This is a genomic window from Arsukibacterium sp. (genome assembly GCF_018402695.1).
Lineage (GTDB): Bacteria > Pseudomonadota > Gammaproteobacteria > Enterobacterales > Alteromonadaceae > Alishewanella.
The window spans coordinates 344249-459591 of the sequence record NZ_JAGYIM010000024.1; the positions used below are offsets into that span (position 1 = coordinate 344249).

Genomic DNA, 115343 nt, shown 5'->3' on the forward strand with positions numbered 1-115343 from the left:
AGCACAGTACTGCAACAAGCCAGCCCGGTAAGTTTTGAGTTAATGCCTGGCGCGCTGCCGCATGATAATGCGTTTAGCATTAAGCTGGATTTACCGCCAGGTCAGCATCTGTTTGTCAGTGTGCCCGCTGGCTTGCAGTCGGTTAGTGACTTTACCCTGGCCAATGAATACCGGGCCGTGGTTCAGGTGCCGGCGTATCCGAAAGAAGCGCGGATAGTCGGCGAAGGTGCCATGCTAACCCTCAGTGGTGAGCAGAAGCTGCAGTTGCTTAGCCGCGGTGTGAAAGGCGTCCGGGTGAAATTACATAAATTGCTGCCAGAGCAACTGAACCATTTAATTACCCAGACCGCTGGCGACATCAGCCAGCCTTCTTTTCATAACTACAATTTTAATCAGAGTAATATCACCAGTTTACAGCAGCACACTTACACCGTAAGTAATGCATCGCCAGCGCAAGCCAGTTATCAGGCGCTGGCGTTAACGCCTTACCTGCAGCAAGCGGGCATGGGCCTGTTTTTTATCGAACTGAGCGAATTTGATCCGGCCCGGCCTGATGTGGAAGGCCAGCAGCTGGATAAACGGCTGGTGCTGGTGACCGATTTAGGCCTGCTGGTAAAACATAATAGTGACAGCAGCCAGCAGCTGTTTGTGTTGTCTCTGGCCGATGGTAAGCCGGTAGCCGGGGCTGAGGTGGCGCTGCTTGGTCGCAATGGTTTGGCGCTGTTCGAAGCAACAACCGATGCCCGTGGCACAGTCAGCTTTGCCAAAACCAACGAATTTAACCGCGAGCGCCAACCAACGGTGTATCGGGTAAACCGCAGCCGCAATGGTGTGGTTGATACCAGCTTTATTCCGTTTGATCGCTACACCCGTCAGCTTGATTACTCCAAGTTTAATACCAGTGGTCAGTATCAGAGCCCGGATGATGCCAAAAGTTTAAGTGCATATATGTTCAGTGATCGCGGCATCTACCGGCCGGGCGAGCAGGTAAAGCTGGCTGCCATTGTCCGCCATGGCGATTTAAGTGCCGCTGATGGTGGCTTGCCATTGAAAGTGCAGGTACAGGGACCGCGTGGCAATACGTTCTGGCAGCAAAACTTCAGCTTGAGTGGCCGTGGAATGCACAGTTTTGAGCTGGATACTCAGCCCCACAGCGATACCGGTAACTATCATGCCAGTGTCAGTTTACTCGACAGCAAGGGTAATACTCAGCGTCATCTGGGCTCGGTCAGTTTCACCGTGGAAGAATTTCAGCCTGATAGCATGAAGATCAGCAGCGGGTTCGTGCAGGGTGATGCTGCGGTTAATGCAAAGGGCTGGCTCCACCCGGCAGATTTAAGCGTGCAGGTGCAACTGGATAATTTATTTGGTACGCCGGCCCAGCAACGGCGGGTAGCGGCCAGGCTGGAATTAATCCCACGCAGTTTCAGTTTCAGTGAATACCCGGATTATCAGGTTCTCAGCCCGCAGCAAGACAATGTTAAAGCAGAGCGGGTGCAGCAAAGCCTGGAGGAGCAACAAACTGATGCCGATGGTAAAGCCGTGTTTGCGTTGGGGCTGGAGCAATATGCCGGCGGCACCTATCAGCTTGTGGTGACCACTGAGGGTTTTGAAGCCGGTGGCGGGCGCAGCGTGCAGCAACGACTAAGCAGTTTGTTATCACCTTTACCGCAGCTGGTGGCGGTTAAGGCCGATGGTGCACTAACCTATCTTAAAAAGCAGCAACAGCGCACTGTTAATTTTATTGCGATTGATAATAGCCTTAGCCAAATCGGCCTGGACGATCTGACTCTGCAGCTGATTGAAAAACGCCCGGTAACCAGCCTGGTAAAACAGAACGATGGTACCTATCAGTACCAGAGCATTGTCCAGGATATAACGCTTAGCCAAACGCCATTTACGATTGCTGAGCAGGGTACCGATTACCGTTTGCCGACAGAGACCCCGGGCGATTTTGAGCTACAACTTGCTGACAGTAATGGCAATGTGCTGGGCAGTCTGGCCTTTAGCGTGGTTGGCGCCGGTAATATCAGTGCCATGCTGGAAAAAAATGCGGCGTTAACGGTTAAGCTGGATAAAAGCGATTACAAAGCCGGCGAGTGGATTGAGCTTAATATTACTGCACCGTATACCGGTAGCGGCTTAATCAGTATTGAAAGCGATAAAGTGCATGCTTTCAGCTGGTTTACCGCCGACACAACCAGCAGTATGCAGCGTATTCGGCTGCCAGAAGGACTGGAAGGCAATGCTTATATTAACGTCAGCTTTGTCCGAGCCGCTGATTCTGATGCCTTGTTTGTCAGCCCGTTAAGTTATGCAGTGGTACCCTTTAATATTGACCGCAGTCGTCGTCAGCTTGAAATCAGCCTGGAGGCGCCGGCCGAAGTCAGGCCGGGCAAACCTTTTAATGTCAGTTATCAGGCTAATCAGCCAGCCGATATGCTGATTTACGGCGTGGACGAAGGCATCTTACAGGTGGCAGATTATCAGCTGCCCGATCCGTTAAGCCACTTCTTACAAAAACGGGCGCTGCAGGTACGCAGTTTGCAAATGCTCGATCTTATTTTACCGGAATTCAGCTTGCTGCAACGTCAGTTGGCCGGGGTAGGCGGCGATGACCGGGAACGGATGGCCATGGCAGCTGACATGATGCTGCAGAAAAACCTGAATCCGTTTGCCCGCAGGGCTGAGCAGCCAGGGGTATTCTGGTTAGGCCTGGTAAAAGCCGGGCCACAAATGCAGCAACAGCAGGTACAGGTTCCAGCCAGTTTCAGCGGTAATTTAAAACTGATGGCAGTGGCGGTAAGTGATACCGCACTGGGGGCGCAAAGTGCCGATATCCGGGTGCGCGGGCCCTTTGTGCTAACACCGGAGGTATTACAAAGTGCCGCACCGGGTGATGAGTTTGAGGTAAGCGTTTCGGTCGCCAATGGTGTGAAGGGCTCAGGTGATAATGCTGATATCAGCGTCAGCCTGACCTTGCCTGACGGCTTAACTACTGCAGGCCCGCTGCAACAAACGCTGCAAATCAGCGAAGGCAGCGAGCAGAGTGCTCGTTTTCGTTTAAAAGCCGGGGCGGCGCCGGGGGCCTTTGACATAAGCTTCAGCGCCCGTTACCAGCAAGCGGATTTGCTGGAGGAGTCAAGCCGGGAGGTCAGTTTAAGTATCCGGCCGGCCAGCCATTATCAGACGACGCTTAATGCCGGCTATACCGACAAAACGCCGCTGACCTTAAGCACCCGTTACCCGCTGCATGGTGAATTTGCCACACTTAATGTGGCGGCCTCAGCTAACCCATTGGTGCTGGCTGAAAGCTTTACCGATTATCTGGCAAACTACCCGCATGGTTGCACCGAGCAGGTGGTGTCGCAGGTATTCCCGTGGCTGGGGTTGGTGCAACAACCGGGCTATCAGGCACGCCTGCCACTGGTGCAACAGCAGTTTGCACAGTTAATTCAGAAGCTGGCTGAGCGCCAGCAAAGCGATGGCGGTTTCAGCTTCTGGCCGGGCGGTTACCACAGTGCCGATTTCCCCAGTATTTATGTCATGCACTTTTTAATGGCCGCCCGCGAGCAGGGGCTGGCGGTGCCTGATTATCTGTACCAGCAGGGGCTGGATTATTTACGGGACGTGGCGCGGCAAAGCGGTGGCAATTTGTATCAGGCGAGGCTGCGTGCCAACGCCATCTACCTGTTAACCCGCAGCGGTGAGGTAACCACCAACTATCTGGTTGAACTGCATGAGCGGCTGCAGCAGCAACATCAGCAAGCCTGGCAAACCGATATTGCCGCAATTTATATGGCGGCCAGTTATCAGCTGATGCAGCAGCCTGAAGTGGCACGGGGTCTGATTGGCGACTACCGGCTGGGGGAGAGTTCGACCATGCAGCAGGCTTATTTACAGCGCCAGAGTTCGCAGCGCGTTGCCAACCCGCTACCGCCTTTTGCCAACCCGGCTTTTCAGCCGCAGCTAAGCCTGGATGCGCAGTATGTCTATTTGTTAGCACGGCATTTTAGTGAGCAGGCCAAAGCACTGGACGGCGAACAGCTTGTTAAACTGCTGCAACCGGTATTTGACCAGCAATACAATACCATTGGTACCGCTTATGCGGTGCTGGCGTTGTCGGCTTATGCGCAGCTGGATACGGTAGCTGCGGCAGCAGTGCCACAGATTTTTCAGGTGAATGTTGGCGGTGAGCGCACTGAGTTAACCGCTGCCGATAACCGCAGTAGTTTGCCGCGGTTTACCTTTGGCAGTGATGCCGAACAGCTCCTGATAACCCGTGACGAGGATACTAAGACGCCGCTGTTTTATGCGCTGAGTGAAAGCGGCTTTGCCAAAACACCACCCGCTAAGCCTCAGGCCGAACAGTTGGAAGTGGTGCGCGATTATTTAAATAGCGAAGGTGAAGTAGTTAGCCAGGCGCGGCAGGGTGATGAGCTGACGGTAAGGTTACGGCTGCGCAGCACCAACAATAGCTGGCACAATAATGTAGCCGTTGTCGATCTACTGCCAGCCGGCTTTAGTTTGGTGCGTAGCTCAGTAGCCCGGCAACAAGGGCCCTGGCGGGCTGATTATGTCGATATCCGCGAAGACCGCCTGATCTACTATGCTGGTTTCGGCCCTCAGATGACCGAGTTGCGTTATCAGGTTAAAGTTACCGCAGCCGGCGACTTTACTGTGCCGGCGGTCACTGCAGAGTCGATGTATGACAGCCAGGTTTATGCTAATACTGCAGCCAGCCGGTTTGTGGTTGAGCCGGCGCGGTAGGGACCGTTCCTGATGAGCGCAGATAGGGGTAGCTCAGGCAGACGCAGCAAGCTGTTAAGGCTGCTGCGCAGGTTGCTGTTCACCGTACTGGCGCTACTCTTGCTGCCGGCGTTGCTGCTGGGGTTGTCCGGCAGGCCCGATTTATACGCCGGTTATCAGCAGGGCAGTGCTTATTTTGCGGCAAACGGTGAGTTGCTGAGTTTACAGCTGGCGGCCGATCAGCGCTATCGGCTAAAGCTGCCGTTGCAGGATATTGCGCCGGCGTTGCAACAGGCCACACTGTTGTATGAAGATCGCGATTTTTATCAGCATTTTGGCGTAGATGTAAGCGCAATAGCCCGAGCCTTCTGGCAAAGTGTGGTACGCCAGGGGCGGCGCCAGGGGGCCTCGACCATCAGTATGCAGCTGGCCCGGCTGCGATTTAACCTGAATACCAGCCACCTTCCTGGCAAATTACGCCAGGTCGCTTACGCGCTTTATCTGGAGCGACACTTCAGTAAAGACGAGTTGCTGGAAGCCTATTTTAACTATGCGCCCTACGGCGGTAATATTGAAGGCATAGCCGCTGCCAGCCTGATTTACTTTGGCAAAGAAGCCGTAGAGCTGACACTGCCAGAAGCGCTGGCGCTGAGTGTTATTCCGCAAAACCCTAATCAGCGCAGCCCGCTCAGTGAAAAAGGCCAGCAGCAACTGGAACTGGCCCGCCAGCGGCTAACGGCTATCTGGCAACAACAACCTGCACAGGCAAAGCGGGATGCGGGGTGGCAACTGCCACTGAATTTACCTTTGCAGTACCTTAGCCGGGCAGACATACCCAATTATGCACCGCATTTTATTCATCAGTTGCGTCAGCAAGGACGGCAACAGGGACGTTTTTATACCAGCTTACAGTTGTCGCTACAGCAACGGTTTGAGCAGCAGCTTAGCCACTACTTAAAGCGCCAGCAGGCGCAAGGCATTAACAATGCCAGTGCTTTACTGATCAAGCGCAGTACGTTGCAGGTGCAGGCCTGGTTAGGCTCGGCAGACTTTAATAATGACGCTATAGCCGGTCAGGTGGATGGTGTGACGGCACAGCGCTCACCAGGTTCCGCCCTGAAACCCTTTGTTTACGCATTGGCATTGCAGCAGGGGCTTATTCATCCGCAAAGTGTGTTAACCGACTTGCCACGCCGTTATGGCAGCTTTAACCCGGAAAACTTTGACCGGCAATTTAGCGGGCCGATATCTGCGACCACTGCTTTAATTAACAGCCGCAACTTACCAGCAGTGCAGCTGCAGGCTCAGCTGCAGCAACCTGACTTTTACCAGTGGCTGGCTGGCGCCGGCGTGCCTTTGAACCAACCTGCCAGCCACTATGGCCTGGCGTTGGTACTCGGCGGCATGGAGATAAGTATGACGCAACTGGTACAGCTTTATGCCATGCTGGGTAACGGCGGCAGCTGGCAGCCGCTGGCCTGGCAACAACAACAGACAGAGCAGGCGTCAAACAGCCGCCAGATGTTGAGTCCGGAGGCTGCATTCCTGACCCTGGATATGTTGCGCCAGCATCCCCGGCTGCAGGGTGGATTGCTTAGCGAGCTGACCGCAGAAAAACCGGTTGCCTGGAAAACCGGCACCTCTTATGCGTTTCGCGACGCCTGGGCTATTAGCTTAAGCGGTGACTACGTGCTGGCGGTATGGCTGGGTAATTTTGATGGCAGTAGTAATCCCAACTTAGTCGGCCGCACGGCTGCCGGGCCGTTACTATTTGAGTTACTGGCTTTGTTGCCGCAGAACTCAGTGGATAATCAGCAACTATTCAGCCCCGCGGTTGGTTTAAATCTGAAAAAAGTACCACTGTGCAGTCGTAGTGGTGACTTACCTAATAAATATTGCCCGCAGACTGTGCCCGGCTGGTTTATCCCGGGGGTGTCTCCTATTAAAGTTTCAGAGCTGCATCGCGCCGTGCCGATTGATCTTGCCAGTGGTCTGCGGGCCTGTCTGCATCAGCCTGGCGTAACAGAACTTAAGGTGTTTGAGTTCTGGCCATCTGAAGTGAGTAACGCAATGCAGCAGGCAGGTATTGTGCTGGCTAGCCCGCCGCGTTATCAGCAGCTTTGCCCGGATAATCTGCTATTAACACGCCAGCCACCGCAAATCCGCTCACCGCAGCCACAGTTGACCTATCTGGTAGAGCAACAAATTAATGCTGATGCAGAAAAAGGTCTGGACCAGCAGAATATTGCCCTGCAGGCTAGTTTTGACGGCGCGGTAACCCAGGCCCATTGGTTTGCCAACAATCGTTATCTGGGGGCGGTAATGCCAGGCGAGACCTTGTTCTGGCAAGGCCAGCCCGGCCGGGTAACGTTAACCGTGGTGGACGATTTAGGTGGCGCAGCGAGTGTTAATATCCGGATAAGCGAAATCCCGGTTTTAACCGCGATTACGCAGCAGGTAAGTGGCGAATAAATCCTGCTCAGCCAGCCAGGTTCGCTCAACCTGCCAGCCGGCAGACAATGCCAGCTGACTAAATTCGTCCGGGGTATATTTATACGAATTTTCAGTATGAATACTTTCGCCCGTTGCAAAAGCCACGGAACTACCATACACATCAACTACTTGCTGCTCAGTACTGATCAGATGCATTTCTACCCGGCCCTGGCCGGCATTATAAAACGCATAATGCTCGAATTTTTCCGGGCTGAAATTTGCACCTAACTCACGATTGATCCGGGTTAAAATGTTGCGGTTAAATTTCGCTGTAATGCCATCGGCATCGTTATAGGCCTGGTGCAGATAATGCGGTGATTTTTTGGTGTCCACTCCGATCAGCAGGTAACTGTCCGGCCCTAGTGTACAGCGGGCATTACGTAAAAAACTGGCCGCCTGTGGCGGACAAAAGTTGCCTATGGTAGACCCCGGGAAAAAGCCAATCTTTTGTTGATGACTCAGTGCTGGCAGGTCAACCGGGAAGCAAAAATCACCGATGACGGGTATGACTGATAAATCTGGAAAATCAGATAATAACAGCTGACAGGCCATTTCCAGATGGATACCGCTGATATCAATAGGGATAAACTGGCGGATACTGCTGATATCCCTGAGCAGTGGCTTAATTTTTACCAGTGAGCCGGCGCCAAATTCCACTATGGTGCAGTCTTTAGTGAAGATGCCCGCTAACTCTTTGGCCACCCTGGGCAGTAGGTTTAGTTCTGTCTGGTACGGATAATACTCAGGTAACTGGCAAATCTGGTCAAAATAATCTGAGCCTTGCTGATCATAAAAGTATTTAGCGTGCAGCTGTTTCTGCGGCAAGGCCAGGCCATGTAATACATCGTCGGCAAAGTTGCGATCCACTGCCGGGGTAAGAGGGGTGATGTTGAAGTCTGTTGATTGCAACAGCATCTGAGCTGATGGCATTATTGATCCTCTGCTAATCTGAGTCCGCTAAACTGCCAGCGTTGATGGGGGTAAAAAAAGTTGCGGTAACTGCTACGGAGTTGTTGTTGCGCCGTAGCACAGGAGCCGCCACGCAACACAAACTGGTTGGCCATAAATTTACCATTGTATTCAGCCAGCTCGCCCTGCGCGGGTGTAAAACCCGGGTAAGGTGCATAAGGGCTTTGGGTCCACTCCCAGACATCACCAAACAGCTTCTGCAAGCCCGGTTGGTTGTGACATGAGGTTGGCTGCCAGATATGTTGCTCAAGCAAATTAGCATCTGCCATAGCGGCTGGCTGCGCTGCGGCTATCACTTCCCATTCCTGCTCGCGGGGCAGGCGTTTGCCAGCCCAGCGGGCATAAGCATCCGCTTCGTAGTAGCTGATATGGCAAACCGGCGCAGCCGGATTAACAGGCTGCTCGCCCTGCAGAGTGAAGCTAAGCCATTGTTGTTGCTGTTGCCGCCAGTACAGGGGGGCCTGCCAATTTTGCTGCTGGCAACAATGCCAGCCATCAGATAGCCACAATAAGGGGTTTTGATAACCGCCATCGTCAATAAATTGTTGCCATTCGCCATTAGTTACCGGCCGGCTGGCCAGTTTAAAAGGTTGCAGATAAAAGCTGTGCCGGGGTTTTTCGTTATCATAACTAAAACCTGTTGCGGGAGCGCCTATTTGCAGCAGACCGCCGTCGTGGCTTAGCATCTGTGGGGCGGATGGTTGGGTGTTGCCAGGTTTAGCTATTTGCTGCTGCATGGCCGGCGCCAACGGGTTAGCCGATAACAAATGCAATAAATCGGTAAGCATCAGTTCCTGATGCTGCATCTCATGCTGCAAACCAATTGTCAGTAACTCTGCTACTTGGGGGAGCTGGCGCTGCAGTAATGCAACCATATGCTGCTCAATATGCTGCCGGTAAGCCAGGATATCCTGCAGCGGCGGCCGGGTTAACAAACCGCGGGCAGGGCGGGCATGGCGCGGACCAATGGCATCATAGTAAGAGTTAAACAGATAGGGATAATCGTCATTGTATAAGGAATAGTTTTCGCAAAAAGGTTGCAGCATAAAATGTTCGAAAAACCAGCTGGTATGGGCCAGATGCCATTTCAGCGGGCTGGCATCAGGCATCGATTGCACCACCATATCTTCAGCTGATAAGCCTTCGGTCAGGGCTAACGTCTGGCGGCGCACCTGCTGAAAGCGATTGATAGCATCCTGTGCGCTACTGCTGCTGTTAAAGTCCATTTTACTCCTCTTAACTAACGGCCATTTATCAGTTTAGCAGGCATATTGTGTTAATGCAGGGTTGCAATTCGTTTTGGCATTATTTGGCAGGTTTATTTCAAAATGATGAACAGGTAGAATAATCGACAGGCATCCTCTGTCGACCAGCAAAGTGCGTCGACCAGTAAAGTGAATAATACATGCATTGCCATCATTTTCAGGCTAAACGCTGTCAATCCTGCCAGTGGCTGGCAAAACCCTACCCACAGCAACTGGCTGAAAAACAGCAGCAGCTGGCGGCGTTATTAGCTGATTTCCAGCCTGAGAACATGCTCGCACCGGTGGCAAGTGTTGAACAAGGCTTTCGTTATAAAGCAAAAATGGTGGTGCTCGGCACCGTTGATGAGCCAAGCCTGGGCATAGTTAATGTGCAGGGCGACCAGGTAGATTTAGCCGATTGCCCGTTATATCCAGCCAGCTTTGCGCCGGTATTTGCGCTGTGCAAGGCTTTTATCCGCCGCGCAAACCTCACCCCTTATGATATTAGCCGCCGCCGCGGTGAGCTGAAGTATATTTTGCTTAGCCAAAGCCTGCACAGTGGCCGTTTTATGTTGCGTTTTGTGCTGCGATCAAAAAATTGCCTGGCCTCTGTAACCAAACATTTAGCCTGGCTAGAGCAGCAATGGCTCGAACTTGAACTCTGCTCAGTCAATATACAGCCGGCAGCGGCTGCGATTCTGGAAGGTCCGGAAGAAATTGTGCTAACAGAGCAAACTGTGCTGGCCGAGCAACTGAATCAGGTGCCACTGTACCTGCAGCCGCAAAGTTTTTTTCAAACCCAACCGGTAATGGCAGCCAGTTTGTATCAGACTGCCGCCAACTGGGCGGCTGAGCTACAGCAGCAGGGCCTGTTCGGCCAAATATGGGATCTGTTTTGCGGGGTCGGTGGCTTTGGTTTGCATCTGGTTAAACCCGGTCAAACATTAGTGGGAATTGAAATTGCCCCGGCGGCGATAGCCAGTGCCCAGCGTTCAGCTGCTGAGCTGGGCCTGACAGATGTCAGCTTTCAGGCACTGGACGCCAGTGCTTTTGCCAATGCCGCTGCCAGAGCGCCTGACTTGCTGGTTGTTAATCCACCAAGGCGTGGCTTAGGTGTAACTTTATGTGATGATATCGAACGGTTGGCGCCAACCTGGCTGCTGTATTCCAGTTGTAATGCAATAAGCCTGGCAGCAGATTTAGCCAGGCTTAAACATTACAAATTACTGAACGTACAGCTGTTTGATATGTTTGCCCACAGTAGCCATTATGAAGTGCTGACATTACTCCAAAAAACAGCTTAACGCTTACCTTCCAGAATGCGGACGATTTCCCTGCTGTGTTCAAATAGTTCAATGACCGTGCCTTCGATCTGCACGGTAATAATGCCATCAGCATTAGGTTTTTTCAGTACTGTGCTACGACGATAGTAATCGTCAGTCAAAAACTGCCCGGCGGAAAGTTTTTTCTGCCAACCCGGAGGCAGTGGTTTGCCACTCTCTACTTTTTTAGCAAGACCTGGCGGCAATGATTTATCGTGCTCTGGTTTAGCCATAACAGGCTGGCTTAACACTAATGCCAAACTGCAAACAACATAAATAGTACATTTCATGGTGACACTCCTAAAAGGCTGTGGGTAGGTTTTAGCCCCCCTGAGCTTAATGCCAGCTTAATTCTCTGACATATCATATTTGCATCCGCGATCTCTTTAGTTATACTGTATTAATATACAGTATTTCGATGGTGGTTTATGTCAGCGTTATTAGATCAGCTTGCCCGGCGCCAGTTGGTATGGCATGGCGATAGTCAACAGCTGGCTTATCAGGCGGTGAGTTCCGGTTACCCGGAGCTGGATCAACAGTTAGCGGGTGGCTTGCCGCTAACGGGTCTGATTGATATGCAAAGCGAGGCCGGCATTGGTGAGTTGCGTCTGTTATTACCCTATTTATTGCAACAACAGCAGCAGTCGCAGCGTTTACTGGTGTTTATTGCGCCGCCGGCAGAGCTTAGCGCTGATATGCTGGCAGGGGCCGGGCTTGATCTGAGCCAACTGTTAATTGTAACCCCGGCACCTGAACGTAGCGCCTCAAAACCGGCTGGCTATAATACCAAAGCTACCCAACGTAGGGCCGCCAAAAAATTAACGCCAAAGCAAGAGGCGTTATGGGCCGCGGAGCAATGCCTGCAAAGTGGCTGTTGTGCTTGTGTGTTGCTGTGGCCTGCTGCCATTAGTTTAGCCCAGGCCCGGCGTCTGCAACTGGCAGCAGAGCAGGGCGCAGCCAGTATGGTGTTGTTCAGAAACCTTAGCCAAACGTTAAGTTTACCGGTTAATTTAAGCCTCAGTTTACAAGCTGATCGGCATGGGCTGCAGATCACCGTGCTGAAACGCAAAGGCAGCTGGCCGGCTGCTCCGTTTTTAGTTGATATGCAACGCCGCTGGCCGGCACTGTGTTTAGCCGATGCGGCTGCCGAGCCAATGCGCCAGGCAGGTTAAGATGGCCCTGTTTTTATACTTACATTTTCCGGCGCTGCAGTTGGATCATCTGCAGCAGTCTGCTGAAAACAGCCCGCAGTTACCGATTGCCCTGGTGGATCAGCAGCATCAGCTCATGCAGTTAAATCAGCTTGCGCTTAATGCTGGCCTGAAACTACAAATGGGCCTGGCCAGTGCCGCGGCGCTGTGTCCGGATTTGCAGCTGCTGCCTTACCGGCCCGCCCAGCAACTTAAGGTTCTGAACAACGTCGCGCAGCAGTTGTACCAGCTAAGCAGTGATATTGCGCTCGACCCGCCGGCTGGGTTGTTTTTGCGCCTGGATGGGATGCTGCAGCTTTATCGCGGTCTTCGTCCATACTGGCAGCAGTTAAGTGCGAAACTAAATAAGCTTAACTATCGATACCTGTATAGCTGTGGTGCCACCCCTTATGCGGCCAAATGCCTGGCAAAGCAGCAGGCGGCGTTAATCAGCAGCGATACTAAGCAGTTAAGCGCCGCGTTACATGCCAGTCCGCTACATGCAACAGAGCTGGCTGAGCCATTGCAACAGCAAATGGCCAGGCTAGGTATTGATACTCTGGGCCAGTTGCTGGCCATAGCGCCGGGCGAGCTGGCGCGGCGCTTTGACAGCCAGCTGCTAAGTTACCTGGGCCGGCTACGTGGTGACTATTATCATGCCCTGGACTATCTGCAGCCAGAACCCGGCTTTAGCCGTTACCTTGAACTATTGTATGACATCAGTGACAGCACAGTACTGGTAAGGCCGTTAGAGAAATTGTTACAGCAACTGGAGCAGCAGCTGGGCCGCGCTAACTGTCAGTGCCATCAGTTGTTGCTTACCCTGTTTTTTCGCGATAACCCGCCATTGCAGTTGTGTATTGGCTCGGCTCAGGGCGAGTATAAAGCCGCTGCCTGGTTAGAGCTATGTCAGCTGCAACTGCAAAACCTGCCTTTGCCTGAACCGGTGTATGGTTTGCAACTGGATGTTAACCGTTTTGCCGGCCAGCAGCGGCCGACAGAGGGGCTGTTTCAACAGCAGCATGCCAGGATGTCGGCTTTACAGTTATTGTCGATATTACAGGCGCGCTTAGGCAGCGCCGCGGTAAGCGGCTTAACTATACAAAACCAGCATTTACCCGAGCAGGCCAGTCAGCGTAGTTTGCCACTGGTGAAAGGTGATTCAGCCAAAGGCCAGGCTGCACCCGCGGCGTTCGCACTGCGACCGGCATTTTTATTATCTAACCCGCAGCCGCTGACTGAGCCGGTCACTATCAGCCAGGGGCCGGAGCGTATATGCGCCGACGGCTGGCAGCTGGCAGCGCAGCGCGATTATTATATTGGCCGTAACCGGCAGGGCCAGTGGCTATGGTTGTATCGCAATGCCCGCCAGCAATGGTTTGTCCATGGCTGGTTTAGCTAAGGGTTGGGGAAATTGGCCATGGATTATGCTGAGCTATTTTGTCAAAGCCATTTTAGTTTTCTGCAGGGGGCGTCCAGTCCACAGGAACTGGTCACTCAGGCTGCAGCTTTGGGTTATCAGGCACTGGCTATTACAGATGAATGTTCGGTGGCCGGTGTCGTGCGGGCTTATCGCACTATTAACGAGCAGCAACTGGCGCTGAAATTAATTATCGGCAGTGTTTTTGTGCTGGATAAGCTGCAGCTGGTGCTACTTTGCCCAGACAAAACGGCCTACAGTGAATTGTGCCGGATAATTACCAATGCAAGGCGCCGCAGTAGCAAAGGCGAATATCAGTTAACCGAATGGGATTTAATGTCGGTTAAGCACTGTTTTATATTATGGCTGCCCAGTGGCGATCTGGAGAGTGATCATTACTGGGCGCAGTGGCTGCAAAAATATCATGCCGGGCGGCTATGGCTGGCGATGCGCCGGCAGTTAAGCCATAACGAACAGGCATTTACAGACTATTGTCAGCAGGTTGCCAGCCAATATCAGTTAACCCAGGTAAGCTGCGGTGCGGTATTAATGCACCGGCCAGAGCGGCTGGCTTTACAGCACTGTGTTAGTGCCATCAGAGCCGGCAAGCCGTTGCGGGAGCTGGGCCGTGAATTACTCAGCAATGCTGAGCGGGCACTGAGGCCCTTGCCCAAACTGGCGAAGTTATTTCCTCAAAGCTTACTGAACGAAAGCTGTGCCATAGCTGAGCGCTGCAGTTTTAACCTTAGTGAGCTGAAATATCAGTATCCGGCCGAGCTGGTACCAGCTGGGCAAACGGCCAGCAGTTATTTACGACAGTTAGTTATCCAGGGCAGTAAAATCCGTTTTAGCGACGGCGTGCCTGCCCGGGTGCAGGCATTAATTGAAAAAGAGCTGGCGCTGATAGCAGAGCTTAACTATGAGTATTTCTTTCTGACCATTTATGATCTGGTGCAGTTTGCTCAACGCCGCCATATTTTGTATCAGGGTCGCGGCTCAGCAGCTAATTCAGTAGTGTGTTACTGCTTGCAGATTACCGCTGTTGATCCGCGGCAAATTCAGGTGTTGTTCGAACGGTTTTTGTCAAAAGAGCGCCAGGAGCCGCCCGATATCGATGTAGATTTTGAGCATGAACGCCGGGAAGAAGTTATCCAGTATTTGTATCAGAAATACGGCCGGGAGCGGGCGGCGCTGGCGGCCACTGTGATTAGTTACCGGTTTAAAAGTGCTTTACGTGATGTCGGTAAAGCCCTGGGTTTACCGGTTAGCCAGCTGGACTTTCTGATTAAGAATATACAGCGCCGTGATGCGACCAGCAGCTGGCAGCAACAACTGGGGGCGCTGGGGCTGGACAGTAACAGCCAGACTACCCGGCAACTGGTGCAGTTAGTAGATGAACTGCGCGGTTTTCCACGCCATTTATCGCAGCATGTCGGTGGTTTTGTGATCTCCGAAGGGCCACTGTATGAGCTGGTGCCGGTTGAAAACGCCGCCATGAGCGACAGAACCGTGATCCAGTGGGATAAAGACGATTTAGAAACGCTGGAACTGCTGAAAGTCGATGTGCTGGCGCTGGGCATGTTAACGGCTATTCGTAAGTGTTTTGAGCTGGTTCAGCAGCATTATCAGCGCTCGCTGAGTATCGCGGGTATCAATGCCCTGGGTGATGATCCGGCGGTGTTTCAGCTGATCCAACAGGCCGATACTGTGGGACTGTTTCAGATTGAATCACGGGCGCAAATGAGTATGTTACCGCGTTTAAAACCCGCCTGTTATTACGATTTAGTGGTGCAAATTGCCATAGTGCGGCCGGGGCCTATTCAAGGCGATATGGTACACCCGTATTTAAAACGGCGGAATGGCATTGAGCCGGTAAGCTATCCGTCAGCGGAAGTGGAGCAGGTGCTAAGCCGCACTATGGGGGTGCCGATCTTTCAGGAGCAGGTGATTGCGCTGGCTATGGTGGCGGCGGGTTTTAGCGGTGGCGAGGCCGACCAGTTGCGCCGGGCGATGGCCAGCTGGAAAAAAACCGGTGAACTGCTGCAGTTTAAAGACAAGCTGATTAACGGCATGCAAAACCGGGGTTATCAGCTGGAATTTGCTGAACGCATATACCAGCAAATTTGTGGTTTTGGCGAGTACGGTTTTCCGGAGTCACACTCGGCCAGCTTTGCCGTACTGGCTTATGTATCGGCCTGGCTGAAGCATTATTATCCCCCAGCTTTTTATACGGCACTGCTCAATAGCCTGCCAATGGGCTTTTACAGTCCGTCGCAACTGTTACAGGATGCCAAAAGGCATCAGGTAACGGTATTGCCGGTATGTGTAAATGGCTCAGTCTGGGATTATGCTTTACAACCTAATCAGCAAGATTATGCTATCCGCCTGGGGTTCAGACAGGTGAAGGGGCTAAGCGCGGCTGGGGCTGAGCTGTTAATACAACACCGCCCGGCGGCTGGCTACAGTTCGCTTAGCCAGTTACGCCAGGCTGGGCTTAACTGCAGTGATTTGCAGGCGCTGGCCAGCGCCAATGCGTTAGTCTCAATCAGTGGCGACCGTTACAACAGCCGCTGGCAGTTGCTGGATAAGCAGCAGAGTTTACCGCTTTTCTGTGAGGGGCTAGCTGAAAAAAATAGTGATGAAGAAAATGATTTAGCCAGTGCTGCGGTGGCAGAGACGCCAGCGAAGTACCAGGGGGGGCTATTGCCAGCCCCTTCTGAGTTAGACGAGGTACTGGAAGACTATGCCGCCACCGGCCTAAGCTTACAGCAACACCCGCTGGCGCTGCTGCGCCGGGCCGGTAAATTGCCACGCAGTACTTCAGTGGCAGGCCTTAGTGCCGTCCGACATAAAAGCCCGGTGCGGATCAGCGGCCTGGTAACGTTGCGGCAAAGACCAGGCACTGCTGCGGGGGTGACCTTTTTATCCTTGGAAGATGAAACCGGCACCGCCAATGTGGTGGTATGGCTGGCTACCGCTCAGGCTCAGCATAAAGCGTTTTTAACCGCAAAAATACTGCAGGTAGATGGTATTTTAGAGCGCGAAGGTGAGGTAACCCATGTTATCGCCGGCCGCCTGACCGATTTAAGCAGCGAGTTAGCCGCTTTTGTCAGTAAGTCGCGGGATTTTCATTAGCAGTATTATTAACTCAGTTTGATAATCTGCTACAGTGCCTGCGTTTTCAAACGAGGGTTAAAGCCTTACCATGCTTTTCGGCTATTTTTCTTTATTTGCTACCGGCTTTATTGCTGCAACCTTACTGCCAGCATCGTCAGAGCTATTGTTGCTGGCATTGCAACAGCAAGGTTATGCTGTCTTTGGTTTATGGCTGGCAGCCACCAGTGGTAATACGCTGGGTTCTTGTGTTAACTGGTATCTGGGCAAACAGTTACTGCGTTATCAGCATAAACGCTGGTTTCCGGTTAGCCCGGCGCAGTTAGCCAAAGCTGAACTGCATTTTAACCGCTACGGCAGCTGGAGCTTGCTGCTGGCCTGGCTGCCCATAGTCGGTGATCCGCTAACCCTGGTAGCCGGTACCTTGCGGGTTCGCTTTGGGCTATTCTTACTACTGGTAACGCTGGGTAAAGGAGCCCGCTATGGATTGTTGTTATTTGTGGCTCTGCAGCTTTGGTAATTCGTTTTACTAATGGCTTTATAGGGCCAGATCCGTCATCATTAGCACACTTTTTTATTTGCAGGAAATCATTATGGAATACCAATTATCAACTGAAGAGCTTAGCCGGATTGTGGCTTTGGATGCCGAGCAGCGTTACGATTACTTTATTCAGGCGGTAGCTGATTTAGAAGAGATCTGGATTTTAACCGACGACGAAGGCTTTGTGCTGGTAAGCGCCGAAGAAGAGCGTTGTATTCCGGTATGGCCACATGCCGAACTGGCTGAGCAATGGATTGAAGGCGAATGGCAACATTGTACCGCCAAAGCGATTGACGTTAAAACCTGGCTGGATAAGTGGACCTCAGGCTTAATTGGTGACGATCTGGCAATTGCTGTATTGCCAGATGCTGATGGCCCGGGCGTGGTCGTGATGCCGGATGAACTGGCAGAAACCTTAATTGATGAAATGAGCGACGACGCCTGAACGCCGCGCTTTTTGCACTAATGTATGACTTAGGGCACTAATTCATTGCCGGTGGTACTACCGCCGGCAAATGCCATTAGGTTGTCACTGGTAATACTGCTTATTTGTTGCAAGGCTTCTTTGGTGAAAAACGCCTGATGACTGGTGATCAGCACATTAGGGAATGTCAGCAGCCGTTTAAATACGTCGTCATCGATGACCTGCTCTGATAAGTTTTCAAAGAAGATATCGGCTTCCTGCTCATACACATCCAGCCCCAGATAACCAATCTTGCGGCTTTTTAAACCTGCAATTACTGTTTTAGTATTTACCAGGCCGCCGCGACTGGTATTAATCAGCATCACGCCATCACGCATTTTCGCCAGCGAATCAGTGTTAATCAGGTGCTTGGTGGCCGGGTTCAACGGGCAGTGCAGGCTGATAATATCACTTTGGGCATACAGCTCATTCAGGCTGACATAGTGACCTTGCAATTCTGCTGCAGGCTCGACGTCGTAACACAGCAATTTACAGCCAAAACCCTGCAAAATTCGGGCGGTTGCCAGGCCAATCCGGCCGGTGCCAATTAAACCGACGGTTTTACCGTGCATATTAAAGCCCAGTAAGCCGTCAATGGCGAAGTTATCATCCCGCACCCGGTTAAAGGCTTTATGCAGCTTACGGTTTAATGTCAGCATCATTGCCACGGTGTGCTCTGCTACGGCCTCCGGCGAGTAAGCGGGTACCCGGGCAATTCGAATGCCCAGCGCTTTAGCGGTATCCAGGTCAACATTATTAAAACCCGCACAGCGCAGCGCCACCATTTCAATACCCATAACTGACATTTGCTGCAAAACTTCAGCTGATAAATCATCATTTACAAAAGCACAGATAGCGTGACAACCCTGAGCCAGTTTAACATTCAGCGCATTTAAGCGACTGTCAAAATAGCTGAATTGCAGGCTGGGATCGGCCCACTGCGCAAAGCCATCCTGATCATATTTTTTGGCACTGAACACGGCAACTTTCATTGGTAACCCCACACTTGCTTGCGACCCGTCATTTTCGGATAAGTGTAGATCAGCTGAAGTTGTCATAATTAGCGCCAGATCAAAGTTACAGCAGTTCTTCTATCGCCTGGGCGATGCTGCCGGGTTTAGTACGGGGAGCGTAGCGTTTCACTACTTCGCCCTGTTTGTTGATTAAAAACTTGGTAAAGTTCCATTTAATGGCCCGGGTTTTCAGTAAGCCGCGGGCGCTGTCTTTTAAATGTTCAAACAACGGCGAGGCTTTTAAGCCATTGACATTAATTTTGGCCATTACCGGAAAGCTTAACCCATAGTTTAGCTGACAAAACTGCTGAATGTCGTTATTGTCGCCGGGCTCCTGGCTACCGAACTGGTTGCAGGGAAACGCTAAAATCTCAAAATTGCGGTCTTTAAATTTTTGATATAACTCTTCTAACTGTTGATATTGCGGGGTAAAGCCACACTGGCTGGCGGTATTGACAATTAACACCACTTTACCGCGATATGACGCCAGATCCACTTCCTGGCCCTGGCCATTTTTGACTTTAAATTGATGAATATTGGTCATTCTGCTCCCCGATTTTGCTTTAAATTTAGTTGTACGCTGATTACGGCATTCAGCTTTCTTTTAAGTGACTAAGTTTGTAAGCTAACAGCCTATCATTTCACAGCTATAAGTCATTTTTATGTCAATTGAAAGCAAAGGTAAAGTCGCATTTATTGGTCTGGGTGTTATGGGTTATCCGATGGCCGGTTTTTTACAGCAAAAAGGCTATCAGGTTTGCGTGTATAACCGTACCGTCAGTAAAGCAGAAGCCTGGGTAAAACAATATGGGGGGAGTTATGGTGCCACCCCTGCGCAAGCGGCTGTTGATGCCAGCCTGGTGTTCTTATGTGTGGGTAACGATGATGATGTGCGCTCAGTGACCTATGGTGAGGAAGGTGTGCTGGCGACCATGCAGCCGGGCGCTGTCCTGATTGACCATACTACAGCTTCTGCCGAGTTAGCCCGTGAGCTTAGCGAAGCTTGCGCAGCAAAACAGATTGGCTTTTTAGATGCACCGGTTTCCGGTGGCCAGGCCGGTGCGGAAAATGGTGTACTAACGGTAATGCTGGGCGGCGAGCCTGCGGCATTTGACAAGAGCGAAGCCGCCATTATGAGCTACTCACGTTGTGCTAAGTTGCTGGGGCCGGCCGGTTCTGGCCAGTTAGCGAAAATGGTTAACCAGATTTGTATCGCCGGTGTGGTGCAAGGCCTGGCCGAGGCACTTAATTTTGCCCAGAATGCCGGCTTAGATGGCGCGGCAGTGGTGGAAGTGATCTCTCAGGGCGCCGCGTCGTCCTGGCAAATGCAGAACCGCTATAAAACCATGCTCGATGGTAAATACGATTTTGGTTTTGCCGTTGACTGGATGCGTAAAGATTTAGGTATCGCCTTAAACGAAGCCCGTAAAAACGGCAGCCATTTACCCTTAACGGCATTAGTCGACCAGTTTTACAGTGAAGTACAACAAATGGGCGGCAGCCGCTGGGATACCTCCAGTTTGCTGGCCAGGTTAAAGCGCTGAAATTAATGTAAATAATGACGCTTTTTCTTGCTAATTTAATTCGCATTCGCCAAGATGTCAGCGTTTTTTTATTTAGTAAGATATTTTTTTGAATTCAACTGCAATTATTGACAATAAAATCGGTATTGAATTGCCGGAAGGTGTCAGCCTTACTTTGGTGCCCGCTGGTATTGCAGTAAGAACGGCGGCTTTTTTTATCGATTTTATCTTTCGGGCATTAATTTTTTTAGCCGCTGCCCTGGTGTTAAGTCAGATTGGCCAGGCAGGTGAAGGCATTCTGCTGGTAACATTGTTTATTCTTAACTGGTGTTATTACATTTTTTTTGAATACCGCAGCGGTGCTTCTCCCGGTAAGCGCCGGATGAACCTTAAGGTGGTGGCAGACAATGGTTTGCCTGCCGGCTTTACTGCTATTTTGCTTCGCAATCTGTTACGTCCTGTCGATATGTTTCCCATTGGCTACGCTTTGGGGTTGTTATCAATGATATTGAGCCAGAATTTCAAACGGTTGGGCGACTGGGCGGGTGGCACCATGGTGGTATATAAGCAGCAAATACAACTCTTACCTAAAGCCAGCGGCCAGCCATTAACTCAGGCACCACAGCCTCTTAATACCGCTGAGCAGGCAGTTATTCTCGATTTCTGGTTACGCCACGGCAGCTTGTCAGTGCAGCGGCAGAAGGAATTAGCTGAGCTTGTAATCAATGCCCTTGATATTGAAACCGATGATCCTGTCGCTTATTTATGTGCATTAGGTGCTTATTACGCCGGTGAGAAAGTATGAAGCAGTCTCAGTTTGTCAGACAGCGTGAGGCACTCTGGCGTCAGCTGGAACAAGAACTAACTGCAGGCAGTTTTACCCAGCCTGAGTTGTTTCCAGCCGCATACCGGCAGTTATGCAGCGATCTGAGTCTTGCCCGTAGCCGGCAGTATAGCCCTGTCTTAGTTGACCGTTTGAACCAATTAGTCGCGCTGGGTCAGCAGCACTTGTATCAGAATAATCAACCGGTTTGGCTTGCCTTACGCCAGTTAATTGGTGTCAGGGCATTGCAGGCTTGTTATCAGTTTAGAAAATGGATTTGGCTGAATTTAATTTTGTTTTATGGCTTGGGGCTGGCAGCCGCAATGTTTGTCTGCAGTTCTGCTGATAACATCAATTATTTTATGTCGGCAGCAGATGTTGAAAAATTCAGTGAGATGTATGACCCGGCAAGCCGGGGCGCTGGCTCTGGTCGCACTGCTCAGTCTGATGTAATGATGTTTGGCTTTTACATCTACAACAATATCGGTATAGCGTTTCAAACCTTTGCCGGTGGTCTGTTTTTCTGTATTGGTGCCTTATTTTATATTGTTTACAACGGGCTTTATCTGGGGGCCGTTGCCGGTCATATGATCAACATGGGGTTTAATGAAACGTTCTTTTCATTTGTCATTGGCCATGGTTCGGTAGAGTTAACGGCAATAGTGTTAAGTGGTGCTGCGGGTTGTCGTTTGGGTTTTAGTTTACTAGTCCCTGGCATCTATGATCGGCTTACCGCATTAAAACTGGTTGCTCACCAAGTTATGCCTATTGTGGCCGTGGCGTTTGTGATGCTGGTGCTGGCCGCCGGTATCGAAGCGTTCTGGTCGCCCCGGCAGCTGGCGGCTGACGTGAAGTATATTGTAGGTGCAATCGGTTGGGCTGCGGTATTTTACTGGTTGTACCGGGGGACAGTGCTTGGACGTTAAGCAGTTAATTGTTGAGCCGCAAGTCCGCACGCCCTGGCAAGTATTTGATCTTGCGGTCCGTTGTTACCGGCTAATGTGGCTGCCACTGTTTTTGTTATGGTTACTGCTGGCGTTACCGCTGACTTTGCTGGTGACGTTACTCGCCGATCCTATGCTGGCGGCTGCGGTGGTGTGGCTTTGCAAGCCGTTGTTAGAACGGCCGTTGCTGCACTATGTCAGCCGGGCTGTATTTTCAGAAAAGCCGGCTATCCGCTCATGTCTTGGTGCATTGCGGGTTGGGGGCTGGTGGCAGCTGCTGCTGAGTATTACCTGGTATCGTTTAGCCTGGCGCCGGGCTTTTTTAGCACCTGTGTTGTTACTCGAGCAGCAACAGGGGGACGCCCGTAGCAACAGAACCAAAACGTTAAAACGCTTATATAATGACCGCCAGGGCTACTGGCTGGTTTTTTGTTTACATCTTGAGTTTCTGCTGGCGTTGGTTATGTTGCTGCTGGTATATAGCTTTTTACCTGCTGGCGCGGTACCTGACTGGATTAGCAGTATTCAAATAATGGAAAGCAACACTGGTGGTTACATTATGCTGGTGCTGACCCTGCTATCGTACAGTCTGGTCGCACCGCTGTTTGTGTTGGGTGGTTTTCTTACTTATATTAATCGCCGAATCGCCCTGGAGGCGTGGGACCTTGAATTAAAGTTCCGCAAAATAGCCCTCCGTTTAAAAGCGGCGACAACCACTGTTGCTCTGCTGCTGTGTTTTACTTTAGGTGTGATGCCACAACCATTGAGTGCCAATGCCAATCAGGGCGCCAGTTCTGTGGCAACTGCCGGGCAAGATGCCAGCGACACTGGCGCAACGGCACTTTATCAACCGGAATACAAAGAACAGATCCGGCAGCAGGTTGAGCAGATTTATCAGGAGCAAGAGCTGATAAATTATACCAGCAGTTGGGTTCAGGACGATACCGAGCATACTGAGGTTGCTGATGCTGACTGGCTGGCATTTTTGGCATTTATCGGTGACGGGCTGGGGGTTCTGGGCTGGTTATGTATTATTGCGGTGAGTCTGGGATTGCTGTACTGGCTCTATCTAAACTACGAACGGCTATTGCGGCCATTTATCGCTAAGGCCCCACCAGTTGAGCCGACTATTCCGCTGATGTTTGCCGATTTACCCGCTGAGATAAACCATGATGATTTATTGGCTCAGGCCAGGTACTACCATCAGCAAGCTAACGCCCGTTTAATGCTGGCATGTCTGCTCCGTTTTGCCCTGCATCATATTCAGCAGCACTATCCGGTAAGGCTCTCTGCCACCATGACTGAACATGAATGTCTGAATGCTATCAGCCACAGCACACCGGCGCAGATTGGCGTGACAACCCGCCGGCTGATCGATTCATGGATTGTTATTGCCTGGGGACATCAGCAGCTGTCTCTTGATAGCCTGGGCGCTATTCTGGCAGAGCTTGAAAGCTGGCAACAGCAGGCGGCCACGGTATGAAAAAACTGTTATTGCTTTCTAGTGTCGCGTTACTGCTGATTATTATCTGGGCTTTTAGTCGTGGCCAGTGGCAGCTGGTTACCGAGGAAAGCGGTCTGAGCCGCCGGGCAATCAGTCAGCCATGGCTGGCCTCAGAATTACTATTACAACAACACGACCGCTCGTTATCTGAACTGTCTGAAATTGCGCAGTTAAAGCCGATACTAGCGTCAGGCCAGCCATCTGATCTTGTGCTGGTTATTAATGAAAATATTTTACGTTTTAACCCGGAATTAGCGGATGAGCTGCTGGAATGGACCGAGGCCGGTGGCCATCTGGTGTATCAATTGTCTGCTGACAATCGCAGACAGGTTGCCAGCAACAGCCTGACGCAAGGGTTTGAGCTTGATATCGATCTCTCTGCAGCTTACGTGCAGCAGTATTGGCATATCATTGTCAGAAATAATTTTGTAGAGGCGAAAGCGAACTTTAAAAACGGCCTGTTAGACCTGGCTGTTATGCCAGATTCCCGCATTGAGCGCTGTGCCGGCTCTGTTATGACAGTACAAGAAAATGACGACGAGCCGTCGGATGCTTTTGTTGCCTGCCAGTTTGTGTCAGGCAGTGGCAAAGTCACCTTTACCAGTCAACTGCTGTTTATGCAAAACAGCTTGCTGGATAAAGCTGACAATGCTTTGTTTTTACTAACGCTGTTGGCTGATGCCAGACAGCTGGTGGTAATAAAAGATCCTGGTACTTTATTGTGGTTTCAGCGCCTGTGGTTATGGAACTGGCCGCTATGGATAATAATGTTACTGACCCTGGGGCTGCTATTCTGGCGCCTGGCACAGCGACTGTCACCACCGGTGCGGCCATTAAGCACGCGCGACAATCTGTTTGAACAGCATCTGCACGCCAGTGGCGATTTCCTGATGCAGCAGATGCCGGCACAATGGTTAAAACAGCAACTGATGCAGGATGTACTGTGGTTATCTGAGCGGCGTTATCCGGGCTTTTCCCGTTTGCCGGAAACGGAGCAGCAGCAGCTGATAGCAAGCTGGTGCAATATGTCGTTACAGCAACTTAATCAATTTTTTAATCAGCCCTGGCCTGCCAGATCCGTTGCTATTGCTGAGTATATTGGGTTCTGGCAAACAATAAGGAAAGCAATATGACAGCGTTAGGTGCGCAGCAAACAGAACAGATCCGGGATACGATCTCGGCGATACGGCAGAACATTCAGCAGGTGCTGGTGGGACAGCATGAGATTGTTGATGATGTTATTGCGGTGCTGCTGGCGGGCGGACATGTCCTGCTTGAAGGTGTGCCTGGCTTAGGTAAAACTCTGTTGGTACGGGCGTTAGCACGATCTGTCGATGTCGAGTTCAGCCGGATCCAGTTTACCCCTGATCTGATGCCATCAGATGTGGTTGGGCATAGCCTGTATAACATGGGGAAGGGCGAGTTTGAGCTTAAAAAAGGTCCTGCTTATACCAATATACTGCTGGCCGATGAAATTAACCGGGCGCCGGCTAAAACGCAGGCAGCGTTGCTGGAAGTGATGCAGGAGCTGCAAATTACCATAGACGGAACCAGTATGGTTTTGGAAGGGCCTTTTATGGTCATGGCAACCCAGAACCCGCTGGATCAGGAAGGCACTTATCCGTTACCGGAAGCTGAGTTGGATCGGTTTATGGTCAAGCTTAAGCTGGGCTACCCCAGTCTAGAGCAGGAGTTGAAATTATTATTGCTCAACACTGGCGGCGAGTCGAACGAGGCACAGGTCAGCACCCTGCAGCCGGTGATCAATGGTGCCCAACTGATGCAATTACGTACTCTGGCGACCAAGGTACTGGTTGATGACAAGCTGTACAGGTACGTACTGGATATTGTCAGAAAAACCCGCAGTTGGCCAGGTGTGCTGCATGGCGCCGGGGTTCGGGCAAGTATTAATATGATTAAGCTGGCCAAGGTCCGGGCCCTGATGAATGGTCGTGAGTTTGTGATACCAGATGATATTAAATTATCCGCAAAGCCGATATTACGGCACCGGATTATTTTGTCGGCCGAAGCGGAGTTGGAAGGGACCAATGAGGACGACATTATCAGCGCTATCCTGATGAAGACTGAAGTACCCCGCGAATGAAACCGGTAGCGATTCGCCCGTCAAACCGGCTGCTTCTGGCTATGTCTGGCATAGCGTTAGTTACTCTCGCACTGGGAACGCTGGATGTCAGTGTGTCGTTGCAATTAGCGGTTGCTGCAATACTGCTTGCGGGTTTACTACTGGCAAGCTGGTTTGAATGGACCCGGCTCAAACAGTTTATGCCGGTTACGGTGCAGCGCATTCTGCCACATAATCTCAATTTGAATTGTCAATTCAGTTATCAGCTGATTATTGAAAACCATGCGCAGCAAAGTATCGAGCTTAGTGTTGCAGAGCGTTTGCCTGAGCATTGGTTACGTCAGCAGCGGCAGTTTGACTGCAAACTGGCAGCCAGGGAAAAGCTCAGGTTTGAATATCAGGTAACGCCCAGCCGCCGTGGTCCGGTAGCACTTGAGGGTACGGATATCCGCTTGCAGTTTCCTCGTGGTCTGTGGCAGGCCAGAAGATATATAGCGGCTGAGCAACGAGTTAAAGTGTATCCCGATTTTTCGGTGCTGATGAAATCACCGGCACTTAGTGGCGTAGGGAGTTTGCCGGTACCCGGCATAAAAGTATTTAATAAGCGGGGCAGCGGTACAGAGTTTCGTCATTTGCGGGAATATCGGGTAGGCGATAGTCAAAACCAGATTGATTGGCAGGCATCAAGCCGGCGCTTAAAACTTATTGCCCGTGAATTTCAGGAAGAGCAAAGCCAGCAGGTTATAGTGATGCTCGACAGTGGACGGCGTATGCATGTCGAAACAGAGGTCGGGACCCATTTTGATGCGGCATTAAGTGCCATTTTACTGCTGGCACATTCGATATTAAAAAATGGTGACTGGTTTAGTATGCAGTCGTTCGGTGCGGCTGAGCGTTGGCTGGCTAACGTCAGAAGTGTCCGGGATATCTCTCAGGTGATGCAGCATTTCTATGATTTATATCCTTCTGATATTAGCCCCGATTATCTGTTGGCTGCCCGTCAGTTGATTGCAAAAAAACCAAAGCGCGCGCTGGTGTTGATCGTGACCACACTTCAGGACGAAGATTTTTCCGATTTGTTACCGGCAGTCAGATTACTCCAGCAGCATCATCTGGTTGGGGTTATTCATATTGAAAATGAAGCTATCAGGCAAACACTGAGTGAACCTGTGACAACGGGCAGGGACGCTAATAGTTATCTGGGGGCTGTAAAGTTAAATCAGTTGTTTCAAAGGAACTGGCAACGCTTACAGAAGGAAAATGTGTTATGTATCAGCAGCAGAGCAAAAGACCTGTTGCCACAAAGCCTGAACGCTTATCTGCGGGTTAAGCGCTCAGGCATGCTTTAATATCAGCTATTGCTACTGGTTACATCGATTGCTTCATTAATTTTATATTGCAGATAAATGGTGCTGAAAAAGAAAGTCAGGATAGGTCCGATTCGGGCATTATGGCCCTCTGTCGCAAATATACCATGTAATCTGTTTCTGATGCTGTAAGCCACAATTAAGTAAATGACCCAGTAGGCAATACTGATGGTATTTTCAATCAATGCATAGCTGGTATCAGAGAACCCTGCCACAAAACCCAGCACAAAGCTTCCCACTAAAAGTACTACCAAAACATAAACCAATTCTATGGCGATAGGTCTGTTTTGGATCTGGTTTAACGTACTGGTTCTTGAGTAAAGCCACCACAGTGGGTAAATACCAAAAGTCACAATACTAAGTAAAAATACCCACCAGGCTGAAAACCGGGGTAGTTGTTTCAGGTTATTGCTGTTTAACGGGGTATTCAGTTCTGCAGACGGAGCAGCATAAGGGTTGGAAATCGAGTCACTCATTTAACGTCCTTTTATTTTCTTGTTAAGAAAGAGGATTCTAATGATAAGAAAACAAAAGTAAATGCTATTTTATATTTAAACGGGACAAAATTAGTTAACTGCTCCAGGTTGTTAGTTCGGTAAGATAGTTAAGCGAGGATCAGGCATAAAATCTAACTCTGTAGCTGTGGCTAAGCAAGTTTCAAAGTTAGGATGCAGGGGATTAAGCAGGATATTGTGTTCACGTGGTGCAATGACGCTGGGAACCGACAATGCCAGGCTAGCCTGCTGCGCCAGCCAGTTATTACCTATTTGCGCAGTATCAGCGGTTGCTGGTTGCAGCTGCCAGCTGGCTGGCAAATTATTCAGGCTGACAGTTAGGATATCGTTGCTGTCGATAGTTAATTGAAATAACCGATACTGAGCTAACGGTGCCCGGTTATTTAAATGCACCAGAATTTCCAGAATCGCTAATGCTTCCGAGCCGGCGGTATAAACACACAACTGGCCTTTACTATTCCATCGTCCACCATATAAACGAGCACCTTCACCATCAAATGCCTGTGCTGCCCATTTACTGTTTACCAAACGATAAAGTTTAACGGCACTCATAAAGCAGCATTGGCTAGGTTACAGGAGTGAGGTTGGAACCCCGTTAGCGCAACCACAGAGTGTCTGAAGGAGCGCCCTCGCGCGAGTGAGTTGCTGTGGTGAGCATGGCGGGTGTTGTAACCGATCTCTGGTCGTCGATCTCCAGAAAACGCCATCAGGCAAAAACGCCGTGTTCTAAGCGGCCAATTAAATCCAGAATTGCCTGAGTTTCTGCAGAAGTTGCCAGCATAGCCAGTGGCATCTTATCGCCAAGACCATAAACCGGCTCGGTAAGCCAGCGTTTAGTGGCAGTCATATCATCATTAAATAAGGCGCTGGCGGCCACTAACACAGTGGCAAAGCGAAACAACCTGTCGCTTTCTTCCTGGGTAAATTTACCGCTCTTTGCCCGCCTTGCCAGCGTGGCCGGGGCTAACTGACACACTTGCGCAAGCTGTTTTTTATCCAGCGTGGACACCGCTGCTAACTTATCAAAAACAGCATAAGAAAAGCCATCGTGCAATGCCTGATAAAGCTTAGGACCGCGCTCAGCAATACCCAGCTGTTGCCACAGGTTGGGCGTAGTGTATAGCGTTGGCGTAAATTCACGAACTAAAGCAGTCATTATGCATGATCCAATCAGTTGATATATTTTAAGGTTATCACTTGATTTTAAATTGGTCAAAAAAAGGGCGCAATGATCGCAGTAATCAACGCGCCTCAATATTTCTAAATGCGGGATAATGGCAACTTAGTTAAACACCATCTCCGGTATTTCGCCATCGACTACCAATTTACCGGCAGTTTTTTGCTGAATTTCTTCAACGCTAATACCGGGTGCGCGTTCTAACAGGTGGAAAGCACCGTTGCGCACTTCCAGCACCGCTAAATCGGTAACGATTTTCTTCACGCAGCCCACACCTGTTAGCGGTAGGGTGCAGCCTTCCAGCAGCTTACTGTTGCCGTATTTGTCGGCGTGAGTCATGGTCACCACAATATTCTGGGCGCCGGCTACTAAATCCATGGCGCCACCCATGCCTTTGACCAGTTTGCCCGGGATCATCCAGCTGGCGATATTACCGTTCTGGTCTACTTCAAACGCACCTAACACGGTTAAATCGACATGACCGCCACGGATCATGGCAAAGCTTTCGGCTGAGCTGAAAATCGCTGCGCCTTTAATGGCGGTGACCGTTTCTTTGCCGGCGTTAATCATGTCGGCGTCGAGCTCTGCTTCGGTTGGGTAGGGGCCCATACCCAGCAGGCCGTTTTCGGATTGCAGCATTACTTCAATGCCAGCGGGTACATAGTTGGCTACCAGAGTCGGAATACCGATACCCAGGTTTACGTAGTAACCATCTTCTAATTCCTGCGCCACGCGCATTGCAACTTGTTCACGAGATAAAGCCATGGTTGCCTCCTTAACCTTGCCGCACCATACGACGTTCGATGCGTTTTTCAAAGCTGCCTTTGATCACGCGCTGCACGTAAATACCCGGGGTATGAATTTGCGAAGGTTCCAGCTCGCCCGGCTCGACAATTTCTTCAACTTCCGCCACGGTAATTTTACCGGCAGTTGCTGCCATTGGGTTAAAGTTCATGGAAGTATGGCGAAACACCAGGTTACCGTAACGGTCAGCTTTCCAGGCGCGTACTATGGCAAAATCACCGGTGATGGCGGGCTCTAATACATAGTTGCGGCCGTTAATTTCGCGGGTTTCTTTGCCTTCAGCAACTGGCGTACCGTAGCCGGTGGCGGTGAAAAAGGCCGGTATACCAGCACCGCCAGCACGCATTTTTTCAGCCAGAGTGCCTTGCGGGGTCAGTTCTACTTCCAACTCGCCGTTTAAAAGTTGTTTTTCAAACAGGGCGTTTTCACCAACATAAGAGGCAACCATTTTTTTGATTTGCCGATCTTCCAGCAAAATGCCCAAACCAAAGCCGTCAACGCCGCAGTTGTTAGAAACTACTGTTAAGTCGGTGGTGCCCATTTTTTTAATCTGGGCAATTAAGCCTTCCGGAATACCACATAAACCAAAGCCACCGGCAATAACGGTCATCCCGTCCTGCAGGCCGGCCATGGCGTCTTCGTAGCTATGTACGACTTTATTAAACCCTGCCATTTGTTGTCCTCTGTTCTTTGCTGAACTTTATATTAGAGCTGTTCTTCGATTTCGCTGCTGCTACGTGTATTTTTGTCTGCGACACGCCGTGAACCCCTCCCTGGGGGCTCGTTTACGCCCGTCCAGGGCTTCAACGGTCGCAGAAAAAATCACATCCGCATCCGCTTACTTCGGAGTAAAGGGAAGCGCGCAGTACACTTTGACCGAAACCGTGTTTTTCATGGATGAAAAACAGGAGCCCCCATGGATGGGTTTACGGCGTGCTTCGGAAAAGTTGTACGGAGTGCTTACCGTGTTCGAAGAACCTTAGTTGCTGCTGTTAACTAACCACCAGTTTGCGTGCACTTAGCCTTTAACGCCAATCCTACTTTAGAACTAGGCTGCTTGCCGAGCTTACCGGTAATAAACCAGCCTGCCTGTGCCAGTGCGGTTAAATCGATGCCATGTTCAATGCCCAGGCCATTGAGTAAATACACCACATCTTCAGTGGCGACGTTGCCCGAAGCACCGGCAGCGTAAGGGCAGCCGCCCAAACCTGCCACGGCGCTGTCAATAATGCTGATGCCACGGTTTAGCGCAACATAAATATTAGTTAATGCCTGGCCATAGGTATCATGAAAATGCACCGCTAGTTTTTCGGCCGGTACCATAGTTAGCACGGCATCGAGCATAGCATTGACTTTTTTCGGCGTACCGACACCAATGGTATCGCCAAGGGAAATTTCATAGCAGCCCATCTCCAGCAGCGCTTTAGCTACCAGTGCTACCTCTGTTGGCGCGACATCGCCCTGATAGGGGCAACCCACCACGCAGGAAACATAGCCACGCACCTTAATGCCGTCAGCCTGGGCAGCTTCCACTACTGGCGCAAAACGTTCCAGGCTTTCACTGATACTGCAGTTAATATTTTTCTGGCTGAACGCTTCCGATGCGGCTCCAAAAATCGCTACTTCAGTAGCACCTGCAGCTTTGGCTGCTTGATAGCCCTTTAAATTTGGAGTTAGCGCCGCATAGGTAACGCCGGCTTTGCGGACAATGCCGGCAAACACCTCGCTGGAGTCGGCCATTTGCGGCACCCACTTGGGGGAGACAAAAGCGCCACTTTCAATGTAGCTGTGGCCGGCCGCACTTAGCATATCAATTAAGGCAATTTTATCGGCAGTGCTGACACTTTGCTCGTTTTGCAGGCCATCACGCGGGCCAACTTCAACGATGCGCACACTTTTTGGAAAACTCATGCTTCCTCCGGGCTAAAATCAACCAGTTCGGCACCATCTTTTACCAGATCACCGGCGCCGTAGAACACCTCATTTACCAGGCCGTCTTTGGGCGCCTTAATGCTGTATTCCATTTTCATCGCTTCCATTATTACCAGGGTATCACCGGCTTTAACCTTGGCGCCGGCTTTAGTCATTACTGCGACAATAGTGCCATTCATCGGGGCTGTAAGGCTGCCGGCATGCTCACTGCCATCGAGCTCCGGGGTGACTTCAGTGCGGTAAATAAAGTCATAGCGATGGTGTTTAATAAATACACTAATCGTGTCCTGATAACGGCTGACCCGCACCTTGGTTTTATGATCTCCAAGAGTAGCACTTAGCTCATCACCGTTCAGTTCAGCTAAACAGCAAATTTGCTGGCCCTGCAACTCGACAACATAATGCTGTTGCTGTTCGCGAATCGTCAGCTGCTGTGCTTGCTCGTCGTGGATTAAGTTAAGTATTACCGTTGGCGTTTCGTTTAAGCGCCAGCCATGGCTGTATTGCCAGGGGCTTGGGCTGCTGTGACTTGGCAACGGCGTTTTTTGCTGCTCTAAAATAAATAAAGCTGCCAGCACCAGCGCTTGGTTGTTTTCGTTGTTGGCTGGTGCAAACAGCGTGTCCTGATGATGATTAATAAAGTTAGTATCAAGCTCGGCGGCTTTAAAGGCCGGGTGCTCGGTTAAGCTGGTTAAAAAGCTTAAATTAGTGGTGACACCTGCAATCCGGTAATCGTCCAGTGCGCGCAGCATACGGGCGATGGCGCGGTCACGGCTTTCATCCCAGACAATTAACTTGGCAATCATCGGGTCGTAATAGGGCGATACTTCGTCATTTTCGACTACGCCGGTATCTACCCGCACATAACGGCTGGCTTCTGGCTGGCGTAAATACGTCAGTTTACCGGTCTGCGGCAGGAAGTCGTTATCCGGGTCTTCGGCATACACCCGTACTTCAATGGCATGGCCATCAATCTGCACTTCATCCTGACTTAGCGGCAGGGCTTCATTGGCAGCCACTAACAGCTGCCACTTTACTAAGTCCTGGCCGGTGATCATTTCGGTTACCGGATGCTCTACCTGTAGCCGGGTGTTCATTTCCATAAAATAGAAGGAGCCGTCTTCGTCAAACAAAAACTCGACGGTACCGGCACCGCGATAATCAATCGCTTTGGCGGCTTTTACTGCTGCTTCGCCCATCGCCTGACGTTGAACACTGCTGAAGTTCGGTGCTGGCGCTTCCTCAATCACTTTCTGATGGCGGCGCTGTATAGAGCAATCGCGCTCCGCTAAGTACACAGCATCGCCATGATTGTCGCAAAATACCTGAATTTCAATATGCCGCGGCTTGGTTAAGTAACGCTCGATCAGCATTTTATCATTGCCAAAACCGGCTTTGGCTTCGCGGCGGGCACTGGCTAAAGCATCGGCGAATTCTTCTTTTTTCCAGACCACCCGCATGCCTTTACCACCGCCACCGTAGGCGGCTTTTAATAACTGCGGATAGCCAATTTTGGCTGATTCACTGCCAAGCTTTTCATCTGACTGATCATCACCATGATAACCCGGCACCAGCGGCACGCCGGCCTCAGCCATAATTTTCTTGGCAGCGCTTTTCGAGCCCATCGCAGTAATAGCATTAACAGGCGGGCCGATAAATACTACGCCGGCATCAGAACAGGCTTTGGCGAAGTCTTCATTTTCTGATAAAAAGCCATAGCCTGGGTGAATGGCTTCAGCGCCACTTTGTTTGGCGATATCGATAATTTTATCGCTGCGCAGGTAGGAGTCTTTGCTGGGGGCAGGGCCAAGCAAATAGGCTTCATCGGCCATCCGCACGTGACGGGCATTGGCATCGGCTTCTGAGTACACCGCCACGCAGCGGATACCCAGTTTGTGAGCGGTGTCGATAACCCGACAGGCAATTTCGCCACGGTTGGCTATTAATATCTTGCGGAACATAGTTAATTATCCTGTGGCTTTGGCGGTAACCAGTTAGGGCGGCGTTTTTCCAGAAAAGCGCCAAGGCCTTCCTGACCTTCATCTGACACCCGAATTTCAGCAATCGCCTGGGTAGTATGTGCCACCACATTGTTGCTGATTTTGCGGTTATAAATATTGTGAATCAGCGCTTTGGCTGCACTCATCGCTGCCGGGCTGTTTTGCAGCAGGCTGTCGATCAACGCATCAGCTTTTTGCTGCAGCTCGTCAGCGCTGATTACCTCATGTAATAACCCAAGGGCTATGGCGGTATCGGCACTAAAGCGCTCAGCCGTTAAAAAGTAACGCCGGCTTTGCCGCTCGCCCAGGGCACGCATGACATAGGGGCTGATCACTGCCGGAATAAGACCAATTTTCACTTCGCTTAAGCAGAAGCTGGCATTGTCGCTGGCAATGGCGATATCGCAACATGCTACCAGGCCCACTGCGCCACCAAAGGCGGCACCTTGCACCATGGCAAGGGTAGGTTTGGGGAATTTATCCAGCTTGTGCATTAGCAGGGCCAGTTCGTTGGCGTCGTCCAGATTTTGCTGATAGTTTTTTTCGGCCATCGAGCGCATCCAGTTTAAATCGGCACCGGCAGAGAAGTTTTTGCCATTGGCGTTTAACAACAACAGCCGTACATCCGGGTTGGCAGCCAGCTGGTCGAGTACCTGAATAAGCTCGGCAATCATCAGATCGTCAAAGGCATTGTGCACTTCGGGCCGGTTTAACGTTAAGCTGGCCACGCCGCGCTGGTCGATACTCACTTGGGTGTAAACCTGGTTCATCTTTTCTCCGAAAGTATTAATGCAACCTGAGACTGTCTTTCTCCGACATCGCGGTTGCTGCGTGAATTTTTGTCTGCGACACGCCGTGAACCCATCCATGGGGGCTCGTTTCCGCCCGTCCAGGGCTTCAACGGTCGCCGAAAAAATCACATCCGCACCCGCTTAATCCTCGTAGCAGCAAGCGCACAGTGCACTTTGCTCAGAACCGTGTTTTTCATGGATGAAAAACAGGAGCCTACAGGGATGTATTCACGGCGTGTTCTGACAAAGTTGTACGGCGCGATTGCAGCGTCTATGGCCGAAGCACCTGACAACCACTTGCATCACATCCGAAACACGCCAAACTTCGTCTCTTCAATTGGCGCATTAAGTGCTGCCGCCAAGGCCAGACCCACTGTCATCCGGGTTTGGGCCGGGTCAATAATACCGTCATCCCACAAGCGACCGCTGGCGTAGTAGGGGTGTCCCTGCTTCTCGTACTGTTCAATAATCGGCTGTTTCAGCGCTTTTTCCGCTTCGGCCGACAGCGTTTCGCCTTTACGGGCCAGACCATCTTTGGTGACCTGGGCCATTACCCCAGCAGCTTGCTCGCCGCCCATTACTGAAATGCGGGCATTAGGCCACATCCACATCATGGTTGGGTCATAAGCGCGGCCACACATGCCGTAGTTGCCGGCGCCGTAGCTGCCACCAATCAACACAGTAAATTTCGGCACCTTGGCACAGCTTACCGCCATCACCATTTTGGCACCGTGCTTGGCAATACCTTCGGCTTCATACTTTTTACCAACCATAAAGCCGGTAATGTTCTGTAAAAAAGCAGCGGAATTTTGCGCTGAGCACACAGTTCAATAAAGTGGGCGCCTTTTTGCGCCGACTCTGAGAATAAAATCCCATTATTGGCGACAATGCCCACCGGATAGCCGAAGATGCGCGCAAAACCGCAAACTAACGTCGCGCCATAGAGTTGTTTAAACTCGTCAAAATCAGAGCCATCAACAATCCGGGCAATCACTTCTTTAACATTGAAAGGCTTACGTAAATCAGTACCAACAATGCCGTACAGCTCTTTGGCGTCATACAGCGGCTCTTGCGGCGCTTTTACATCCATTGGTTCAGGCGCTGGTCGATTTAAGCGTGACACCGCATTGCGGGCCAGTTGCAGCGCGTGCTCATCATTTAACGCATAATGATCGGCCACGCCAGAGATCTTACAGTGGACATCGGCACCGCCCAGCTCCTCTGCTGACACTTCTTCACCGGTAGCGGCTTTCACCAGCGGTGGGCCGGCTAAGAAAATAGTGCCTTGCTCTTTAACGATAATGCTTTCATCGGCCATCGCCGGCACATAAGCGCCACCGGCGGTACACAGGCCCATGACCACGGCAATTTGTGGAATGCCTTTGGCTGACATATTGGCCTGATTAAAGAAGATCCGGCCAAAGTGCAATTTATCGGGGAACACATCATCCTGGCGTGGCAGGTTAGCACCGCCGGAATCCACCAGATAAATGCAGGGCAGGTGGCAGCGCTCGGCTATTTCCTGCGCCCGCAAGTGTTTTTTCACGGTAAGCGGGTAATAAGTACCACCTTTCACGGTGGCGTCGTTGGCAACAATCATGCACTCAACACCACTAACCCGGCCAATGCCAGCGACGACCCCGGCACTGGGCACATAGTCATCATAACATTCCCAGCCGGCAAACTGGCCCACTTCTAAAAACGGCGATCCCGGGTCAAGCAGCTTCTGAATACGCTCACGGACAAACAGTTTACCACGGGCCGTATGGCGGGCAATTAACGCCTCACCACCACCGAGTTTAATTTGCTGCACTTTGCTGTTCAGATCGTCCACTACGGCTTGCATGGCGTCAGCGTTTTTCTGAAATTCTTCAGTGCGTGGATTAATTTTACTCGCGATCTTGGTCATATCAGTTCGACTCAGTAAATAACTCGCGGCCGATTAACATCCGGCGAATTTCAGAGGTGCCGGCACCAATTTCATACAGCTTGGCATCGCGCAGTAAGCGGCCGGTAGGGTATTCGTTAATGTAGCCATTACCGCCCAGTAACTGAATGGCATCCAGCGCCATTTTGGTGGCCAGCTCTGCCGAATACAAAATAACGGCAGCAGCATCTTTGCGGGTGGTTTCACCGCGGTCACAGGCTTTGGCTACGGTATAAACATAAGATTTTGCCGCGTTCATCTGGGTGTACATATCGGCCAGTTTGCCCTGTACCAGCTGGAACTCGCCAATAGCCTGGCCAAACTGCTTACGGTCGTGAATGTAAGGCACTACTACGTCCATGCAGGCCTGCATAATACCGAGCGGGCCGGCTGCCAGTACCACACGTTCGTAATCGAGGCCGCTCATTAATACTTTAACGCCGCCGCCAATCTGGCCTAGCACGTTTTCAGCCGGTACTTCGCAATCTTCAAACACCAGCTCACAGGTGTTAGAGCCGCGCATACCTAACTTATCCAGCTTTTGAGCGGTGCTAAAGCCTTTAGTGCCGCGCTCAACGATAAAGGCGGTAATGCCTTTGCTGCCGGCATTAATGTCGGTTTTAGCGTAAATAACGTAAGTGTGGGCGTCGGGGCCGTTGGTGATCCACATTTTATTGCCGTTTAAAATGTATTTATCGCCTTTTAGCTCAGCGCGCAGCTTCATGCTGACCACATCTGAGCCGGCATTGGGCTCGCTCATTGCCAGTGCGCCGATATGCTCACCAGAGCACAGTTTAGGCAGGTACTTTAGTTTTTGTTCTTCAGTACCGTTGCGGAAAATCTGGTTAACACACAAGTTAGAGTGGGCACCGTAAGACAGGCCAACGGAGGCCGAGGCACGGCTGATTTCTTCCAGAGCCACCACATGCTCTAAATAACCCAGACCCGAGCCGCCGTACTTTTCATCAACGGTAATGCCGAGCAGGCCTAAGTCACCAAATTTACGCCATAACTCATTCGGGAATTCATTAACCTGGTCAATGTGTTCGGCCCGTGGGGCTATTTCTTCGCGGGCAAATGCATTAACCTGCTCGCGGATCATATCGACGGTTTCGCCTAAATCGAAGTTCAGGCCTTTGTAACTGCTAATCATGGTAAATCCCCGTTTGCTAAATGCTGAAAACCGCCTAGGCGGTTTTGGATTGTTTGGCGTCGGCTAAGGTATCGCGGCAACGTTTTTCAACGGTGACCAGCTCCATTAGCACCACTTTAATATCGTCCAGTTGCTGATGCAGTTCGCTCTTCTTCTGCTCGATTAATTTCAGCATGGTATTTAATTGGGTAACGCTGCTTTTATCTGCGTCGTAAAGTTCAAACAACTGGCCGGTTTCGGCCAGGCTGAACCCCAGCCGTTTACCACGTAGAATAAGCTTTAACCTTACCCGGTCACGTTTGCTGTAAATGCGGGTCTGGCCATTACGTAAAGGCGTAAGCAGCCGCTGGTCTTCGTAAAACCGAATGCTGCGGGTCGTAATGTCGAACTCTTTAGCCAGCTCGCTGATACTGTAGGTTTTTTCTTCTTTTTCTGTCATAACCGCCTTCCCGAAAAACGCCATCAACTATAAGTGAAGTTTACGTAAAGGTAAAGCTGATGGTGGGTGTTGAAAATCAACAAAAGAGCGATTTGCTTGGCTTTGTAAAGCAAAAATGCCAGAGTTTGCTGGTCCGACTGTACAGTTTAATGAACCATTTCCCGAACTATAATCGGCCGACACTACCATAGTGCTAGATGGTTGACGTTGGCGTAAACGTAAATTTGGTGTAGGCTCTTGGGCATCTTTTCAGGCCAACCTTGATAGGAGAGTAAAATGGCTTCTGACAATACCGGACACAATATTGTAATCGTTGCGGCAAAACGCACCGCGATGGGCGGCTTTATGGGCGGCTTAACCGAGGTTGACGCCACCGTGCTTGGCGCGACTGCCATTAAAGCGGCGTTAGAGCAGGCCGGTGTTAGTGGCGATAAGGTCAGCGAAGTAATTATGGGTAACGTGCTGCCAGCCGGTTTAGGCCAGGCCCCAGCGCGTCAGGCCACCTTAAAAGCGGGCTTACCGCTAACTGCCGGTGCAACTACTATCAATAAAGTATGTGGTTCAGGTTTGAAGGCCGTAATGCTGGCCAGTGATTTATTAAAAGCCGGTAGCGCCGATCTGGTCGTGGCCGGTGGCATGGAGTCGATGTCAAATGCGCCTTATTTATTGCCCAAAGCACGCAGCGGCTACCGCATGGGCCATGGCGAAGTTAAAGATCATATGATGCTGGACGGCCTGGAAAACGCCTACGATGGCAAAGCCATGGGCTGCTTTGCTCAGGGCACTGCGGATGAGAAAGGCATAACCCGCGAGCAGATGGACGCCTTTGCTGTGCAATCCACTACTCGTGCCCAGCAAGCGATCAGCAATGGTGCTTTTGAGGCTGAAATTGCCCCGGTTAGCTTTCAAACCCGTAAAGGCGAAGTGACCTTTAAGGTAGACGAGCAGCCAGGCAATGCCAAACTGGATAAAATTCCGTCTTTACGGCCGGCTTTTGCTAAAGACGGCACCATTACAGCGGCAAACTCCAGCTCTATTTCTGATGGCGCGGCAGCACTGGTATTAATGCGCGAAGCAGATGCCAAAGCCCAGGGCGCTACCATTCTGGCCCGCGTTGTGGCGCACAGCACTAATTCCATGGAGCCGGCGCTGTTTACCGTTGCCCCGGTTGGCGCGATGCAAAAAGTATTGCAAAAAGCCGGCTGGGATAAAGAGCAGGTCGATTTATGGGAAATTAACGAAGCTTTTGCCATGGTAACCATGCTGGCGATTAACGAGCTGGGGCTGGATGAAGCCAAAGTAAACGTTAACGGCGGTGCCTGCGCGTTGGGCCACCCGATAGGTGCGTCAGGCGCCCGTATTCTGGTTACCCTTATTCATGCGCTGCGTAACCGCGGCCTGAGTAAAGGCGTCGCCTCACTGTGTATCGGTGGCGGTGAAGCCGTCGCTTTAGCAGTTGAAGTTCTGTAAATCAGAACAGTATTAGAAAATTAGGAGTGAGGTTGGGAACCCGATAGCGCAGCCGCAGAGTGTCTGAAGATTTGTGCAACAAATCTGAGTTGCTGTGGCGAGCACAGCGGGTATCGCAACCGATCTCTTTGCACCGAAATACCGCCGTTCAGCACAACCTCTTATTAAACATATAACAGGCTGATGGCATACCCAACAACCGGGAGAAGCAATATGACACAACAGGTTAAGCATTTTATCGACGGCGAGTTCGTCACCTCAAACAGTGACAAACTGATCCCCGTCACCAACCCGGCTACTCAGGAAGTGATTGCCCAGGTACCTTGCGCCACAGCAGAGGAAATGACCCGGGCGGTCGAGTCGGCCAAAGCGGCCTTTTTAACCTGGAAAGAAGTGCCGGTATCAGAGCGCGCCCGCTTAATGATGCGCTTTGCGCATTTATTAAAAGAGCACCAGGCCGAAATTGCCGACATTATCTGCCGGGAGCTGGGTAAAACCGTTGAAGACGCTAAAGGCGATGTCTGGCGTGGTATCGAAGTGGTGGAGCAAGCCGCCAATATCCCCTCATTAATGATGGGCGAAACCGTTGAAAACGTCGCGCGCAGCATCGACACCTACAGCTACATTCAACCATTGGGCGTCTGTGCCGGCATTACCCCGTTTAACTTCCCGGCGATGATCCCACTGTGGATGTTCCCAATGGCCATTGCCTGCGGCAATACCTTTATTTTAAAACCGTCAGAGCAAGATCCGATGACGGTAAATAAAATTGCTGAACTGTTTGTACAAGCTGGTGCGCCTAAAGGCGTGTTGCAGGTCGTGCACGGCGCGAAAGAGCAGGTCGATGCGATACTGCACCACCCGGATATTAAAGCCATTTCGTTTGTCGGTTCAGTCAATGTTGGCCAGTATATTTACAAAACCGGTACCGACAACTTAAAACGGGTACAGGCTTTTGCCGGCGCGAAAAACCATATGGTCATTATGCCGGATGCGAATAAGCAGCAGGTAGTAAATGCCCTGGTTGGTGCATCAGTAGGTGCGGCCGGTCAGCGTTGTATGGCGATATCTGTTGCGGTATTTGTTGGTGCTGCTGCCGAGTGGATCCCGGAAGTAGCGGCGGCCATTGGCAAAGTTCGGCCTGGTGTCTATACCGACCCGAACGCGGCTTACGGCCCGCAAATCAGCCCGCAGGCGCGTGCCCGGGTATTGTCGTTAATTGAGCAGGGTAAAAAAGAAGGCGCCACCTGTGTGCTGGATGGCTCAGACTGCAAAGTGGAAGGTTATCCAGACGGTAACTGGGTTGGCCCAACCGTGTTTAGCAATGTCACTACCGAGATGGAAATTTATAAGCAAGAAATTTTTGGCCCGGTGTTAACCACCATGCAGGTGCCGACACTGCAGGATGCGCTGAAAGTAGTTAATGACAGCCCTTACGGTAACGGTACGTCAATCTTTACCGCCAGCGGTGCGGCTGCCCGTAAGTACCAGCATGAAGTGGAAGTAGGCCAGGTCGGGATTAACATTCCAATTCCGGTGCCACTGCCGTTCTTCTCGTTTACTGGCTGGAAAGGCTCGTTCTATGGCGATCAGCATGCTTATGGTAAGCAGGCGGTGCGTTTTTACACTGAGACCAAAACCATTACTGCCCGCTGGTTTGACGACGATATTCCGGTTTCTGGCCCTAATATGTCAATTAACCTGCGTTAATAAAAGCAACAAGACGGGCTTAGTGAATAACTGAGCCTTATTGAGGAGGCCAGCACACTTTGCACGCCGACACGCCATAAACCGTCCCTGGGGGCTCGTTTCCGCCCGTCCAGGGCTTCAACGGTCGGCTTAGCAAAGTCTGCAGTCCTCATCAGACATCGGATTTAAATCAGGATGTAGCAATGAATTTCAATTTAACAGAAGACCAGCAAGCCTTTGTTGATGTGGCCAAACAGTTTGCTGAACAAGAACTGGCGCCGCATGCCGCAAAGTGGGACCGGGATCATCATTTCCCGAAAGACGTGATTCAAAAAGCCGGTGAGCTGGGCTTTTGCTCGCTGTATACCGCTGAAGATGACGGCGGTATGGGTTTATCCCGGCTGGATTCGTCGATTATTTTTGAGCAACTGGCGATGGGCTGTACCGCCACCACCGCCATGCTGACTATTCACAATATGGCCACCTGGATGATTGCCACCTGGGGCACGGCGGACGCCAAAGCCGAGTGGGTAGAGCATTTAGTCACCGGCCAGAAGCTTGCATCGTACTGCTTAACCGAGCCGGGCTCAGGCTCAGATGCGGCGGGTTTACGTACCTCTGCCAAAAAAGATGGCAGTGACTATGTGCTAAACGGCTCGAAGATGTTTATCTCTGGCGCCGGAGAAACCGAAGTATTAGTGGTGATGGCCCGTACCGGCGAAGCTGGCCCCAAAGGCATTTCTGCCTTTATTGTGCCAGCCGATGCCAAAGGGGTTATTTATGGTAAAGCCGAAGAAAAAATGGGCTGGAATGCTCAGCCAACCCGCTTAATTACCTTTGAAGATGTGCGTATTCCTGCCCATTACCTGCTGGGCAACGAAGGCGAAGGTTTTGGTTTTGCCATGAAAGGCCTGGACGGCGGCCGGATAAATATCGCCACCTGTTCTATTGGTACTGCCCAGCAGGCACTAAATACTGCCCGTAACTATATGCTGGAGCGTCAGCAGTTTGGTAAGCCCCTGGCAGCGTTTCAGGCACTGCAGTTTAAACTGGCTGATATGGCCACCGAGTTAGTGGCTGCCCGCCAGTTGGTGCGTTTAGCGGCGTTTAAGCTGGATGAAAAAGACGGTGAAGCCACTGCATACTGTGCCATGGCTAAACGCTTTGCCACTGATGTTGGCTTTCAGGTGTGCGATCAGGCGCTGCAGCTGCACGGTGGCTATGGCTACATTAAGGAATATCCGCTGGAGCGGCATTTCCGCGATGTGCGGGTGCACCAGATTTTGGAAGGCACCAATGAAATTATGCGGTTGATTATCGGCCGGCGGTTACTGGATGAAGCTGCAGGCGACATTCTGTAACCAAGATAACGGATAATGTTCGTGGTTTAGCGAAAAGGTGAACCAGGTTTGTTCACGCCGACACGCCGTAAACCCATCCCTGGGGGCTCGTTTCCGCCCGTCCAGGGCTTCAACGGTCGGCTTAGAACAAACCTTATTCACCTCGTTCAACTTCCGAGTATTGCCAAAAAAGGAGACATTAATGGCTCAATTAACACTGGAAAAGCGCGGCCACACGGCGCTTATCACCATGGCAAACCCGCCAGCCAACACCTGGACCCATGCCAGCTTAACCGAGTTGCGCGACACGGTTATCAGCCTGAACAATGACAAAGATATTTATGCATTAGTGATCACCGGCGAAGGTGACAAATTCTTCTCAGCCGGTGCCGATTTAAAACTGTTTGCTGATGGCGACAAAGCCGTTGCCAGCGATATGGCGCGGATTTTTGGCGAAGCTTTTGAAACCTTAAGCGCCTTTCGTGGCGTGTCGATTGCTGCCATTAATGGCTATGCGATGGGCGGCGGTTTAGAAGTCGCACTTGCCTGTGATATCCGTATTGCCGAGCAACAAGCGCAAATGGCGCTGCCAGAAGCCAAAGTAGGCTTACTGCCTTGTGCGGGTGGCACCCAGAATCTGGCGTGGCTGGTCGGCGAAGGCTGGGCCAAACGAATGATTTTATGCGGCGAGCGGCTAAATGCTGAAAAAGCGCTGCAAATTGGTTTAGTCGAAGAAGTGGTAGCCACCGGTACCGTATTAGAGGCTGCACTAGCGCTGGCCGATAAAGTGGCCGGCCAGAGTCCGGTGGCGGTAACCGCCTGTAAAAAGCTAATCCAGCAGGGGCGGACCGGCAATATTAATGCAGCCTTGCCATTAGAGCGCGAGCTGTTTGTTGGTTTGTTCGACACTAAAGATCAGGTTGAAGGTGTGCAGGCCTTTTTAGAAAAACGCCAGGCAAACTGGGTAAACGGGTGATGAGTATGAGCACAGACGTAGTGTTATATCAGGAACTTACGGCTGACAATGGCAAAAAAATTGCGGTTGCTACCCTTAACTCTGAAAAGTCGTTAAATGCGTTAAGTTTGCCGATGGTCGAGTCGTTATTGCCGCAAATGCAGGCCTGGAAGGACGACCCAAGCATAGCCATGGTGTTGCTGCAAGGTGCTGGCGACAAAGCCTTTTGCGCCGGTGGTGATATCCGTGATTTATACCAGGCAATGAAAGAAAGCCCAGATTATTATCACCCCTATGTGGAAGAGTTTTTCACCAAAGAATATACCCTGGATTATTTAATCCACACCTTTGATAAGCCCGTGCTGGTATGGGGTAATGGCATAGTGATGGGCGGTGGCCTCGGCCTGATGGCCGGCGCCTCGCACCGGGTAGTCACAGCCAGCAGCCGCATCGCCATGCCGGAAATGGCGATTGGTTTATACCCGGATGTCGGTGCCAGCTGGTTTTTAAACCGGATGCCGCCAGGCTGCGGCATCTTTTTAGGGTTAACCGGCGCGTCAATTAATGCCGCCGATGCTAAATTTATTCATCTGGCCGATCATTTTATTCTGCACGAAGATAAAGCGGCGCTGGTTGATAAACTTTTAACCGTGAAATGGGGCGAAACCATTGCCCTGAATCATCAGAAGTTATCAGATGTGTTACGCAGCGCAGAGGAGCAGTGTCGCACTAAAATGCCATTGAGCCAGATCCGGCCGCATCAAAGTGCCATTACTGCGCTGGCAGATATCAACAGTTTGCCGCAAGTGATTAGTGCTATTAATGATATGGAGGGTGACGATAAATGGCTGGTCAAAGCCAAGCAATCGTTAGCTTATGGCAGCCCGATCACCGCTCATATTGTTTTCAGATTATTGCAACTGGGCCAGAGTAAAATTCTCGCCGACAGTTTCCGGCTGGAACTGGGTATTAGTGTGCAATGTGGTCAGCTGGGCGAGTTTCAGGAAGGGGTGCGTGCTTTATTGATTGATAAAGACTTAACCCCAAAATGGCAGTACCCAACAGTAGCCGAGGTACCAGCTGAGGTTATCGAGTTATTATTCAGCTCACCCTGGCCGGACAATGAGCACCCGTTAAAAGATCTGGGCTTACTGGATAGTTAATTTACCAGAACAACTGCAAGGAATTTATTATGGCTAAAGTTGCATTTATCGGTTTAGGAAATATGGGTGGCCCAATGGCCACTAACTTATTAAAAGCCGGCCACGACGTTATCGCGTTCGATTTGTCCGAAGCAGCGCTGGCGCAGATAAAAGCGGAAGGTGCTAAAGTCGCCAGTTCTGCCAAAGAGGCCGTTGCCGGCACCGATTATGTTATTTCTATGCTGCCGGCGGGTAAGCATGTCATTGGCCTGTATCTGGGCGAGCAGGGCATTGCCAGCGCTATCAGCAAGCAGGCACTGGTTATCGATTGTTCTACCATTGATGCCGAAAGTGCCCGCACGGTTGGCATAGGCTTAGCCGAGCAGGGTATCGCTTTTATCGATGCACCAGTATCAGGCGGAGTAGGCGGCGCCAAAGCCGGTACCTTAACCTTTATTGTTGGTGGCGCCAGCCAGGACTTTCAAAATGCCCACACTGTGCTTAGCAATATGGGTAAAAACCTGTTCCATGCCGGGGCTATTGGCGCGGGTCAGGTCGCAAAAATTTGTAATAATATGCTGCTGAGCATTTTAATGGCTGGCACCTCTGAAGCGCTGCAAATGGGCATTAATAATGGCCTGGACCCGAAAGTATTGTCAGACATTATGCTGAAAAGCTCGGGCCGGAACTGGACATTAGAGCTATACAACCCTTGTCCGGGTGTGATGGATAATGTGCCGTCTTCTAATGATTATCAGGGTGGCTTTATGGTCGACCTGATGGCCAAAGACTTAGGCCTGGCGCTGGAAGCGGCTAACCACAGTGGCAGTGACACGCCATTAGGTGAGCTGGCGCATAACTTATATGTGCAGCATCAGCAGGCCGGTAACGGCAAACTGGATTTTTCCAGTATTTTTAAGATGTTTGAAAAGAATGCCTGATAGTTGGTAATAGGTTGATTCTGGTTAGGCGGTCGCAGGCAACCGCTGCTACTGCGTACATTTTTTCTGCAACACGCCATAAACCGTCCATGGGGCTCGGTTCCGGCCATCCATGGCCTGCAACGGTCTCCGAAAAAAGTACATCCGTATCCGCTGCTACGGCTTTTTAAACCAGCTCGACGTTACATCAGAGACATACGCGGATGTACTTTTTTGGCGGAACGTCTTTTTCATGGATGAAAAAGAGGAGCCTACAGGGAGGTATTTACGGCGTTTTCGACGAAAAATGTACGCAGCGGCTGGCGGATTTTCGGGTTAAAGCCCAATTGGAATTGAACGAAAGCAAAGCTTTCAGCTTTGTTGCTAACAGAAAGATGAGCCTGCACGCCGTAAAATTTTCGAAGCGCAGGCCTTTATGGAGAAAGCTGTATGAAGCTGCAAAACAAAACCATTGTAATTACCGGCGGCGCCCAGGGCCTGGGCCTGGAAATGGCCAGGATGTGTGCCAGCGAAGGCGCCAAACTGGCATTAATTGATATGAATGCCGAGCAGTTAGCGGCCGCCAAAGCCGAGCTTTCAGCCAGCACTACTGTGCAAACCTACAGCGCCAACGTAGCAGACGAAGCTCAGGTAGAAGAGACTTTTAGCCAAATCGACAGCGATTTTAACGGCATCGACGGCCTGATTAATAATGCTGGCATTTTACGTGACGGCCTGTTGCTGAAATACAAAGACGGTGAGCTGGTCAGTAAAATGTCACTGGCGCAGTTTCAGTCAGTTATTGACGTTAACCTGACCGGAGTATTTCTGTGTGGCCGTGAAGCGGCTGCCGTTATGGTTAAGCGCGGCACCAAGGGCGTTATTATTAATATGTCGAGTGTCGCCCGGGGCGGCAATATGGGCCAGACTAACTATGCCGCGTCTAAAGCCGGCGTGGTAGCGATGACAGTAACCTGGGCCCGCGAGCTGGGGCGCTTTGGTATTCGGGTCGGTGCTATCGCGCCCGGTGTGATCCGCACCGCCATGACTGACGCCATGAAGCCTGAAGCACGTGATCGTTTAGAGAAAATGAAACCGGTAGGCCGCTTAGGCGAAGCCAGTGAAATTGCCCACACCGCCAAGTACATTTTCGAAAACGACTTTTTCACCGGTCGGGTAGTGGAAATAGACGGTGGCATCAGCATGTAAGCTGGGTGCTATGGAGATAAAAAAGACGCTGCGGCGTCTTTTTGTTTTGGGATGCCCCGTAAAAGTGTCAATTTTTTTCAAGGCTGGCCAGTCAATTTTGTTTGGGTAGTTTTATTCCAAATTATTTATATAAATTATCAGTACCTGCACTCGTTCTATACAGTAGAGTCCAGACGCTATTCAATGAGTATTAATTACATCTTTTCAGACAGGCGCCTAAATACCTGCTAATTGTAAAAAATATGAGCGTTGACAGTATCTGTTTTTGATACTAATCTGGTTTTACCTAACCCTATGGTAACAAATGGACTTAAAAATGAAAAAAACAACTAAAGTTTTTGTAGGTTTTAGCTTACTTGGCGTGCTAACCATGTTTCCATTGAGTGCGCAGCCAGATAACCCTGATTCAATCAATTTGGCCTGTGCAGAGGGTCAATGCGATGGTGACATACTCAGCCTTCATAAATTGGCTCGTTATGGTAATTATGAAGCAATGACCTTGCTTAGTATGGTTTATGCCACTGGTGATGGCCGTGAAGCAGACCATGAAAAGGCGCTGAATTATCTTGAACGTGCGGTAAAAAATCGCTCTCCAATGGCTGTGTTTCTAATGTCTGAATGGTACCGTGAGGGATTTGTTGTGGCTCAGGACCTACAACAAGCTGCTAAGTTTTTAGCAGAGGCCGTCAAATTGAATCATCCACCGGCGCAATACAGAAAAGCGTTACAGTTACTGCAGCAGCCAGATACTGCCAATGTTACTGAAGCCATTACCTTGCTGGAGCAGGCAAGTGACAAGCGGTTAGTCGATGCGATGTTTTTGCTTGCCAGAATGAAAATGAATGGTGCTTTTGTAGAAACCGATCTTGAAGGCGCGGCCCAACTCTATAAGAAGCTTGTGCTCTCTGGTCATGATCAGTCCAGACCATATTTACGTGAAACTATCGCTATGCTGGCAGCCGAACCCGGTAAATCAGCACTCGTGGCAGATTTGCAACAATCATATGATGTCGAAGTAATCCGGGTTATTGACCGTGATTTTAATGCGACCTCTTTACTTAGTAATGCAATTAGTCAGATGAACCGCACAGGGATTTATTCTCGTGGCAGTATGAATAAGTTTCCGGCGGCAACTTGCGATGTTACTAATACCTGCCTTTCTTTCAGGCCTCAGCCTGGTGAAAAAAGTCTCAGACAAGTACTCACTGGACAAAAGTAAATTAGAATCAGCCTTTGTTATTTAATGCGCCAGCTTTAAAAACTGGCGCATTAAACCAGTAATGATTAGAAGGTGTAACAATGACAAAAGCTAGTATGCTTTTTTTGACGGCCAGTATGATGATTGCAGCGAGTTTGTCTCCTTCATACGCTCAGTCAAACACCCCTGATGGTGACGTTGCCGCCTGTGCTGATGACAAATGTGACGATGAAATAAGGACCCTGCACCGCATGGCCCGTTTTGGTAGTTTTGAGGCCATGACCCTACTCAGTATGGTATACGCAACCGGCGATGGCCGTGACGCTGACCCTGAAAAGGCGCTGAGTTATTTACAGCGCGCTGTCAGTTATCGCCATCCGACGGCGGTATTTTTACTGTCGGAATGGTATCGCGAAGGATTAGTTGTTACACAGGATCTGCAAAAAGCGCATACCCTGCTAACCCAAGCGGTTGAATTAAAACATACCCCCGCCCAATACAAAAAAGCACTGCTGTTACTTCAGCAGCCTGATGAAGCTGACATAGCGACCGGCGTTGAGTTGCTGGAGCAAGCAAGTGATAAGCGATTACTCGATGCGATGTTCCTGCTAGCCAGATTAAAGCAGCAGGGTGCCTATACCGAGCTTGATTTGGAAGGTGCCGCCCAGCTTTTTAAGAACCTGGTGTTGTCTGGTCATGAAGAGTCCAGGCCTTATTTAAAGGAAACCATTGCAATACTGACACCAAAGCCTGAAGCAGCGGAATTGGTAGCGGATTTGCAACAGTCTTACGATATGGAAGTTATTCAGGTGTTTGGCCGTGATTTTAAACCTGACAACATACTGAGTACTGTGGTAACGCAATTAAATAATACCGGCATTTATACCAGGGGTAGTTTAAACAGGATAAGAACGATGCAATGTGACGGCAGGAATGGTTGCTATACCATGAAGCCGAAGCGGGGCGACAGAGATCTTAAACAAACACTGACTGGCCAACCATAACGACATTAAGTTAATTGATCTGTAAAACGCCGGCAAAGAATGCTGGCGTTTTTCTTAACGTAAGTGGTTCACCTAAAATCGAATTATGTGATAGCTTAACGGCTAAGAACAAGAGCCATACCCAAAATCATTGAAAGATGAGGGGTTTATATCAGGGATCTTCCATGAAAACCAGCTTACTGCTTGCAACGCTATTACTGACACCCACACTACTTACCCCAACCCTGGCCATCGCCGACGATAAAACCGAACTTATTGCATTGCTGGGCGAGTTTTTAGATGGCGCCACCCGTAACGACCCGGCTATTCATAATAAATACTGGGCCGACGAGCTCATTTATACCAGCTCAAACGGCACCCGCTTTGGTAAAGCTGAGTTAATGCAGTCAGTAAACAGCCGGGGTGAGTTAAAGCCCAATGAAATAGGCATGCGCTACAGCAGCGAAGATGTGCAAATTCTGCAATATGGCGACACCGCCGTAGTAGCTTTTACCCTGGTAGGAAAATCAGATACCGAAACTCTGCGCTTTTTCAACAGCGGTACTTTTATCCGCAAAAATGGTAACTGGCAGGCAGTGAACTGGCAGGCAACCAAAAAAGCAGAGTAGGGATGAAACACTATTTATTGATCTACCATACCGCGCACTGCTGCTGATTCGTTGCGACAGTGCTGACATTCCAACCGCCTTTGCCAAAGCCGAGCCACACGCGGTAAACGGCCTTATGAAAAGCTGGCATACGGTAGTAGGCGAGGGCGCTGCCAACCCGGTAATAACATAGGCAGCAAATTAACGTTAAAAGCCACAGCCACAGCAAGCGGCGTCGGTGTTGTGATCTTAAAGCGATGAACGGCTAATTCTGTTGTAGAAACACACAGAAACACAGTGGCGTTGTGACTAGTTTATCGCCCGCATTAAATAAACCAAATGAGTACGAGTAAAGATACTGGTTTTACTATAAAACCGTGGCCAATTTTACTTAACACTTACAACCAGAGGAAGTTCATGCCCTTCAGGCATGGCTATTACATCTGAGTGGGTATAAGTCTTACAAAACCACTCTTTATCCATAAAATAATAACAATATTTTTCGTTGGCGAGTGTTTCTCTCTCCATACATACAGGAGTCCGAGAACCTTTGTTTACAATCTGCAGGCCTAATGCTTTACAATTATCTGTTTCAGCTAAAAATACGGATCTCTCTTTTTGTAATGAGTAGCTCTTGTAAAGCTCAATCGAAAGCAATACTGTTACGGAGAAGAATACAACAGGCGGAATAGCTTTTATCGCAATAGGAGAGGTTTTTGCGACAAAAAATCCGATACTTCCAGCAATTGCAGAAATACCAATTAGTGATAATAAGCTTAAGTTCCATATTAAAACTTCATTTAGTATAAAGACTGAGCCTGCAAACATAACAACGGCTGCAACCCTGATGATTAAACTATCCGAATCCTTTAAATTTTTATTTGATAGCCAGTCAATTAACATTTTGCATCCATTCATTTTTTTTGCAGTGAGAGTATTACATTCTCTAATCAAAGACAATTAGTTGAAATTATTCAAAGGAAAACTCATTACTGGGTAGGAATAAGTTAGCTTAATGTCTGCTTTGTAGATTTGCAGATTATATATTACATAAATGGCGACAGTCTCAATTTCGCTCATAGCAGACTAAGGCATTGGTTTTTAAAACCCAACAAACAAAATATCCAAGCCTTCAGACACTTCATGATGTTTTTCTCAAGGCTGTTTAGTTTTAGAAGCATCAGATCTGGCCATTAGAATGATCGGTGCTGCGCCAGGGGTAAGCCATGTCGCTTGATAAATTCGTTAGAGCTGAGCTGGTAACGCCCAAAAAAAGCGGCGCGACTTCAACAGCAGCGCCATATCGTGGTTAAAAGATTTTTAACGGCTTAAAAGAACCCTAGTGGATCTTCGCTGTAGCTAACCAGTAAGTTCTTTGTTTGCTGGTAATGGTTCAGTGCCAGCTTGTGGGTTTCGCGGCCGATGCCGGATTTTTTATAGCCGCCAAAGGCGGCGTGGGCAGGGTACATGTGGTAACAGTTGGTCCAGACCCGGCCGGCTTCAATTTTCCGGCCAAAGTGATAAGCGCGGTTCATATTGCGGGTCCATACCCCGGCGCCTAAGCCAAACTCGGAACTGTTTGCCAGCTCCAGCGCTTCGGCTTCATCTTTAAAGGTCGACATTGAGATAACCGGGCCAAAAATTTCTTCCTGGAATACTCGCATGTCGTTGCTGCCTTTCAGAATGGTGGGTTGAATGTAAAAACCGCCACTTAAATCATCGCTTAACTGCTCAACTTTACCACCGGTTAGCACCGTCGCGCCTTCTTTTTTACCAATTTCAATGTAGCTTAAGATTTTCTCAAACTGAGCTTGTGACGCCTGGGCACCCACCATGGTTTCGCTATCCAGTGGGTTACCGCGCTTTATCTGTAAGGTGCGTGCCAGAATGCGCTCGATAAATTGCTCGTAAATATCTTCCTGAATAAACAGCCGTGACGGACAGGTACAGACTTCACCCTGGTTGAAATAGGCCAGCACTGCACCTTCAATTGCCTTGCTGAGAAATGCATCATCTTTATCCATCACATCGTTAAAGAAGATATTCGGGGATTTACCGCCCAGCTCTACCGTGGACGGAATAATATTGTCTGCGGCACATTTCAGAATATGCGAGCCTACCGGCGTAGAACCGGTAAAGGCAATTTTGGCAATACGTGTGCTGGTCGCCAGCGCTTCGCCTGCTTCTCGGCCAAAGCCATTCACCACATTTAGTACGCCCGCCGGTAGCAAATCGCCAATCAGCTCCATCAGCACCAGGATAGATGCCGGTGTTTGTTCTGCTGGTTTTAGTATCACGCAGTTACCTGCAGCCAGAGCGGGCGCCAGTTTCCATGCTGCCATCAAGATAGGGAAATTCCATGGAATAATCTGGCCGACCACTCCTAATGGTTCATGAAAGTGATAAGCCACCGTGGTTTCATCTATCTCGCCAATACTGCCTTCCTGGGCGCGAATGCAGCCGGCAAAATAGCGAAAATGGTCGGCCGCCAATGGAATATCAGCAGCCAGGGTTTCGCGAATGGCTTTACCGTTATCCCAGGATTCTGCGACAGCCAGCATTTCTAAGTTTTGTTCAATCCGATCGGCAATTTTCAATAAAACATTGCTTCGTGCGGTGACGGATGTCGCACCCCAGGCGGCTTTTGCCTGGTGGGCTTTATCGATTGCCAACTCTATGTCTTCTTTACCAGAGCGGGGGATTTTACAGAATACCTTGCCGTTTACCGGGCTAATGTTGTCGAAGTACTCACCTTTAACCGGTGCTAGCCATTCACCCCCAATATAATTGCCATACTGGGTTTTAAAGTTAACAAGGGCGCCTGCGGTACCTGGATTTGCATAAATCATGATGTGTCCTCTGTCCAAATTGTTGACTAAAACTGGCGGTGGGTTATTGTTTGTGTAACCGCCTTCAAACCACCTTAGCGGAGCCGGTGAATGCAGGCTTGACTTCCAGTCCGGATTTTTTGACTATTTGTCCAAATTTTGGCTGCGGTAATAAGAGGCACCAAGAGATACTATGAATACATCGGTACTCACCAGAAAACGGCAACGTCTTGATGTCCTCATTGAAAACAAAGTGAGCTTTGCCGGTGAGCACGCAGAGTTAAGTATTTACGACACCTACCAGGATGCGCAAAAAGTAGCATTGCACTCCAGTGAGTTACTGTTTTGTGGCATGATTAGCGGCAAAAAAATTATGCATGTGGCCGACAGCCAGTACCACAGTGCCTTTTTACCCAACCAATCTTTCGTGCTGGCACCGCGCCAAAAAGTGCTGATCGACTTTCCTGATGCGTCACTTAATAACCCCACCACCTGCTTAGCGATAGAGATTAGTACTGATAAAATCCGTCAGGTTGTTGATGCCCTTAATTTTCGGCAAGAAATTAGTCATGACGATTTTTTTCAGTACGTACCAAAGTTAGTCCATAGCCAACATAATGCTCAAACCCAGCAATTGCTGCAGCGGATGATCACCCTTTTTAGTGAGAACGAGCAGCACCGCGATTACCTGATCGAATTGTCGTTGAACGAGCTGATCACGCGTTTATTACAGCAACAAAGCCGCGATGTCATGCTGGCAAGTTGTCAGCAGCAAACAACAGCAACACCACTTGATAACGTATTAATTTATATCGAACAACACTTAAGCGACACGATAGAAATAAATACCTTGTGCAAAATTGCCTGCATGAGCCGCAGTAAATTTTATCAGCAGTTTAAACTGGCGTTTGGTGTGACACCCGCGGTGTGGCAGCAACAACTGCGCTTACAACAAGCCTATCGTTTATTGCAAACGGGCGAGCGGATCAGCCAGGTGTGTTATCAGTTAGGTTTTAATGACCCCAGTCACTTTAGCCGGGTGTTTAAAAATGCCTTTGGTTCTGCTCCGAAACATGTCATTAAACAACGTCATTAAGGTAACCAGTCTATATACCGGTAATGCAGTGCGGTCGATATAATTCCGGTAACATGTGCCTGGCTTCAAACTAGAGAAAGAAGGTGAACAATGCGCAAGGTTAAACAAATAAACTTCAGTATTGTGATTAATGCACCGGTAGAGTTGGTGTGGCAGCGGATGTTTGATGATGCCGGTTTTCGCGTTTGGACCTCGGCTTTTTGCGAAGGCTCATACTTTGAAGGTAAGTGGCAAAAGGGGGAGCCCATGCGGTTTTTGTCGCCTTCTGGCGATGGCATGGTGGCAACGATTGCCGAGCTGGAACCGCTGAAGTTTGTGTCGATTAAGCATCTGGGCTTTGTGGTTGCCGGCAAAGATGACTTAAGTAGCGAGCAGGTTAGCAGCTGGGCGCCAGCTTATGAAAATTACTATTTTAAAACGGTGCCGGAAGGTACGGAGATAAGAGTAGAGCAGGAAATAGCCCCGTCATATGATGAGTTTATGTCAAGTCGCTGGCCTATAGCATTGCAGAAGCTGAAGGCCTTGTGTGAACAGGTCTGAACTTGGTGACTGGCTGTTGGTCATACTGAGCGTTACGAAATCAACAAGGAAAGTTATGAGGAAACTTAAACAGCTGTGGCGCGATAATCGCGGCCTTATCGTGTTTATCAGCTTAATGTTTGTCTTCAGAAGTGCCGTGGCCGACTGGAACGATGTGCCCTCCGGTTCAATGCAACCCACTATTGAAATTGGCGACCGGATTTTAGTGAATAAAATGGCCTATGATTTGCGCCTGCCATTTAGCACCGTGTCAATGCTAAAGCTGGCCGACCCAAAGCGCGGCGATATTGTGATATTCGCTTCAGAAGCGGCCGATAACCGTCTGGTTAAACGAGTGGTTGGTATGCCGGGCGATGTGGTTGCCATGCAGCAAAATGTGCTGAGTATTAATGGCAAGCGGGTGGATTACACCGAATCGGATCCAGCAGCGGAAACAGAGGCCGGCAACGAATTGCTGTTAACAGAGCAACTGGGTGGTATCTCTCATGCCGTTAAGTTAGCCCCGGTATCAAGTGGTTTGGCTAACTTTGCACCGGTGCAGGTGCCTGAGGGCCATTATCTGGTGCTGGGCGATAACCGCGATAACAGTGCCGACTCGCGGGTCATCGGTTTTGTACCACGGCACGAGATCATTGGCCGTGCTGGGAAGGTGTTGTTCTCACTGGATTACGATAATTACTACCTGCCACGACGCGAACGCTTTTTAGCCTCCCTGTAACTATTCAGATTAGCTGACATAGCCGCGCAGCGGCTATGCTTTGCTTTCCTTCCCGGTTGTGTTTTTTAAGCGGATATCTGCTGACATTTCTCGTTGTCTTATCAAGTTAAGTGCGTCAGCGCACCGACTGGGTACGTCCATTGTTGTACAGTCAATTTTCATCCTGAATTCCAGCTCAGATGGCGATTCAGAGTCTTAGCGGTAAGAGTACCGGCAAGACGCTGTGGTGAAACGGTGATGGCGGACATCTTGCCCGACAGCCTTAGTCAATTCGACGGAGATTCATATGAAAAAGTTAAATTCTATTATTTTTTATGCATTGGTTACACCTGCAATAACCTTAGGCGCCGGCGCTGCCATAGCGCAGGATGTCAGCGTTCGGGTTACTAAAAACGACCAGAGTAACCAGCGGACAGACAAAACTGACAAAATGGATATGCATAAAGATACTGCTCACAAAAACATGCTGGATAATTCCCGGATGAAAAATCAGGACTATTTAACAGCGGTGCCAGCTAACGGTATGCACGCCAGTCATTTGTTAGGTGCAGAAGTGCAGACCAACAATGATGAGGACATCGGTGAGGTCGTCGACCTAATTGTTGACAGTAACGGCCAGATCCAAGCGGTAATTGTCAGCGTTGGTGGCTTTCTTGGCATGGGTGAGAAAGATGTTGCAGTAGGTTGGGGCCATGTAAAGCGCTCTGGCAAAGCGGACGAGCAGGAATTGCGAATTAATGTCAGCCGTGATGAATTAACATCAGCGCCGGCCTTTGAGCGACGCGATTAACTGACTCATCCCTGAGTTAGCTGAGCAATGAACAGTTGCCAGTGATCCGCTGCTAAGTCAGCCTAGCATCCCGGGCATTCTCTGCCCGGGATGCGCCTATTGCTGTCTCAACTTTTTTCAGCTCTTCCTGTGGCGGCACCAGTGCTGTTCACCCCAGCCGTGGCAAATGACGATGCGCTGCGATAGCGTTAATAAATACCGGGGCGATACCTGCAGCGTTAGTGCAGTCAGTCAGTAGCACGCCCTTATCCTCATCCTTATTGACTGCGATGCCAGCCAAATCCAGCAACTGTTTAGCGGCGCCAAGAGCGAGAATAGGTTTACCGTGCCTGAATGCATCTTTGATAAAAGCCATAGTATCGGGGTTATCTGCCAGGGCCTTTACTGCCTTGCGGCCATCGGTCAGCACCAATGCATCGAACAAAACAGAAGGGGAATTTTCCAATGACTTATTTGCCGTTATTTCTTTGCCGTTGGCACTGGTGAACAAGCCCACCCTGGGGCCGATAAAATGCACTACCGCATGGGCTTTAGTTAGTGCACCGTGCAGTGCCACTAGCGAGGCGTGGTCTGCATCATCCTCAATTAATACCGCTATTTGCCTGCTGCTGATGCCGGCTTCGCCCGGCAGGGCTGTGAGAGACAGCGGCAACGACACTATTACTTCAGGCTCTGGCGGATCAGCGAATGCTTTTGGCATGGCTTTAGGTAATTTCATACCAAGGCCTGCAGCCACTTTAGCGGCCAGCTCTTCTGAGACATTCTGTAATGATGAGACCATTCGCTGGCGTATCGCCGGCACTTCAACTTTACTGAGTTCAAACCGGAAGGCCGCGATAATATGCTGTTGTTCGACGGCGGTCTGGCTATTAAAAAATAAGGTTGCCTGCGCATAATGTTCGGCGAACTTTTCTGGCTTACCCCGCATTTTGTCAGCAGTTACCGTCTCAGGGAACGAGGTAAAGCCATTGCCTGCCGGGTTACTGGCTCCGGCCTGAAACGGGCAGCCTCCAGCCAGAGAATTAGGTTCGTAAGCCACTCTGCCGCGATTTATTGCCTGGCGGTGTATGCCATCGCGTTGGTTATTCTGAACCTGGGCCAGCGGGCTATTAATCGGGATTTCATGGAAATTAGCGCCACCGAGCCGGGTGATTTGGGTATCAACATATGAATGGATACGACCGGCGAGTAGTGGATCGTTCGAGAAATCAATACCAGGAATAATATGGGCCGTGCAAAACGCCACCTGCTCAGTTTCGGCAAAAAAATTGTCCGGGTTGCGGTTAAGCACCATTCGTCCGACGGGGATCAGGGGTACCAGCTCTTCAGGTATTAACTTGGTAGCATCGAGCACATCGAAGCTAAAGCCTTCAGCCTGCTGCTCACTGAAAATCTGCAGCCCCAGTTCCCACTCCGGGTATTCACCTGATTCGATGGCTTCCCATAAATCACGCCGGTGGAAATCGGGATCGGCACCGGATATTTTGACCGCTTCATCCCAGACCAGCGAATGAGTGCCCAGTAACGGCTTCCAGTGAAATTTACAAAACACTGACTGACCTTGCTCGTTTACCAGTCTGAACGTATGAACACCAAATCCTTGCATCATCCGGTAACTGCGGGGGATAGCCCGATCTGACATCAGCCACATTAACATATGGGTAGACTCCGGCATCAGCGAGACAAAGTCCCAGAAGGTGTCATGCGCCGAAGCCGCCTGGGGCATACCATGATGCGGCTCCGGCTTTACGGCATGCACCAGATCAGGAAATTTCATTGCATCCTGAATAAAGAACACCGGCATGTTATTGCCCACCAAGTCCCAATTGCCTTGCTCGGTGTAAAACTTTACCGCAAACCCCCGCACATCTCGGGCGGTGTCTTTGGAACCGCGCTCGCCTGCCACAGTGGAAAAACGGACAAACACGGGAGTCTTCTTACCTTTCTCCTGCAACGGCGCTGCACAGGAGTATTTGCTAAAGTCATCATACGCTTCAAAATAGCCATGAGCTGCCGAGCCCCGGGCATGAACTACCCGTTCGGGAATACGCTCATGGTCAAAATGAGTAATTTTCTCCCGCAGAATAAAATCTTCCAGTAACGAGGGGCCCCGTAAGCCCACTTTCAGGGTGTGTTGATTATCGCTAAGCCGCACTCCCTGGTTAGTGGTTAACGGTTGATCACTGGCATCCACCCGGGCCCGCTGCAGCGAGGTGATGGTTGCATTACTGCCGGGCACTGCTGCGTCTCCAGTTTTCTCATTACCGGTTTGCTCTGTGTCAGTGCTGGCTGTTAAAGCGTCAGATGTTGGTGTGACGATGGCACCGGCTGGTGGCGTCAGCGCATTCTCAAGACCATATTCGGTCGCTTTGCTGCTGTTGTACGGTGTAGCGGCGACGAAATGTTCTGCTGCGTAAGCCTGCTTGGCGACTACGTAATTTGTCATCAGCGGGTCGTTTTTTTTATCGACATTGTCTGACGTTTTATCTGAAAAAGTGGTGTTTTTTTTGTCAGTGTCTCGCGATGACGGCGTTGCCTGCGAGGGTTGATCAGTTGTTTTGCCGTCGGACAGTTTTTTTGTGGCCATATCTATGCTCCGTTGAAATAGGACGTCCGGACCTGAGAAATAACCGGACTGCTGGCTTCAATAAGATAGTGTGAGGACAGGGCAGCAATGTCTGTACGCTAACGTACGTTCAGGTATAACTTCCGGGAAAATATTTTCAGCGAATGTTAAGCAAATTGTTGCTGTTATGTTGGCTGGCGTACAGAGAAAGGTTAGTTGTTCCGCTAATCTGAAGCTTCACTCTGTAGCGAGAACAATTGATATGACCATTGATGCTTGCCACAGAACCTGGACGGAGCTTTTAGCAGGAGGGACTTTAAATGATTAATGAGACTATGCATACCAGCGGCAAAGTTAACGCAGCAGGGAACGTGCCAGCCCATGCCATGTTGTTAAGTGCCGATAGCATTACCGGTGATGACGTTTGCAATATGCAGGATGAAAAACTCGGCAAAATCCAGAATATTATGCTTGATACCGGCGAGGGTAAGATCCGTTACGCTGTGTTATCTGCAGGTGGCTTTCTGGGCATGGGCGATCGTTTGTTTGCCGTGCCGTGGAAGGCATTAAAACTGGATGCGAAAAACAAACGCTTTTTACTGGATGCCGACGCTGAGCGAATTAAAAACGCTCCCGGCTTCGACAAAGATAACTGGCCAGATATGGCAGATGCCAGCTGGAACTCAAGCGTTGAGACCTATTACGCCAGATAAAATGGCGGGTTAGTGAAACGCCAGAAAACATGTTCTACCGCTCATACTGAGCAACAGTGTTACTAAATCAAAATCAGGAGGCCTATCATGGCTAATCAAAAAGATCAAAGTGGTCGTCCGGCAATGGACGAAGAAAAGCGCCAAAGTGGTTCGGATAAAGATCAGAAAAATCAACAAAAGCCTGATCAGCAAAAACCCGGAACCGCGCCTGGTCAGAACAAGAAACCTGGCCAGTAACAAGGTTAGAAACCTGTAACTAAAGGACCCGGCAGCAATGCCGGGTTTTTTACTGCTTACTGCTCGTGGTAGCTAACTGTTTGCTTTGGGTCTGCGGCTGCGAACTTTCAGTTGCGGATATTGCTCGCATAGTAAGGCGGTATAGTGTTGAAATTTTACCTGGTTGGATTTTTCCAGCACACAGGCTTTAAGTAACTTAATCGCTTGCTTACAGTAGCGCAGATATTTTACCGGTAGTTGGCCACACTTGCTGGCCGTTTGCAGAATATTCAGGGCGATAATAGTATTGGTAGGCATATGGTCAAAGGTTTCACAGAACAGGCTGACCGCCTGAATATAAAAACCATTTTCGTAAGCATCAGCGGCTTCCCCGCTAATTTGCTTAATGGTAGCTTTTAATTCCTCATGCCTGATTTTTTCCATCTTCAGCATAATTTTCTGGGTTTCGGTCAGATAATCATCATTAACCAAATAGCCAGCCAATTTATCAATGTAAAACTGACTGCTGTGAATATCTCCCAGCTCGAAATAAGCTTTGGCAGCATCCATGCAACTGTCGATGGTCATTTTTTCTGCTTTGTCAGCAACACCGTTGTCCAGCAGCGGTTGACGGGCCTCAATTAATTGGCCCTTTGCGGCCAGGATCCGGCTGCGAACTACATTAATGGCTTTTTGCCAACTCGCATTGGCAAAGCGTTTCTCAACCCCATCCAGCAGCTGACTGGCGTTTTGTAAAATAACGGTGCGCTCCAGCGGATTTTTACTGTATGCCACATCGATTAAACTGCGGGCGTGGTTCAGGTAGTTTTCTGCAGACTCCTCAACAGAATAGCGGGCGGCAGCCACCAGTTTGCCATTAATTCGGGCTGCTGCTTCTTTATCGCCGATAATAACATTGAGGTTACTGAGTGTGCGTTGCCGTTTGATATTTTGAGGTGATAACAGTACTGCCTGATACAGGGTTTGCTGGGCTGCTTCATAGCGGCCATATTTAACCATCAGATGTGACAGCCAGTCCAGCGCTTCAACCTTGGTTATGTCAAACTGGGTTAAATCAGCCAGTTGCAATTCGGTATCATCCCAGCGTTCCAGATAAAATGCAGCGATAGCCGCGCCAAGCCGGGCCCAGGGCAGGGCTTTGTCTGTTAGTACACTTTTATAAAAGCGTTCGGCCTGCTGATACTGGCCGGTTTTTAGCAATAATTCACCTTTAATCCGCAAGGCCGGCAAAGCGAACTCGGGTTTATTCACGATCACGCTTTCGCATTCTTTTATGGCATCAGCGAAATTATCTTCAAACAAATTTAAGTATACTTTTCTCAGGGCAATTTTTTGTTTTACCGCCCGGATTAAGCGCTCATTTAGAATAGGAAAGGTAAAGGGTTTTAAAATGTAATCATCGGGTTGTAATTCAATAACGCCATGCACCAGCTGGCGTTGGCTTTCTGCGCTGATAATAATAAAGCAGCATAGTGGCGGCATTAGCGCTTGCTGTTTTAATGTTTCAAACAACTGATAACCATCTTTGCCATCTCCCAGGTTAAAGTCGCAAAGAATAAAATCATAAGGAATGTCATGACAGCGAGTCAGCGCATCATTGGCATCGCGGCTTAAGTGAATGGCCTCAAAACCCATTTGTTGCAACATACCTTTGACTGACGCCCGCACCGGCGCACTGTCTTCAACAACAAGAACCTGCTTACATCGAAAAAAACTGGCATCCATGGCAGTACTCAGCGGCGACGATTTATCGCAAAAGGCGAACAATATTGCTGATAGTAGCGTTATTTTAAGGGGCAGGTAAAGTAATGAATGTCACAAAGACCTCGCGATTCCAGACGGCAGATAGCCACTAAAGCTGGAAAAAAATAATCTGTTATTTGTTCTGCTCCGTACCAGAAATGGTTGAAGTTTATCAGGTATTAATAACAACAAATAACGGAGCCTTACCATGCATTATCATCGCGTAGCCCATTTAAACCGGCAGGAAGTGCGGATTGATGAAATCACTATCCACTCCTTTGAGATGGGTGTGTATCTGGTTGAAGTGGTATTTGACAGTCGCAAAGGATTCATCGTTGATGACAATAACCGGCCCCAGCAATTTCACAGTGTTGAGGAAGTTAAGCTGGCGCTGACCGAGTGTGTTGTTCGTCAGGCGTTTATGGTACACCAGTCTGCCTATGATGAGATGTGTGGTGGGCCTGAAAAAGTGGACAACACCCTACGTATCGCTGTCCACTTTGGCCGCAGCAGCGCCTGACGTCTTAACCAGTTTGCGCTGTGGTCAAATGCTGCTGTAATAGCTGCCACATTTGGTTGTTGCGTTGTTTTAACTGAGCCGCACGTTCAGCCAGCTGTGGCAGAAGTTCAGCTTTGCTGGCAAGTAACAGATCAATGTTCAGACACAAACTGTCAGCAGTAAGCTCTTCAACACAGAAGTCGGCCATGCCAAAATCACTCATCATGGCGTGGTACTTATGGCTCCAGCTGGTGGCAATACAAGGGACGCCCTGGCTTAACGCATTTACTGCACCATGAAAACGTGAGCTGATAACCAGTTCAGCACCACCGATAAAGGCTTTCACGGCAAGCGGATCCTCTATCTGGACTAGACCGCAGGGCGATAATTTGGCAATTTCAGCACAAAGTTCTGCATCTTCCCGTCCTTCATGATTCACCAGCACAACCTGATAACCCAAAACAGTGAGCTTGTCTGCCGCTGCAGCGAAAGCTGCAACGTAACTTGCCCGCATCGCTTCGGCGTCAGCGTGGTTGTATTTTGATACGACCTTGGAATTTGGAATAAGGGCAGCGTAGGGTTTGGCCACGTCAGGAACTTCATGATTGGCCTGAGGGGTTAAGCCGACAGTAAAGTCGGGCGTCAGGACCACATTGGCAGGTAATGGGCTGATACAGCTTTGCAAATGGCTTAGTGATACCGGGTCCCGCACAAAAATCAGTCTGGCATGCTGAATAATATCCCGCATAGCGGTTTTACTTTGCTCGCTGGCAAAAGGACCAAATGCTTGCGGCATAAAGATAAAGGGTTTGCCGGCGGCGTTGAAGCGTTTGACTTCTTTGGCCGTATTTTGCAAAAACTGCAGCGGCCACTGGTCACCATAGGCAAAACCGCTGGCTTCTAACACAATGTCGACATCGCGCTCTGTTACCATACCGTACCGCTTAAACAACCGTTGTATAACGCCAGGTAACTTGCCAATTAATCCCGTCAAATCGAAGCCTTTGCGCCGGAACGCCAGTTTTTGCCAGGCGCCAAGCCGGGCCCGTTCCGGATACGGCAAATTTGGCCCAGGTGATAACACTAACTGATAGTCTGGCAGGTTTTTTAAACCATCCAGGCAGGCCAGTAACATCAGATAGGCCCCTTTATTGCGGAATTGGACACCTTTAATTTCAACCAACAGTGGCTTGCTCATATAAAACCCTTTCAGTGATGGCCAGTTTTACGCACAGTGATAAGCTGCCAAAGCTGGGCGCGGGTACTGGCGAAAATGAATAAAAAGAAAAAAGAGGCGAACGCATAAGAAACCAGGGTTGCCCAGGCAGCGCCAACGATACCCATGGTGGGGATAAGCCAGAAATTGAGCCCGATGTTTAGCACGGCACCAAGCCCATGACTAAGCAGCGACAACGGCTCCTGTTCGGTAATGACCAGATGCTGGCTGATTAAATATCGGACAAAAATAAAACAACCCGCCCAGATATGAATCCGCAACACTTCGATAGCTGCAGTGAAATCGTCTCCAAATAATAAGCTGATTAACCAGGGGGCCGCGAGGGTCATCAGTAAGGCGATGCTGAACGCCGCGCTGAAAAATAGCAGGGCAAAACGGCGCAATTTTAAGTAATAGGGTGTTAAGCCCTGTTGATAAGCTTTAAGCATATCGGGGTAGTAGCGGGTGGCGAGAGTCGCCGGAAACACATACCAAAGCTCTGACAGCCTGCTGGCCGCCGCATAGATACCGGCTTGCTCGGTACCAGCCATCGCCCCCAGCATGACAATGTCAACTTTCAGATAAACTACTGCAACAATGCCAGACAGCCAAAGCCAGCTGGAGCGTTTTAGCAGCGGTGTGATCTGAGCCGCATCAAACCAGCGGGGATGGTAGGGTGGCCAGGGCGCTTCACCCGGCGTATAGGGTTGCTGTTTATAGCGGTACAGCAGATATTGTGCCGCCCCGACCAGCATAAACTCGATGCCGGTCATCAATAATAAACTGGCAATACCAAAACCGCTGTACAATAACGCCAGTTTGGCGCCGAAGCTGCACAGCGTTATAGTGGTTTTCAGGTAAGCGGTGCTGCGAAACGTGCCCTGATAATTTAAGTAAAACTCGAACAGCAGTAAGCCAAAAAAGCTTTGTAGTAAAAACAATACCGGAATGGCAATCGCGGTATTGCCGCTGAACATGTCAGGGTACAGCAGATAAAACCCCAGCAGCATCAGGCTGCCACCCAGTAAACCCAGCGCCAGCCGAAGGGTTACTGCGCTGTACAACAAGGTCATTGCTTGCTGGCCATTTGGCTGCTGCACCATACGCCGGATCACATTGTTATTCAGTCCCATACTGGTTAGCGGCACTAAAAACGCACTCCAGGCCATCACGATGGAATAAATACCCAGCTCACTGGCACCCAGCACCCGGGCTACAAAAATTGTTAATATTGCGGCTGCCAGCAGCTTAACCAGCCGGTCTCCGAGCATGGCGGTTGCCCTGGCGAGCAGGATTTTTTTTAGCATAATGAGCTCACTGCGGCAGGTATTGTGGAAATCACGTTAGCGCCTTTTGGCAAAGTTGTGGCGAATAGCAGAAATAATTCGCCAGATATTCTGCAGCAGGCCGATATAAAGCGCAAATATCAGCAGAAACAGCAGCAGCATGGCAACTTCCGGCACCAGTAAATACTCGCCAATTATGCCGATACAGGCGAAAATCCAGGCTAAAGCTGTAATTAAAATAAGTGATTCGCGGGAGTTAAGCCCCAGCCGCAGGGAAATATGATGCAGATGTTCGCGATCGGCCTGAAATGGCGACTGACCTTTTAAAATACGCCGCAACATAATCGCCACCATGTCCATTAACGGAATAGCGATTAACCATAGGGCGGTAACAGGGCGGAAACTGGCTGTTTCACTTTGGGTACTGATTAACAGCAGCCAGATCACGGATAAACCAATTAGCATGCTGCCGGCATCACCCATAAAGATTTTTTTATCTTTCAGCCAACCCAGATTAAATGCCAGATAGGGCAGCAGCGCGGCTATAAATACCAACGGTAATAAGGCTTGTGCGGCCTGCCCCCACAGCAACATAAACACCGCGATACTGCCAAAACTGACCATGCTGAGTAAGCCTGCCAGGCCATCAATACCATCGGTCATATTAAAGGCGTTAATCGCGGCAATGACGGCAATTAAGGTGAAAGGAACACCGAATACACCCAGTTCAACGGTACCAAATCCAAAAATATTACCCAGATTACTAATGTGTAAATCGAGGCTGTAGATCATCGCCAGACCTATAACTAACTGAACAGCCAGCCGCAGTTTTACACTTAAATCCAGAGCATCATCAAAGGCGCCCAGCACGACAATGACTGCGGCACAGGCCAGATAGTAGCCGAGCATAGGGTCCGCTGAGATATAATTTGCCAGTACCAGTAATAACGTCAGGTAAATGGCCAGGCCGCCGATCAGCGGCACGGCCCCCGTATGCTGTTTACGGCCTTTAGGCAGGTCCAGCAAGCCAAATTTCGGTGCCAATGGACGTAAAATCAGGATAGCCAGCAAGCTGGTAACTATTGCCAGCATGACAGTATAAATTGATTCAGGTATCGGCATGTTTATTCCGTATCTGGGTTATTCAGCCTGACGTCAGCTGTTATCGGTTTATAATCTGACGTGTTACAAACTTAACTGGTTAGTTGTAGCTAATTAGCTATAAACTAAGTGTTTTTAACAGCCATTGCGCTTATTGTAGTCAGGAACACTGGCTTTTGGACAGCAAAACCTTGAATAGTAAACCCAGCATATTAATTATTACCAATATGGGCCCGAAACCGACGGCACCCTTTCAGGGGCTGTTCGTTCGCCAGCAGGTCGATGCATTGGCCAGTCTTCAGCCTGGTTACCATTTTATGCGTTGGCATACTGACTCAAGGCTGAACCGGCTACTAAAATATCCGGTCTTTTTCGCTGACTTTGTCTGGCGCTTCCTGTTAAATCGGCGTAAATACATGATCTTGCATGTCCATTTCTTCTACCCGACCATCTGGCTGGCCCTGCTATACAAGGCACTGCGTAACCCTTCAGCGAAAATTATCGTTACCTGCCATGGCAGCGATATATATAAATATCAACCGCCCGGTTTCTGGTATCGTTGGTGTGCCAGTAAGGTGCAGCACTGGATTTTCACCAGTAGCGCCCTGAAAAACCGCTTTGCTGTGCCATGTTCGCAATATACGGTGCTGTCGGCCGGTATTGCCGATAGCTTTGCAAGTTCAGAGCAGCTTGATTTCGGTAGTAAGAAAATAGACTTACTCTATGTTGGCAGTCTGGATCATAACAAAGGCGTTGACCGTTTAATTGCATTACTCCCTTATTTAAAAGGGAAGAGGGTAGTCATCGCCGGCACCGGGCCTATGCGCAAACAGCTAACAGAGGCCGCCGCGCCATACCCTGCTGTTTCGCTCCTGGGCCCGCAGAGCGCCAGCGAGCTGGCAGAATTGTACCAGCAGGCCCGGTGTTTTATCAGCTTGTCACGCAACGAGTCATTTGGCTTGGTGATGGCAGAAGCAATGGCTTGCTTTACTCCGGTTGTTGCTACCTTTACCGACGGCGCATCAGCCCAGATAAAAGACAATGAGAATGGCTTTTTGCTGGCGCAGAACAGCGAACAGACACCCCTTAATGAACAGCATCTGCTTGCTGAATTACAAAACGCCTTAACCAAGGTGTGGCAGATGCCCCCGGAGCGTTACCGGCAAATGCAGTTGGCAGCCAGAGCCGGGGCTGAGCAATGTTTAGTCAGTGACGTTGCCGCTAAACTTATTGGTCTTTATCAGGAAATATGATTTATGTCAGACGCTTTGCAAACCACGATGCCAGAGCAGGTAAAAGTTGGTGTAATACAGGTGGCCGCATTTAAAGATATGGCGGCTTTGCTGCAGTATATTGTGCCCTCAGAAGGTCCGGTGTTTGCTGGCTCGGCCATTGCCATTAATCCTGAAAAAGTGCTGACCGCCAGTCGCAATCCACAGTTGCGTCAGGTTATTGAAGCTGCCGACATTCGCTATGCTGATGGTATAGGAGTGGTGAAAGCCATGCGCCGACGCTTGGGGCGTCATGTTGAACGGATCCCGGGTTGCGAGCTTTGGCAGGAATTGATGCTGCGCGCTGCCCACTATCAGGTACCGGTCTTTATTATCGGGGCCAAACCAGAGGTGTTGGCGCAAACCCGTGATAAGCTGATGGCGGCAGGAACCAGGTTGGTGGGGGCGGTAGACGGTTACTTTAACGACGAGGCGGCATTAATTACCCAGCTGCAACGGACTAAACCGCGAATTGTCAGCGTTGCCATGGGCTCGCCCAGACAAGAATTGTTAATTCAGCGGTTACGCAAAGCCCACCCTGATTGTTTTTATATGGGAGTAGGGGGCACTTATGATGTTTATACTGGCAATGTGAAACGCGCACCGGCGCTGTGGTGTAAACTGAATCTGGAATGGGCATACCGGCTGGTGTTGCAGCCAAGCCGGATTGGCCGCCAGCTTGGTTTAATGCGCTATTTATGGTGGTACTGGACTGGCAAAGTGTAACAGGATGACAAGCATGAATTCACAACAAAACTGGCCGTTAATCAGTGTGTATATGCCAACGTTTAACCGGGTGGCGATGGCAACCCGGGCCATTGATTCAGTGCTGGCGCAGGATTACCCCAACTTTGAAGTACTGGTAGTTGACGACTCGTCAACTGATGATACCTGGCCCAGCCTGACCAACAAATACATTAATGATGAACGGGTGCGTTTTTTCCGTCAACCTGAAGGTAAAGGCGCTTGTGCTGCCCGCAACCGGGCTATTAACGAAGCAAAAGGTGAGTTTGTTACCGGTATTGATGATGATGATGAATTTCTGCCCCATCGCCTGAGCAGTTTATATAAAGCCTATGACGCTCAATACAGTTGTGTCTGTTCCGGCTATATCTGGGATTATGGCAGCGTCCAGAAAATCTTATTCGCCAAAGATGAAGTGGTGACGCTTAGCAGCTTACTTGATTTGCATACGTTGTCTAACCAGGCACTGGTTAAGCGTGAGCGGATGCAGCAACTAAACGGTTTTGATGAAGGACTGGCCGCTTTTCAGGATTATGACATGTGGGTGCGGGTAGTAGCCACTTTCGGGCCTGCCCGGCGGATCAGTGATGCCAGTTATAAGGTGAATGTGGGCCATGAGCTGGGTAGGATCACCAATTCGCCAAAACGGCTGGATGCGCATAAGCAGTTCGTTGCCAAGCATCGTCCGCTGATGAGTGAACGCAACTTGCAGAACCAGATGTTCTACCGGTTGATGATGGAAAAGCGGCCGCTGGGGTTGTTTGAGCTACTGCACCAATGCCGCTTTGGCTTACAGAAATTAAAGTGGCGCTATTATCTGAAACAAAAACTGGCCTGGTTAAGCAATATGCGGATCCGACTGTTCAGTAAAGGCCTGGCGGGGTTATTTAAAAAATAATGGGCTCAGCGTTGTTTTTGACGTCACTCGGAGCGGGCCTTATCCCCGATAAACCTCAGCTAGCGCCAGACAGCTGGCCGGCTTTGCTGGTGTTTTATCTGGCACCCTGGTTTTTGTTGATCGACAGTATCAGCGGGGCGCTGCAGCAGTCATCGGCGGCACTGCCGTGGTCATTATTTTTTAAGACCTTGTTGCTGAGCTTGTTGGTGTGGCAACTGATCCTCTGGCGTAATAAAAGCCTGCTATTGTTGCTGGGTTTGCTGGTGCTGGGACTGGGCGGACCGGCATACAGCTATTTGACTATCCCCACCCTTGCTGGGCGCGGAGCGACTGATTTTATTGCCAGTGAAGTGCCGTTACTGGTTAAGGCACTGGCACCGCTACTGGCGTTCAGTTTTTTGCTGCAGTTTTGCCGGCGCTATCCGGGCGCATTTCTGGTGATGGCCGATCGGTTGATGCTGCTGAGTTATCTGGTTATTTTGCTTAACCTGGCATTAGGTTTAGCGGGTTTTGGCTACACGGCTTATCAGCCAATGGACAATGTTGAACAGCCATTTTTAGGGCTAAAAGGTTTTTTCTATTCAACTAATGAACTGGCTGCAGTGTTACTGGTGGTCAGTGGCTGGTTATTATGGCGTTGCTGGCCAGAGCGCAAAGCCCGTTATGTGTTGATTAGCCTGTTAAGCGTGGGCAGCGCCATGTTGCTGCTGACCAAAACCGGGTTGCTGGGATGTCTGCTGTTGGTATTGTTAATACCATTACTGGCGGCGAAACCCGGCTTTTACCGGCAGTATTACCGACAGCTATTGGCTTGCCTGCTGCTGGCGCTAGCCGGCTTACTGATTTGTGTCTGGTATGCTGAGCCATTGTTACGCGCCGCCGGCTTATACGATAAGCTGGCCTATGCTTATCAACAGCGCGGCATACTGGGGATTTTACTGTCATCGCGCGATTTATACTTAACCATAATCTGGCAGCAAACTGAACAGCACTACGCGTTTATCCACCGTCTATTCGGGGTCGGAGTCGCCGGAGTTAGTGTGCTATTGAAAAAGTACTTTATTGAAATTGACCTGTTCGACTTAACGGTATTTTACGGCATGGCGGGGGTACTCATTTTCAGCCTGACATTTGGCCGGTTTTTTTACAACAGCCTGGCTCAGTTGCCGCTCAGTCCGTTGGCCGCAACGGTGTTGTTTATTAATGTATTATTGCTGGGAGTAGCGATGATGGCAGGGCATGTTGTGACGTCGGGTATGCTCTGGTTACCCTGGGCATTGGCTAATGCGGCTGTATTCAATACACATTTAGCGACGTCGGTAACAGTCGGCAAATCAGCAATAGCACGGGGACCTGATGAAAGATTTACTTGAACCTTTTCTGTATCCACAGAATATTTTTCTTTATGCTTTGCTTGTGGCCTGTATTGTTTACCGGAAAAAAGGCCTGTGGCTGCTATTGCTGGGCTTTTATCTGGCCGGCAACACTTATTTTGCCAATATGGTTCGCAGCCACTATGCTGCACAGATTGGCGGGAGCAGTCTGCCACAAAGTAACAGTACTTATGTGGTATTGGGGTGTGGCGGCTCTGCAGCAACCTTACCGGCGTGTGCCCGCGCCAGGCTGGATCGGCTGAGCCAGATCCTGGGTGGCCAGAGTGAGCCGGTGATTATTACCACGCGCTACTGTCAGCCTTATCAGGATTATCTGCTAAGTCAGCAGCAACAGCCGCTGGTAATTGATTGCTTTGACGCCGGTGACAACACGTATCAGGAGTTCAGTAGTTTGAGTCAGCGGTTGAGTCAGCGGCAACAGCTGCAATTTATTACCAGTGACTTTCATGGCTGGCGGGTTAGCAAACTAATTGAATATCATCAGCTGAATGCCGGGATCAGCACCGTCAGTAGTCAGACTTTCCGGCCGCTTAATTGCAGCTGGAACTGCATGTTCACCGTTAATCTGAGTAACTATGATTTATACAGTAAACTCAGCGCCGAATATGCCAGCTATCTGGTTTGGCGCCTTAGTGCAAGCGCTGCAGTATGGCAGCAATAGTGGCCCTGGCGTCATCCAGATAGGGCTGAAGCAGGTTGACAGGCATTGGCCTGGCAAACAAATAGCCCTGAATTAACTGACAATGACGCTGTTGCAGATAATCTAACTGGTCAAGCGTTTCAACGCCTTCTGCAATACAATCAAGGGCCAGATTATCTGCCAGGGTCAGGATGGTATCTAAAATGGCATGCGGTTTTGTCGGTATTAAGTCGCGGATAAAACGCCGGTCAATTTTTATCAAATCTATCGGAAATTCCTGCAGATATGTCAGCGACGAATGGCCGGTACCAAAATCGTCAAGATACAAGCTGAAACCGGCATCTTTTAGCTGATGCATGGTGTCAATCGCTACCTTGCGGTTAGTCATAATGGCACTTTCGGTAATTTCCAGTTTTATCCTCGGTAACAATTCCGGTTTTCCCGCCAGTAACGCCTGAAGTTGGCAGGCTAAATTAGCACTGCATAACTGCACCGCTGATAAATTTACTGATAATGCCAGCGAGTGACCGGCCGCATCGAGCTGTTGCAAATCAGACAACGCCTGGCGCAGAGATTGCCAGGTTAACTGGTCAATCAGGCCTAACTGTTCGGCCAGTAAGATAAACTGGTCTGGTGGTATCATGTTGCCGTTGTTATTCCAGCGCAGCAGGAGCTCAATACTGACAACTTCACCACGTTGGATATCAACCACCGGTTGGTAATAATTTTGCAGTTGCTCAGCTGCCAGCGCTTGTCTGAACTGGTGTTCCAGGGTCAGATTATGCAAGGCTAACTGTTGCATGGTGTTCTGATAAAGCAGAAACGGCTGATGGCTCTGATTTTTGGCGTGATACATCGCGATGTCGGCTTGTTTCAGCAATTCAGCGGCATCATTGCTATCTGCCGGATAGCGGCTGACCCCGATGCTACAGCTGATACTGAGCAAATTGTTGTCCAGTTGCACAGGTTGTTCCAGTTGCTGCAGGACCCGTTGCAGAAGCTCTGCCAGTTGGGCTGTCTGTTGCAGGGTCAATACCAGAACAAATTCGTCACTGCCAAGGTGTGCCAGCAAATCATTTGTTCGCTGCAGGTTTTGTAACCGGCCGGCAATGACCTGTAACACCTGGTCACCGGCCTCATGGCCGTAAGAGTCATTTATTTGTTTAAACCGGTTAAGGTCAATAAAACATACTGCTACAACAGATTGCGACTGCAGGGCATCTGTTAATAACGCTAATAACATTTTGCGGTTTGGCAGCCCCGTCAAACTGTCATGGTGTGTTAGCTGTGTCAGCGCTTGCTCGGTTAACTTGCGGGCGGTGATATTAGTATAAATGCCAGTTATTTGCTTAGCGCAGGTTATACCCGGCTGAGTAACCTTACCGACATCTTTAAACCACAGCCAATTGTCTTGTTGATCCTTAACCCGGTAAATCAGGTCAAATTGCTCTGTTTCCTGTTGTATCAGTTCCAGCCAGTTGCGCTGATAATCAGTGCGATCGTCAGGGTGGATCAGCTCAACATACTCTCTGAAATGGATGCCGTTATCTGGTTGGTCGGCGCCCAGCAGCGTCAGACGTGCCTGATGAAATAGACGATCGTCCTCTGCCTGCCATTGCCAGATATTGCTATCTGCGGTTTCAAGCGCCAGCATCAGGCGTTGTTCCGATTGCTGTAGTTGCTGGTTGTGATTTAACAGCAGCAGGCGTTGCTGCTGGCGACGGTAGAACCAGTAGCCAATAGCAGACAGTAACAGCAGTACATAGAAGCTTTTAGCAAGGCCACTGAGCCACGGCGCAGCTTTCACCACAATTTCAACATATGCTGGTTCAGTATATTGTTCTTTTAGCGGGTCGAACGCTGTCACTGTCAACAGGTGCCGGCCTGTTTTTAACTTTGGCAGTAGTAGAGTGGGCTGATGACTGCTAAACGCCGGAATGGCTGACGGTCCGCTCAGTTCAAAGCGGTAGCGGGTTTGGTTTTGTTGCTTGTAGCTAAAGGTAGATAAGTAAATTTGTAAGCCATAATCCTGATGATCCAGCTCTACTCGTGCTTTGTGTTGCGGTTGCAGTACGTCGGGGAGTTTTCTAGACATCAGACTCAGATGACTGACTGCAAGTTCTCTTACCTTATTTTGATGGTGAGTAAACTGAGCAGGGTCAAATAAGGTTACACCTTTCATAGAGCCAAAAGCTAATTTGCCATCAGGCAGCGTCGCGTGCACCATGCCGTTGAACTCATTGCCTACCAACCCATCGAGAACAGTAAATTGTCTGAAGTTATCTGCATCGATATTGTAACGCCATAGACCACGGTGGCTGCTCAGCCATAAATATCCCAGGTGGTCGGCCTGCATAGCATACAGCGAATAAGCCGGTAAGTCGTCGCGGAATTTTTGCTGTTTTACTGCTAATGTCTCGCTGTCTAGTTCTACCAGCGCTTGTTGATAAAAAAGCAACCAAATACTATCGCCGAGAACTACCATGCTCTCAAGATAGCTGGATTCGCGTTGCATACCCTCAGGTAACTGATAGAGTAATTGCAGTTGCGTTGTTTCAAAATTATAACGCCAGATTGCAGCATCAAAACTGATAATAAGTGAGTTAATGTTTAGAGGATCAATGGAGTAAATACTGCTGTAACTTACTTTTTTTGCGGCTTCATTCAGCACAGATAAGGGGCGAATGTCAGCACCATCCGCACTGATCCTGAAAAATCCATTGTCGTTATTTAAAAATAAATTGCCCCGCCTATCTGCTGCCATGCTGTAAGGAAGCTCTGCCAATTGCGCGGCAACCTCGGGGCTTTTAACATATTCTTCCTGCAGCGTTTTTCGGTTAAATAGCCGGATGTTTTCATCTGTCATTAACCAAAGCCGGTTTTCGTTGCCAGGCAATATATGATTGATGGTAGCGTTGTAACCATCAGCATTCGGATCAACATTAACCAGATAGTGGCTAACTTGATGGTTAGCCAGCTTAATTCGGTTTAAACCATTCTGACTGCCGGCCCACAGCACATCATTGTCACTTAACAGGCTAGATATAATTGGGTGGCTTAGTTGCTGCTCAATACCAATGTTGGTAAATCGTTGTTGCCTTGGTTGCCAATAGTAAGCGCCATCCCCCCGTATTGCCAGCCAGAAGTTTCCATACTCATCTTCAGCAAAGTCGTAGACGGTGTCGTCATAATGTGGCTGAGGGGTCTGGGAGGGTTGGAACAAGGTATTTAAGGTTGAGTCGTCTGCTAAATGCAGTAAGCCTTTACTGCTTGCCAACATTAAACCGCCTTGTGGCGCTGGTTTTATCAACCAGAAAGTTGCATCGGCTATTACTTTCTCACTGACAACCTGCAACGCTGCATCATTAAAAGGTGCGTCTAGGTCTTCTATAGCAATCCTGTGCAATCCCGCTCTTGTACCAACATAGAGAAAGTGCTGGTTTACGTGTAAAGATATATTCTCACGTTGTTTGGCAGAAGGATTGCCTGTTAAAAAATGAATTTGCTGGTATTTGCCCGTGGCTAAATTCAGACGCCAGAGTTGCTCACTACTGGCAATATAAATATGGTCGCCAACTTGCAATATGTCCCAAATAAAATGGGTATAAATATCATCACTTGGTAAGGTAAACACGCTTACAAGTTGTTCGTTATGAAGCTGAAAGACAGTGTTTAAGTTTGCATAAATCATGTTTCCGGTTTTATCTTGCCTGATAACATAGATCATCTGGCTGTATTTATCTGACACATTTTCGTCAATTTGTTGCAATGGTGTAATGCTGTTGTCGTGCAAATCAAGCTGCAACAAACCATGGTCGGCAGAGGCCAAATGCATAACACCGGGCCGGACAAACATAAAATCTTCAATTGAAGTCGTTTCCGCCAGCAAACCAAAACGAATGGGATTAACCCGATAGCCATCATAGCTGTCGAGACCATCTTCGTTAGCCAGCCAGAGTTTATTATGCTGATCTAACGCCAGTTTAAAAACATTGCCCTGACTTAAATCATTATCTGGTGATAGGCGAAAAACGTGTTGAACAGCTGCAGGTGTCACGGATTTTGGGATGGCCTCAGCAAATGCCAGGCCTTTGAGGCTTAACAGCAATACTGTAACTAAACAAAAAATCCTTCTGAACATTTTTTCTCTTTTTACCAAGACAATTACTGCTAGCTACTGCCTGAATAACGTCACGCTAACGGGGTTGGCGCAAAATTGCAATATGCCACATGCTAATCATCATTCAGTGCATTATTAATCATGGTTTGGGTTACCTGAGTGGGTGACACAGCGTTGGAGTGTGGCCGCTGGCTGGTCGGGCGCTGGAAGCAATAATGATAAAACGCCATTAACGCAACAATAGCGGGTAGCAGGCCTATAAAGTAAAAAAATACCGCACTGCCAAACTTATCCAGTAATAATCCGGACAGTACCAGGCCACCAATAGCACCTAAACCGTTGGCACGGATTAGCACGCTGCTGGCTGCCACCATTTGTCGTTTTGCCAAATGGTCATTGGTATGGGCAATCGCCATCGAGTACAGTGGCAGGAACAGTGCGCCGAACAGATAGCAGGCCAGATAAAGCTGCCAGCCACTGGCCGCGGTCAGCTGGGCCAGCCATATCGCCAGGGTGCTGGCGCCAAAACCACACACCGTCATAATCAGTTTGCGGTCGAAGCGATCAGATAATTTACCCAGTTGAAACTGCATACAGAGGCAACCGAAAATAAATATCGCCATCAGGCTGGCAATATGCAGCAGTGATAACCCCAGGCGGGAAAAATAAACGGGGCCAAAACCAAACATCGAGGCATAACCAAACTGCAGAATAAAACAGCCCAGTACGCCCAGCGGCACCATCTTCAGTAACTGATTTACCGGCATCTTTTCGGCTTGCTGAAATGTCGGCGCCGGGGTTTTAGTTATAAGCAGCGGAATGACAGCCGCACTGATTAGCACCGATACCAGGGTAAACTGGATAAAATCCCGCGGGTCGCCCACGGTAATTAAAAACTGGCCCAGACCAATACCACCAAATAACATTGAGACATACACTGACAGCAGGGTACCGCGGTTTTGATTATCAGCTTTGTCGTTGACCCAGCTTTCAGCAATCACAAAAATGGCGGAAAAACAAAAACCTGACAACAGCCTCAGCACAAACCAGGCATAGGTATTGACCCAGATTGCATGCAGCAGGATACTGATAGAGGCCATTGCTGCCAATGCGGCAAAGGCCCGGATATGGCCCACCCGCATAATCATTTTCGGCGCCCGGATAGAGCCCAGTAAAAAACCAATAAAATAACCAGCGAGTATCAGGCCGATACTGACACTGGCAAAGCCTTCCAGTTCAGCCCGTAAAGACAGCAGGGTATTTTGCAGTCCGGTCGTCATACCAACCATGGCAACCCCGAGGAATAACGGCCAGCTTGAATGAAAAATGGATTTCAACATAACCCCTTTCTGAGAAAGTACGCCGCAAGTTTACCCTAAACCAGCCATTATTGCTGCAACAAGTGCACCATTTGACATGGCCGGGTTGCTCCCTTAGGCTGAGGTTAAATTGTTGAGTCTGAGGTGTATTTGTCCAGTCGGCCACAGTTACAAGCGTTACCCTGGCAAAGCAGTTATGCTAATAAACCACGACGTTTTGGCATTGAAATAGAATTCAGTGGTCTGGAGCTGTCTGATGTCGCTCAGCTAGTTGCAAAGCAGCTAAAGCTAAAGGTACAAGCAGATGGCCGCTATCGCTACAAACTGACTGGTGATAAGGCCGGCGACTGGCTGGTAGAGCTGGATTTTCAGCGTTTGACCAAAATGGGCGAGCAACAGTTTGACTCAGACTCGTTAACCGATAATTTGCAGGAGTCGCTGGAAACCATGCTGGCGGCGGTAGCCAAGAAAGTGGTGCCCCTTGAGCTCGTTACGCCCCCTTTAGCTTTTGCACGACTGAACGAAGTTGCCGACCTGATAACCCTGCTGCATAAACAAGGGGCAAAAGGTTCGTCTGAGTCACTCCACTATGCGTTTGGGTTACAGCTTAATCCGGAAATTCCATCAGCTGACGTCGCGGTTTTATTAAACATCATTCAGGCATTTATTTGTTTACAGGACTGGCTACGTCATCGTGAGCAAATTGATGTGGTCCGCAGTCTGACCTCGTTTATTGAACCCTATCCAAAGGCGTATCAGCGAAAAATTACTGACAAACATTATCAGCCGGAACTTAATGCGCTGATAGACGATTATCTTCAATTTAATCCTACCCGCAACCGGGCACTGGATTGCCTGCCATTATTTTTGCATTTAGATAAACAAAGGGTCAGAGCGGTAACGGCTGACAAATTAATTAAAGCCAGGCCGACATTTCATTACCGGCTGCCCAGCTGTGAAATTCATCGGCAGGACTGGAATTTGCAACATGCCTGGGATGGCTGGGCAGAGGTAGAGCTACTGGCTGCGGATCATCAGCGTCTGACCGATTGCATGACAGCATACCAGCAGCATCTGGCAAAACTGAATAGTACCACGACATCCTGGATAACTCGGGTCGAGCAAACATGGTTAAGCCGGTAATAGCGATAACCGGACCCGAACGGGGTGCATTCGGGCCCCGGTTGCTGGTAGCGCTAGCCGTGCGTTGGTATGGTGCTGCACCCTTACAATTAAGACCATCAAGCGACCTGGCAACCGCGCATTTTGATGGTGTGGTGATAACCGGGGGGCATGATGTCGACCCGGTGCTGTATGCGGCAACGTCGGAGGTGCATCCGAACTATGATCCGGCGCGAGACAAACTGGAAATGGCGGTTATCAAGCGGGCTGACACCGCGCACATTCCATTGCTGGGTATTTGTCGCGGTGCCCAACTGCTGAACGTCAGCCGGGGTGGCAGTTTGTTTCAGCAATTAACAGAGCAGCGCCGGCGTACATCACAGCGCTGGACAATACTGCCTTTGAAAACCTTGTGTCTGACCAGGCAGAATTCAGCTTTAAAACAAATTTTCCAGTGTGACACAGCACGGATTAATAGTTTACATAATCAGGCAATAAATCAGCTGGGTGACAACTTGCAGATTGTCGGCCGTGATTTGGACAATATCGTCCAGGCGGTGGCAGATCCGGACCGGGATTTTGTGCTGGGAGTGCAATGGCATCCGGAGTTTTTAATTTTTATCCGGCGTCAGCGTCATCTATTTAAAGCGGTGGTAGAGCAGGCACGTGCCCGACTGGCGCAGAGCTGATGCTCTTAGTTGCGGCTGTTGCCTGCAAACCGGTTTTTTACTATTAACAGACCAAATAGCAGCACTCCACTGATCACCCCGTACAAATGAGCCTCTATGGCCACGGTTGCGCTGATTAGTTGGCCCAGTTCAGCGTCGGGCCCCTGGTACTGCTCGTAGCCAATTTTGGCCAGAATGCCCAGTGTCAGCAACACCCCCCCTGTTTTGCCGGTTTTTATATCCAGTAGCGCCCCGAAAAACAGTAAAGCATGTAGTACCCCGGATAACCCGACGTAACGCTGTATATCAGGTTGCAGCCAGTACATCAGGCTGCTGATCACTACCGCGCTGAACAGCAACTGCCAAATCAACGCTAATTGCCGCTGATAGCTGGCATGCAGCAACATTATAACCAGTAAGCCGCCGCCATTTAACAGCAAATGATAGAAGTTGGAATGCAGCAAATGGCCGGTGACTAAACGCCAGAGCTCACCGTCTGCCAGCGCTGACCTTTGAAAAGCAAAAAGTTGCTGCACGGCTGCTGGCAACATAAACATCAGTACTGCCAGCAGCAGCAAGCAGCAAAAAGGGACGTAGCTGCGGTTAGAAACAAATAAAGTCGGCATAACGGCCCGGTTAGGATCCTGGATCGGATCTGCAAAACAGCAGTTAAAAGTAGCGCTATCCCAAACTAATTTGCTGGCGATATCAAGCAGTATTTCATTTAACCATCAGATATGCCGCCAATCTCGCTTGATCTGCTAGCCTCTTCTGGTTAGGGTGTAATGCTGCGCATAGAGAGAGCAAGATATGAAGCTGTTTTATCTGTTTTTAATCAACGTTAGTGTCCTGCTGAGCAGTCAGACGGCTATTGCCAGCATGCTGCTGCAACAGAGCGTGCCGCAGCAGGAAGTCCGTGAGCCGGAAGCAACTACAGGTTTAACTGAGCAGCAACTGGTTCGCAGCAAACACGCCATGGTTGCTGCAGCGCACCCGCTGGCAGTTGCAGCAGGGCAGCGCATTCTGGCCAAGGGCGGCAGTGCAGTTGATGCGGCTATCGCCACCCAACTTATGCTGGGCCTGGTAGAACCGCAAAGTTCAGGCATAGGGGGCGGTGCCTTTATCTTACACTGGCATAAAGCAAGCCAGCGTTTAACCAGTTTTGATGGCCGTGAACAGGCACCGGCAACAGCCGGCGCTGACTTGTTTAGTCATAATGGTAAGCCGCTTGACTGGCGGGCCGCTTATGTGGGTGGCAAGTCGGTTGGCGTGCCAGGGGTCCTGAAAGCTTTGGCCATGGCGCATCAGCAATATGGCCGCTTGCCGTGGCCAGCATTATTTGATGATGCTATCACGGCTGCCGAACAAGGTTTTACAGTCACACCGCGAATGGCAAAGCATCTGGCAATGGGCTGGAATCAGGGGGTTAAAACCCTGGCACCGGCAAAAGATTATTTTTATCCCGATGGCCAGGCGTTAGCCGCAGGCAAGACCATCACTAATCCGGAGTACGGCAAATTACTCAGAGCGATAGCTAAAGACGGTGTTGTCGCTTTCTATCAGGGCGAGAACGCCGAAGCATTGGTAAAAACCGTGCGCAGCGCGGCAACTAATCCCGGAGCAATATCGCTGGAGGACCTGCGCAACTATCAGGCGGTTGAGCGGGAGGTTTTGTGTCAACCTTACCGGCAGTATCAGGTATGTGGCATGGCACCGCCGAGCTCAGGCGGCATAGCGGTGTTACAGATACTGGGGATATTGTCAGGATTTGACCTGGCGAAACTGCAGCCTGGTTCGGTAGAGGCGGTGCATCTGATCAGTCAGGCTGCCCGGCTGGCTTTTGCCGACAGAGAGCGTTTCCTGGCGGATGCTGATTTTAGCCCGGTCCCGGTTGCGGGCCTGCTGGACCCGGCCTACCTGGCAAGTCGGGCAAAGCTAATTAATCCGGCTCGTAACCTGGCAGCGGTTGCTGCCGGACAGCCCGATGGCACTGAGCCGCTGGCTGACGCCGCAGCAATAGAGTTTGAAAATACCAGTCATCTGTCAGTGGTCGATCAATACGGTAATGGGGTAAGCATGACGACCAGTATCGAAAATGTCTTTGGCTCCGGCCTGATGGTCAATGGCTATTTGCTGAATAACCAGTTAACTGATTTCAGTCTTCGCGCAGAAGTGAACGGAAAACTGGTCGCCAACCGGGTAGAAGGGGGCAAGCGGCCCCGCAGTTCAATGGCACCCATGATGGTATTTGACCAGGATAATAACCTGACGCTACTGACCGGCTCACCGGGCGGCAGCAGGATTATTAATTATGTCGCCCAAAACCTGGTAGCAGTGCTGGACTGGCAGTTAAATCTGGAGCAGGCGATTAATTTACCACGCTTCACCCATCGTAATGATTATCTGGCGTTGGAGGCCGGTACGCCATTGGCTGCATTGGCGCCAGAGCTCGAAGCCATGGGCTATCAGGTGCGGCTGCAGGATCTGAATTCCGGCATTCATGCTGTTGCAATAACCGCTGAGGGACTGGAAGGTGTTGCTGATCCGCGGCGTGAAGGCACCGCTGCCGGTCATTAATTCGTAAATAACCGATAAATAAGAGACAAAGAATGACAGTGAATGTTAGCCAAAGTCCGGCGGGTGTGATGACCCTGAGCCTGGAGCGGCCGGATAAGAAAAATGCGCTGAGTCTGGTCATGTATCAGCAGCTGACCGAGGCGTTGCAGCATGCAGAGCGGGACCCGGCAGTGAAAGTAGTTGTTTTGCAAGGTTCCGACAGCTGTTTTTCCAGTGGTAATGACTTACAGGATTTTCTAACGGCGGGCGAACTGAATGCTCATCACCCGACGGTCGCATTTTTATATCAGCTTAATGCGTTTACCAAGCCTGTCATCGCCGCCGTCGCCGGTTTGGCTATTGGCATCGGTACCACCGCCTTGCTGCATTGCGATTTAGTGTATGCGGCACCTGGTTGTCGGTTTCAAATGCCATTCAGTCAGTTGGGGTTGTGTCCCGAGGCCGCATCCAGTTTATTGCTGCCACAGTTGGTAGGTTATCAGCGTGCAGCCCAGTACTTGCTGTTGGGAGAGGCGTTTGATACCGACAAGGCCGAGGCGATGGGCCTGGTTAATCAGCAGGTAGCCAGTGATAAGTTGCTTGATTTTGCGGCAGAAAAAGCTCTCGCGCTGGCGAAACTGCCAGCAGAAGCAGTGCAGCACAGTAAGGCTTTACTGCGCGGTAAAATAAAGCGCAAAGCTGATAAAGTGATTGCGACTGAACTTGAGGTGTTTGGCGAACTGTTAAAAAGTGACGCTTGTCAGCAACAACTTCAAACCTTTTTCACTAAAAAATAAAGGTTGCTGTTCAACTTTGAACAGTGACTGGCCCGTCAGTAGCTGGCAGTACTGCTAAATGGATCGGCTTTTACTGCTGTGACCAGCCAGCTACCACTTTGTTTCACCATAGTGACGGTGCGCAAATTATCAACCTGTTTGCCGTCATGCTCACCGCTGAAAACCAGGGTAACGTTGGCATCATCATCATACTGCTGGCGCAGGTTCTGACCGCTGCGATTAACTTCAATTGTCACGGTGTCATAAGACATATTCATTAAGGTTCTGGCCACCTGACGCGGTGTCACGTAAGCATCAAGCAGGGCGGCAAACTCTTCCGTGCTGAGGCTTTTGGCTTTTTCCAAATCTTTTTCGTTATACAGGGCATGAAAAAACTCGGTAGCAATGTGCTCAGGTGTGCCCCAGTGGGCGTTACTTTTGGGCTTTTCTCCACAAGCGCCAAGCAAAAACAGGCTTATTATTAACGACCCTAGCAGTTTCATCAGCAGCCACCTTTTGTTAGCAGTTAAGCCAGCAGTGTGGAATTTTTTTTAACCCCTGTAAAGTAAAAAGGCCGCAAATTGCGGCCTAAACGATGGTATCAGCGAACTTAGGGTTGCAGTTCCTGCTCGGTAAAAATGTTAGCAAACAACGGGCTGGATAAGTAACGCTCTGCGGCACTGGCCAGAATAACCACAATATTTTTACCGGCATTCTCTGGCTTGGCGGCCTGGCGTTGCGCGGCAACTAAAGCGGCACCTGACGAAATACCGGCCAGAATACCTTCTTCGCGCATTAAGCGGTGGGTGGCGGCGATGGCATCGTCGCTGCTGACAGTTTCGACTTCATCAATCAGATCTAAATCCAGGTTGCCCGGAATAAAGCCAGCACCAATACCCTGAATTTTATGCGGTCCGGGCTTTAGTTCTTCGCCAGCTTTGGCCTGGCTTATCACCGGCGACTCGACCGGTTCGACGGCAACGCTGTGCAACGGCAGGTTTTTAACCTGCTTTAAATAACGGCTAACCCCGGTAATGGTGCCCCCGGTGCCAACGCCAGCGATAAAAATATCTACTTTACCGTCTAAGTCGTTAAAAATTTCCGGGCCGGTGGTATCGACGTGAATTTGCGGGTTGGCCGGGTTTTCGAACTGCTGCAACAATACATAGCGGTTCGGATCAGACGCCAGAATCTCGTGGGCTTTTTCAATGGCGCCTTTCATACCTTTCGGACCTTCAGTCAGCACTAAGTTGGCGCCCAGGGCTTTTAACAGCTTGCGCCGCTCCAGGCTCATGGTAGCGGGCATGGTCAGGGTTAATTTGTAACCGCGGCTGGCTGCAACAAATGCCAGGGCAATCCCGGTATTACCTGAGGTGGGCTCGATAATTTCTTTATCGCTGGTCAGCACGCCGCGTTTTTCGGCATCCCAAATCAGGGCTGCCCCTAAGCGGCATTTCACACTAAAGCTGGGATTACGCGATTCAATTTTGGCGTATACATTGGCGCCGCCTGGTACGGTCCGGTTTAATTTGACCAGAGGGGTGCGGCCGATAGACAATGAGTGGTCTGCAAATACGTTTGCCATAGTAAGCTCCAATTACAAAGAATTTGGTTATAAGAATACGCCAGCCGTATAAAAGGTGAAGTAGCGTTTGGCTATAACTTATATCATTTACTTTAACCTGAACCCAAGACCGGCGAGGATCCTGATGGCCTTTGAAAGTACTGACAATTATATCGTATCAACCGAACTTGCGCTGGCTGTAAATGCTGCGGTAACTCTTGAGAAACCATTACTGATTAAAGGCGAGCCTGGCACAGGCAAAACCCGGCTGGCCGAGGAGCTGGCGAAAAGTCTGGATACCCAACTAATTCAATGGCATATCAAATCTACCACTAAGGCGCAGCATGGCCTGTATGAATATGATGCAGTATCCCGCCTGCGTGACAGCCAGTTAGGTAGCGATAAGGTGCAGGATATCAGCAATTATATCCGGCCCGGTAAGTTATGGCAGGCCTTTACCGCGGCCAAACGCCCGGTGCTGCTGATAGACGAAATTGACAAAGCGGATATTGAGTTTCCCAATGACTTATTGCACGAATTGGACCAGATGGCGTTTTACGTACATGAAACCGGCGAGCAGATCCGGGCGACAGACCGGCCTATCGTGATTATTACCTCAAATAATGAAAAAGAGCTGCCTGACGCCTTTTTACGCCGCTGTTTTTTTCATTACATTCGTTTCCCGGACGCCGATACGCTGCGCGATATTGTTGCCGTGCATTACCCCAATATTCAGCAGCAACTATTGAGCACGGCTCTGGAGATATTCTTTGAGCTGCGCGAGTTGCCGGGTTTAAAGAAAAAGCCGTCAACTTCAGAGTTGTTAGACTGGCTCAAGCTGTTGTTGGCCGAAGATATTCCGGCCGAAGTATTAACCGACAAGCAGCAAAAAGGCGGCTTAATGCCGATGTTTGGTGCCTTGCTTAAAAACGAGCAGGACGTAACACTGGTTGAAAAACTGGCATTTTTGGCCAAGCGGCAAGGGCGCTGAGAAGTATGTTCTTTTCAGTAGTAACGACTCTGCGATTGAAGTTAGCGAAGGACCAGAACCTTGTTTCGGTCGGCGCAGAGTGTCTGAGTGAGGGCGCAAGCCCGAGCGAGTTGCTGCGACGAGCCGGGGCAAGTGTTGTGGGCCGCAGCGATTCGATTACACCAGGACCATAGGCAATGCTAATTGATTTCTTTTTTACCCTGCGCAAATACGGCTTAAAAACCAGTATTACCGAGCTGCTGGATTTACTAAATGCGCTGAAGCAGCAGGTGGTCTTTGCCGACACTGAAGCCTTCTATCAGTTATCACGGCTGTGTCTGGTAAAAGATGAAACCCAGTACGATAAATTTGACCGCGCCTTTGCTGACTATTTTGAGGGCGTAGCCGAGGTGGATATCGCGGCCAGTATTCCGCCCGAGTGGCTGGTACCCGAGGTTTTGCGTAAGTTAAGCGACGAAGATAAAGCCAAGCTGCAGGCGCTGGGTGGCCTGGATAAGTTGCTGCAAACCCTGCGGGAGCGTTTAGCCGAGCAGCAGAAAAAGCATGCCGGTGGCAATAAATGGATAGGCACCGGCGGTACCTCACCTTTTGGCGCTTATGGCTATAACCCTGAGGGCGTGCGGATTGGCCAGCAGGGCAGTGGCGCCAGGCGGGCGGTAAAAGTATGGGATAAACGCGAATTTAAAGACTTAGATACTGACAGCGAGCTGAATAACCGCAGCATTAAACTGGCCCTGAAGCAACTGCGTAAATTCGCCCGTAGCGGTGCCGAAACTGAGCTGGATTTGCACGGCACGATTCAGGCTACGTCTGAGCAGGCCGGCTGGCTGGATTTACGCTTTATCCGTGAACGGCACAACGCCATTAAACTGCTGGTGTTTTTTGATGTCGGTGGCTCAATGGATGACCATATCGAGCAATGTCAGAAACTGTTTGCCGCGGTAAAAACCGAGTTTAAGCATCTGGAGTTTTTCTACTTTCACAACTGTGTGTATGAAGGGGTGTGGCGCGACAATAAACGTCGCTATACCGAGCAGGTAAAGGTAGACGACATTGTTCATACCTACGGCAGCGACTATAAGCTGATATTTGTCGGCGATGCCACCATGGGCCCTTATGAAATAGAGTATCCTGGCGGCAGTGTGGAGCACTTTAACGAGTTACCGGGTAAAGTGTGGTTGCAGCGTTTGTTGAGCCACTATCCCAAAGCAGTATGGCTGAACCCGCAACCAGAGCAGTGGTGGAGCCACTATTATTCTATCGAGATGATTAACCAGTTAATGGCAAAACGAATGTATCCGCTAACGCTGGACGGGCTGGGCAGGGCAATAAAAACCTTACTTTGAACGCATTGGTTTAACGATATTGATACAAACAGAAAAATAACGTAATGACTAAGGACATCCAGCATGACCACACCCTTGCCAACCAAGCCAGTATTAAAGCAAAGGTTATGGATTTGGTTGCTGTGGCTGGCAGGTTTTTATGGGGTGTGGCTGTTTTTAGTGGCCGGGATGGGGTATTGGCCGACGGCAGTAGCGCACTGGCCGATGGCGGTCGCTATGGCGATTGGCAGCTATGCCGCCGGCTCTACGCCAATGGGCGGCGGCACGGTGGGTTTTCCGGTATTGGTACTGCTGTTTGAACTGCCGGCCAGCCTGGGCCGTGATTTTAGTTTTGCTATTCAGTCTATCGGCATGACCAGTGCCAGTATTTTTATTCTGGCCAGACGCCAACCGCTTGCCTGGGCCATCTTAAAGGGTGCCATGTTGGGCGCATTACTTGGCACCCCCTTCGGAATTTTCCTGATTGCGCCTTATATTCCTGAGCTGTGGATTAAGTTGCTGTTTGCTGTAGTCTGGGCCAGTTTTGGTTTACTGCATTTGTTTCGTTTAACTGAAATTGCCGGCCATACCGGCATAACTGACTTCGATGAGCGCTGGGATTTTAAACTGGGCTTGTGGATTGGCCTGCTGGCAGGGGCAACGGTAGCAGCGGTGACAGGCGTGGGCATCGATATGGTGCTGTATACCGCGCTGGTGCTGCTCTGCCGCGCCGATTTAAAAATTGCTATTCCAACCTCAGTGGTGATTATGGCCTTTACTTCGGTACTGGGCGTTATCGTAAAAACTGTTTCAGGCCAGGGTTTGGCACCAGGTGTATTTGAAAACTGGTTGGCTGCGGCGCCGGTGGTGGCAATAGGCGCACCGCTGGGGGTATTTATTGTCGCCAAAATTGGCCGTAAGCCGACCTTACTGGTAGTGGCAACGCTGTGTGTCGGCCAGTTTATCTGGACCTTGTACTCGGAGCAGCAACGACTTGGTCTGACTGGTATGGCGGTGGCGCTGCTGGCGGTTGCAGCCTGTCTGGCTGGATTTGAATTGCTGCGGCGTTGGGGGGCTGTGCTGACAGGCGAGAGAACGGCCAAAGCGGTAGCGACGGCACTGGCTGACACCCAGTGTAAAACAGGCTTATCGTGAGGCTGACAGCCCACCAATATTAGGGTAACGTACAGTTTTTAAAAAACAGGAACGCCAATGTTTAATGCTTTAACTCAGATTGGTTTACCGTTGGCGCTGATCCTGATTATGACCGGCGTCGGCATGAGCCTGCGCCTGGCAGATTTTCGCCGGGTTTTTGCTGCTCCCAAAGGCTTTATCATTGGCGCCTTAGCGCAGTTGTTCCTGTTGCCACTGGCGGCTATTGTCGTGATAGCGTTATTCAGTTTACAGGCTGAACTGGCAATAGGCCTGTTTATTCTGGCGCTGTGTCCAGGTGGTACCACCTCGAACTTATACAGTTATCTGAGTAAGGCCGACGTCGGTTTATCGGTTTCGTTAACCGCGGTAGTGGGCTTTATCACCCCCTTTACCATACCGCTGCTCGCGGCCTGGGCCATCAGTTTTTACAGCGGTGCTGAATCGCACTTGCAGCTGCCGGTAGTAAAAACCTGGTTAACCCTGATGATAGTCAGTGTGTTTCCCGTGCTGGTTGGCATGGCGCTGCGAGCGAAATGGCCGGTTTTTGCTAAAGCAGCCGAGCCGGTGATCAGCCGGTTTTCTATTATTGTGCTGCTGTTGCTGATTGTCAGCATTTCGATAGATTTAGGTGATGACCTTTGGCGCTATATTGCTAAAGCCGGCCCGGCAGCACTACTGCTTAATCTGACAACGATGCTGCTCGGTTATTTGCTGGGCAAATGGCTGTTGCAGCAGGAGCGCCAGGCGCGCACTATTTGTCTGGAAGTGGGCCTGCAAAACGGCACCCTGGCGCTGTTAATTACCACTGGTATTTTGCAAAGTTCAGCGATGTCGATAGCGCCCAGCGTCTATAGCCTGCTGATGTTTGGCAGTGCCTCGTTATTTGCAATTTGGGCCCGGCGTAACACCGTGATCTAATGGTTTTTGGCCAGCATACGGAGATTAAGGTACCGCAATGAGTAATATGGATTATGAGCGTATCGTTGATCAGGTGTTAGCGCAAATTGGCCAGCATGTGATCCTGGGGTTGCCCCTTGGTTTAGGTAAACCTAACCGCCTGATCAATGCGTTTTATCAACGGGCGTGTCAGGACAAGAATATCCGGCTGGATATTTTCACTGCTTTGTCCCTTAATCCGCCAGTCGCTGGCAGTGAACTGGAAGCGCGTTTTCTGGACCCATTTGTCCAACGTCATTTTGGTGATGACTATCCGCGGCTGGCGTATGTCGATGCGCTGGCTGCGCAGCAGCTACCGGCCAATGTGACGATTGCTGAGTTCTATTTTCAATCGGGCAGCATGCTTGGCAATGCACAAGCGCAGCGCCACTATGTGTCGAGCAACTATACGCATGTTGCCAGAGATCTGGCTGACAGGGGCGTTAATCTGATCCTGCAACTGGTTGCTCGGCGGCCAACCGACTCTGGCTGGCAATATAGTCTTAGCTGCAACCCGGACGTTACGTTGGATCTGGTAGAAGAATTGCGCCATCGGTCTGATAAAACATGTCTGATGCTGGCTCAGGTTCACCCGGACCTGCCATTTATGGCGGGAGATGCAGTGGTTGATGAAGCGTTTTTTCAGCAGATTATTGACCTTGATCCGCAGCAGCGTTTGTTTGCGCTGCCCCGCGGTCCTGTATCAACTCAGGATTATTGTGTCGGGATGAATGCCAGTGCGCTGGTAGCCGACGGTGGGACCCTGCAACTTGGCATTGGCTCACTGAGCGATGCGCTGGTGCACAGCTTGTTGCAGCGCCAGCAGCACAATGCGCTTTATCGCCGTTATTTTGACCAGGCCTTGCCCGGACAGGCAGTTATTAAGGCCATTGGGGGCCATGACCAATTTAGCCGCGGACTGTACGGCGCCAGTGAAATGTTTCTCGATGGTTTTATGCACTTGTATCAAGCCGGGATCCTGAAACGGGAAGTATTTGAAGATGAAGCGTTGCAGCGCCAGGCCAATGACGGAGATATGGCCGGGCTGGCAGCTGTGAAAGGTCGTGGTGCCTTGCTGGAAGCCGCCTTTTTTCTGGGCACTGCCGAGTTTTACCACTGGTTGCGGCAATTGAACGAACAGGAGCAGCCACGTTTTCGGATGAATTCTGTGGGTCGGATCAACCAGCTGTACGGTGGTAACCCGGTGCTGGAAAAATTACAGCGGCAAAAGGCCCGCTTTATTAATACCTGCATGATGGTAAGCCTGACCGGTGCCGCAACCTCGGATGGCCTGAAAGATCATCAACTGGTGTCCGGGGTTGGCGGCCAATACAACTTCGTTGCGATGGCGCATGCCATGCGTGATGGCCGCTCAGTCCTGATGCTGCGAAGCACCCGGCAACATGCTGGCAAAACCACATCCACTATTGTCTGGGAATACCCGCATTGCACTATTCCGCGCCACTTGCGGGATATCGTCGTAACGGAATACGGCATTGCCGATTTGCGTGGCGCCACCGATGAGGAGTGTATTAAAGCCCTTATTTGTATTAGTGATAGCCGGTTTCAGCCAATGCTTACCAGCAAAGCAGTGGCCGCCGGTAAGCTGGCAGCCAGCTGGACTATTCCTGCTGCAGCAGCGACAAATACGCCGGCCAGTCTGGCATTGCGCTTAGCTGCACTTCACGCAGCAGGTAACATAGTCAGTTATCCTTTTGGCAGCGATTTTACCCCGGTGGAACAGCAGCTGATAGCGGCTTTGCAACGGCTGAAACAGCTTAACTATTCCAAATGGCGAATGCTCAGGGCGCTTATTGCCGGCGGCCCTGCTGCACCTGAGGCGCTATCCCGTATGGGACTTAGCGAGGTGCGGTCACCAAAACAGTGGGTTTACAGCCGGCTGTTACGTTGGGCGCTGAGGTAAAAAGTGTCGGTTGATATCAAAAGGATGATCGCATTGTTGTCGGGAAATTTTGTCAGGATTAGTTTGGGTATTTGCTTATTAGCTGGGTTAAGTTGGTTATATTTTTCTGCGTCATCCCCCTCAATGGAGCCGGTTAAAGCAAAGGTTGGTTTGGTTAAATTACCCTGCTGGTTTACCCCGCAGTCAGATTGGCCACAGACCTATTGCTACAAAATGTATGTGCCGGAAAATCATCAGCAAAATGCCCGGTTGATTTCATTTCCGATTATTCATTTTAAAAGTTTTGCGGGCGAGAGTCGGCAACCGCCGCTAATCCATTTAGGTGCGGGGGGGCCGGGCGCGGCGATGTGGCTGCAGAATCAGCTAATGGTAGAGTTCACGTGGCAGGGTTTTGAACATTCAGTGTTGAGACAGGGACGGGATTTATTATTAATGGATCCCCGCGGGACGGGTATGGCACAGCCCCGTTTGGATTGTCCATCAATTGTTTCATATGGTTTGCAACAGTTAAATCAGCGCCAGCTGCAACCAGAGCAGAGTAGTGTCGAAGACCAGATATTGCGGGAATGCATTGCCAGGCTGCAACAGCAGGGCGTTGATGTGGCGCAATATAACAGCAAGTCAGTTGTTGAGGATTTAAAATTACTGCAACAAGCGTTGCAATTGGAGCAGTGGAGTCTTTTCGGCGTATCTTATGGAGCAGTATATGCGCTGCTCTATACAAATGAAGCTCCGGAGCATGTCGAGACATTGATCCTGGATAGTCCGGCGTTTCCAGCTGTAAAGAATGTGGAGAATCCTGCTGGACGCTTTATGGCCACTTTTCAGCAACTTGAAAACTATTGTCAATTTGACGACGCATGCACTGAGCCTCTGCCGGATTTCCCCGAGCGGTTATGGCAACTGGCTGAGAAATTAGATCTGCAACCTTTGACTGTTTCGATACCCAGTGGATTCTTCGGCATGAACATTCCCGTTCAATTGTCGGGGGAGATGTTTTTAAACTTATTAGCATGGGCAGCTTACGACAATGCCATTTACAGGGAACTGCCGCAGATTGTCACTGCACTAGAGCAAGGTAACGTGTCGCCCTTTTACGAGTATGTTGACAGCTATGTTTCTTATATCAAGGATAATGACTTTTCTGTGGTAAGCATGGCGAGTCACTTGTGCTTTGATGAAGTCCCCTTTATGGACTATATAAAACTGAAACAGTCATTCTCTGAGTTACCTGAAGGATTTCTTCGCGATGCAGGCCTTAGTGCCTACCAATGGCCGGCGTCACTTTGTCCCGTATTTGGCCCGGGTAACAGTGGCAATGAGATAATGGTAAAGCAAACGCTTACGTCAATTCCTACTCTGTTCTTACAGGGTATTCTGGATACTGTGACGCCGTTAGAGGATGTAAAACAGCAAATGCCATTTTTTAGTCGGAGCCAGCTAAGGGTTTATCCGTTGTCGCATGGTGTACATGGCCGACTTGATTGTGTCGACAAAGATTTAGCCGTGTTTTTAAGTGCGCCGCAGCAAGTCGCCCAACCTGCAGCATGCCAACTTAATTAAGTGGGCATGCGACCCGCTAAATTCGTCTATTATTTCTTAAATAACCGCAGCCAGGTAACGCTTTTAACAATTAAAGCTCCAGATACTGCGGCCAGCCCAGCAGTGGGTTGGTTAAACCTTGCTTACCTTCAAAAGCATCAAGTTTTTCTGGTGAGGCATCCTGTTTTGCCATCGTTTGATAATCTTTAGCAAACTGCAACGTCCTTAAAAGGGCAGGTACAAAATGCTGGCCTAAATCATGGCGGATTGCCTCGGCGTTGGCGGCGGGTAATTCGGCCAGCGTTGCTTCCGTTTGCAAGGTAAAAAAGGTGTCGTTAAACCAATGCGGTTGCAACTTTATCTGGCAAAGCCGTTTTTTTAAATCCTGCCGGACTTTGTCGCCGCCGGTCAGGGCGCGATAAAATACCACTTCGGCCAACACTTCTTCCAGGCTGAAATGTTCAAACTCATCAAACTGGCTACGGGCATAAAACTGTTGTTGTAACAGCTGCATCGACTGGCTGCGCCGGTGTTCGGTTAAGGCTTGCTGATAGTGCTGCCAGCCAGGCCAGTCTTCAGCATCAGGGGGGCTGGAAAGCTGCTGCAGTAGCTGCTCTTCCACGTCACCGTACAACGACTTGCCGCTGCTAACCCGGCTAACGGTGCTTAGCATGCTCCAACCTTTCTGAAACGGTTTTACCAACCCTTCCGGCGCCAGCAACAGGGCCAGTGCACGTTGCGGATCTTTATCGGCCAGCTCCAGTAAGCCGAGACTAACCACACCGATAACGTCATGGGCAGCCTGTTCCAGCAAATGCATTTTGTATTTATTATAAAACTTATCGGCAAATTTTAGGCTCATCAGCACGGCTTTGCTTTTAATTTGCATGAGCTGGGCAGAGCTTAACTGCTCTGCGGCAAGGGCATTGTTAATAACCTGGCTCAAAAAGGGGCCGGTACTACCGTCACGAACCATTAACTGCATTGGGCTTATCCTTTAACTACGGGGTTAATCAAGAAAACTGAACATGTCGTCGACTTCAGCAAATTCATCCGTTGCCTGATTTTTCTCTTTTGCCTGCATCACCAGCTCGGTGGCAAACTTATTAATAATGCCTTCCCACCCCGAGTTTTCGTTGCGGATAAGGGCTTTAATCGCTTGCTCAACCTGTGGCGCTAACTGTCGGATAAGTGCCAGTAAACTGCGCGGGTCGTCAATGCCCAGGCCATGGGCATCTTCATTCATCTGCCGCTCGGTATAGCGCACCGCCTCTTCTAAGTCTTCCTCTTCATCGTGCAGCATATCGTGCAGGCCATCGTCATCGGTAACTGCTTCGCCGCGGTACAATTCAATAAAAGGAATAGATAAATAGAACAAACCGGCAGGATCGTCAGCTACGCATTCCAGAATTTCGGCTTGTTTCTCTTCGCTATCCTGCGTGCGGATAAGGTAAGTTAAAAAGTCGAAGGTATGCTGCTGCAGTTCATCAGCATTGTTTTTAATTTTTTCTTCCCAGTACAGCGGTTGCTGGCAAACGATATCGCGGATCCGCTCGGGACTCATCAACTCAGAGATAATGGATGGAAACGAAATATCGTGCTGGCTGTTCATTTGAGTCAGCGTGACGATGTCGATATTTTCAATGACTTCAACCAGTTGCTCATCGCTCATGGTATTAGCTATCAGCTCAAACTTTTTGCTGGCCTGTTTGGGCTCAATTACCGCCAGCTCTTTAATTTCGGCAACCGCAATTTCAATTAAATTGGTCATTCAGGTTTCTCTCTGTTAAAGCGAATGTCATCATACTGATTGTCATAGCCGGGCTCGTCAGATTCATCATCGTTATAATTGTCACCGTCATAATCGTCGCTGCCACTGTCATAGCCATCAGCGCTGAAATCGTCTTCAGCTGACTGCTCGTTCTCGTCATCATCCACCGATACCGGGCCCTGGCCTGGTGGGTTGCTCTTGTTGATGGCATCGCCATGTTCCATTAAAAACAGCACCGCGCAGCTTTCAATCAGCAGCGGCTCTGAGAAAGCGCGAATGGCTTTTACCAACTCAATATCAGCATTATTAAAGGCGGCAGAGGTTTTAAATTCATCCCACTCTGGTGCCATGCCGGTGCTGAGCCAATGCTGCCATTTCGCTTTGGCGGTGGGTACAAACTTAACCCTGCCATATAAGGCAACCGGCAGATACTCCGGCAACGACTCCAGCAACTGCGGGTCACGCAGCAAAACGGCTTTCATTTTCGCCGTGTATTGCTCCAGCGCTTTCGGGGTTTCCGGATCCAGGTAAGATTCAATGTTTTCTCTGGCATCGGTTTGCAGGGCGCGAATGCGCGCTAAATTCAGTTTTGCAGGCATAAGGAGGTAATAACCTTAATCGAGTTAACCAGCGTTAATAAAAAGTATTGGTAATGCCGCTGACAATAGCAAGCAACTTAGTAATACTGATCCCACAATTCCTGCATGGCGGCGGCGGGATCGGTAACAATTACGTTGTTAAAATCTTTAATAAAAGCCGACTTTTGTTTCGGATCAGACAGGACATCATACGCCTGCTTTACCCGTTGTAACTGGCTGGCAGCCAGCTCTTTTTCATCATCACTCAGCCCCAGCAGTTTATCCGGGTGGTAGCGGTTCGCCAGGCGCTTATAGGCTTTTTTAATATCGTCATCGCTGGCGTTATTTTTAACCCCAAGTACGCGAAAATGATTAATCATGTAGGGTGTCCTGCAAAACGGTTGGTATGGCTGTTAAATCAGATGTTTGCTGCAGCAGACGGCTGTCAGCCGGTAATCATAGCAGAAGCCGGCGTGACCGCCTAGCGCCGACTGCTAACGCTGGATAAACCAGCGTGGGTCAATATTCAGCTGAAATAACAGCGGAGAAAACTGTTTAAAATGCGAGGCATTGGCCGCACACTGAATATTTTTAGGATACTGGCTTTGCCACGGATCATTTACCAGATACAGCTGGTTAGCGGCGACAGCAACCCCTTCAATCGAGGTATTAGCCAGTTTCTCGTAGGCCGGACAATCAGCCGTTGCTCCGCGTTGATACGTCGGGGCATAAAAATGCAGTTGTTGCACAAAAGGTTGCTGCTGCTGGCTGATATCAATTATCCACAGCTGATCATCATTGCGCGCTGCGCCAACTAAATAACCCGGATGGCTGGCGTCCGGGTGCGACAGATAATCCAGGCCATTAAGCGGATGGTTATTGGCATCGGGCAGTGGCAGTGCAAAGCCAGTGTCAGCGACCTGTACAAACTCGTCACTTTGCCAAAAGGTAGCAGAATAGGGCGTGACAAAAATCATCGGTGCATTGGCCTGGTTTTTTTCCAACGCCAGATACAGATTGCCGCTGTTATCGATGGCCAGGCCTTCAATCCCGTCATTGCTATAATTGCCTACTTGCGAGGCTTTTGGAAATTGAACCGGTCGCACGGCGACAATTTCTGCCCGGCTCAGCGCCTTATCTGTTTTAATTTTAACCAACAGGGTCGGATAGGGTGTTGAGTGGGTAGCCGCATAACGGCTGGCACACTCTGGGCTAAGTTCGTGGGCAGAGGAGTCTTCGGTAACCGTTATCAGGGTGGTATCGTCCTGGCGGTCCCAGGTTAATGACTCCCAGTCCGGGTAGCTGGCTAGCAAGCCGGCAAAACAGCCTTTTGTCAGGGCTTCAGCTACCGTTAGTTTAACCGCTGCACCTATCTGCTGGCCGGTTGCCGGGTTAATTTTCAGCAGCACATTGCGCATCGGTAGGGCGGCACTGTTGTCACCAATATGAATAAGTTCACCATGACGCAGGGTTAAGCCAGAGCTTTGTGGGTCAATCAGCTGTTGTCTGTCAGAGTCCGTTAGCCACTGGCCGCGCAGATGCAGCGGCTCGGCAGCCATCAGGTTAAAGCTAATAGTGAGTAAGGCGAAACGGCTGGCAAAATGTGAAGCTGAAAAGTGCATGGTGTCTGTCCCTGGCAACGCGGCCTGTTTTTGGTGCGCGCTCACGCATTAGGCAAAATGATTTACCGGTTATTGTGCCAGTAAATCGGCGGCCCGAAAATAAACTGCTGCAAATATAAATACTACAAATAAAAAAGGCCACCCTGCGGCGGCCTCAATATTGCTTAAGTTTAATAGCCTTGCGAGTGGACGTCACGCACGGCCCGGCCCGATGGGTCGGTCATTTCCGCCATTTTGGCATCCCAGGCTAACGCTTCCGGGGTAGAGCAAGCAACCGATTTTCCACCCGGTACGCAACTGATGGCGCCGGCGTGCGGGAAATGCTCCTCAAAAATTACCCGGTAATAGTAGGCTTCTTTGCTGTCCGGCGTGTTAACCGGGAAGCGGAAGCTGGCAGTGGCCATTTGCTGATCACTGACTTCTTTGGCGGCATGCGCTTTTAAACTGTCAATCCAGTTGTAGCCGACACCATCCGAGAATTGCTCTTTCTGACGCCACAATATTTCGTTGGGCAATAAGCCATCAAAGGCCTGGCGCAGAATATGCTTTTCCATTTTGCCGCCACCGCACATTTTGGCTTGTGGGTTTAAGCGCATCGCCACGTCCATAAACTCTTTATCAAGGAACGGCACCCGGGCTTCAATACCCCAGGCTGACATGGCTTTGTTCGCGCGGTTACAGTCGAACATATGCAGACGGTCAAGTTTACGTAAGGTTTCTTCATGAAACTCTTTGGCATTGGGGGCTTTGTGAAAATACAGGTAGCCGCCAAAAATTTCGTCAGAGCCTTCACCTGATAACACCATTTTAATACCCATGGCTTTAATTTTACGGGCCATCAGATACATCGGAGTCGACGCACGAATAGTGGTGACATCATAAGTTTCCAGAAAGTAGATGACATCACGCAGCGCATCCAACGCTTCCTGCACGGTAAAGTGCACGGTGTGATGGACAGTACCAATGGCATCGGCTACTTTCTGGGCGGCGACTAAATCGGGTGAGCCAGGCAAGCCTACCGCAAACGAGTGCAGCCGTGGCCACCAGGCTTCAGACTGGTCATCGTCTTCTACCCGGCGCTTGGCATATTGCTGGGCAATGGCCGAAATAAGCGAGGAATCCAGACCGCCTGATAACAGCACACCGTAAGGTACGTCTGACATCAGGTGGGTTTTTACGCTGTGTTCCAGTGCTGCTTTTAATTCAGCTTCACTGGCCGGGTTGTCTTTTACCGCATCATAACTTTGCCAGTCGCGCTTATAATAGCTGCGCAGCTCACCAATTTTGCTGTCAAAGTAATGGCCGGGCGGGAATTCTTTAATTTGCTTACACACCGGTACCAGAGCTTTTAACTCTGACGCCACAAACAACTGGCCGTTTTCGTCATAGCCATAGTACAGCGGAATAATGCCGATATGATCCCGCGCGATAAGATAACGGCTTTGCTCGGCGTCGTACAAAATAAAGGCAAACATACCATGTAACTGGTCAATAAAGTCGGCGCCATGTTCTAAATACAGCGGCAGAATAACTTCACAGTCTGACTTGGTTTTAAACGGGTAGGGCGTTGCGAGCCCCTGTTCGAGTTGCTTATGATTGTAGATCTCGCCATTCACTGCCAGAATGTGATTTCGATTATCATTAATAAGAGGTTGGGCTCCATTTTCAGTATCTACAATGGCCAGACGCTCGTGCACCAGAATGGCATTGTCGTCATTCCAGATGCCTGACCAGTCAGGACCGCGATGACGTAATAACTTAGATAACTGCAGCGCCTGCTGGCGCAACGCTTTAACATCAGCACTGATGTCAAGCACCCCAAATATCGAACACATGATAACCTCTATTAATTAATTTCGAATAAACACATTTATACCCAAAGGATTTCGGCTTGCACGTAGGCGGCAAGGCAATTTATCCCCTTGAGCTTAGCTGTACTAAGTGATAGGGAGAAACTGGCGCAGCCAACACCCGTGCAAATTGAAAGACGAAGGGTATTTTTGGCAGTATGTACGTCTAAACGTACCCCCTGAATGTGCCATGCCATGGCAAAAATGCAAGCGCTTTTTGCCGGTTTTGCCAACTAATTAAAGGTAACTGACACTGAAACAAGTCAGACAGGATGACAACAGCAGACGATGAGTAATAAAAATACCAAAAGCCGATTTGTCGCCCCTGGGCACTGGTCAAGCCAATTATTACTGCAAAACCCCATTTTTGCCGATTTAGCCAGACGTTATCCGCTGGCCGGTTACTGCGACTGGCCAGGTCTGGCACGATTAAACCAGTGGTTGCAGCATAGCCCGGTGCAACTGGTGGCGAACGAGGTGCTCGAGCGGGATGGTCGTTATTACGAACAATTCATATTTGATACCGGTCAGGTACCCACCCGGCTAAATAACTGGCACGACTTTTTTGGTGGCTGTATCTGGGGGCTGTTTCCACAATGCAAAACCTTACTAAATCAGCTGCATATGACAGAAATCGCCGAACATGGTCTGCAGCAGCGCAGTAAGCTGCGTAATAAGCTGACCTTGTTCGATGAGTGTGGCGTGCTGATTTGCCTGGAACCGGCACTGCGACAGCATGCTGATTTACTGCATACTCACCAGTGGCAACAAAGCTTTGTTGCCCGGCGCGACGACTGGTGGCAGGGGGTTAAACCGGTAATTTTTGGTCATGCTATTTATGAAATGGCTACCAGACCCTTTCTGGGGTTAACCGCCAAGTGCTTGTTTCTAGATGTGCCAGCAGGCTTTAGCCACTGGGCTTTAACAGATGCTTACAGTTTTTTAGACGAAAAACTTAAGCAACAATTTGCTAACGGCACGCTACTTCTTGATAATCAGCAACTGACGCCGCTGCCATTGTTAGGGGTACCCGGCTGGTGGTTTGACAATCAGCACGCTGGCTTTTATCAGAACACGGCGTATTTCCGACCGTTAACAACAAAGAAATCAAGCAACGATTAGGAAGCTTACATGATTGAAATAAAAGGGTTAGCGAAAGCTTTTGCCATTAGCAAAAGCAATAAATTATCAGACACTGAAAAGCAGGATGTACGCTATAGCGACAAAGCCTTTCATTCGGTGCGCGATGTCAGTTTTACCTGTGGCGATGGCGAAGTATTAGGCTTGCTGGGCCCGAACGGTGCCGGCAAAACCACCACCTTGCGCATGTTGTCGACTGCACTAAAGCAAGACAGTGGCTCGGTATTTATAAATGGCATTGATGTTTTGCAAAAGCCGATTCAGGCCCGCAAAGAAATTGGTTTTTTATCCGCTGACACCGGCCTGTATGGCAAGTTAACGGCATTTGAAAACATTGCTTATTTCGCCAGATTGCACGGCATGAAAGAAGCCACAATAAAAACCCGGATTGAACAGCTTTTTACCCTGCTGGATATGCATAATTTTGCTAACCGGCGGGTGGACGCTATGTCGACCGGGATGAAGCAGAAAACCGCTATCGCCCGCGCTGTGGTGCATTCACCCAAAGTGGTTATTCTGGATGAACCAACCACTGGTCTGGACATTATGACGGTACAAACCGTGCTGGATTTTATTAAATCCTTAAAAGATCAAGGTACCCCGGTCATTTTCTCGACCCACCATCTGGATGAAGTGGGAGCCTTATGTGACAAAGTGGTGGTAATCGATAAAGGGATCAGCAGCTTTTTCGGCAGCCTCGCGGAATTTAAACAACTGACACCAGATGGCGATCTACGGCAGGCTTTTTTAGCCGTTATTGCTCAACACGTACAGCAGGGAGCAGCCTAATATGTGGCAGGTTTACTTTAAAGAATTAACGGAATTACTACGCGATAAAAAAACCCTGATTTTTGTGATTTTATTGCCCATTCTTATTTTCCCTGTGCTGTTTGGCATTGTTGGCTTGGTAATGGCCACAACCACCAGTAAAGCAATGGAAGAGCAGCACCGCTATGTCATTATTAACGAACAGCAGGCCCCGGAGTTTGCTGAAGCACTGTTTTATCATAAAAACTTTAAAAAGGTTGAGACCACACTAAGCTCCGAGCAGGAACTGGTTGCCGCTATCCGCAATGAAGAGTTTGATGTGGCGTTAGTGATCCCAGCAGATTTTGCCAGTCGCAAGGCCGCTGTGCAGCAAACCGAGTGGCAGTTAATCTATAACCGGTCGTCGCAACTGGACTTTATGTACAACTATTTCGACGAAATGCTGGCAACCTATACCGAGGAGTTACAACGCAATACCCTGAGTCAACTGGGCGTTGACCCTGCAAACTTAACCGCGATTATCAAACCGGTTGAGCTGACCCGGGTAAATACTGCCGAGCAACGGGAAAATATTGGTGAAAGTATGGGCGCTATTTTAGCCTATGCTCTGGTATTACTGTGTTTAAGTGGTGCCATGTATCCGGCAGTCGATATGGGGGCAGGTGAAAAAGAGCGCGGTACCCTGGAGACCCTGCTAATCTGCCCGGTCAGTCGCACAGCCATTGTCCTGGGTAAGTTTTTAACAGTGCTGACGACCGCACTGATGACAGCGCTGATAACCGTGGTCAGTCTCGGGGTGTGGGGGGCAATTATTAGTGCCTTTGCTGATTTATCTAAGGTCTCTGAGGCGCTGGCCAGCATAACTGTGATTGATTTGATGCTGATGTTCTCGTTATTGTTACCAACCGCCGCGATTTTTGCTGCATTACTGCTGGCCATATCAATATATGCCCGTACCTTTAAAGAGGCACAGAATTATATGAGTCCGCTGACCATATTAGTAATAGTGCCACTGATGATAGCAATGGCGCCGGGGATGGAGCTGGATGTTACCACAGCACTTATTCCGTTGACTAATATCGCGCTGGCGATTAAAGAGCTGCTAAAAGGTACCGCCGATTATGGCTTACTTGCCCTGATATTTGCTTCAACCACCGCCCTGGCCGCGGCGCTGATTGCGTTTTGTGTGCACTGGTTCCAACAGGAAAAAGTGCTGTTCCGCTAAGCAAAGTTGATAGAATGGTATTGATAACAATTCGCAGTTAGATTAATATGGCGCTGTCTTGTTAGAAAAGGGCAGCGCCATGTACGTATGTTTATGCAAAGCAGTGTCAGATAAAGCCATTAAGCAACATATTGCCAATGGAGCCTGTACTATGCGTGAACTGAAAGCCGGCCTGGGTGTGGGCAGTCAGTGTGGCAAATGCGTTTGCCAGGCCAGTGCTATTTTGCATAACGAACTGGTAAAGCAACCCCGAGACGTTAATGACCTGGCAAAGCCTGCTGCCTGATCAATCCCTCATTGTTACCGTTAGCCCGCCATTGAGTTACTGCATGCGTTCTCAATTAATTCTGTAATTTCTGCCTGGTCAGTTCAGTTTTCGTCCTGTTAACGCCATAATAGCCAAGTGATGATAAGCTAAGCTTAGCCAATGGTAGCTAAGTTCTGACAGGATGACTAAGGAGATACGATGGATAAAATAAAGCAGGTAGCCATTGTTGGTGGGGTGCATGGCAATGAGTTCTCTGGTATCTATTTAGTTAAGCAGTATCAGGCCAAGCCCGGGCTTGTTAAAAGGGCCAGCTTTGACTGTCGCTGTGTCTGGGCCAACCCTGAAGCGCATTATGCCAATAAACGTTACTTACATAGCGACTTAAATCGCCAGTTTAAGAATACCGATCTGGCCAACCCGATGCTGACCAATTATGAGCAAAGCCGTGCTAAAGTGCTGAACGCGGAACTGGGGCCCAAGGGCGCAGCGAAAACTGATTTACTGATTGATTTACACAACACGACCAGCAACATGGGGGCTTGTTTAATTCTGACTCAGGCCGGGCCTTTCTATAACCAGCTGGCAGCTTACGTCAAAATGGTGATGCCAGAGGCGATTATTTCCCGCGACGAAGATCACTTTAATGCTGAAGATCATGCCCTGATGTGCACACTGGGCCGGTATGGGGTATTGGTTGAAGTGGGCCCACAACCGCAATCTGTTTTGCGCCATGATGTTCTGGAACTAATGGACCGGATGACCCGGCATATTCTGGACTTTGTCGAGCTGTACAACACAGATAAATTACCTGAGTTACCGAAAGAAACCGACGCATTCCGGTATTTACACAGTATAAAACTGCCAATGAATGAACGGGGCGAACGGCTGGGGATGGTTCATAAAAATGTACAGGACCGGGATTATCAGCCCATTCACCCCGGCGACCCGATTTTTATGCTATTTGATGGCACTGAAATATGCTACGACGGCGAGCAGACGGTATACCCGACGTTTATCAATGAAGCGGCGTATTATGATAATAATCTGGCCATGTCATTAAATGAAAAAGTAGTTATTCGCCTGGAGTAATGGCGCTACCTGAGAGTTTTCGCAGCAGGATAATTATGTTATTAATTGGCTACGCATTTAATGGCAAACCAAACCGGAGTCGTTTGCATGCCGAAGTTTGTGCTTAGTTTCGTTGTTATCACAACTTTATTGTTCCAAAGCGGTATAGCATTAGCGGTAACCTTACCCCCCGAGCAAGCTGTTTTGCGCTTGTACACCGAACACAGCCCACCCGGTGAATATCTCAATGCCCGGGGCAAGGTTTCCGGTGCTACGGTAGAGCTTGTTGAGCTGTTGTTAAGCCGGCTGGATCAACCTGCCACTATTGAATTACTGCCCTGGGCGCGGGCCTTTGCGCGGGCGCAGCATCAAGCCAACAGTGGTGTATTTGAAACCGTGCGTAATGCGGAGCGGGAGTCGCGTTTTAAATGGGTGGGGCCGCTAAAAATGCATACTATTGGCTTGTATGGTCGCAGTGATATTTTTAAAGGCAGCAACCCCAGCCCGCTGACAAACAACAAATATCTTGCCTGTGAGTACCGACAATCAGTGCATGTAAACGCATTAAAAAGATTAGGCTTTAGCGAAGGGCGTAACCTGATCCTGACGGTTAACCATGGCGATTGTTTTAGCTTGCTGCTAAAAGGCCGGGTGCAGCTGGTGGTGTTAAACGAAGCTGGCTTGGCCGAGCGCCAGTTACAAATGCAGCAGGCGGGTCACCGACTGGTGATGTTGCAGTCGTTAAGCCAGGTACAATTATACCTGGCCTTTTCACTGGATATCGATGACAGTAGTATTGCCCGCTGGCAGCAGGTACTGGAACAAAGTTATCTGGATGGCAGCATGCGGACACTTTATCAGGGTATTTATTCTGAGCAAATGATCAGCCGGTTAGAGCAGTTTGCTAAAGCGCAGCAATTGCAGTTGCCGTAACAATTGCTGCAACGCTAAAGCCAGATGTTTACTCTGCCTGCGCTGCCAGTGCCACTATTTGCGGTTCAGTCAACCGGTAACCAATCCATTCGGTTTTGGCCTGGGCGCCGAGCGCCTGATAAAACTTAATTGCCGGCGTATTCCAATCCAGTACACTCCATTCAAAGCGACCGCAGTTATTGGCCGCAGCAATTTTGGCCAGGGCTTTAAATAACGCTTTGCCGGCACCGCTGCGCCGCGCATCTGGTGCAACATATAAGTCTTCCAGATATAAACCGTATTTCCCCTGCCAGGTTGAGTAATTATAAAAATACACCGCAAAACCAATGGCCTTACCGTCATTTTCACAAATCAGGGCATGGGCTTTAGCGTCAGTACTGAATAGGGTTTGCTGTATCAGCTCAACAGAAGTTAGCACTTCGTGTTCAGCTTTTTCAAAAATCGCCAGCTCGGTAATAAATTGCAAAATAGTGGTGGCGTCGTCCGGCGTGGCCGGGCGCACAGTAATATCGGTCATGGTTACTCCGTTGTGTTTAAAGGCTACGTGAGTTACAGGCTATTGTAGTGTGCTTTTTTCTGAATCAGCTCAATGGCGTAATTATCCGGGTCGCGGACAAAGGCAATTTCAGTGGTGCCACCTTTAACCGGGCCCGGCTCGCGGCTTATTACCCCGCCTTTAGCACGAATTTTGTCGCAGGCCTCGTATACATTGTCAACTTCCAGCGCAATATGGCCGTAGGCATTGCCCAAATCATAACTATCGGTATCCCAGTTATAAGTCAGTTCCAGCACAGTATGTTCGCTTTCATCACCATAGCCGACAAAGGCCAGGGTATATTTATACTCGGTGTTGTCTGACTGGCGCAGCAATTTCATACCCAGTACTTCGGTATAAAAGGCGATTGATTTCTCCAGGTTACCCACCCGCAGCATGGTGTGTAGCATTCGCATAGTCGCTCCTATTTGATTTAGGCTTAAAGTCAGTACAGCAAGAGATGTTAGCATATCAGACGGTTTAAAAAGCACAGTTAATATTCAATAACGATAACATCGCACTCTTAAAAAATATTAGCTGAACTCATATTTCGTGATAATCTAAGCCAGTAAATTTTAAGAACAGGTTCCGATGCTGCACAAAATTTTGTTATTTCTGATGATCTTTACTCTCAGCTTTCAATCGCTGAGCGCATCGCTATCTCCAGATAAAACACACGCTGATGACTCCCACATTCATGCTGCTTTGCATTTTTTAGGGGAACCGCATACCCATGACGCTGACGATCCTGAACAAATCGAGCTGGAGTTCTCTGCTGAAGCCCGCAACCATGTCGCGTACGATATTAACGGTGCTGCAGCGACGTTATTACAACATAACATGCTAAAAAATAGCCTGGTTCGAACCACGCCTGACATTAGTTGTTTGCAATGTTTACCTGAACCCTATTTACACCGCGTAACACCCCCGCCCAGAGCCTGAGAATACCATCCATAACATGTTAAGCCCGCTATTTGTGTATCGGGACTTGTTGGTTGTGCTTCAGACTCTGGAATTCATATGACAATGCTTTGCCGCAAGCCACGTAGCCTGGCTATATTTATCCGTACGCTGATACCGTACCTGATTATTGGTTTTACCTTAAATGTGCAACTGTTGCATGCCGCACCCGGCGCACATGGCCCGGATGGTGAGCATCTGACCACCGAGACCAGTCAACAGTTATCGCTGTTGCCACGCTTTGAGGCCTTTAGTGACGTATTTGAAGTAGTCGGAGAGCTACAGCCGCATGCGTTGGTGTTGCATCTGCATGATTATCAAACCAACCGCCCGCTGGCTAATGCGCAAATAGAACTTGAAACAGCCAGTCTGAGCAGCAGCGCCAACTTCATTGCAAATAAAAATCACTATGTGATTGACGACCCCGCGCTACTGGCTGGTTTGCAGCAACACGGCCTTCATGAAATTATCCTGACCATCATAAGTGATGACAATGCTGATTTGCTAACAGCCAGCCTTGATCGCTCTGCTGTAACCAATGATGGCCACGGACCAGAAGATCATCATGGTCACTTTCCCTGGTGGAGCTTGCCTGTGGGCGCGCTGCTGTTTGTCGCCGGTGTGCTGGTTGGTCGTCGCGGAGCTGCCAAATGAACAAAATAACAGTCATTTTAACTATCGCATTAATGTTTGGCGGCGTGACGCTGGGCAGCAGCTTACCAGCAGTTGCCGCACCTGGTGCACACGGACCTGATGGCGAACATTTAACCGAAGCAGCGCCAAGCCAGGGCAATAGTTTAGGCCGCCAGACTGATGGCTCAGTGCAAATGCCGATGGCAGCTCAGCGTCAGCTCGGCATTTTAACGCAGATGGCGCAAAGCAGTACCACAGCAGAGTATGTGCAACTGGACGCTGTAGTGCGGCATCATCCGTCAGGTAGGGCTGTGGTGCAACCAAGCAGTGACGGCAGGCTGGATTCCGGGCCTAACGGTTTACCGGTTTCTGGTCAGCTGGTGCAGGCGGGTGAAGTGCTGGGGTATATCCGCTATCAGGACACGGCATATGAGCTAGCCAGCCAAAACAGCGAGCTTATTGCCTTGCGCACTGATGCTGAGCAAGTGTTGAGGGATATACGGCGACTGGAAGCGCTGGGCGATTTAGCCCCTAAGCAGCAACTTGAGCAATTGCAAACCCAACGGCAACGCTTACTGCAACAAGAACAACTGCTACAGCAGGGTTTGGAAAAGCCCGAGGCATTGCTGGCACCCATGTCCGGTATCGTGCACAGCGAAAATATCAGTCGCGGCCAGTGGCTGGAGGCGGGCACCACCGTGTTTGAAATCATTGACCCGACAAAACTGATGATTGAAGCGGCAACAGCTAATCCCCGTTTATTGCCAGATATTGATACTGCTGTTGTTGAGCATGCACCTGAAATCAGCCTGCGTTTTGCCGGCCACGGTGCACGGTTAAAACAAGGCCAAATTCCGCTGTATTTTGAGCCTGTTATGGTTGCCGGCGCCGCTAGCGTGCCGCTGATCCTAGAGCAACCTGTGCGACTGCGAGCAAAGCTAAAGCAACAACAGCAAGGCATTGTATTACCGGCGCAGGCAGTGGTGCGAAATAGCGCCAATCTGGCGGTGGTGTGGATAAAGCTATCGGCAGAGCGCTTTTTGCCGCAGCCAGTGCAATATAGGGTGCTGGACCCGGAGCGGGTGCTGATCCAGCAGGGGCTCGGGGTCGATAATCGCGTGGTAGTGCAGGGCGCTTCCTTACTTAATCAAGTGCGTTAGGGAGCCATAACTATGTTTACTGCGTTGGTTCGAGCCAGTTTACGGCATCGTATTTTTGTTATTGCCACTGCGCTGATGCTGATGTGCTATGGCCTCTGGCAAGCCCCGCTGCTGCCGGTTGATGTGTTTCCGGATTTAAACAAACCGGTGATTACCGTACTTACCGAAGCCGGCGGCATGGCGCCTGAAGAGGTTGAGCAGCTGGTCACTTTCCCGCTGGAAAACATGTTAAACGGCGTTACCGGCGTAACCCGTATTCGCTCGACTTCTGGTATTGGTTTGTCCATTTTATATGTTGAATTTGACTGGGATACCGACATTTATCGCAATCGCCAGCTGGTAGCCGAACGGCTTAGTCTGGCTAGTGCGCAATTGCCGCCCAGTGTAGTGCCAACAATGGGGCCTGTTTCCTCTATTATGGGGGAGATTATGTTGTTGGCGTTGCCTTTGTCTGCCGAAGGCGGGGCTACCCCGATGCAGGCCAGAGAGTATGCCGATTTTGTGTTAAGGCCACGTTTACTTGCTCTGGCCGGTGTTTCCCAGGTTATTGCCATTGGTGGTGAAGTACGCCAGCTGCGGGTCGAGCCGGATACCCTGAAATTACGCCAGCTGGGGGTAAGCCTTGAGCAGTTACAACGGGCATTGACTGATTTTGCTGCCAATAAAGGTGGTGGCTTTGTCGACTTGGGTAACCGGGAATATTTGATCCGCCATCTTGGCCGAACCCAAAGCCTGGACGATCTGCGTCAGCTTGCAATCAGCTGGCATGATGGGCTACCGGTAAAGCTGGCGCAGGTAGCGGATGTTAACTACGGCGCTGCGGTCAAACGCGGCGATGGTGGTTTTAATGCGATGCCGGCGGTGATTGTCAATGTCCAAAAACAACCCGGTGCCGATACAGTGCAGCTGACAGAAGCGATAGAGCACGCACTTAACGAAATGAGTGCGGCGCTACCAGCGGGTTTAGCCGCACCACAGGTGTTGTTCCGTCAGGCGGACTTTATTACCGCATCTGTTGCTAATGTTACTGAAGCATTGCGCGATGGTACCATTATGGTGGTACTTATTTTATTTATTTTCCTGTTATCTGTCCGCACCACGTTGATTTCACTGCTGGCTATACCGCTGTCGTTAGCGGTAACTATGCTGGTATTTCAATGGTTGGGGTTATCCATTAACGTGATGACCCTGGGCGGGTTAGCCATTGCTATTGGTGAACTGGTTGATGATTCGGTGGTGGATGTAGAAAACATTTTGCGCCGCTTAAAGCAGAATGTACAAAGTGTCTCACCTCAGCCGGTATTGCAGGTGATCTGGCGCGCCAGTGTCGAGGTGCGCTCAGGTATAGTGTACGCCACCGCTATTGTTATTCTGGTGTTTCTGCCGCTGTTTGCCTTGCCGGGCATTGAAGGCCGGCTGTTTTCACCACTGGGTATCGCCTACATCGTCGCTATTCTGGCATCCTTACTGGTATCAATGACCCTGACACCAGCGCTGTGTTACTACTTACTGCCGAAAATGAAGCAATTGCAGCAGGGTGACAGTGCTTTACTTAAAATTCTGAAACGGGCCCAGCGGCGTTGGCTTAACTGGGCATTACCAAAAGCAAAGTGGCTGATTGCCACAGCCACGGCGCTAATGTTGATCATCGCCATTACCGTGGTAGCGTTGCCACGGGCCTTTTTACCGGCATTTAATGAGGGCTCCTTAGTATTGGGCGTGTTGTTTCAACCTGGTACTTCGTTGGCGCAAGCTAACCAGATGGGGCAGCTCGCAGAGTCATTATTATTAGCAGTGCCTGAAGTGCATCAGGTAGGGCGGCGCACCGGCCGGGCGGAGCTGGATGAACATGCTGAAGGGGTACATTCTTCTGAAATTGACGTTGATTTAATAGCATCAACTCGCTCCCGCGAGGAGGTACTGGCCGAAATCCGGCAAAAACTGTCAGTTCTGCCGGCCCAGGTAGCTATTGGCCAGCCCATTTCGCACCGGCTGGACCATTTATTGTCCGGGGTAAGGGCGCAATTGGCGGTTAAAGTGTTTGGCGATGATTTGGATAGCCTGCGAATAAGTGCTGAGCAGTTGCGGCAGCAACTGGTTGAGGTGCCGGGGCTGGTAGACGTGACAGTGGAAAAGCAGGTGTTAATCCCGCAGCTAACCGTGCGGCTGGATCAGGCTAAATTGGCGCAATATGGCCTGACACCCGGCGAAGCACTGCAGCAACTGGCAATGTTGACTGACGGCGCGCATATCACCGACATTATTGATGGCATTAAAAGATATGAGCTGATCTTACGCTTACCAGAGCAGCGACGCACGCCTGGTGAGCTGGCAAAGGTGTTATTAAATGCGCCAGCCGGCACTATACCGGTGTCGGCCGTTGCGCAAATAGAGATGCAGGATGGTCCCAATCAGGTTAACCGGGAAAACGGCCAGCGCCGCATTGTTATCTATGCCAACAGCGAGAATGCGGATGTCAGTGAGTTACTGGCCGCAGTGCGGAGCATAGTAAGCGAAACAGAGCTGCCACAAGACAGTTTTGTCAGCATTGAAGGTCAGTTTCTGGCGCAAGAGCAGGCTATGCAGTTATTAGTGCTGTTGTCTGTGTTGTCGTTCAGCCTGATTTTTCTGGTGCTGTACGTCCGTTATCAGTCGCTGATTTTTGCCGGCATTATAATGTGTAGTTTACCGATGGCGCTGACCGGTGCTGTGGTTGCAATGTGGCTGACTAATACCCCGCTTTCGGTGGCCTCGGTGGTTGGTTTTATTACGCTTACCGGTATTGCAGCGCGCAATGGTATTTTAAAAATCAGCCATTATCTGAATTTATGCCGGCATGAAGCTGAAGTATTTAGTCCGGCATTGGTCGCTCGCGGCGCGCAAGAGCGTTTAGCACCGGTGTTAATGACTTCGATGGTGACAGCTTTTGCGCTGGTGCCGTTACTGTGGGCAGCTGATCAGCCGGGTAAAGAAATTTTACACCCGGTAGGGGTGGTGATTTTTGCCGGGCTGCTTAGCTCAACTTTGCTGGATACCTTGTTAACACCATTGTTGTATTGGTTGTTTGGTGAAAAACCAACCTGGGAATGGTTACAGCAAGCGTCAGACGAGGTGATGTAATAGTTTTAACAGGTTTATCGACAACACCTGCTATAAGTTTGTCATTTATAAATTGAGAGATAAGGTATGAACAAACAGTTAGTAATGATACTGGTAATGGTTGGCACCATGGCGTTGTTGTCTCCTCAAGCACTTAGCCATAGCGATGCTAAGCCGCAGCATGGTGGTGTGGTGCACAGCAAATACGATCTTAACTTTGAGCTGGTGCGTGCATCGGATAGCGTCAGCTTATACCTTGATGATCACGGTGAGCCAGTTGCTACAACGGATATAACCGGCCAGCTCATGATATTGGCTGGTGGTAAAAAAACAGCAGCGGCACTGAGCTCTGCCGGGGCAGGCAAACTTGTAGCTTCAGGTGTGCAAATTCCGGATGGCGCCAAAGTAGTGGTTACGTTGACTGACAAAAATAAGAACGTTATGACAGTGCGTTACAGCTTTTAAACGTCACGTCGCGTAATAATCGGGTGCGCTTTAGCAATAAAAGCGCACTTGTTATTTTCTATTCAGTTTTAGCTTTAAACTCAGATAAATATTCAATAATACAGCTGTTGCAACATGGCATTTTTATGACCTTGACCACCGCAAAGTAACGCATATACTCAATATTAGAACTTGGTAAATATAACGTTGTATGGGCAGTTAGCAGGTTCTCAACTGATAATGTTTTGGAAAAATGGAGATTAAGCATAATCTCCAATCAATACATTATCTTAAAAATATTAAGATAACTTTTTCACAAAGGATCTGCTATGAAAAAAGTAATAACGAGTTTCGCCAGCTGCCTAACACTGGTGCTGTTTAGTGTGATTTCTTTCAGTTCTGCAGCGGCTGTGGATATGTTCCTGAAGATTGAAGGAATAGAAGGTGATTCCCAAGACGCACTTCGCCCCAACAACATCGACATACTTGCCTGGTCATGGGGTGCATCTTCGGACGCAAAGGGTAAGGGCGGCGTATCTTGTAATATTCAAGACGTATCAATTACTAAGTATGTTGATTCATCCTCACCAGCTTTGTTGATGGGCCAACTTGAAGGAACACAGTTTGCAACTGGTCAATTGGCGGTTAGAAGAAATACTGCAACAGGGCAGTCGATAGAGTACATTGTCATTGATTTCAATAATATAAGGATTACTAGTTTATCGACAGGTGGTTCAGGTGGCGAAGATCGTTTAACTGAAAATGTATCATTCAGCTTCAGTGATGCGACATATACTTATACCCCCCAAACACAGACTGGCGCTGGCACGCCGATATCTGCAACTATTGGCGGATGTTAACTCAAAGTTTTGTATAAGTACTTCACTTTTAAAAAGGCGCAATTTTTTGCGCTTTTTTATTGCAAAGTTTAAATGAAAGGCACAAAAACTTTAATTGACTCTAGCCGCTTATTTTGGCGCCACAGCGCGGTTTACGTGCTACACAGCTGTAGCGGCCGTGCAAAATAAGCCAATGGTATTTGTGTTAAACCTCGCCGATATTTTTACCCGTCAACTGTTTTAACTACTCCAGACAGGGGCCACTCCGGTTGATAGTGTTCGATAGCGAACAGAATTGCCAGTCTATTGCCACTACACTGTTGGACTCGAACAGGTTTAATCCAGCCATGTACGAGGTCCATAGGTGCTTTTTATGCAGATACATGATTTGCCGCTGCGACAGCTGATCATTGAATTGACCGAACCTGATGCAGAACAAATGGTGGATACCGCGATTGAGCGGTGGCAGCTGATAGCGGCCCATATGATTTCAATCCTTGGCGAAGGCGGGTTCAATTCACTTTACGAACGCAGTGTCATCCTTACCCAGTCGACATTTCCCTGGCTGTTAAGCAGCGGATGGCAGCCAGAGGCGGATCAGCGATTTATTGCCTTAAGGGCAAGCCTGGAAAGCCAAACCTCGGTGCTAGCCAGTGGAGCAAACGGCCTGCTACTGGCCAATTTTACTGGCATTTTGGAGTCTCTCATTGGCGCGCAGCTTACCAGCCGTATTTTTCGATCAGCTTTGAATGAAAACGCGTCTGCTGATCGAAAAGGAGTTAAAAAATGAGTAAAAAAGCAACTATACGCCGCCTAAGCACAGACGTACCCGGTTTGGACAACCTGTTGGGTGGGGGATTGCCAGAGTTTTCGTTCAATCTGATTGTCGGCCCGCCGGGCAGCGGCAAGACCACGCTCGCCCACCAAATGATGTTCTCGTTGGCCACTCCTGATACCAAAGCACTGTACTTTACCGTGCTTGGAGAACCCGCATTGAAGATGTTGCGTTATCAGCAGCAGTTTGCATTTTTTGATATCAGCAAGATTGAGGAGTCGATCCAATTCGTCAACCTATCAGCAGACCTGTTGGATGGCGCTTTTGACCGGGTTTTGTTGTACATCGCCGAAAAAATCAAAGTCTATGCGCCAAAATTTGTTTTTGTCGATTCGTTTCACTCGCTGGCGCGCTCCGCAAAAGAACATACCCAAGGTGATTTAGATCTGCCGCAGTTTGTGCAACAACTGGGCATCCAAATGAACAGTTGGCAGGCAACCTCATTCTTGATCGGCGAATATGTATTGCCGGAGTCAGAGACCAGCCCCATCTTTGCCATGGCCGATGGCATTGTTTGTCTGTCACAGAGTTTGCATCGCAATTCACTGTTGCGAAAAATTCAGGTGATCAAAATGCGTGGCCAGGCGCAACGGTCCGGTTTACACACATTTCGGATTGATGATGATGGCGTGCGGATTTTCCCCCGGGCTATTGTCAAAGGCTCGATATCGACCAAGGTGGCTCCCGACATTCCCGGCTCAGAGATCCGTGTGGCGGTGGGAACGCCCGGCCTCGATGACATGCTGGGCGGCGGTTTGCCCGTAGGTTACTCGTTGCTGGTGGTAGGGCCATCGGGGTGTGGCAAATCCATATTGGCGACCCAGTTTCTCGCTGAAGGGGTACGCCGTGGGGAGTCTGGTGTTATTGCGGCTTTTGAAAAAAGTCCCAGCCAATTGTTGGGTAATATGAAGCTGTATTCGATGGTTGAGTCGGGAGAAGTGGGCGTGATCAACACCCGCTCGCTGGATTTGTCGATTGACGAGACCTTGCATGACATGCTGAAAATGATTCAAAAAATGAAAGCAAAGCGCGTAGTCATTGACTCTTTGTCAGGATTTGAGCTGGCACTGGCACCTGAATTTAGCGAAAACTTCCGTGCATCCCTGTACCGGATGATTGCCGAACTGACCGACTTGCGTGTCACCATATTAATGACCTCGGAACTGGAAGACCGCTACACCGATTTGCGTTTCAGTCCCTTTGGCAATGCGTTTCTGGCAGACGCCATCATCATGCAACGCTACGTTGAACTCGCCGGTCAATTTAAGCGGGTCATCTCGGTTGTAAAGGTGCGCAGCAGTGCTCACAGCAAAGACATCCGACTATTTGAGATCACCGATGAAGGCATCGTCATCGGCGAAGTGTTAGCGGATTACAAAGGCATCACCACAGGTAGCCCCGGGATCGACCGATATGACAAAGAATAAAAGCCGCGCTGCAGCCAAGACCGGTGAGCAGCCACCGTCGGACCTGACTCAGCAGGAAAAGAAACCTATTTCAGCCAGCCGGGCCATTGCCACTTGGGATGGTAAGAGTGCAAAGCGGGAAAATTCGCTAAGCGAAGACGAAGCAGCCTTGCTGTGCCGAAAAAAATTGGTCGCTGCACGAGAAAATACAGTGAATGCGCGGGAAAGCGCTTCCGAGGCACGTGAAAATACGATGTTGGTGCGCGAAGACGCTGCCCAGACCCGGGAAGAAGCAACCAGTTCACGCGAAGATATTGCCGCCAAGCGTGAGGACGCGCTGCAATTGACACAGCTGGAGTTGCAGCTGAAGTCGTCTGAGCATAACGCCATGCTGCAGGAAGCGAACACCCGTTTGGTGTTAGCCACGCTGGCCGCACAAGGGCAAACAGCACAAATCGAAAAGGTCAGAGTTGAACTGGAGCATCTGGCTCATCATGACATGCTGACCAACTTGCCCAATCGCGTCTTGCTAAGAGACCGCCTGAGCCAGGCCATTGAAGCGGCACATCGGCAAGGTCGGCAGCTCGGCGTTATGTTTATGGATATTGACCGTTTTAAAAACATCAACGACACCTTGGGACATGCTGTTGGCGATCAATTGCTGCAGTCGGTAGCAAGGCGGCTCTTGACCAGTATTCGTGTCTCGGACACCGTCAGCCGGCACGGGGGGGATGAATTCGTGTTGCTGCTGCCCTTCATTGAAGGTCCGGATGGTGCCAAGCTGTCGGCCAACAAGATCCTGACCGCGTTGGCACAATCCTATGACGTGGGCGGGCATAATCTTCATATCACTTTTAGTATTGGCATCGCCATTTATCCCGCTGACGGCGAGGATGCGGAAGCCTTGCTCAAACATGCGGACATTGCCATGTTTTACGCCAAGGAAAGCGGGCGTAACAATTACAGATTTTTTGTGCAGGAAATGATTGAGCGGGCAGTGGAGCGGCAATCTATCGAGGCCAGCCTGCACCTAGCCTTAAAACGAAACGAATTTGTGTTGCACTACCAGCCTAAAATAGACCTGCACAGTGGCGCTATTGTCGGCGTGGAAGCGCTCATTCGCTGGCAGCACCCGCAGCGTGGCTTGCTGCTGCCCGGCCATTTCGTGGCCATTGCAGAAGACTGTGGCCTCATCTTGCCAATTGGTCGCTGGGTGCTGCGCGAAGCCTGTCGGCAAGCGGGTGCCTGGCAGAAATCAGGGCTGCCTACCATTACGGTGGCGGTTAACACCTCCGCACTTGAATTTCGCTCGGAAGCATTTCTGGAAAATGTCCGCGCAACGCTTAAAAACACCGGTTTGGACCCGCACTTGCTGGAAATAGAACTGACCGAAAGCATTCTTATGCGGGATGTGGATTCGACCAATGCCGTGCTGCATTCGCTGTCGGACATGGGTATCAGGCTGTCTATTGATGACTTTGGCACCGGCTATTCAAGTTTGAACTATCTGCGGCGGTTTCCAATTCATACCCTGAAGATTGACAAATGTTTTGTCAACCAGCTTAATGCCAACCCGGACGATGCCACCATTGTGCAGGCGGTCATCAGCATGGGCAAAAGCTTGCATCAACGGGTGATAGCGGAAGGTGTGGAAACACAAGAGCAATATGCGTTCCTGCTAGCTGAGAATTGCGACGAAGGACAAGGGTATTACTTCGGTTTTCCAATGGCGCCGCAGTCGATGGCGGCGTTACTTGAAGCCGGTGGCTCACTGATCCCGGCGTCAGATTAGGTTTTAGTAGCAATAAGTAAGGTTTGCTTAAGTCATTTTGCAGCCATTTGCCTAGTCGGTTTTGTCTTTAAACTCGCATAGGTCCTCAATAATACAACTGCCACATTTAGGTTTGCGCGCCACGCAGGTGTAACGGCCGTGCAGGATAAGCCAGTGGTGGACATCCAGTTTAAACTCGTTGGGTACTACTTTAAGCAGTTTGTGTTCGACTTCGTCAACGTTTTTGCCCACCGCCAGTTTAGTGCGGTTCGATACCCGGAAAATATGGGTATCGACGGCGATAGTTGGCCAGCCAAAGGCGGTATTCAGTACCACATTGGCGGTTTTGCGGCCGACGCCGGGCAGGGCCTCCAGGGCTTCGCGGTTTTCCGGCACTTCGCCAGCGTGTTGCTCCACCAGAATACGGCAGGTTTTAATTATATTTTCGGCCTTGGTGTTAAACAGGCCGATGGTTTTCACATAGTGTTTAACACCATCAACGCCTAAATCCAGCATGGCCTGTGGCGTACGGGCTACCGGAAACAAATGTTTGGTGGCTTTATTGACGCCGACATCGGTAGCCTGCGCTGAAAGCAACACAGCGATTAGTAACTCAAATGGTGAGCTGTATTCCAGCTCGGTCGTGGGCTTGGGATTGGCTGCGCGCAGGCGGCTGAGTATTTCAATGCGTTTTAGTTTATTCACGTTACCAGACCTTTTACTGCGTTGCACCTGTGACCCGGGCGCGGGTAATACCTACCGCTTGATCCTGACGCTGCTGTAACTTCGCATCGATCAGATTTTTCAAAGCGATTAACAGCCCCATGCCGATAAAGGCACCCGGTGGTAACATTGCCAGTAAGAATTGGGTATCCAGCGCAAATATCTCAATACGAAGCGAGGCTGCCCAGTCGCCCAGTAACAAGTCTGCACCATCGAACAGGGTGCCCTGACCTAAAATTTCCCGCATGGCACCCAGTGCTACCAACACCAGCATAAAACCCAGACCCATCATCAGCGCATCTATCGCTGAAGGCAATACCGCATTTTTAGAGGCAAACGCTTCGGCGCGGCCAATAATGGCGCAGTTAGTCACAATTAACGGGATAAAAATGCCAAGCGATTGATACAGGCCGAAGGTATAGGCATTCATCAGCAACTGAACCACGGTAACAAAGCTGGCGATAATCAGCACGAACACCGGAATTCGGATTTCTGATGGCACGACCGTTCTGACCAATGACACCACAACATTTGAGCCTAGCAGTACCAGCAGGGTTGCCATCCCCAGGCCCAGGGCATTGGTTACCGTGCCAGTTACGGCCAGTAACGGACACAAACCCAGCAACTGCACCAGGCCCGGATTATTGCGCCACAAGCCTTGTACTGTAAGCTCCCGAATGTTGGTGGTATTGTCGCTCATTGGCTGGCTCCACAATTTGCTGGCCGGCTAGCCAGTTCCGGTTGTTGTAGTATCAGCAAGCCCGCGTTATAGACCGCAGCAACGACTGCCCGCGGTGTAATGGTGGCGCCGGTAAACTGATCGAACTGACCGCCGTCTTTTCTTACGGCCCAGCTTGCCTGATTATCCGTGCTTATTTGCTCGCCCTGAAAACTGTCAATCCAGGCGGAGCGGCGCCGCTCAATTTTATCACCAAGACCCGGGGTCTCCTGATGGTTCAGGACCCGGCTGCCCAGTACAGTGCCGTCCGGTGTAACGGCGACCATCAGATCAATATTGCTGCTATAGCCATCGGGTGCCGTGGTTTCAACGACAAAGGCACTGATTGCAGTTCCGTCACGTAAGCGGTAAATCGCTTGCGGAGTTGGGCGGCCGAGCAATGCCTCATTACTCACCAGAATGCAGTCGGCCAGCAAGCTCTCACTTGCGCTATTTTGGGGCAAAACATCATTCAGAATAGCTAATTTGTTCGCCAATTGCTGCTCGGCAATTTTCGGGTGGGTTAGTTGATTTATCAGGCCAAGGATCGCTACACACACCAAAGCCACGGCCGCAAGCAACAACGCATTTTTTGATATCGGCAATATCATTTACCTGCTCCTTTTGCTTTGTGGCCGTAAGTGCGTGGGCGGGTGTAATAATCAATTAACGGAACGGCCATATTGGCTAATAAGATAGCAAAGGCTACACCATCAGGATAACCGCCATATTTTCGAATAATAAAAATCATTAAACCTATCAATGCACCATACAATAAACGACCATTATTGGTGGTTGAAGCGGACACCGGATCAGTGGCAATAAAAAACGCTGCCAGCATGGTTGCACCGGAGAATAGCTGAAACAGCGGGCTGGGGTTGCTGTCGGCGGCTGCCAGCCAGCTTAGCAGACTTATCAGAAATAAACTGCCCAACACTGCGGCCGGAATTCGCCAGCCAATAACCCGGAGTTTAACCAGCATTAAACCGCCGGCAAGATAAGCCAGGTTTACCCACAGCCAACCGGCACCGGCGATACCATAGAACACCGGTTGCTGCATGCTTTCAGTTAGGGTAAGACCGGCTGCGAGGTCAGTGCGCAACGTGTCCAGAGGCGTTGCCATAGATACCCCATCAATACCACTTTGTAACTGAGTGATACTGAAACCACTGCAACTGTACTGCGTGAAAACCGCACAGACTGCATCAAGTACACTCAATGACTCAGGTTGCAGACTAACACTGGGCAGCCACTGAGTCATTTGCAACGGAAAAGCGATAAGCAACATAACATAGGCTGCCATTGCCGGGTTGAACAGGTTATTACCCAGGCCACCGTAGAGCTGCTTAACAATGACTATGGCAAAGAAAGTCCCAATAACAATTAACCACCAGGGGGCGTAGGGCGGTATAGCAATGGCAAGTAGCACCGCAGTAAGCATTGCGCTGTGATCTTTAAGGCGCGGCAAAACCGGCTTGGCCCGCAACTGCATAACCAGCGCTTCAGCCAGCCAGGCTGTGCTGATTGCCAGGACTAACTGAATTAGCACGCCATAGCCAAACAGTAGCGCCTGGACGATGATACCCGGGATACAGGCAACCACTACCAGCAGCATAATCTCAGCAGTACTGCGGCTTATTCTGTTGTGTGGCGAGCTGGCAATTTTAAAACTCATGATTTCTCGCTGTCTGCTTGTTTTTTAGCT

The 115343-nt window shown here is 49.9% G+C and carries 102 protein-coding genes and 1 pseudogene (2 of these 103 running past the window's edge); 62 read left to right on the plus strand and 41 right to left on the minus strand.

From position 1 onward, the window contains the following. Both KG631_RS17450 and pbpC read left to right on the plus strand, forming a co-directional pair. A protein-coding gene (locus KG631_RS17450) for an alpha-2-macroglobulin (protein ID WP_214000912.1) crosses the window boundary here: on the plus strand, positions 1 to 4770 show its 3' portion. 1182 nt of this gene lie to the left of the window's left edge; the window shows 4770 of its 5952 coding nt (coding positions 1183–5952); its start codon lies beyond the left edge, outside the window; its stop codon occupies positions 4768 to 4770. A 12-nt stretch (positions 4771 to 4782) separates the two neighbouring features. Beyond that, positions 4783 to 7221 carry a penicillin-binding protein 1C gene (pbpC, locus tag KG631_RS17455; RefSeq protein WP_214000913.1) on the plus strand — a complete coding sequence of 813 codons (2439 nt, stop codon included), beginning with the start codon at positions 4783 to 4785 and terminating at the stop codon, positions 7219 to 7221. Here pbpC and egtD read toward each other — a convergent pair. Then, on the minus strand, positions 7186 to 8172 hold the full coding sequence (egtD, locus tag KG631_RS17460; RefSeq protein WP_214000914.1) for an L-histidine N(alpha)-methyltransferase: 987 nt from the start codon (positions 8170 to 8172) through the stop codon (positions 7186 to 7188). The two genes, pbpC and egtD, sit on opposite strands and share 36 nt — an antisense overlap. Further along, positions 8172 to 9437 (minus strand): ergothioneine biosynthesis protein EgtB, encoded by a 1266-nt coding sequence (egtB, locus tag KG631_RS17465; protein WP_214000915.1) that lies wholly within the window; start codon positions 9435 to 9437, stop codon positions 8172 to 8174. The genes egtD and egtB overlap by 1 nt, the downstream gene beginning before the upstream one ends. A 179-nt stretch (positions 9438 to 9616) precedes the next feature. Between egtB and rlmC the strand changes: the two genes are divergently transcribed. Further along, a complete protein-coding gene (rlmC, locus tag KG631_RS17470; RefSeq protein ID WP_214000916.1) occupies positions 9617 to 10759 on the plus strand; it encodes a 23S rRNA (uracil(747)-C(5))-methyltransferase RlmC in 1143 nt (380 codons plus the stop codon). Here the strand turns inward: rlmC and KG631_RS17475 are convergent. Then, positions 10756 to 11067: a hypothetical protein gene (locus tag KG631_RS17475; RefSeq protein ID WP_214000917.1), complete on the minus strand. Its 312-nt coding sequence runs from the start codon at positions 11065 to 11067 to the stop codon at positions 10756 to 10758. The genes rlmC and KG631_RS17475 overlap by 4 nt on opposite strands. A gap of 138 nt (positions 11068 to 11205) precedes the next feature. Between KG631_RS17475 and imuA the strand changes: the two genes are divergently transcribed. The 5 genes from imuA (at position 11206) to KG631_RS17500 (ending at position 17487) form a co-directional block, all read left to right on the plus strand. Continuing rightward, on the plus strand, positions 11206 to 11949 hold the full coding sequence (imuA, locus tag KG631_RS17480; protein ID WP_214000918.1) for a translesion DNA synthesis-associated protein ImuA: 744 nt from the start codon (positions 11206 to 11208) through the stop codon (positions 11947 to 11949). Position 11950: 1 nt separating this feature from the next. Beyond that, the gene (locus KG631_RS17485) at positions 11951 to 13369 is read left to right on the plus strand and encodes a DNA polymerase Y family protein (protein WP_214000919.1); all 1419 of its coding nucleotides are present in this window, start codon (positions 11951 to 11953) and stop codon (positions 13367 to 13369) included. Between the two features lie 18 nt (positions 13370 to 13387). After that, positions 13388 to 16522 (plus strand): error-prone DNA polymerase, encoded by a 3135-nt coding sequence (locus KG631_RS17490; RefSeq protein ID WP_214000920.1) that lies wholly within the window; start codon positions 13388 to 13390, stop codon positions 16520 to 16522. A gap of 70 nt (positions 16523 to 16592) precedes the next feature. Continuing rightward, complete coding sequence (locus KG631_RS17495; protein ID WP_214000921.1) at positions 16593 to 17021, plus strand: YqaA family protein; 429 nt, start codon at positions 16593 to 16595, stop codon at positions 17019 to 17021. 73 nt (positions 17022 to 17094) lie between these two features. Beyond that, positions 17095 to 17487: a DUF2750 domain-containing protein gene (locus KG631_RS17500; protein WP_214000922.1), complete on the plus strand. Its 393-nt coding sequence runs from the start codon at positions 17095 to 17097 to the stop codon at positions 17485 to 17487. Between the two features lie 29 nt (positions 17488 to 17516). Here the strand turns inward: KG631_RS17500 and KG631_RS17505 are convergent, their stop codons facing one another. Further along, positions 17517 to 18497, minus strand: a complete 981-nt coding sequence (locus KG631_RS17505) for a 2-hydroxyacid dehydrogenase (protein WP_214001031.1) — start codon at positions 18495 to 18497, stop codon at positions 17517 to 17519. Between the two features lie 85 nt (positions 18498 to 18582). After that, positions 18583 to 19062 carry a glutathione peroxidase gene (locus KG631_RS17510; protein ID WP_214000923.1) on the minus strand — a complete coding sequence of 160 codons (480 nt, stop codon included), beginning with the start codon at positions 19060 to 19062 and terminating at the stop codon, positions 18583 to 18585. Between the two features lie 118 nt (positions 19063 to 19180). On the opposite strand from KG631_RS17510, the gene KG631_RS17515 reads away from it, so the two are divergent. From KG631_RS17515 to KG631_RS17545, 7 genes are all read left to right on the plus strand, one after another. After that, on the plus strand, positions 19181 to 20062 hold the full coding sequence (locus KG631_RS17515; RefSeq protein WP_214000924.1) for an NAD(P)-dependent oxidoreductase: 882 nt from the start codon (positions 19181 to 19183) through the stop codon (positions 20060 to 20062). Positions 20063 to 20150: 88 nt separating this feature from the next. Then, positions 20151 to 20846 (plus strand): RDD family protein, encoded by a 696-nt coding sequence (locus tag KG631_RS17520; RefSeq protein WP_214000925.1) that lies wholly within the window; start codon positions 20151 to 20153, stop codon positions 20844 to 20846. Next, positions 20843 to 21790 carry a stage II sporulation protein M gene (locus KG631_RS17525; RefSeq protein WP_214000926.1) on the plus strand — a complete coding sequence of 316 codons (948 nt, stop codon included), beginning with the start codon at positions 20843 to 20845 and terminating at the stop codon, positions 21788 to 21790. Before KG631_RS17520 ends, KG631_RS17525 begins: the two co-directional genes overlap by 4 nt. Next, a complete protein-coding gene (locus KG631_RS17530; protein WP_214000927.1) occupies positions 21780 to 23291 on the plus strand; it encodes a hypothetical protein in 1512 nt (503 codons plus the stop codon). The genes KG631_RS17525 and KG631_RS17530 overlap by 11 nt, the downstream gene beginning before the upstream one ends. Continuing rightward, a complete protein-coding gene (locus KG631_RS17535; protein ID WP_214000928.1) occupies positions 23288 to 24445 on the plus strand; it encodes a DUF4350 domain-containing protein in 1158 nt (385 codons plus the stop codon). The genes KG631_RS17530 and KG631_RS17535 overlap by 4 nt, the downstream gene beginning before the upstream one ends. Continuing rightward, positions 24442 to 25416, plus strand: coding sequence for a MoxR family ATPase (locus KG631_RS17540; protein WP_214000929.1), 975 nt, complete (start codon positions 24442 to 24444; stop codon positions 25414 to 25416). The genes KG631_RS17535 and KG631_RS17540 overlap by 4 nt, the downstream gene beginning before the upstream one ends. Then, entirely contained in the window at positions 25413 to 26744 is a 1332-nt protein-coding gene (locus KG631_RS17545) for a DUF58 domain-containing protein (protein ID WP_214000930.1), read from the plus strand. Before KG631_RS17540 ends, KG631_RS17545 begins: the two co-directional genes overlap by 4 nt. A gap of 2 nt (positions 26745 to 26746) precedes the next feature. Here KG631_RS17545 and KG631_RS17550 read toward each other — a convergent pair whose 3' ends face one another. From KG631_RS17550 to KG631_RS17600, 11 genes and pseudogenes are all read right to left on the minus strand, one after another. Next, entirely contained in the window at positions 26747 to 27238 is a 492-nt protein-coding gene (locus KG631_RS17550) for a DUF4234 domain-containing protein (protein WP_214000931.1), read from the minus strand. Between the two features lie 111 nt (positions 27239 to 27349). Next, entirely contained in the window at positions 27350 to 27829 is a 480-nt protein-coding gene (locus KG631_RS17555; protein ID WP_214000932.1) for an RES family NAD+ phosphorylase, read from the minus strand. A gap of 154 nt (positions 27830 to 27983) precedes the next feature. Then, positions 27984 to 28433, minus strand: coding sequence for an antitoxin Xre/MbcA/ParS toxin-binding domain-containing protein (locus tag KG631_RS17560; protein ID WP_214000933.1), 450 nt, complete (start codon positions 28431 to 28433; stop codon positions 27984 to 27986). 126 nt (positions 28434 to 28559) lie between these two features. Next, entirely contained in the window at positions 28560 to 29219 is a 660-nt protein-coding gene (locus KG631_RS17565; protein ID WP_214000934.1) for a CoA transferase subunit B, read from the minus strand. Positions 29220 to 29229: 10 nt separating this feature from the next. Beyond that, positions 29230 to 29931, minus strand: coding sequence for a CoA transferase subunit A (locus tag KG631_RS17570; protein ID WP_214000935.1), 702 nt, complete (start codon positions 29929 to 29931; stop codon positions 29230 to 29232). Positions 29932 to 30254: 323 nt separating this feature from the next. Then, on the minus strand, positions 30255 to 31169 hold the full coding sequence (locus tag KG631_RS17575) for a hydroxymethylglutaryl-CoA lyase (RefSeq protein ID WP_214000936.1): 915 nt from the start codon (positions 31167 to 31169) through the stop codon (positions 30255 to 30257). Beyond that, on the minus strand, positions 31166 to 33151 hold the full coding sequence (locus tag KG631_RS17580; RefSeq protein WP_214000937.1) for an acetyl/propionyl/methylcrotonyl-CoA carboxylase subunit alpha: 1986 nt from the start codon (positions 33149 to 33151) through the stop codon (positions 31166 to 31168). Before KG631_RS17580 ends, KG631_RS17575 begins: the two co-directional genes overlap by 4 nt. Before the next feature lie 2 nt (positions 33152 to 33153). Further along, entirely contained in the window at positions 33154 to 33960 is an 807-nt protein-coding gene (locus KG631_RS17585; RefSeq protein WP_214000938.1) for an enoyl-CoA hydratase/isomerase family protein, read from the minus strand. Between the two features lie 323 nt (positions 33961 to 34283). Continuing rightward, a pseudogene (locus KG631_RS17590) lies at positions 34284 to 35890 on the minus strand (carboxyl transferase domain-containing protein). Between the two features lies 1 nt (position 35891). Then, positions 35892 to 37061 carry an isovaleryl-CoA dehydrogenase gene (locus KG631_RS17595; RefSeq protein WP_097109992.1) on the minus strand — a complete coding sequence of 390 codons (1170 nt, stop codon included), beginning with the start codon at positions 37059 to 37061 and terminating at the stop codon, positions 35892 to 35894. Positions 37062 to 37095: 34 nt separating this feature from the next. Further along, complete coding sequence (locus KG631_RS17600) at positions 37096 to 37500, minus strand: MerR family DNA-binding transcriptional regulator (RefSeq protein WP_214000939.1); 405 nt, start codon at positions 37498 to 37500, stop codon at positions 37096 to 37098. 276 nt (positions 37501 to 37776) lie between these two features. On the opposite strand from KG631_RS17600, the gene KG631_RS17605 reads away from it, so the two are divergent. The 10 genes from KG631_RS17605 (at position 37777) to KG631_RS17650 (ending at position 49035) form a co-directional block, all read left to right on the plus strand. Next, a complete protein-coding gene (locus KG631_RS17605; RefSeq protein WP_214000940.1) occupies positions 37777 to 38970 on the plus strand; it encodes an acetyl-CoA C-acyltransferase in 1194 nt (397 codons plus the stop codon). Between the two features lie 213 nt (positions 38971 to 39183). After that, positions 39184 to 40680, plus strand: a complete 1497-nt coding sequence (locus KG631_RS17610) for a CoA-acylating methylmalonate-semialdehyde dehydrogenase (protein WP_214000941.1) — start codon at positions 39184 to 39186, stop codon at positions 40678 to 40680. 182 nt (positions 40681 to 40862) lie between these two features. Then, a complete protein-coding gene (locus tag KG631_RS17615; RefSeq protein ID WP_214000942.1) occupies positions 40863 to 42020 on the plus strand; it encodes an acyl-CoA dehydrogenase family protein in 1158 nt (385 codons plus the stop codon). Positions 42021 to 42201: 181 nt separating this feature from the next. Further along, a complete protein-coding gene (locus KG631_RS17620; RefSeq protein ID WP_214000943.1) occupies positions 42202 to 42975 on the plus strand; it encodes an enoyl-CoA hydratase in 774 nt (257 codons plus the stop codon). A gap of 5 nt (positions 42976 to 42980) precedes the next feature. Beyond that, positions 42981 to 44117: an enoyl-CoA hydratase/isomerase family protein gene (locus tag KG631_RS17625; protein WP_301003976.1), complete on the plus strand. Its 1137-nt coding sequence runs from the start codon at positions 42981 to 42983 to the stop codon at positions 44115 to 44117. Between the two features lie 29 nt (positions 44118 to 44146). After that, positions 44147 to 45037: a 3-hydroxyisobutyrate dehydrogenase gene (gene mmsB / locus KG631_RS17630; RefSeq protein ID WP_214000945.1), complete on the plus strand. Its 891-nt coding sequence runs from the start codon at positions 44147 to 44149 to the stop codon at positions 45035 to 45037. A gap of 429 nt (positions 45038 to 45466) precedes the next feature. After that, positions 45467 to 46225 (plus strand): SDR family oxidoreductase, encoded by a 759-nt coding sequence (locus KG631_RS17635; RefSeq protein ID WP_214000946.1) that lies wholly within the window; start codon positions 45467 to 45469, stop codon positions 46223 to 46225. A 316-nt stretch (positions 46226 to 46541) separates the two neighbouring features. Further along, positions 46542 to 47444 (plus strand): tetratricopeptide repeat protein, encoded by a 903-nt coding sequence (locus KG631_RS17640; RefSeq protein WP_214000947.1) that lies wholly within the window; start codon positions 46542 to 46544, stop codon positions 47442 to 47444. A gap of 80 nt (positions 47445 to 47524) precedes the next feature. After that, entirely contained in the window at positions 47525 to 48427 is a 903-nt protein-coding gene (locus KG631_RS17645) for a tetratricopeptide repeat protein (RefSeq protein WP_214000948.1), read from the plus strand. A 164-nt stretch (positions 48428 to 48591) separates the two neighbouring features. Next, positions 48592 to 49035 carry a nuclear transport factor 2 family protein gene (locus tag KG631_RS17650; protein ID WP_214000949.1) on the plus strand — a complete coding sequence of 148 codons (444 nt, stop codon included), beginning with the start codon at positions 48592 to 48594 and terminating at the stop codon, positions 49033 to 49035. 366 nt (positions 49036 to 49401) lie between these two features. Here KG631_RS17650 and KG631_RS17655 read toward each other — a convergent pair whose 3' ends face one another. Both KG631_RS17655 and KG631_RS17660 read right to left on the minus strand, forming a co-directional pair. After that, the gene (locus KG631_RS17655; protein WP_214000950.1) at positions 49402 to 49917 is read right to left on the minus strand and encodes a hypothetical protein; all 516 of its coding nucleotides are present in this window, start codon (positions 49915 to 49917) and stop codon (positions 49402 to 49404) included. 425 nt (positions 49918 to 50342) lie between these two features. Continuing rightward, positions 50343 to 51863: an aldehyde dehydrogenase family protein gene (locus KG631_RS17660; RefSeq protein WP_214000951.1), complete on the minus strand. Its 1521-nt coding sequence runs from the start codon at positions 51861 to 51863 to the stop codon at positions 50343 to 50345. Positions 51864 to 52035: 172 nt separating this feature from the next. Here KG631_RS17660 and KG631_RS17665 point away from each other — a divergent pair, with 172 nt between their 5' ends. The 4 genes from KG631_RS17665 to KG631_RS17680 all read left to right on the plus strand — a co-directional run bounded on the left by KG631_RS17665 (position 52036) and on the right by KG631_RS17680 (position 54986). Next, complete coding sequence (locus KG631_RS17665) at positions 52036 to 52938, plus strand: AraC family transcriptional regulator (protein ID WP_214000952.1); 903 nt, start codon at positions 52036 to 52038, stop codon at positions 52936 to 52938. 90 nt (positions 52939 to 53028) lie between these two features. Further along, positions 53029 to 53478 carry an SRPBCC domain-containing protein gene (locus KG631_RS17670; RefSeq protein WP_214000953.1) on the plus strand — a complete coding sequence of 150 codons (450 nt, stop codon included), beginning with the start codon at positions 53029 to 53031 and terminating at the stop codon, positions 53476 to 53478. 55 nt (positions 53479 to 53533) lie between these two features. Next, entirely contained in the window at positions 53534 to 54196 is a 663-nt protein-coding gene (gene lepB / locus KG631_RS17675) for a signal peptidase I (RefSeq protein ID WP_214000954.1), read from the plus strand. A 286-nt stretch (positions 54197 to 54482) separates the two neighbouring features. Beyond that, entirely contained in the window at positions 54483 to 54986 is a 504-nt protein-coding gene (locus tag KG631_RS17680; protein WP_214000955.1) for a PRC-barrel domain-containing protein, read from the plus strand. A 148-nt stretch (positions 54987 to 55134) separates the two neighbouring features. On the opposite strand, the gene KG631_RS17685 is transcribed toward KG631_RS17680, so the two are convergent. After that, positions 55135 to 57573, minus strand: coding sequence for a catalase (locus KG631_RS17685; RefSeq protein ID WP_301003977.1), 2439 nt, complete (start codon positions 57571 to 57573; stop codon positions 55135 to 55137). Between the two features lie 299 nt (positions 57574 to 57872). On the opposite strand from KG631_RS17685, the gene KG631_RS17690 reads away from it, so the two are divergent. Further along, positions 57873 to 58265 (plus strand): PRC-barrel domain-containing protein, encoded by a 393-nt coding sequence (locus KG631_RS17690; RefSeq protein WP_214000956.1) that lies wholly within the window; start codon positions 57873 to 57875, stop codon positions 58263 to 58265. A gap of 87 nt (positions 58266 to 58352) precedes the next feature. Beyond that, positions 58353 to 58502, plus strand: coding sequence for a hypothetical protein (locus KG631_RS17695; protein WP_214000957.1), 150 nt, complete (start codon positions 58353 to 58355; stop codon positions 58500 to 58502). Positions 58503 to 58574: 72 nt separating this feature from the next. Here the strand turns inward: KG631_RS17695 and KG631_RS17700 are convergent, their stop codons facing one another. Further along, entirely contained in the window at positions 58575 to 60227 is a 1653-nt protein-coding gene (locus tag KG631_RS17700) for a tetratricopeptide repeat-containing response regulator (protein WP_214000958.1), read from the minus strand. Positions 60228 to 60453: 226 nt separating this feature from the next. Between KG631_RS17700 and KG631_RS17705 the strand changes: the two genes are divergently transcribed. Next, a complete protein-coding gene (locus KG631_RS17705; RefSeq protein WP_214000959.1) occupies positions 60454 to 60765 on the plus strand; it encodes a DUF6482 family protein in 312 nt (103 codons plus the stop codon). 4 nt (positions 60766 to 60769) lie between these two features. On the opposite strand, the gene KG631_RS17710 is transcribed toward KG631_RS17705, so the two are convergent. The 3 genes from KG631_RS17710 to wecA are packed head-to-tail and all read right to left on the minus strand — an operon-like array spanning position 60770 to position 64368. Beyond that, positions 60770 to 61942 (minus strand): polysaccharide pyruvyl transferase family protein, encoded by a 1173-nt coding sequence (locus KG631_RS17710; RefSeq protein WP_214000960.1) that lies wholly within the window; start codon positions 61940 to 61942, stop codon positions 60770 to 60772. An 11-nt stretch (positions 61943 to 61953) separates the two neighbouring features. Continuing rightward, entirely contained in the window at positions 61954 to 63267 is a 1314-nt protein-coding gene (locus KG631_RS17715) for a flippase (RefSeq protein WP_301003978.1), read from the minus strand. A 36-nt stretch (positions 63268 to 63303) separates the two neighbouring features. Next, on the minus strand, positions 63304 to 64368 hold the full coding sequence (gene wecA / locus KG631_RS17720; protein ID WP_214000961.1) for a UDP-N-acetylglucosamine--undecaprenyl-phosphate N-acetylglucosaminephosphotransferase: 1065 nt from the start codon (positions 64366 to 64368) through the stop codon (positions 63304 to 63306). Positions 64369 to 64523: 155 nt separating this feature from the next. Here wecA and KG631_RS17725 point away from each other — a divergent pair, with 155 nt between their 5' ends. The 5 genes from KG631_RS17725 to KG631_RS17745 are packed head-to-tail and all read left to right on the plus strand — an operon-like array spanning position 64524 to position 69315. Then, the gene (locus KG631_RS17725) at positions 64524 to 65600 is read left to right on the plus strand and encodes a glycosyltransferase family 4 protein (protein ID WP_301003979.1); all 1077 of its coding nucleotides are present in this window, start codon (positions 64524 to 64526) and stop codon (positions 65598 to 65600) included. 3 nt (positions 65601 to 65603) lie between these two features. Beyond that, the gene (locus KG631_RS17730; protein WP_214000962.1) at positions 65604 to 66344 is read left to right on the plus strand and encodes a WecB/TagA/CpsF family glycosyltransferase; all 741 of its coding nucleotides are present in this window, start codon (positions 65604 to 65606) and stop codon (positions 66342 to 66344) included. Between the two features lie 13 nt (positions 66345 to 66357). Beyond that, positions 66358 to 67260 carry a glycosyltransferase gene (locus KG631_RS17735; RefSeq protein ID WP_214000963.1) on the plus strand — a complete coding sequence of 301 codons (903 nt, stop codon included), beginning with the start codon at positions 66358 to 66360 and terminating at the stop codon, positions 67258 to 67260. A 17-nt stretch (positions 67261 to 67277) separates the two neighbouring features. Next, positions 67278 to 68633 carry an O-antigen ligase family protein gene (locus tag KG631_RS17740; protein WP_214000964.1) on the plus strand — a complete coding sequence of 452 codons (1356 nt, stop codon included), beginning with the start codon at positions 67278 to 67280 and terminating at the stop codon, positions 68631 to 68633. Next, positions 68617 to 69315: a hypothetical protein gene (locus KG631_RS17745; protein ID WP_214000965.1), complete on the plus strand. Its 699-nt coding sequence runs from the start codon at positions 68617 to 68619 to the stop codon at positions 69313 to 69315. Before KG631_RS17740 ends, KG631_RS17745 begins: the two co-directional genes overlap by 17 nt. On the opposite strand, the gene KG631_RS17750 is transcribed toward KG631_RS17745, so the two are convergent. After that, positions 69284 to 73435, minus strand: a complete 4152-nt coding sequence (locus tag KG631_RS17750; protein ID WP_214000966.1) for an EAL domain-containing protein — start codon at positions 73433 to 73435, stop codon at positions 69284 to 69286. The genes KG631_RS17745 and KG631_RS17750 overlap by 32 nt on opposite strands. Before the next feature lie 92 nt (positions 73436 to 73527). Next, a complete protein-coding gene (locus KG631_RS17755) occupies positions 73528 to 74754 on the minus strand; it encodes an MFS transporter (RefSeq protein WP_214000967.1) in 1227 nt (408 codons plus the stop codon). A 123-nt stretch (positions 74755 to 74877) separates the two neighbouring features. Between KG631_RS17755 and KG631_RS17760 the strand changes: the two genes are divergently transcribed. Together KG631_RS17760 and KG631_RS17765 are read left to right on the plus strand one after the other, a co-directional pair. Further along, the gene (locus KG631_RS17760; protein ID WP_214000968.1) at positions 74878 to 75876 is read left to right on the plus strand and encodes an amidoligase family protein; all 999 of its coding nucleotides are present in this window, start codon (positions 74878 to 74880) and stop codon (positions 75874 to 75876) included. Continuing rightward, a complete protein-coding gene (locus tag KG631_RS17765; protein WP_214000969.1) occupies positions 75861 to 76544 on the plus strand; it encodes a gamma-glutamyl-gamma-aminobutyrate hydrolase family protein in 684 nt (227 codons plus the stop codon). Before KG631_RS17760 ends, KG631_RS17765 begins: the two co-directional genes overlap by 16 nt. Positions 76545 to 76549: 5 nt before the next feature. Here KG631_RS17765 and rrtA read toward each other — a convergent pair whose 3' ends face one another. Then, positions 76550 to 77149 (minus strand): rhombosortase, encoded by a 600-nt coding sequence (gene rrtA / locus KG631_RS17770; protein ID WP_214000970.1) that lies wholly within the window; start codon positions 77147 to 77149, stop codon positions 76550 to 76552. Positions 77150 to 77333: 184 nt separating this feature from the next. Between rrtA and ggt the strand changes: the two genes are divergently transcribed. Together ggt and KG631_RS17780 are read left to right on the plus strand one after the other, a co-directional pair. Beyond that, positions 77334 to 79100 carry a gamma-glutamyltransferase gene (gene ggt, locus KG631_RS17775; RefSeq protein WP_214000971.1) on the plus strand — a complete coding sequence of 589 codons (1767 nt, stop codon included), beginning with the start codon at positions 77334 to 77336 and terminating at the stop codon, positions 79098 to 79100. 32 nt (positions 79101 to 79132) lie between these two features. Continuing rightward, positions 79133 to 79876, plus strand: coding sequence for an enoyl-CoA hydratase-related protein (locus KG631_RS17780; protein ID WP_214000972.1), 744 nt, complete (start codon positions 79133 to 79135; stop codon positions 79874 to 79876). A 35-nt stretch (positions 79877 to 79911) separates the two neighbouring features. On the opposite strand, the gene KG631_RS17785 is transcribed toward KG631_RS17780, so the two are convergent. Continuing rightward, on the minus strand, positions 79912 to 80358 hold the full coding sequence (locus KG631_RS17785) for a hypothetical protein (protein WP_214000973.1): 447 nt from the start codon (positions 80356 to 80358) through the stop codon (positions 79912 to 79914). Between the two features lie 107 nt (positions 80359 to 80465). Next, positions 80466 to 81440 carry a cysteine synthase A gene (cysK, locus tag KG631_RS17790; RefSeq protein WP_214000974.1) on the minus strand — a complete coding sequence of 325 codons (975 nt, stop codon included), beginning with the start codon at positions 81438 to 81440 and terminating at the stop codon, positions 80466 to 80468. 124 nt (positions 81441 to 81564) lie between these two features. Between cysK and KG631_RS17795 the strand changes: the two genes are divergently transcribed. The 6 genes from KG631_RS17795 (at position 81565) to KG631_RS17820 (ending at position 89313) form a co-directional block, all read left to right on the plus strand. After that, positions 81565 to 82410 carry a MoxR family ATPase gene (locus tag KG631_RS17795; protein WP_214000975.1) on the plus strand — a complete coding sequence of 282 codons (846 nt, stop codon included), beginning with the start codon at positions 81565 to 81567 and terminating at the stop codon, positions 82408 to 82410. A 176-nt stretch (positions 82411 to 82586) separates the two neighbouring features. Continuing rightward, the gene (locus tag KG631_RS17800) at positions 82587 to 83756 is read left to right on the plus strand and encodes a VWA domain-containing protein (protein ID WP_214000976.1); all 1170 of its coding nucleotides are present in this window, start codon (positions 82587 to 82589) and stop codon (positions 83754 to 83756) included. Positions 83757 to 83819: 63 nt separating this feature from the next. Beyond that, a complete protein-coding gene (locus KG631_RS17805; RefSeq protein WP_214000977.1) occupies positions 83820 to 84890 on the plus strand; it encodes a sulfite exporter TauE/SafE family protein in 1071 nt (356 codons plus the stop codon). Positions 84891 to 84947: 57 nt separating this feature from the next. Next, positions 84948 to 85808, plus strand: coding sequence for a bile acid:sodium symporter family protein (locus KG631_RS17810; protein ID WP_214000978.1), 861 nt, complete (start codon positions 84948 to 84950; stop codon positions 85806 to 85808). A 37-nt stretch (positions 85809 to 85845) separates the two neighbouring features. Beyond that, a complete protein-coding gene (locus tag KG631_RS17815) occupies positions 85846 to 87750 on the plus strand; it encodes an acetyl-CoA hydrolase/transferase C-terminal domain-containing protein (protein WP_214000979.1) in 1905 nt (634 codons plus the stop codon). A gap of 366 nt (positions 87751 to 88116) precedes the next feature. Beyond that, complete coding sequence (locus KG631_RS17820; protein WP_301003994.1) at positions 88117 to 89313, plus strand: alpha/beta fold hydrolase; 1197 nt, start codon at positions 88117 to 88119, stop codon at positions 89311 to 89313. Between the two features lie 70 nt (positions 89314 to 89383). Here the strand turns inward: KG631_RS17820 and KG631_RS17825 are convergent, their stop codons facing one another. The 6 genes from KG631_RS17825 to asnB form a co-directional block, all read right to left on the minus strand. Next, a complete protein-coding gene (locus tag KG631_RS17825; protein WP_214000981.1) occupies positions 89384 to 90277 on the minus strand; it encodes a hypothetical protein in 894 nt (297 codons plus the stop codon). Between the two features lie 24 nt (positions 90278 to 90301). Continuing rightward, positions 90302 to 91063: a hypothetical protein gene (locus KG631_RS17830; RefSeq protein ID WP_214000982.1), complete on the minus strand. Its 762-nt coding sequence runs from the start codon at positions 91061 to 91063 to the stop codon at positions 90302 to 90304. After that, positions 91060 to 91662, minus strand: coding sequence for a hypothetical protein (locus tag KG631_RS17835; protein WP_214000983.1), 603 nt, complete (start codon positions 91660 to 91662; stop codon positions 91060 to 91062). Before KG631_RS17835 ends, KG631_RS17830 begins: the two co-directional genes overlap by 4 nt. A gap of 77 nt (positions 91663 to 91739) precedes the next feature. Beyond that, positions 91740 to 92021 carry a DnaJ domain-containing protein gene (locus tag KG631_RS17840; RefSeq protein WP_214000984.1) on the minus strand — a complete coding sequence of 94 codons (282 nt, stop codon included), beginning with the start codon at positions 92019 to 92021 and terminating at the stop codon, positions 91740 to 91742. A 114-nt stretch (positions 92022 to 92135) separates the two neighbouring features. Then, the gene (locus KG631_RS17845) at positions 92136 to 93263 is read right to left on the minus strand and encodes a hypothetical protein (RefSeq protein ID WP_214000985.1); all 1128 of its coding nucleotides are present in this window, start codon (positions 93261 to 93263) and stop codon (positions 92136 to 92138) included. A gap of 170 nt (positions 93264 to 93433) precedes the next feature. After that, positions 93434 to 95098: an asparagine synthase B gene (asnB, locus tag KG631_RS17850; RefSeq protein WP_214000986.1), complete on the minus strand. Its 1665-nt coding sequence runs from the start codon at positions 95096 to 95098 to the stop codon at positions 93434 to 93436. 303 nt (positions 95099 to 95401) lie between these two features. Here asnB and KG631_RS17855 point away from each other — a divergent pair, with 303 nt between their 5' ends. The 6 genes from KG631_RS17855 to KG631_RS17880 all read left to right on the plus strand — a co-directional run bounded on the left by KG631_RS17855 (position 95402) and on the right by KG631_RS17880 (position 100515). Then, entirely contained in the window at positions 95402 to 96235 is an 834-nt protein-coding gene (locus KG631_RS17855) for a DUF3025 domain-containing protein (RefSeq protein ID WP_214000987.1), read from the plus strand. A gap of 9 nt (positions 96236 to 96244) precedes the next feature. Next, positions 96245 to 97042 (plus strand): ATP-binding cassette domain-containing protein, encoded by a 798-nt coding sequence (locus tag KG631_RS17860; protein ID WP_214000988.1) that lies wholly within the window; start codon positions 96245 to 96247, stop codon positions 97040 to 97042. Position 97043: 1 nt separating this feature from the next. Next, positions 97044 to 98246 carry an ABC transporter permease gene (locus KG631_RS17865; protein ID WP_214000989.1) on the plus strand — a complete coding sequence of 401 codons (1203 nt, stop codon included), beginning with the start codon at positions 97044 to 97046 and terminating at the stop codon, positions 98244 to 98246. Between the two features lie 79 nt (positions 98247 to 98325). Next, positions 98326 to 98532 (plus strand): bacterioferritin-associated ferredoxin, encoded by a 207-nt coding sequence (locus KG631_RS17870; protein WP_214000990.1) that lies wholly within the window; start codon positions 98326 to 98328, stop codon positions 98530 to 98532. 180 nt (positions 98533 to 98712) lie between these two features. Then, positions 98713 to 99603: an aspartoacylase gene (locus tag KG631_RS17875; protein WP_214000991.1), complete on the plus strand. Its 891-nt coding sequence runs from the start codon at positions 98713 to 98715 to the stop codon at positions 99601 to 99603. Between the two features lie 87 nt (positions 99604 to 99690). Continuing rightward, complete coding sequence (locus KG631_RS17880) at positions 99691 to 100515, plus strand: transporter substrate-binding domain-containing protein (RefSeq protein WP_214000992.1); 825 nt, start codon at positions 99691 to 99693, stop codon at positions 100513 to 100515. A 28-nt stretch (positions 100516 to 100543) separates the two neighbouring features. On the opposite strand, the gene KG631_RS17885 is transcribed toward KG631_RS17880, so the two are convergent. Beyond that, positions 100544 to 101032 carry a GNAT family N-acetyltransferase gene (locus tag KG631_RS17885; RefSeq protein WP_214000993.1) on the minus strand — a complete coding sequence of 163 codons (489 nt, stop codon included), beginning with the start codon at positions 101030 to 101032 and terminating at the stop codon, positions 100544 to 100546. Positions 101033 to 101064: 32 nt separating this feature from the next. After that, entirely contained in the window at positions 101065 to 101466 is a 402-nt protein-coding gene (gloA, locus tag KG631_RS17890; RefSeq protein WP_214000994.1) for a lactoylglutathione lyase, read from the minus strand. A gap of 175 nt (positions 101467 to 101641) precedes the next feature. On the opposite strand from gloA, the gene KG631_RS17895 reads away from it, so the two are divergent. From KG631_RS17895 to KG631_RS17935, 9 genes are all read left to right on the plus strand, one after another. Next, positions 101642 to 101992, plus strand: a complete 351-nt coding sequence (locus KG631_RS17895; protein WP_214000995.1) for a hypothetical protein — start codon at positions 101642 to 101644, stop codon at positions 101990 to 101992. Positions 101993 to 102070: 78 nt separating this feature from the next. Then, positions 102071 to 102664 (plus strand): hypothetical protein, encoded by a 594-nt coding sequence (locus tag KG631_RS17900; protein WP_301003980.1) that lies wholly within the window; start codon positions 102071 to 102073, stop codon positions 102662 to 102664. After that, a complete protein-coding gene (locus tag KG631_RS17905; protein WP_214000996.1) occupies positions 102661 to 103803 on the plus strand; it encodes an HlyD family efflux transporter periplasmic adaptor subunit in 1143 nt (380 codons plus the stop codon). Before KG631_RS17900 ends, KG631_RS17905 begins: the two co-directional genes overlap by 4 nt. 12 nt (positions 103804 to 103815) lie before the next feature. Further along, a complete protein-coding gene (locus KG631_RS17910; protein ID WP_214000997.1) occupies positions 103816 to 106923 on the plus strand; it encodes an efflux RND transporter permease subunit in 3108 nt (1035 codons plus the stop codon). 66 nt (positions 106924 to 106989) lie between these two features. Beyond that, positions 106990 to 107367, plus strand: coding sequence for a hypothetical protein (locus KG631_RS17915; protein ID WP_214000998.1), 378 nt, complete (start codon positions 106990 to 106992; stop codon positions 107365 to 107367). 308 nt (positions 107368 to 107675) lie between these two features. Continuing rightward, positions 107676 to 108206, plus strand: coding sequence for a type VI secretion system tube protein Hcp (locus KG631_RS17920; protein ID WP_214000999.1), 531 nt, complete (start codon positions 107676 to 107678; stop codon positions 108204 to 108206). A 352-nt stretch (positions 108207 to 108558) separates the two neighbouring features. Next, complete coding sequence (locus KG631_RS17925) at positions 108559 to 108975, plus strand: hypothetical protein (RefSeq protein WP_214001000.1); 417 nt, start codon at positions 108559 to 108561, stop codon at positions 108973 to 108975. Then, positions 108972 to 110447 (plus strand): ATPase domain-containing protein, encoded by a 1476-nt coding sequence (locus KG631_RS17930; RefSeq protein WP_214001001.1) that lies wholly within the window; start codon positions 108972 to 108974, stop codon positions 110445 to 110447. Before KG631_RS17925 ends, KG631_RS17930 begins: the two co-directional genes overlap by 4 nt. Continuing rightward, on the plus strand, positions 110434 to 112218 hold the full coding sequence (locus KG631_RS17935; protein ID WP_214001002.1) for an EAL domain-containing protein: 1785 nt from the start codon (positions 110434 to 110436) through the stop codon (positions 112216 to 112218). The genes KG631_RS17930 and KG631_RS17935 overlap by 14 nt, the downstream gene beginning before the upstream one ends. Positions 112219 to 112269: 51 nt before the next feature. On the opposite strand, the gene nth is transcribed toward KG631_RS17935, so the two are convergent. The 5 genes in view from nth to rsxC are tightly spaced (at most 13 nt apart) and all read right to left on the minus strand, a layout consistent with a single transcriptional unit that may run on beyond the window. Then, entirely contained in the window at positions 112270 to 112902 is a 633-nt protein-coding gene (gene nth, locus KG631_RS17940) for an endonuclease III (RefSeq protein ID WP_214001003.1), read from the minus strand. A 13-nt stretch (positions 112903 to 112915) separates the two neighbouring features. Continuing rightward, complete coding sequence (locus tag KG631_RS17945) at positions 112916 to 113620, minus strand: electron transport complex subunit E (protein WP_214001004.1); 705 nt, start codon at positions 113618 to 113620, stop codon at positions 112916 to 112918. Continuing rightward, on the minus strand, positions 113617 to 114249 hold the full coding sequence (gene rsxG, locus KG631_RS17950) for an electron transport complex subunit RsxG (RefSeq protein WP_214001005.1): 633 nt from the start codon (positions 114247 to 114249) through the stop codon (positions 113617 to 113619). Before rsxG ends, KG631_RS17945 begins: the two co-directional genes overlap by 4 nt. Continuing rightward, entirely contained in the window at positions 114246 to 115313 is a 1068-nt protein-coding gene (rsxD, locus tag KG631_RS17955) for an electron transport complex subunit RsxD (protein ID WP_214001006.1), read from the minus strand. The genes rsxG and rsxD overlap by 4 nt, the downstream gene beginning before the upstream one ends. After that, positions 115310 to 115343, minus strand: the end of a protein-coding gene (gene rsxC / locus KG631_RS17960; protein WP_214001007.1) for an electron transport complex subunit RsxC. The gene runs 1919 nt beyond the window's last position; the window shows 34 of its 1953 coding nt (coding positions 1920–1953); the start codon falls outside the window, past its right edge; the stop codon is at positions 115310 to 115312. Before rsxC ends, rsxD begins: the two co-directional genes overlap by 4 nt.

Excerpts from the sequence above, each read along its gene's own strand:
- KG631_RS17795 (WP_214000975.1), top strand. The coding sequence starts at position 81,565 with ATGGCCTTTGAAAGTACTGACAATTATATCGTATCAACCGAACTTGCG.
- KG631_RS17710 (WP_214000960.1), bottom strand. The coding sequence starts at position 61,942 with ATGAGCAAGCCACTGTTGGTTGAAATTAAAGGTGTCCAATTCCGCAAT.
- KG631_RS17800 (WP_214000976.1), top strand. The coding sequence starts at position 82,587 with ATGCTAATTGATTTCTTTTTTACCCTGCGCAAATACGGCTTAAAAACC.
- KG631_RS17540 (WP_214000929.1), top strand. The coding sequence starts at position 24,442 with ATGACAGCGTTAGGTGCGCAGCAAACAGAACAGATCCGGGATACGATC.
- KG631_RS17810 (WP_214000978.1), top strand. The coding sequence starts at position 84,948 with ATGTTTAATGCTTTAACTCAGATTGGTTTACCGTTGGCGCTGATCCTG.
- KG631_RS17555 (WP_214000932.1), bottom strand. The coding sequence starts at position 27,829 with ATGAGTGCCGTTAAACTTTATCGTTTGGTAAACAGTAAATGGGCAGCA.
- KG631_RS17865 (WP_214000989.1), top strand. The coding sequence starts at position 97,044 with ATGTGGCAGGTTTACTTTAAAGAATTAACGGAATTACTACGCGATAAA.
- KG631_RS17825 (WP_214000981.1), bottom strand. The coding sequence starts at position 90,277 with ATGCAGTTAATGGTTCGTGACGGTAGTACCGGCCCCTTTTTGAGCCAG.
- KG631_RS17525 (WP_214000926.1), top strand. The coding sequence starts at position 20,843 with ATGAAGCAGTCTCAGTTTGTCAGACAGCGTGAGGCACTCTGGCGTCAG.
- KG631_RS17495 (WP_214000921.1), top strand. The coding sequence starts at position 16,593 with ATGCTTTTCGGCTATTTTTCTTTATTTGCTACCGGCTTTATTGCTGCA.
- KG631_RS17670 (WP_214000953.1), top strand. The coding sequence starts at position 53,029 with ATGCGCAAGGTTAAACAAATAAACTTCAGTATTGTGATTAATGCACCG.
- KG631_RS17680 (WP_214000955.1), top strand. The coding sequence starts at position 54,483 with ATGAAAAAGTTAAATTCTATTATTTTTTATGCATTGGTTACACCTGCA.
- KG631_RS17570 (WP_214000935.1), bottom strand. The coding sequence starts at position 29,931 with ATGGCAGGGTTTAATAAAGTCGTACATAGCTACGAAGACGCCATGGCC.
- ggt (WP_214000971.1), top strand. The coding sequence starts at position 77,334 with ATGAAGCTGTTTTATCTGTTTTTAATCAACGTTAGTGTCCTGCTGAGC.
- egtD (WP_214000914.1), bottom strand. The coding sequence starts at position 8,172 with ATGCCATCAGCTCAGATGCTGTTGCAATCAACAGACTTCAACATCACC.
- egtB (WP_214000915.1), bottom strand. The coding sequence starts at position 9,437 with ATGGACTTTAACAGCAGCAGTAGCGCACAGGATGCTATCAATCGCTTT.
- wecA (WP_214000961.1), bottom strand. The coding sequence starts at position 64,368 with ATGCCGATACCTGAATCAATTTATACTGTCATGCTGGCAATAGTTACC.
- KG631_RS17805 (WP_214000977.1), top strand. The coding sequence starts at position 83,820 with ATGACCACACCCTTGCCAACCAAGCCAGTATTAAAGCAAAGGTTATGG.
- KG631_RS17655 (WP_214000950.1), bottom strand. The coding sequence starts at position 49,917 with ATGTTAATTGACTGGCTATCAAATAAAAATTTAAAGGATTCGGATAGT.
- KG631_RS17605 (WP_214000940.1), top strand. The coding sequence starts at position 37,777 with ATGGCTTCTGACAATACCGGACACAATATTGTAATCGTTGCGGCAAAA.
- KG631_RS17925 (WP_214001000.1), top strand. The coding sequence starts at position 108,559 with ATGCAGATACATGATTTGCCGCTGCGACAGCTGATCATTGAATTGACC.
- KG631_RS17835 (WP_214000983.1), bottom strand. The coding sequence starts at position 91,662 with ATGCCTGCAAAACTGAATTTAGCGCGCATTCGCGCCCTGCAAACCGAT.
- KG631_RS17565 (WP_214000934.1), bottom strand. The coding sequence starts at position 29,219 with ATGGCTTTATCTCGTGAACAAGTTGCAATGCGCGTGGCGCAGGAATTA.
- KG631_RS17870 (WP_214000990.1), top strand. The coding sequence starts at position 98,326 with ATGTACGTATGTTTATGCAAAGCAGTGTCAGATAAAGCCATTAAGCAA.
- KG631_RS17505 (WP_214001031.1), bottom strand. The coding sequence starts at position 18,497 with ATGAAAGTTGCCGTGTTCAGTGCCAAAAAATATGATCAGGATGGCTTT.
- imuA (WP_214000918.1), top strand. The coding sequence starts at position 11,206 with ATGTCAGCGTTATTAGATCAGCTTGCCCGGCGCCAGTTGGTATGGCAT.
- KG631_RS17600 (WP_214000939.1), bottom strand. The coding sequence starts at position 37,500 with ATGACAGAAAAAGAAGAAAAAACCTACAGTATCAGCGAGCTGGCTAAA.
- KG631_RS17715 (WP_301003978.1), bottom strand. The coding sequence starts at position 63,267 with ATGCTAAAAAAAATCCTGCTCGCCAGGGCAACCGCCATGCTCGGAGAC.
- KG631_RS17550 (WP_214000931.1), bottom strand. The coding sequence starts at position 27,238 with ATGAGTGACTCGATTTCCAACCCTTATGCTGCTCCGTCTGCAGAACTG.
- KG631_RS17730 (WP_214000962.1), top strand. The coding sequence starts at position 65,604 with ATGTCAGACGCTTTGCAAACCACGATGCCAGAGCAGGTAAAAGTTGGT.
- KG631_RS17885 (WP_214000993.1), bottom strand. The coding sequence starts at position 101,032 with ATGACCGATATTACTGTGCGCCCGGCCACGCCGGACGACGCCACCACT.
- KG631_RS17735 (WP_214000963.1), top strand. The coding sequence starts at position 66,358 with ATGAATTCACAACAAAACTGGCCGTTAATCAGTGTGTATATGCCAACG.
- KG631_RS17485 (WP_214000919.1), top strand. The coding sequence starts at position 11,951 with ATGGCCCTGTTTTTATACTTACATTTTCCGGCGCTGCAGTTGGATCAT.
- KG631_RS17815 (WP_214000979.1), top strand. The coding sequence starts at position 85,846 with ATGAGTAATATGGATTATGAGCGTATCGTTGATCAGGTGTTAGCGCAA.
- KG631_RS17560 (WP_214000933.1), bottom strand. The coding sequence starts at position 28,433 with ATGACTGCTTTAGTTCGTGAATTTACGCCAACGCTATACACTACGCCC.
- KG631_RS17915 (WP_214000998.1), top strand. The coding sequence starts at position 106,990 with ATGAACAAACAGTTAGTAATGATACTGGTAATGGTTGGCACCATGGCG.
- KG631_RS17510 (WP_214000923.1), bottom strand. The coding sequence starts at position 19,062 with ATGACCAATATTCATCAATTTAAAGTCAAAAATGGCCAGGGCCAGGAA.
- pbpC (WP_214000913.1), top strand. The coding sequence starts at position 4,783 with ATGAGCGCAGATAGGGGTAGCTCAGGCAGACGCAGCAAGCTGTTAAGG.
- KG631_RS17610 (WP_214000941.1), top strand. The coding sequence starts at position 39,184 with ATGACACAACAGGTTAAGCATTTTATCGACGGCGAGTTCGTCACCTCA.
- KG631_RS17490 (WP_214000920.1), top strand. The coding sequence starts at position 13,388 with ATGGATTATGCTGAGCTATTTTGTCAAAGCCATTTTAGTTTTCTGCAG.
- KG631_RS17545 (WP_214000930.1), top strand. The coding sequence starts at position 25,413 with ATGAAACCGGTAGCGATTCGCCCGTCAAACCGGCTGCTTCTGGCTATG.
- KG631_RS17895 (WP_214000995.1), top strand. The coding sequence starts at position 101,642 with ATGCTGCACAAAATTTTGTTATTTCTGATGATCTTTACTCTCAGCTTT.
- KG631_RS17830 (WP_214000982.1), bottom strand. The coding sequence starts at position 91,063 with ATGACCAATTTAATTGAAATTGCGGTTGCCGAAATTAAAGAGCTGGCG.
- KG631_RS17665 (WP_214000952.1), top strand. The coding sequence starts at position 52,036 with ATGAATACATCGGTACTCACCAGAAAACGGCAACGTCTTGATGTCCTC.
- KG631_RS17875 (WP_214000991.1), top strand. The coding sequence starts at position 98,713 with ATGGATAAAATAAAGCAGGTAGCCATTGTTGGTGGGGTGCATGGCAAT.
- KG631_RS17855 (WP_214000987.1), top strand. The coding sequence starts at position 95,402 with ATGAGTAATAAAAATACCAAAAGCCGATTTGTCGCCCCTGGGCACTGG.
- KG631_RS17880 (WP_214000992.1), top strand. The coding sequence starts at position 99,691 with ATGCCGAAGTTTGTGCTTAGTTTCGTTGTTATCACAACTTTATTGTTC.
- KG631_RS17785 (WP_214000973.1), bottom strand. The coding sequence starts at position 80,358 with ATGAAACTGCTAGGGTCGTTAATAATAAGCCTGTTTTTGCTTGGCGCT.
- KG631_RS17705 (WP_214000959.1), top strand. The coding sequence starts at position 60,454 with ATGCATTATCATCGCGTAGCCCATTTAAACCGGCAGGAAGTGCGGATT.
- KG631_RS17620 (WP_214000943.1), top strand. The coding sequence starts at position 42,202 with ATGGCTCAATTAACACTGGAAAAGCGCGGCCACACGGCGCTTATCACC.
- KG631_RS17930 (WP_214001001.1), top strand. The coding sequence starts at position 108,972 with ATGAGTAAAAAAGCAACTATACGCCGCCTAAGCACAGACGTACCCGGT.
- KG631_RS17695 (WP_214000957.1), top strand. The coding sequence starts at position 58,353 with ATGGCTAATCAAAAAGATCAAAGTGGTCGTCCGGCAATGGACGAAGAA.
- cysK (WP_214000974.1), bottom strand. The coding sequence starts at position 81,440 with ATGGCAAACGTATTTGCAGACCACTCATTGTCTATCGGCCGCACCCCT.
- KG631_RS17625 (WP_301003976.1), top strand. The coding sequence starts at position 42,981 with ATGAGCACAGACGTAGTGTTATATCAGGAACTTACGGCTGACAATGGC.
- KG631_RS17840 (WP_214000984.1), bottom strand. The coding sequence starts at position 92,021 with ATGATTAATCATTTTCGCGTACTTGGGGTTAAAAATAACGCCAGCGAT.
- KG631_RS17515 (WP_214000924.1), top strand. The coding sequence starts at position 19,181 with ATGTCAATTGAAAGCAAAGGTAAAGTCGCATTTATTGGTCTGGGTGTT.
- KG631_RS17500 (WP_214000922.1), top strand. The coding sequence starts at position 17,095 with ATGGAATACCAATTATCAACTGAAGAGCTTAGCCGGATTGTGGCTTTG.
- rsxG (WP_214001005.1), bottom strand. The coding sequence starts at position 114,249 with ATGATATTGCCGATATCAAAAAATGCGTTGTTGCTTGCGGCCGTGGCT.
- KG631_RS17935 (WP_214001002.1), top strand. The coding sequence starts at position 110,434 with ATGACAAAGAATAAAAGCCGCGCTGCAGCCAAGACCGGTGAGCAGCCA.
- KG631_RS17845 (WP_214000985.1), bottom strand. The coding sequence starts at position 93,263 with ATGCACTTTTCAGCTTCACATTTTGCCAGCCGTTTCGCCTTACTCACT.
- gloA (WP_214000994.1), bottom strand. The coding sequence starts at position 101,466 with ATGCGAATGCTACACACCATGCTGCGGGTGGGTAACCTGGAGAAATCA.
- KG631_RS17615 (WP_214000942.1), top strand. The coding sequence starts at position 40,863 with ATGAATTTCAATTTAACAGAAGACCAGCAAGCCTTTGTTGATGTGGCC.
- KG631_RS17690 (WP_214000956.1), top strand. The coding sequence starts at position 57,873 with ATGATTAATGAGACTATGCATACCAGCGGCAAAGTTAACGCAGCAGGG.
- KG631_RS17780 (WP_214000972.1), top strand. The coding sequence starts at position 79,133 with ATGACAGTGAATGTTAGCCAAAGTCCGGCGGGTGTGATGACCCTGAGC.
- KG631_RS17750 (WP_214000966.1), bottom strand. The coding sequence starts at position 73,435 with ATGTTCAGAAGGATTTTTTGTTTAGTTACAGTATTGCTGTTAAGCCTC.
- KG631_RS17660 (WP_214000951.1), bottom strand. The coding sequence starts at position 51,863 with ATGATTTATGCAAATCCAGGTACCGCAGGCGCCCTTGTTAACTTTAAA.
- KG631_RS17945 (WP_214001004.1), bottom strand. The coding sequence starts at position 113,620 with ATGAGCGACAATACCACCAACATTCGGGAGCTTACAGTACAAGGCTTG.
- mmsB (WP_214000945.1), top strand. The coding sequence starts at position 44,147 with ATGGCTAAAGTTGCATTTATCGGTTTAGGAAATATGGGTGGCCCAATG.
- KG631_RS17585 (WP_214000938.1), bottom strand. The coding sequence starts at position 33,960 with ATGAACCAGGTTTACACCCAAGTGAGTATCGACCAGCGCGGCGTGGCC.
- KG631_RS17575 (WP_214000936.1), bottom strand. The coding sequence starts at position 31,169 with ATGAGTTTTCCAAAAAGTGTGCGCATCGTTGAAGTTGGCCCGCGTGAT.
- KG631_RS17920 (WP_214000999.1), top strand. The coding sequence starts at position 107,676 with ATGAAAAAAGTAATAACGAGTTTCGCCAGCTGCCTAACACTGGTGCTG.
- KG631_RS17755 (WP_214000967.1), bottom strand. The coding sequence starts at position 74,754 with ATGTTGAAATCCATTTTTCATTCAAGCTGGCCGTTATTCCTCGGGGTT.
- KG631_RS17685 (WP_301003977.1), bottom strand. The coding sequence starts at position 57,573 with ATGGCCACAAAAAAACTGTCCGACGGCAAAACAACTGATCAACCCTCG.
- KG631_RS17765 (WP_214000969.1), top strand. The coding sequence starts at position 75,861 with ATGGTTAAGCCGGTAATAGCGATAACCGGACCCGAACGGGGTGCATTC.
- rlmC (WP_214000916.1), top strand. The coding sequence starts at position 9,617 with ATGCATTGCCATCATTTTCAGGCTAAACGCTGTCAATCCTGCCAGTGG.
- rsxD (WP_214001006.1), bottom strand. The coding sequence starts at position 115,313 with ATGAGTTTTAAAATTGCCAGCTCGCCACACAACAGAATAAGCCGCAGT.
- KG631_RS17475 (WP_214000917.1), bottom strand. The coding sequence starts at position 11,067 with ATGAAATGTACTATTTATGTTGTTTGCAGTTTGGCATTAGTGTTAAGC.
- KG631_RS17910 (WP_214000997.1), top strand. The coding sequence starts at position 103,816 with ATGTTTACTGCGTTGGTTCGAGCCAGTTTACGGCATCGTATTTTTGTT.
- KG631_RS17860 (WP_214000988.1), top strand. The coding sequence starts at position 96,245 with ATGATTGAAATAAAAGGGTTAGCGAAAGCTTTTGCCATTAGCAAAAGC.
- KG631_RS17635 (WP_214000946.1), top strand. The coding sequence starts at position 45,467 with ATGAAGCTGCAAAACAAAACCATTGTAATTACCGGCGGCGCCCAGGGC.
- KG631_RS17700 (WP_214000958.1), bottom strand. The coding sequence starts at position 60,227 with ATGGATGCCAGTTTTTTTCGATGTAAGCAGGTTCTTGTTGTTGAAGAC.
- KG631_RS17905 (WP_214000996.1), top strand. The coding sequence starts at position 102,661 with ATGAACAAAATAACAGTCATTTTAACTATCGCATTAATGTTTGGCGGC.
- KG631_RS17640 (WP_214000947.1), top strand. The coding sequence starts at position 46,542 with ATGAAAAAAACAACTAAAGTTTTTGTAGGTTTTAGCTTACTTGGCGTG.
- KG631_RS17645 (WP_214000948.1), top strand. The coding sequence starts at position 47,525 with ATGACAAAAGCTAGTATGCTTTTTTTGACGGCCAGTATGATGATTGCA.
- KG631_RS17580 (WP_214000937.1), bottom strand. The coding sequence starts at position 33,151 with ATGTTCCGCAAGATATTAATAGCCAACCGTGGCGAAATTGCCTGTCGG.
- rrtA (WP_214000970.1), bottom strand. The coding sequence starts at position 77,149 with ATGCCGACTTTATTTGTTTCTAACCGCAGCTACGTCCCTTTTTGCTGC.
- lepB (WP_214000954.1), top strand. The coding sequence starts at position 53,534 with ATGAGGAAACTTAAACAGCTGTGGCGCGATAATCGCGGCCTTATCGTG.
- KG631_RS17820 (WP_301003994.1), top strand. The coding sequence starts at position 88,117 with ATGGTAGAGTTCACGTGGCAGGGTTTTGAACATTCAGTGTTGAGACAG.
- asnB (WP_214000986.1), bottom strand. The coding sequence starts at position 95,098 with ATGTGTTCGATATTTGGGGTGCTTGACATCAGTGCTGATGTTAAAGCG.
- KG631_RS17900 (WP_301003980.1), top strand. The coding sequence starts at position 102,071 with ATGACAATGCTTTGCCGCAAGCCACGTAGCCTGGCTATATTTATCCGT.
- KG631_RS17535 (WP_214000928.1), top strand. The coding sequence starts at position 23,288 with ATGAAAAAACTGTTATTGCTTTCTAGTGTCGCGTTACTGCTGATTATT.
- KG631_RS17650 (WP_214000949.1), top strand. The coding sequence starts at position 48,592 with ATGAAAACCAGCTTACTGCTTGCAACGCTATTACTGACACCCACACTA.
- KG631_RS17595 (WP_097109992.1), bottom strand. The coding sequence starts at position 37,061 with ATGATTAGCAGTTACAAAGGCCTGAACTTCGATTTAGGCGAAACCGTC.
- KG631_RS17745 (WP_214000965.1), top strand. The coding sequence starts at position 68,617 with ATGAAAGATTTACTTGAACCTTTTCTGTATCCACAGAATATTTTTCTT.